Consider the following 111,311-nt stretch of genomic DNA (forward strand, 5'->3'; position numbering starts at 1 on the left):
GCCCAGTTCGAACGCCAACGCCCCGATCCGGGCGTCGCCGTCGCGGAGCGCCCGCTGCGCCAAGAGCATCCGCCAGCGGTTGAGGTAGGTCAGCGGCGGCAGGCCCGACACCGTCCGGAAGCGCTCGGCGAACGAGGTGCGCGACATCGCCGCGGCGTGCGCCAGTTCCTCGAGGCCCCAAGCCTTTCCAGGCTCGGCATGCATGAGGCTCAAGGCCGGGCGCAACCGCTCGTCGGTCAGGACCCGGAGCCATCCGGCGGGGAGTTCGGCCTGATGCACATAAGCGCGAAGCACATCGAGCAGGAGCAGCTGCCCGTACTGCCGGATCGCGAACGCCGAACCCATCCGGTTCCCGCTCACCTCCTCGAACAGCCGGTCGAGACTGCCGTGCAGGTTGGACTCGGCGGCGACCGACGCCCGCACGTGCGCGACCGGCGGCAGCGCCTGCAGCAGGAGCGTCCGACCGGCCGGGTTGAGGTCGATGCGGCCGCCGAGGAGGACGTCGTCGACGCCGCGGTCGGCGCCCGAGAAGCGGAGGTCGTTCTCCTCGGGCAGGATCTCGCGGCGCGGCCCGTTGCCGGTGCCGCCCTCGACGTTCAGCCAGGACCGTCCGTTGAGGATGACGACATCGCCGGGCTCGAGGTCGATCGGCCCCTCGATCCCGTCGGTGGTCAACCGGGCCCGGCCGCCGACCATCGCGAAGAACTTCAGCCGCTCGCTGATGTCCCCGCAGGACCGCCACAGGCCCCGTACCGCGAAGCCGCCGGAGATCACGCCGCGGACCTCGACGAGATCGAACACTTCCGAGAGATGGTCAACGCTCATCTCCGTACTCTCGCGCAAAAAACACGGACTGGCAACCATTCAGGATCCGGGATTCCGAACGCAGACTGGTGCCATGGCACAGCAACAGCACCCGATCGGGACCGGATTCACCGCCGCGTCCACCGCAGACGACGTCCTCAAGGGCATCGACCTCTCCGGCAAGCAGGTCATCGTCACCGGCGGCCACGTCGGCATCGGCTTCGAGACCACCCGCGCGCTCAGCAAGGCCGGGGCCGCCGTCACGGTCCTCACCCGCAATCCCGAACGCGCCGCCGAGTCGCTCGTCGGCATCGACCGCGTCGAGGTCGACCGGTTGGACCTTCTCGACCCGGCGTCGATCGAAGCGTTCGCCGCCCGCTTCCGCGACTCCGGCCGACCGCTCCACATCCTGGTCAACAACGCCGGGATCATGGGCGGCCGGTTGAGCCGCGACGCGCGCGGCTACGAGTCGCAGTTCGCGACCAACCACCTCGGCCACTTCCACCTGACGCTGGGCCTGCTGCCCGCATTGCGCGCCGCGGGAGGCGCCCGGGTCGTCAACGTGTCGTCCGGTGCCCAGCGGCACGGCCCGATCCGTTGGGACGACCCGAACTTCACCACCGGCGGATACGACCCGATGGCCGGCTACGCCCAGTCCAAGGCCGCCAACGTCCTGTTCGCCGTCGAGCTGGACCGGCGCTGGTCCGCGGAGGGGATCCGCGGCTACGCCGTGCACCCGGGCGTCATCGCGGGCACGAGCCTGGGGCCGCTCTCCAAAGAGGACGACGCCGTGGCGTTCACCGACGAGCAGCTGCGGGAGATGGGCCTGATCGACGCCGCCGGGCGGCCGGTCATCGACCCCGACCGCGGGTTCAAGACGGCGCCGCAGGGCGCCAGCACCAGCGTGTTCGCGGCGACCAGCCCGCTGCTCGCCGACATCGGCGGCGTCTACCTGTGCGACAACGAGATCTCGAAGTTGGACACCGCGACGCCGATCGCCTTCAGCGACGCCGACGGGGTGGTCCTGGCCGATGTCGTGCCGCACTCCGTCGATCCCGAAGGGGCGAAGCGCCTGTGGGAACTCAGCGAGCGGCTGCTCAGCGACTGACGATGAGGCCGTCGGCCGCCGGGCTCAGCGCCTGACGAGGACGTACCAGACCTCGGGGCGGCCGACGCTGCCGTAGTGCGGGCGGCGCTGGGCGATGCCGTTCTCCGCCAAGTACTCCAGATAGCGGCGCGCGGTGACCCGCGCGATCCCCACCGTCGTCGCGATGGCCGCGGCGGACAGGCCGTCGGGCGCATCGGCGAGCGCGGCGTTGATCGAATCCAATGTGGATGCGCTCAGGCCCTTCGGCAGCGGCCCGTGGCCCGGCGTGCGCAGCTCGGACAGCATCCGGTCCACATCGGTCTGTCCGCCGACCTCGCCGGGCTGCACCACCTGCTCCCGCCATGCCGCGTACGTTTCGAGCTTCCCCCGCAGCGTCGCGAACGTGAACGGCTTGAGCAGGTACTGCATGACACCGGAGGACACGGCCGCCCGGACGACGGAGAGGTCGCGCGCCGAGGTCACGGCGATCACGTCCACCGGGGCGCTGGCGGCCCGCAGCGCCGCGCACACCGCCAGGCCATGCGTGTCGGGCAGGTAGAAGTCCAGCAGGACCAGGTCGACCGGGTGGCGGGAGCAGAACCGGATGGCGTCGTTGCCCGAATGCACCACGCCGGCCACCGTGAACCCGGCGACGCGCTCGACGTACGCCCGGTGGGCTTCGGCGGCCACCAGGTCGTCTTCGACCACGAGTACGCGGATCATCGGCTAGACGATATCGGTAGCCGGATGGTGAACACGGCGCCGCCGTCCTCGGAAGGACTGCCGTCGTCTGAGGCGCTGTCGTCGTCGCCGTTGGCGACGATGACGGTGCCGCCGTAGCGGCGCACGGCCTGCCCGACGAGGGCCAGCCCCAGCCCGCGCCCGGTCTCGACGGCCGGTTTCGTCGACCACCCCCGGCGGAAGATCGCCGCCTCCTCCACGACGCCGGGACCGGAATCGGCGACGCGGACGAACAGCTCGCCCGGCTCCGTCCTCACCGTGACCACGACCTTCGGGGAGCGCTCGGCCGCATGCTCAACGGCCGCATCCATAGCGTTGTCGATGAGGTTGCCCAGGATCGTGATCAGGTCGCGCGCATCGACCTCAGCGCCGGTGTCCTGCAAGGCCGTGTCCGCGGTCAGCACCAGATCCACCCCGCGCTCGCTGGCCTCGCTCAACTTGCCGAGCAGCAGCGCCGCCAGCACCGGCTCGGACACCGAGCCGACGACCCGGTCGGTGAGCTGCTGCGCGGTCTCCAGCTCCGCGGTCGCCAGCGCGAGGGCCCGGTCGACATGGCCCAGCTCGATCAGCGAGATCACGGCGTGCAGCCGGTTCGCCGACTCGTGCGCCTGGGAGCGCAGCGACTCGGCGAATCCGCGCACCGTGTCGAGCTCCCCGGTCAGGTTCTGCAGCTCGGTGTGGTCCCGCAGCGTGACCGCGTTGCCCATGGACTGGTCTCCCGAGCGCACGGGCACCGAGTTCACCAGCAGCAGCCGGGTGTCGGTCAGGTGGAGCTCGTCGCTGCGCGGCTCGGACGAGGTGAACGCCGCCGCGAGATCATCGGCGAGGCCGAGTTCCCCGACCGGCGTACCCCGGACGTCGGCGGGCAGCCCGAGCAGGTCGTGCGCCGCGTCGTTGCACAGCACGACGCGGCCGTCTCGGCCGACCAGGACGAGTCCTTCCCGGACCGAGTGCAGGATCGCCTGGTAGTACTCGAACATGTCGCGCAGCTCCCCGGGCGCGGCGCCGCGGGTCTGGCGGCTCAACCGCTTGCTCACCAGGTAGCTGCCGGCGACGCCGACGACGAGCACGCCGGCGGCCACCGCGGCCAGCGGCTGGAGCCGCTCGTTCAGCTCGGCCGAGATCGCCTCGATCGTGATCCCCACGGCCACAAGGGCAACGACGTCGCCGCCCTCTCCGAAGACGGGCACGACCGCGCGCATCGACGGCCCCAGCGTCCCGGTGTAGGTCTCGGTGTACGCCTCACCGGCAAGCGCCGGTTCGAAGTTGCCGATGAAGGGCTCGCCGATCCGGGCGGGGTCGGGGTGCGTGAACCGGATGCCGTCCGGGTCCATGATCGTGATGAAGTCGACCCCGGTATCGGCCCTGACCTGTTCGGCGAACGGCTGCAGGTCGCGGCTGGGATCGGGGGTCGCCAGCGCGGCGGTCAGGCTCGGCGAGTCGGCCACGGTCTCGGCGACCGCGGTGACCCGCTCGCGCGCGTTGTCGTCGGTCGCCCGCCCGGCATCGACGTAGGCCAATGCCATCCCGGCGCCCACGAGCAGGACGACCAGGACGAGCTGCAGCACGAGGAGCTGCCGGGCCAGGGTCCATGGTTGCTTCACACCCCAGTTGTACACGTGCCGATCACAAGACCGTAATGAACAGAATCGTGACTGGCTTCACAAGGGGATGGACACTTTCGTCATTGTCCACATCCCTTAGGAGACGAAGATGTCTACGCCACCGCCCCCGAAACGCCGCGATCGCACGCATTACCTCTACCTCGCCGTCATCGTCGCCGTAGTCCTCGGCATCCTGGTCGGCTTCGTGTTCCCCGAAGTCGCCGTGCAGCTCAAACCGCTCGGCACCGGATTCGTCGCGCTCATCAAGATGATGATCATCCCGATCATCTTCTGCACGATCGTCATCGGGATCGGCTCGGTCGCCAAGGCCGCGAGCGTCGGCAAGGTCGGGCTCATCGCCTTGGGCTACTTCCTGCTGATGTCGACCTTCGCGCTGGCCATCGGCCTGGTCGTCGGCAACATCCTGAACCCGGGCTCGGGCATGAACCTCGACCCGGAGGCGGTGTCCGAGGCGCAGGCGAAGGCGGCGGAAGGCGGCGGCGGTACCACCGTCGACTTCCTGCTCGGCATCATCCCCGAGAGCCTGGTCTCCGCGTTCACCGGAGGCTCGGTGCTGCAGGCGCTGCTGGTGGCGCTGCTCGCCGGGTTCGCCCTCCAGAAGATGGGCCCTGCCGGGGAGCCGATCCTGCGCGGCATCGGGCACCTGCAGAAGCTGGTCTTCCGCGTCCTCGCGATGATCATGTGGGTGGCGCCGATCGGCGCGTTCGGCGCGATCGCGGCCGTGGTCGGCGAGACCGGCTGGGACGCGTTGAAGAGCCTCGCGGTGATCATGTTCGGCTTCTACGCGACCTGCCTGCTGTTCGTCTTCGGCATCCTGGGCGCCGTCCTGTGGTTCGGGGCGCAGATCAACATCTTCAAGCTGCTGCGCTACCTCGGCCGGGAGTTCCTGCTGATCGTGTCGACCTCCTCCTCGGAGTCGGCGCTGCCGCGGCTGATCGCCAAGATGGAGCACCTGGGCGTGAGCAAGCCCGTCGTCGGCATCACCGTCCCGACCGGCTACTCGTTCAACCTGGACGGCACCGCGATCTACCTGACGATGGCGACGCTGTTCATCGCCACCGCGCAGGGCCAGCCGCTCGGCCTCGCCGAGCAGATCTCGCTGCTGGTCTTCATGATCATCGCCTCCAAGGGGGCCGCGGGGGTCAGCGGCGCCGGGATCGCGACGCTGGCCGGCGGCCTGCAGTCGCACCGGCCCGAGCTGGTCGACGGCGTCGGCTTCATCCTCGGCATCGACCGGTTCATGTCGGAGGCGCGGGCGCTGACCAACTTCGCGGGCAACGCCGTCGCGACCGTGCTCATCGGGAACTGGACGAAGGAGTTCAACCGCGACCAGGCGAGCCGGGTGCTCGCGGGGGACCAGCCGTTCAACGAGGCCACCTTGGTGGACGACCACATGCCTGCCGCGGAGCCGGAGCCTCCCAAGACGCCGGCCCCCAGGGAATCGGTCTCCATCTGATCGATCATGAGCGAGGTGGTGCCCCGGCCGGGACACCACCTCGACTTTTCTTGTCTCCGTGAACGGTCGAGTCGAGGGGGCGACAGCGCTCAGCTCGACGATCCCGGCGCGAGGTCTACTGTGGTGAGTGCGCCGCCTTCCGGTGGGTTGGCGAGTTCGAGCCGGGCGCCGAGGACCCGGGCCTGGCCGAGGGCGATGGTGAGGCCGAGGCCGTGCCCGCCGTTGTCCTCCGGGCCCATGCGGAACCGGATCGGCCCGTCGCGGAGCACCGCTTCGGGGAAGCCGGGACCGCGGTCGCGGACGCTGATGCGGGGACCGTCGACCTCGACGAGCACCGGAGGGGCGCCGTGCCGGACCGCGTTGGCGACCAGGTTGACCAGGATCCGCTCGAGCCGGCGGGGATCGGTTTCGAGGACCGCGTCCGCGACGACGCGCACTCGGACCTCCGGTCCATAGGCGGCCACGCGGTGGGCGGTGAACTCGGCGACGGCCACGGGCGTCAGGTCGGCGGTCTCGTTGTCGGTGTCCAGGCGCGCCACTTCGAGGACGTCTTCGACCAGGGCGCGCAATGCGCGGACGCGGTCGCGGACCAATTCGGACGGGCGGCCCGGCGGCAGGAGTTCGGCGGCCGTGTTGAGCCCGGTGATCGGGGTTCGCAGCTCATGGGCGATGTCGGCGGTGACCCGCCGCTCGGCCTCCAGCCTGGCCTGCAGGGCGTCGGCCATGGCGTCGATCGCCTGCGCCAGTTCGGCGGCCTCGTCGCGCGACCTGCCGCCGATGGCGGCGCTCACCCGCGTGGAGCGGTCCCCCTCGGCCACGCGGCCCGCGGCCGCGGCGGCCCGGCGCAGGCGCTTCGACATGCGAGCGCCGATCAGGACCCCTGACCCCGCTCCGGCCGCGACGACCGCCGCCGCACCGGTCACCAGCACCCGGTCCAGCGACGCGAGCGAGTCGAGGCGGTCCTCGTAGGTGTCGCGCAGCGACAGGATCCGCCCGTCGCCGACCGGCGCGGCCGCCCAGACGTGGGCACCGTCCCCGGTGTCCTCGATCAGGGTCGCCGTCCGGCCGCCCTCGACCGCGGTCAGCAGGCCTACGGGCAGATCCGGGTCGTCCAGGACGCCGCCGAGCGCGGCCTGCCCGGTGCGGTCGAACTCGCGCATCACCAGTGCGATCCGCTCCTCCTGGACTTCGCGGGCCTCGTCGGCGAGGCGGTGGGCGAAGGCGAAATGCACGATGAGGCTGAGCGCCACCGCCACGAGGACGCTCACCAGCGTGATCGTGGCGGTGATCTTCCAGCGCAAGGTCATCGGACGTCACCGAGGAGCTTGTAGCCGAAGCCGCGCACGGTCTCGATGCGGTCGGCGCCGATCTTGTTCCGCAGCCTCTGGACGTGCACGTCGACGACCCGGCTGTCGCCGCCCCACTGGTAGTTCCAGACGCTCTCAAGGAGGATGTCGCGGCTGAGCACGGTCCCCGGCGATGCGGCGAAGCGCAGCAGCAGCCGCATCTCGGTCGGGGTGAGGGCCACGGGCTCGCCGTCGCGCACCACCCGCACACCGTCCGGGTCGACCTCCACGGTTCCGAACCGCAGCGGCCCGGTCCGCCCGCCCTCGGCCGGCGACGGGGTCTCCGTGCGGCGCAGTGCAGCGCGGATGCGGGCGGTCAGCACGGCGCTGTCGAAGGGCTTGGTGATGTAGTCGTCGGCGCCGGCCTCCAGCCCGACCACGACGTCGACGGGGTCGTCGCGGGCCGACAGCATGATCACCGGGACGAGGCTGTGCTCGCGGATGCGGCGGCACAGGCTGACCCCGTTCATGCCCGGCAGCATCACGTCGAGCAGCGCCACGTCCGGCTGCACGGCGAAGAACGCGTCCAGGCCGGCCCTGCCGTCCGCCGCCACGGAGACCCGGAATCCGTCGCGCTCCAGACTCAGCTGCGTGGCCTCCCGGATCACGTCGTCGTCCTCGACGAACAGCACGTGCGCCCGCTCCACCGCTCAGCCGCCTTCCACGAGTTCGTCGCCGTCCCAGGTCAACGGCGCCGAATCGAGACCGGTCGGGCAGTCGGTGTCGTCGCCGGGCAACCAGACCGGCCACTCCAGTGAGAACTCGCCGTCGGTCACCACGACGGTCGTGGAGGTCTCCTCGGCCGCGAAGGCCTGTTCGGGCCCGTCCTCCCACAGCCGGTAGACATAGCTGGCGTAACCGGTGGCGCAGGGGTACGGAGGGGTGCAACCCAGGACGTCGATGACGACGACCTGGACATCGGTCCCGGCGACGGTGGCGTAGACCGTGTCCACCGGATACCAGCTCCCGTCGTAGCCGTCGCCCGTGCAGGGGCGGGCGACCAGGTCCTTGATGTCCTGGCGCACTTCGGGATCCTCGCGCAGGACCGCGACCGGGTCGACGCTGAACGCCTCGCCTTCGGCCGGGTGCGGCTGCGAGTCGGGGACGGGACCGGTGCCGGCGTCACCGGCGTCCTCGGCGATCCGCACCCCGTCGCCGGCGATGCCGCAACCGGCGGCCGCAATGAGCGCGCACCCGACACCGACCGCCACTATCCATCTTCTGACCTGCACGTCCGCCATGCTACCGCCCAGAAAACGGCTGTTACCGAACCGATGGATTTCCGCCGGAGGACCGCAACAGCGGATAGGGCGGACCGAGAAACAGCACGCATAGCGTCCGCTTCATGAATCGTGACAGAACCTCAAGACGACGCCTCCTGCTCATGAGCTCCCTGCTCGGCACCGGACTGCTCGGGGCCGCCGCGTGCGGGACGACCACGCCTGCAGAGCGCACTGCCACCGAAGCCGACCGCAGGTCGACGCCGAAGTCCTCCCCGAGGAACGCTCCGGCCCGACCCGTGCCCGACGTGAAGACCACCATCGACGAAGTGACCTACAAAGTGGACACCGAGGACCCCGTCGTCTTCCTCACCATCGACGACGGCGTCACGCGCCATGCCACGATGGTCGACATCCTCGAGGAGCACGACCTCAAGGCCACCTTGTTCCTCACCGACCAGTACGTGCGCCAGGACGCCGACTTCTTCCGCGATCTCCGCGACCGCACCGGGTCCCTCGTCGAGAACCACACCCTCGACCACCCCGACCTCACCGACCTGCCATTCGAAGAGCAGCTGCGGCAGATCGGCGACACCTCGGACCACTACCAACAGGAGTACGGCCGCCGCCCCACGCTCATGCGACCCCCATACGGCGAGTTCAACGACGACACGCTGCGCGCCGCCGGAGAAAGCGGCGTGAAGCACGTCGTGCACTGGACCGCCGTCATCGACGAGGGCGCCATCGAATACGCCGCGGGCGATCGCCTGGAGCCGGGCGACATCGTCCTGATGCACTTCAGAGAGGCCTTCCGCGAAGACGTCGAACGCTTCGTCGAGGAGGCCCGGCGATCCGGCCTGCGGCCCGCACTCCTCGAGGACTACCTGAAATGACGCCGCCGCGATCGTCCCTCGGCGACGGGCATTTGGTCACTACCCGGCGAGCGGCGCATCGAGTGGCATGGAGAGGTGAACGCACACTTCCAGGAGGACGCCATGGACATGCCCCGAGTCGTCATCGTCGGCGCAGGATTCGCCGGCCTCGAGACCGCCTTCACCCTGCGCCGCCACCTCGGCGACGGGGTCGACCTGACGCTGGTGACCGACCGGCCCGACTTCGTGTTCAAGCCCGGCATGGTCTACGTGCCCTTCGGCGGCGCCGAGGACGATCTGCGCCTCCCGCTCGAAACGCCCGCGGACCGGCGCGGGATCGCGGTGCGGCACGGCGGGATCGCATGGGTGGAGACCGATCCGAAGCGGATCGCGCTCGCCGACGGCGACCTGCTCGACTACGACTACCTCGTGCTCGCCACCGGAGCGGCGATGCGGCCCGAGGCCGTGCCCGGCCTGGCCGAGCACGCCCACCTGATCGGGACGATCGAGCAGATGCGGGAACTCGCCCGCGAACTCAAGCGGCTCAGGGACGCCGCGGTCGACGGCTCGCCGCAGCACGTCCTGTTCCTGGTGCCGCCGGGAAACCTGTGCCCCGGACCGCTGTACGAGCTCGCGTTCATGCTGGAGCAGTGGCTGCGCAGGAGCCGCGTCCGCGACCGCATCTGCGTCACCTTCGCCACGCACGAGGCGACTTACCTGCAGGCCTTCGGCATCGGGCTCGACCGGCCGGTCGGCGGCGAGTTCGCCGAACGCGGCATCGTGGGCTGCAGGTCGGCCGCGGTGACGAGCGTCGAGCCGAACCTGGTGCGGTTCGCCGACGGCACGGCGCGGGTGTTCGACCTGCTCGTGGCGACCGCCCCCCACGGCGCGGGCGTCGACTACGAAGGCCTGCCGTGCGACCGGCGGGGATTCCTGCTCACCGAGCCGCAGACGCGCCGCGTCCGCCGCACCGAAGCGGTCTACGCGCCCGGCGACGCGGGGGACTTCCCGGTCAAGCTCGGCTTCCTCTCGCTGCTGCAGGCCGACGCGGTCGCCGACGACATCGCGCACCGGATCGACCCGGACGCCGTGAAGGCCCCGTCGCGGTTCGACCCGGTGGGCCTGTACGTCATGGAGCGGTTCGACGACGCCGTCTTCACCCAGGTGCCGCTGACGCTCACCGGCGAGCCCGCCCACCCGGCCCCAGACGACGCGGGCGCCGACCACCTCGTCGGCGTCTCGCCGATCTGGCGGCTGGGCAAGAAAGCGCTGGGAATCGCGCTGCCCCAGCAGTTCCGGGCCGGCCGGCCGTTCCACGGCGGGCTCCCCGGAGGTGCTGCAGCCCTGGGCCTCAAAGGCATGTCGAAGGCGCTGGCCGATGCCGTGAAGGAGTGACCGGCGGGCCGCGATCCTCGCGATCGCGGCCCGTTTCCGTGTCCCCGGTCAGCGCAGGCGCCGGGCGATCGGGTCCGGTTCGTCGCCGACGCGGGCCAAACGCAGCTTCACGTCCACCGCCTCCACCCCGTAACGGGTCGGCATGACCGGGTTCAGGTCGAGTTCGGCGATCTCCGGGACGTCTTCGGCGAGGCGGCCGAGGCGGGACACGAGGTCGCGGAGGGCCCCGGGATCGACCGGCGCGGACCCGCGGTAGCCCGTCAGGAGCTCGGCGGACTCCAGCGAGCGCCACATCTGCTCGGCGTCGGTGTCGGTCAGCGGCAGGAGCCGGAACTGCTTGTCGCCGAACAGGTCGGTGCGCACGCCGCCGAGCCCGACCATGACCAGGGACCCGAACAGCGGGTCGTGGACGATGCCGGCCGTCAGCTCGATGTCGGACCCGTTCATCGGCTGCACCACGACCGCGGCCCGCTCGTCGCCCTCGATGACCCGCTCGACGCCCGCGAAGGCGGCCCGCACCTCGCGGGCGTTCTCGAGCCCCAGGCGGACGCCGCCCGCGCCCGACTTGTGGATGAGCCGGGGGTCGTCGGCTTTGACCGACACCGGGTAGCCGCACTCGCGGGCGGCGGCGACGGCCTCCCGTTTCGTCGCGACCGTGACGGCCCGCAGCACCGGGATGTCGTAGCACTCAAGGATCGCGGCGGCGTCGGCCGCGGTCTGCCAGCCCCCGCCCGCCTCGAGCAGCCGCTCGACGATCGCCCGCGCCCCGGCGCGGTCGATCCCGGGCAGGTCCGGCCGGCCGCCGAGCGGACGGTCGCGCCATGCGGCGTACGCGGCGGCGCGTCCCAGCGCGGCGACTGCGGTCTCGGGAAAGCCGAACACCGGGATTCGCCTGGCCCCCAACGCGACCGGTGCGTCCGTGAGCCCCATGACGACGGCCGCGGCGGGCAGGTCGGGCAGGGCGTCGAGCGCGTCGGCGATCGCGGCGAGGCTCCCTTCGACATCGCTGGTCCCGGTCGCCGCGAACACCGCGATGAGCGCGTCGACACGGCCTGATGCACCGAGCGTGGTGATCGCCTCGGCGAACGCCTCGGGGTCGGCTGCGGCTCCGAGGTCGACCGGGTTGTCCGCGGACGCGGCCCCGGGGACCGCCTCCGCCAGACGCTCGCGGGCGTCCTCGCCCAGGGCCGGGACGTCGAGCCCGGCGGCGTGGGCGGCGTCGGCGGCCAGGACCCCGACGCCGCCGGCGTTGCCGACCACGCCCAGGCGCCGGCCGCTCGGCAGCGGCTGGTCCACCAGCACGCGCGCGGTGTCGAGGAGCTGTTCGAGGGTGTCGCACCTGACGACCCCGGATTGGGCGAACAGGCTGTCGACGGCGGTGTCCGAGGTCGCCGCCGCCGCGGTGTGGGACAGCCCCGCCCGGCGACCCGATTCGCTGCGGCCGCTCTTGACGGCGAGGACGGGTTTGCGGCGGGCGACGGCTCTGGCGAGCCGGGCGAACTTGCGGGGGTTGCCGAAGGATTCGAGGTAGAGGGCGACGGCTTTGCAGCCGGGGTCGTCGTACCAGTAGGCGAGCAGATCGTTGCCGGAGACATCGGCCTTGTTGCCGAGGGAGACGAACGCATGGACGCCGAGGCCGGTGCGGGTGGCATGGGCCAGGGCGGCGATGCCGACGGCCCCGGACTGCGAGGCCAGGCCGAGTCCGCCGAGGGCGGGCGGTTCGGACGCGAAGCTCGCCTGGAGGCGCACGGTGCGGTCGGTGTTGATGATGCCGAGGCAGTTGGGGCCGACCAGGCGCATGTCGTGGGCGCGGGCGATGCGCACCAACTCCTGTTGCGCCGCTTCGTCACCGGCCTCGGCGAACCCCGCGGAGACGACGACCGCACCGCGCACCCCGGCTTCCCCCGCCTGTCGCAGCACGTCGGCGACAGCGGGAGCGGGAACGGCGACGACGACGAGGTCGACCGGTTCGGGGAGGTGGGCGAAGGACGGCACGGCCCGCAGACCCGCCAGTTCGACCGCGTCCGGATGCACGGGGAACACCTGCCCGGCGAATCCGCCCTCCACGATGGATCGCAGGACCTCGGCGCCGACGCCCAGGCCCGACCGGGCGGCGCCGACGACGGCGACCGACGCGGGATCGAGCAGGGGCCGCAGCGACAAGCGCTCGGCGGCGCGCTCGCGTTCGGCGACGTCGTCGGCGAAGGCCCCTACGATCTCAGCGGACATGACGACGTCGACCACGCCGTCCGCGTACGGCATCGGGATCCCGGGTGCGAGCCGTTCCGCCAGGCGCAGCATCCGGTGGTTGCCGCCGAGGACCTGCCCGGCCAGCTCTTTGACCCCATTTCCGGCGGCGGTCAGCGCGAGGTGCTCGAGCAGGAGGGTGCCCAGGCCGCGATGCTGGTGGCCGCGGACGACGAGGACGCCGAACTCGGCGCGGTCGGGCTGCTCGGGGAGGCATTCGAAGGAGGCGGCACCGAGCATGAGGCCGTCGGCCTCGACGACTACCGCTGTGCCCCTTCCGGAGTCGTTGAGGCCGCACAGGCGGCGGGCCTCGATCGCGAAGACGCCGCGGCCGGTCCCGAAGAAGCGGTAGCGCAGGTCGGAGACGGGGCAGGCCCGGTGCATGGCGATGAGCGCATCGAGGTCGGCGGGGACGACGGGGCGGATGCTGACGATGCGGCCGTCGGCGTCGAGCGCGTCGGCGGGCGGGGGGAGGCGGAGGGTCACGGCGGCTCCTTCTCTGAGGACGCCCCCGAACCGCGGAGCGGCCGGGGCGCGGCGCGCCCGATGCGCGCCTGAGCTGATCGTGCTTCGGGCGACCCGTCCGGGCACAGTGCCGAACGCCCAGGGCGCGTAGGGACATTGGTCCCGAGCGGACCCGCGGGACCTAAGTCCCTAGCGCCGCGGACTTCGGAAGCGTGTGCTGGACACCGGACATGCGGATACTGGAGATATGGATACGGCATTGATCAGGGTGTTCCTGCTGGACGACCACGAGGTGGTCAGGCGGGGTCTGTGCGAGCTGCTCGAGAGGGACGGCGACATCGAAGTGGTCGGCGAGGCCGGCAACGCGGCCGAGGCCGTCCGCCGGATCCCCGCCGCCAAACCGGACGTGGCGGTGCTCGACGCGCGCCTGCCCGACGGCGACGGGGTCGACGTGTGCCGCCAGGTCAAGGAGGCCGACCCGTCGATCGCCGTCGTCATCCTCACCTCCTATGAGGACGACGCGACGCTGTTCGCGGCGATCGAGGCCGGCGCGTCCGGATTCCTCCTCAAGCAGGTGCGCGGCAACGACCTGGTCGAAGCCGTCCGCAAGGTGGCCGGCGGAGGGTCGCTGCTGGACGACCGCGTCACCGGAGCGGTCCTGGAACGCCTGCGCACGGGACCGCCGAAAGCCCCCGAGCTGGAACTGCTCTCAGAGCAGGAGCGGCGCATCCTCGAACTCATCGGCGAGGGCCTGACCAACCGCGAGATCGCCGAGCGGATGTACCTGGCGGAGAAGACCGTCAAGAACTACGTGACCCGCGTGCTCGCCAAACTCGGCCTCCAGCGCCGCACCCAGGCCGCGGTGCTCGCCTCGCGGCTCTTCGGCTGAGCCCGCCGCTACAGCGGGATGCTCCAGTGCAGCTCGGTACCCGTGGGCTCCACCGCGCCGATCGTGAACTCGCCCCCCAGCACCTCAGCGCGCGCCGCCAGGTTCGCCAGGCCGCGCCGCGGCGCCGCCGCGGGGATGCCGCCGCCGTCGTCCGCGACCGTGACCGCGAGACGTCCCTCGGCGACCGCCACCGTCACGGACACATGCCTCGCACCGGCATGCCGGGCCGCGTTGCTCAGCGCCTCCCGCAGCATGGCCAGCACCTCGATGCGCACCGCCTCGGGCACCGCGCTGTCGACCGGCCCCTCGAAGCGCACGTGCGGCATGAACCCCAGCTGGCCGCGGACCACCCCGGCCAGCCCCTTCACCGTCACTGAGAGCTGCTGCTCGGCGCCGGTGTGCAGACTGAAGATCGCCGCGCGCAGATCCGAGATGGCCCCGTCGATCTCGTCGACCGCGGTGTTGATCCGCTCGGCCGCCTCAGGGGCGTCGACCAGGTGCACCACGCTCTGCAGCTGCAACCCGGTCGCGAAGAGCCGCTGGATCACCAGGTCGTGCAAGTCCCGGCCGATCCGGTCCCGGTCGCGGAAGATGAGCAGCCTCTCGCGATCCGCCTGGGAGTCGGCGAGTTCGCCGTAGAGCCGGGCGTTGTCGATCGCGACGCCGGCCGCGGCCGCGAGGGCCTTGATGATGTCCTCGTCGTCGTCGGTGAACCGACCGCCACCGCGCTTGTCCGTCAGATACAGGTTGCCCCAAGCCTTCTCGCCCACCATCACGGGAACACCGAGGAACGTCCGCATCGGCGGGTGGCCCGGCGGGAAACCGACCGAAGCCGGATGCCTGGAGAGGTCGTCGAGGCGCAGCGGATCGGGCACGTCGATGATGTGGCCGAGGATCCCGCGGCCCGTCGGCGGATCGCCGAGCGCGATGATCTCCGCCTCGCTGAGCCCCTGCGTGCGGAAGTCGGCCAGGCCGCCTTCACCGTCCAGGACGCCCAGCGCCCCGTAGCGGGCGTCGACCAGCGTGCACGCGGCGGCCACGATCCGGTCGAGGATCGCCGCGAGCTCCAGGTCGGAGCCGATGCTGATCACCGCGTCGAGCAGCGCGCGGAGCCGCTCGCGGTCCAGCACGATCTCATCGACCCGCGAACCGAGCTCGGCGAGGAGCTCGTCGATGGGCATCCGCCGCGCGGAGGCGTCGCCGCTGTGAGGGTGGTTCGGCGTGTCGGCCATGCCCCGATCGTATCGACTTCGGACGGAAGCACAAGAGCGGAGCGGCATAGGGCCCGTCCGGTGAGGACCTGCGTCCCTGTCCGGGCCACCCGGCGGCGGCGAGGCTGGAGTCGTCCCGCTCAACGACTACGCCGAGGACCCTCCCATGGACCAGACACGCTCCGCGCCGCCGACCGATGCGCGCCTGCGCCAGATCGACGCCTACTGGCGAGCCGCGAACTACCTCACCGTCGGCCAGATCTACCTGCTCGACAACCCCCTCCTGCGCGAACCGCTGCGCCCCGAGCACATCAAGCCGCGCCTGCTCGGCCACTGGGGCACCAGCCCCGCCCTCAACCTCGTGTACGCGCACCTCAACCGGTGCATCGCCGAACGCGGCCTCGACATGATCTACATGGCCGGCCCCGGCCACGGCGGCCCCGCGATGCTCGCGAACACCTGGCTGGAGGGCACCTACTCCGAACACCACCCGTCCGTCAGCCGCGACGAGGCCGGCATGGCCCGGCTCTTCCGCCAGTTCTCCTTCCCCGGCGGCGTCCCCAGCCACGCCGCCCCCGAAGTCCCCGGCTCCATCCACGAAGGCGGCGAACTCGGCTACTCGCTCATGCACGCCTACGGGGCCGCGTTCGACAACCCCGACCTCACCGTCGCCTGCGTCATCGGCGACGGCGAGGCCGAGACCGGCCCGCTCGCGGCCTCATGGCTGTCGAACGTCTTCGTCAACCCGGCCCGGGACGGCGCGGTCCTGCCGATCCTCAACCTCAACGGCCACAAGATCGCCAACCCGACCGTGCTCGACCGGATCCCGCGCGACGACCTCATGTCGATGATGCGCGGCTACGGCTACGAACCCCACCTGGTGGAGGGCGACGACCCTGCGACGATCCACCGGGCGCTGGCGGCGACGTTCGACACCGTCCTCGACCGGATCGCCGCGATCCAGAAGGCGGCCCGTTCCGGCGGCGTGGTGGAACGGCCGCGCTGGCCGATGATCGTGCTGCGCACGCCGAAGGGCTGGACCGGTCCGCGCGAACTCGACGGCCTGCCGGTCGAGGGCACCTGGCGCTCGCACCAGGTGCCGCTGGGAGCCGTCCGCGACGAGCCCGCGCAGCTCGCGGCCCTGGAAGCCTGGCTGCGGTCCTACCACCCCGAGGAGCTGTTCGACGCGACCGGAGCCCCGGCCGCCGAGCTGCGGGTGCTGCCGCCCCGGGGCGAGCGGCGCATGAGCGCCAGCCCGCACGCCAACGGCGGCCTCCTCCTGCGCGACCTCGTGCTGCCGGACTTCCGCGACTACGCCGTCGCGGTGGCCCGGCCCGGCGGCGCGGACGCCGAGCCCACCCGCGTCCTCGGCGAATGGATCCGCGACGTCATCGACGCGAACCCCGACCGGTTCCGGCTCTTCGGGCCCGACGAGGTCGCCTCGAACCGGCTCGGCGCGGCCTTCGAGGTCACCGACCGCGCGTTCAACGCCCGGATCGAACCCGGCGACGACCACCTGGGACCCGACGGCCGGGTCATGGAGGTGCTCTCCGAGCACTTGTGCCAGGGCTGGCTGGAGGGTTACCTGCTGACCGGCCGGCACGGCCTGTTCACCAGCTACGAGGCGTTCATCCACCTCGTGGACTCGATGTTCAACCAGCATGCGAAGTGGCTCAAGACGACCAACGCGATCCCGTGGCGGCGGCCGATCGCCTCGCTCAACTACCTCCTGTCGAGCCACGTCTGGCGCCAGGACCACAACGGCTTCTCCCACCAGGACCCCGGCTTCATCGACCACGTGGTCAACAAGAAGGCCGAGGTGGTCCGGGTCTACCTGCCGCCGGACGCCAACACCCTGCTGTCCACCATGGACCACTGCCTGCGCTCGCGCCAGTACGTCAACGTCGTCGTCGCCGGGAAGCAGCCCTCCCCGAACTGGCTCGGCATGGAAGCGGCCGTGCGCCACTGCACGCGGGGACTGGGCATCTGGGAATGGGCCTCGAACGGCGGGGACGGCGACCCCGACGTCGTGCTCGCCTGCGCCGGGGACGTGCCGACCCTGGAGACCGTCGCCGCGGCCGACCTGCTGCGGCGCCACCTGCCGCATCTGAAGGTCCGCGTGGTCAACGTCGTCGACCTCATGCGGCTCCAGCCCGACACCGAGCACCCGCACGGACTGCCCGACCGGCAGTACGACGCGCTGTTCACCACCGACAAGCCCGTGGTCTTCGCCTTCCACGGGTACCCGTGGCTCATCCACCGGCTCACCTACCGCCGCGCCGGGCACGCGAACCTCCACGTGCGCGGCTACAAGGAGGAGGGCACCACCACCACGCCGTTCGACATGGTCATGCTCAACGACCTCGACCGGTTCACCCTCGTCACCGACGTGATCGACCGGGTGCCGGGCCTGGGCCAGGCCGCGGCCGGGCTGCGCCAGGAGATGGTGGACGCCCGCCTCGCCTGCCGCGAGCACACGCGCCGCTTCGGCGTCGACCACCCGGCCGTGGCCGAGTGGCGACCTGGGCGGCCGCTGACCCTCTGAGGGGTGCGGAGAAGAGCGGCGGCCGGATCACCGATCCGGCCGCCGCTCCTCGTTCTCGGTTCAGGTCCGCTCGAGGGCGACCTGGTTCCCACAGAACCCGTCCCGCTCGAAGCCGGTCAGGTTCGCCATCGTGGTGGCGGCGATCGCGGCGACGGCCTCGGCGGTGAAGAAGGCCTGGTGGCCGGTGATCAGCACGTTCGGGAAGGCGCTGAGCCGGTCGAAGAGGTCGTCGCCGATCACCTGGTCCGACAGGTCCTCGAAGAACAGGTCGGCCTCCTCCTCGTACACGTCGAGTCCCAAGTGGCCGATCCGGCCGCTCTTGAGCCCGTCGACGACGGCGGCCGTGTCCACAAGAGCGCCGCGGCTCGTGTTCACCAGCATCGCGCCCGGACGCATCAGCGCGATGCGCTCGCGGTCGACGAGGTGGAAGGTCTCGGGTGTGAGCGGGCAGTGGAGCGACACGATGTCGGACCGGGCGAGCAGCTCCTCCAGCGGGACGTACTCGGCGCCGGCCGCCTCCGCCTCCTCCCCCGGGTAGGGGTCGAACGCGAGCACCCGGCAGCCGAAACCGGCCATGATCCGCGTGAAGCACACGCCGATCCGGCCGGTCCCCACCACGCCGACGGTGCGGCCGTGCAGATCGAAGCCGAGCAGGCCGTTCAGCGCGAAGTTGTGCTCCCGCACCCGGTTGTAGGCCCGGTGGGTCTTCCGGTTGAGCGCGAGGACGAGCGCCGCGCAGTGCTCGGCGACCGCGTAGGGGGAGTAGCCGGGGACGCGGGCGACGCCGAGGCCGAGTTCGGCGGCGGCCCGCAGGTCGACGTGGTTGAACCCCGCCGAGCGCAGTGCGATGTACCGGACGCCGCGATCGGCCAGGGCCGTGAGGGTCTTCGCGCCGAGGTCGTCGTTGACGAACGCGCAGACCGCTTCGCAACCGGCCGCCAGCGCCGCGGTGTCGGGTGTCAGCCGAGGCTCCAGGTACAGGAGTTCATGGCCGGCTCCCTCGGCGGCTCCGCGCAGATAGGTCTCGTCATAGGGCTTGGTGCTGAACACGGCAGTGCGCATGGGGTACCTCCAAGAAAGAAGACGGCGGGGCGGCGCACGCCGCCCCGCCGTGGATCCCGGTATTCACTCCTCGCCGCGGATGACGACCACGGGGCAGGGGGCGTGGTGGACGCAGTAATTGCTGACCGAGCCGATGAGCGCCCCGACGAAACCGCCGTGTCCGCGACTGCCGACCACCAGGAGGTCGGCGCCTTTGGCCTTGTCGATCAGCACCTTCGCCGGGTTGCCCTCGACGACGCTGCGTTCGATGCGCGCATCGGGGAGGTCGGTGCCGACCGCCTCGACGGCGGCGTTCAGGGCCGCTTTCGCGTCGTCGGCGAACACCGACGTCGGCATGAGCATCGCGCCGGTCCCGTACGTGACCGGCATCTGCCAGGCGTGCACCGCGATCACGTCGGCGTCCTCGTACTCGGCCTGCCGCAGCGCCCATTCCAGGGCGCGCCGCGACTGCTCCGAGCCGTCGACTCCGACGACGATCGTTCCGGCTCCGTGCACTCGATCGGTCATGACTGCCTCCTTCTCTCGGATTCCAGTCTGACGGCCGGGCCCCCGGCCGGTGAGAGACGAAAGTCCCTGTTCGAGGGGCCGACAGGCCTGTTCGCCGGTGCGGGCGCTCTGTGGGCTGGGGCCGGGACGTTGGTCCCCGAACCTCGCGCCTTCCGGCCTCTCGGTTCGGGCGCGGCCGGGCGGTCTGATGGAACTGTCACCGGAAGCGGTGGCCGATCCGAAGGGATACTGCAATGACCACCTCTTACGAAACCGACCGCACCACCGCCCGGAACGGCGCGCCCGCCCGCGCCGCCGTGGACTACCTGTGGGCCGGCCTGCGCCTCGCCCTGGGCTGGGTCTTCCTCTGGGCCTTCCTGGACAAGACCTTCGGCCTGGGCTTCGCCACCGAACGCGACGCCGCCTGGATCGACGGCGGGAGCCCGACCGCCGGTTACCTGGAGTTCGCCACCAAGGGGCCTTTCGCGGACCTCTACCAGGGCATGGCCGGTTCGACGTTCGCCGACGTCCTGTTCATGATCGGCCTGGGCGCCATCGGCACGGCCCTGATCCTCGGCGTCGGGATGCGGATCGCCGCGGCGGCCGGAGCCCTGCTGCTCGTGCTCATGTGGACTGCGGCGCTGCCGCCGGAGAACAACCCGTTCATGGACGACCACCTCGTCTACGCCGCGCTCCTGATCGGGCTCGCCATGGTCCGCGCCGAGGACACGCTCGGTCTCGGCAGGGCTTGGGGAGGCCTCGGCCTGGTCGAGCGCCACCGCTGGCTCAAGTAGCCCGCACATCGGAAGGGCCGCGGGGTTCGCGGCCCTTCCGCCGAGCGCCTGAACGTTCGACGGTTTCGCCGCTGCGATCCTGCTACCGTCGAATCACGAGTCGTGATCGCGTCTCATTCATGAGCGCGTGCCGTCGGTCGACGGCCATGCTCCCGGTTGATCACCGCCGCACGACCAGGCGGTTCCCGGACAGTCCCGACAGGGGGTAGTCATGGAGACCAAGCGAGTCCCGGTCAAGATCGAACCGAAGCTCGCGCTCGGCCTGCTCGGACGCGCCGAGTTCGGGCGGGTGGCCTTCGTCTTCAACGGGAGCCCCACCATCAGGCCCCTGAACCACGTCGTCGACGACGGCCGGATCATCGTCTTCACCCGGCATACCTCGGCGTTCGCGCAGGCCGTCATGGGTGAAGCGGGCCTGCGAGTGGCGTATCAGGCCGACGAGATCGACCCGCACAGCCGGCTCGGCTGGAGCGTGCTGGTCAGCGGCACCGCCGCGAACGCGTCCGACGATCGCCGCGCCGAGCAGCTCGGGAAGAAGGTCCAGTCATGGATCGACCGTCCCTTGGACACGGTCATAGCCATAGACCCGCTTGAAGTATCGGGTCTGCGCCTCACCATCGGCAGCTGACGCCGCCGCAGCGGGCGCCGCGGTCTCGCGCCGGGGCCAGGCGATGGGCCCGGTGAGTGCGGCGGCCGCGGCGATGACGGCGAGTACCGCGGCGGCGGTCGCCGTGCCCGCTTCGGCGGCGAGCCATCCGGCGACCGGATAGGTGGCGAGGAACCAGCCGTGGGAGAGGGAGAACTGGGCGGCGAAGGCGGCGGGCCGGTCGGCCGTGGTCGCCGACCTGGTGACCAGGCGTCCGGTCGGAGTCAGGATCGCGCCGGTGGCGGCCCCGAGCACGACCCAGAGTGCGAGCAGCCCGGCCCAACCGAGCAGGTCGCCTGACAGCGCGGCGGTCAGCGCGATGAGCCCTGCGGCGAGGATGCATCCGGCGGGGAGCATGACCTGCCTGTCGGTTCGGCGCTTGAGGAGCCGCGGCAGCAGCAGCGCGGCGGCCATCGATCCGATCCCATACGCGCCCAACGCGATGGCGACGTCACCGCCACTCCTGCCGAGGACGTCCTGGACGAGGACCACGGTGTTGACGATGACCATCGCCGTGGAGGCGGCCACGGCTAGGTGCATCAGCAGGAGCCCGCGGAGCCGGGGCGTGACGAGGTAGAGCCGGAACCCGCGGGCGGTCGTCGCCCATCGTTCCGAGCCCCGCGCGGGCGGGGCGAGCCCGGGCAGGGCCACCGAGACGACCAGGACCGCCGAGGCGAGGAACCCGACGGTGGTGCCGGTGAACAGCCACTGGTACCCGACCAGGGCCAGCAGTCCGGCGGCCAGGGCCGGGCTGAGCAGGCTCTCCAGGTCGTAGGCCAGGCGCGAGAGCGACAGCGCCTTCGTGTAGTCCGCTTCGCGGGGCAGGACTTCGGGGATCGTCGCCTGGAAGGTCGGGGTGAACGCCGCCGAAGCGGCCTGGAGGACCAGGACGAGGACGTAGACCTGCCAGACCTCGGTCACGAACGGCAGGGCCAGCGCCACGGCGGCGCGCGCGACGTCCATGGCGACCATGAGGGTCCGCCGGGGCCACCGCCCGGCGAGCGCGGTGGCGAGCGGGCCGACGAACAGGTAGGCGAGCATCTTGATCGCCAAGGCCGTCCCGAGCACGGCGCCGGCGCGCGCCCCGGCGAGGTTGTAGGCCAGGAGGCTCAGTGCCACGGTCGCCAGGCCGGTGCCGACGAGGGCGATGACCTGTGCGGCGAACAGGTGGCGGTAGACGCGGTGGCGCAGTACGGCGAGCACGGTGCGGTCCTCGGTACGGAGATGAAGGTCCCCTGACCGTAACATACATGTGCGCACGTGCGCACATGTCGAGCACATAAAGGCCTCAGGCGTGCCAGGGCTTGCCGGTGACCTGGTGGTCGGCACGGCTGAGCGCTTCGAGCACGAGGCGGCGCAGGTGCCCGTCCGTCAGCGAGTAGACCGCGCGCCGGCCTTCGCGGCGGGGCTGCACGAGTCCGGCGAGGCGCAGTTTGGCCAGGTGCTGGCTGACCGCCGTCCGGGCGGCCCCGGTCGTCTCCGAAAGCGCGGTCACGTCGGCTTCGCCTTCGGCCAGCACCCACAGCAGGTGCAGGCGGGTCGGATCGGCCAGGAGCGCGAACACGCTTGCGGCGGCGGCGAACTGCTCACCGGTGGGCGAGATCTGGTGCAAACCGCTTGCAGGAGCCGGTTGTTCGCGTTCGGACATGCGCCCATCCTACGTGCGAACACGCGCGGCATCGCCTGACGCCGCGACCCGTCGCCGCACCGCCGGACTGGCTTTCTGGCGATCGCGATTGTAGGGTTGCCTCCATGCGTTCCAGTGGTCAGCTCTCCCCGCCAGTTTCCTAAGGCGGGCATCGAACCCTTACCCACGCACCGGGCCCGGCCCGGTGCGCGTTCGCGTTGCGCCCGCAGACGAAGGCCACCTTCCGCTTCGCTCTCGTAGGGAACGCACCTTGACCATCATCGAAACCCCGGCGCGCCCGCGCGCCGTCCAACGGGCCGCCGCGCGCCGCGGCCTGCTCTTCCTCACCGTCACCGGCCTCTCGTGGGGCACCACCGGGGCCGTCTCCGGCCTCGTCTTCCGCTCCAGCGACATGGGGCCGGTCAGTCTGTCGTTCTGGCGCCACCTCGGCGGCATGGTCCTGCTGCTCGCCGTCGTCGCCGTGCTGCGCCGACGCCGGGGCGGCACCGTCCAGGTCGGACGCGGGGCGGGCCGTCTCGCGAGCCTCTGCGGTCTCGGAGTCGCCATGGCGGTCTTCCAGACCGCCTACTTCGCCGCGGTCGACCTGACCGGCGTCGCGGTCGCCACCATCGTCACGCTCGGATCGGGGCCCATCCTGACCGCGATCGGCGGCCGCATCTTCCTCAAGGAGCGCATCGGCCTCGGCGGCGCGGCCGCCATCGCCGGGGCCTTGACGGGCCTGGCCGTCCTGGTCGGCGGCAACGCCGAAGGCGTCGTCCAGCCCGCGGGCATCGCGCTCTCGGTCCTGTCGGCGACCGGATACGCCGCCTTCACCCTGATCGGCCGCCGACTCGGCGAACGCGGCGAGGACCCGTTCACGCTCACCGTGTGGGCCTTCAGCATCGGGGCGGCCGTCCTCGCGATTCCCGCCGCCGTCGAAGGACTCGTCCCGCCCGCGGACCAGCTCGCGCACACCGCGGTGCTGGTCGCGTACCTGGCGGTGTTCACCACCGCGCTCGCCTACCCGTTCTACTTCGCGGGCGCGGCCAGGGTACGGGCGACGACCTCAGCGGTGATGATGCTGCTCGAGCCGGTGACGGCGGCGGTGCTCGCGGTGGCGTTCCTGGGGGAGCCGCTGACCATCGCCACGGCGTCCGGCGCGCTGATCATGCTCGGATCGATCGCGGCCTTGGCCGTAGCCGAATCGCGGGCTTAGGGACCATCCTCGACCGACGCCCGGCCAGGGCGTCGGTCAGGAACCCTCCTTGCTGATGCGCTCGCCCACGGTGTGCACCACGGTCACCGGCGGGTCGGTGGGCAGGATGTCGTCGACCGCGTTCTGCAGATCGGCGATGTCGGGCAGGTCCTCGGGGCTCCGCACTTCGACGACCAGGCCGTGCGCGTGCCAGGAGACGTCGCTGACCTCGGCTTCAGGGATGTCCTCGACCCAGTCTTCGGCGAGCGACTGCACCTCCTTCGCCCACACGGCGGTGACCGAGTTGAGCGTCATGGGGATCCCCACCGCCAGCAGCACAACGGCGAGCGCCGCATAGGCGCGGCCGCGCCACTTCGTGTCCGTCGACTCGGCGGATTCGCGCGCGTACCCGGCCGCCATGAGCACCACCACCGCGGCGATGATGAGCACCACCATGTTGGAGGCGAACAGGACCAGCGCCCCGAGCGCCAGGTCGGGCTCGCCCGATCCCAGGCACACGCCGACCACGCCGAGCGGCGGCACCAGTGAGATCGCGATGGCCACTCCGGGCAGCACATCGCCGACGTCCCGGCGCGCGATCGCGATCGAGCCGGCGAAACCCGTGGCGACGGCCGCGGTGAGGTCGGTGAGGGTGGGGGAGACGCGACCGACCACCTGGGAATTGGTGAGGACGTTCGTGGGATTCGGCAGGACCAGGGCGAAGAGGAAGCCGATCGCGACCACGACCGCAACGCTCACCGCCACATAGAGCAGCGACCGCCCGACCAGCGCGAGCCGCCCGGTCACGATCCCGAGTCCCACGGCCAGGATCGGCGTCGACAGCGGCGCCACGATCATCGCGCCGATCACGGTCGCCGTCGAGTCCCCGATGACGCCGGCGGTCGCGATCACCCCGGACAGGACCAGCATCGTCCAGTACGCGGAGCGCTTCGCGGATCGGTCGCCGTCGCTGAGATCGATCCGGTCGTACAGCTCCGACAACGTCCGCCGCTGACTCGAGGGAATCAAAATGCCCATCATCGCCTCCGAGTCCATTATGGGCTCGCGCGGGCGAAAGCGACTGGTTTCGGCACCGGCATCGCGGTCGCCGCCGCCGCGAACCCGACGCCGTCCCGTGATCAGACGGGCCCGGGTCGGCGCCGCCGAATGTGAGGAAACGCAGGCATTTCGCCGCGCCCGGACCGTACGATCTGGAGGCTCGGTGCCCCGGCGAGCGTCCGCGGCGAGGTCGCCGCGGCGGACCGAAGGAGCGAGACCATGTCCGACGCAGCGCTGAACCGGGCCGAGCGCGCCGAGTTGGAGCGCCTGCGAGCGCAAGTCGCGCAAGGCAAGGGCAGGCGAGGCCTCCGCTGGACCGGATCGGCCGTGCTGCTCGTCCTCGCCGCAGTGGTGATCGTGCTCGCCGGGGTGACCGTGTTCGCGCGCAACCAGGTCCTCAACACCGACCGGTTCGTCGACAGCGTGGAGCCGCTGTACCAGGACGCGGAGGTCCGCGCGGCCGTCGCCGCCCGCATCAACGGCGCGGTCGACGAGGCGATCGACGTCGACGCGCTCGTGGCCGAGGCGATCGACGCGGTCCAGACCAGGGGCGGGCCCGAGGTCCTCGACCGGCTCGCCGTGCCGCTCGCCTCCGGGATCGACTCGTTCGTGGACAAGCAGATCAACGCCGTCGTCTACTCCGACCAGTTCACGGAGCTGTGGCGCGAGGCCACCCTCCGCGCGCACACCGCATTCGTCTCCCTCCTGCGCGGCGAAGGCGGCGGTCCGCTCGAGCTCCGGGGCGAAGACCTCGTCCTCGACCTCGGACCCGTCGTCGAACGGGTCAAGGACCGCATGGTCGAGGCCGGTTTCGCCCTGGCCGAGCGCATCCCGGCCGTCTCGGTGACCTTCACGATCGCCCAGTCCGAGACGTTCGCGAAGCTGCGCACCGCCGCAGCACTGCTGGACGCGGCGGCCTGGATCCTGCCGGTCGCCGGGCTCGCGCTCCTGGCCGCCGGGATCGCCACCGCCCCCGACCGCCGCCGCGGCCTGCTCATCGGCGCCCTGTGCGTCGCCGGCGGGATGCTCCTGCTGTCCGCGGGACTCACGATCGGCAGGAGCGCGTACCTGGCCGGCCTCGGCGACTCGGTCCAGTCGCAGCAGGCCGCGGTGAACGTCTTCGACACCGTCACCAGGTTCCTCAAGGGCGGCGCCGAGACAATGACGGTGCTCGCGCTGATCGTCGCCCTCGCCTGCTGGCTGATCGGGCCCGGGAAGGCCCCGAGCGCCGTGCGGCGGCTCGGCGCCGGCGCCCGGAACGCCGCCGCCCGCGGCCTCGCCGGATCCGGCGTGACCTTCGGCGGCTTCGGCCTCGCCGTCCACCGCCACCGCCGCGGCATCGAAGTCGCGCTGGCCGTCGCCGGTCTGCTGTGGATCGTCCTGTGGCGCCACCCCGGCGTCTCCGGAGTGGTCACGGTCGCGATCGTCGTCGCCCTGCTGGCGCTCGTCGTCGAGCTGATCGGCCGCGCCGCAGTCGAGGCCGGCCGCGGCGCCGACACGCCCGCACCGCGGTCAGCCTGATGTGAAGGTCCGGATCAGGTGTGGTGCTCGCCTGTTACGCCGGTCGACGGCCGGTCGCGCGCGGTCGCCAGGGACCAGATCACGAGGACGTCGAGGGCGATGACGGCCACCGACCATCCCGGTTCGATCGGCAGCCACAGGAAGTTCGAGATGAGCGAGGCCGACGCCAGGATCAGGGCGAGCAGCCAGGCGAGCGGGCGGCCGATGACGAGTCCGATCCCGACCGCGATCGCGAACACCCCGACGATCAGGTGGACCCATCCCCAACCCGCGATGCTGAAGGAGAACGCGTAGCCGGGCGGCGCGACGAAGTACCCGCCCCGGACGATTGCCGCGATGCCTTCGATCCCTTGCCAGCAGCCGCCGATCACCAGCAGCAGTGCCGGGAATATGAGGCGCGTCGACGCGATGGTTCGCGATGCCATGGCTTCCCCGATCTCCGTGTGTCCCTCCCGATCTTGGACCCGGTCGCGTCCGGGCGGGTCCGACTCGCCGAATATCCCGGCCCGATCGTCCTCCGTCGGATCGATCGGATCGGCGCCGCCCGAGACCCGCTGCGGCGTTCACGCGAATCCGATGCCGGGCCTCGGGCCGCCGTGTACCGTCCGGTCCAGGAGCTGCGCGAACGCGCTGCCACGGCGCCCCAGGAGGCAGGAATGGAACGCAGGGCACCCGTCGACCTGGTGCTGGTCGAGTTCACGGGCAACCGCTTCGACGGCCGCATCCTCACCGAACTCGAACGGCTCGACGCCGAAGGCACGATCGACGTGCTCGACGCCCTGCTGGTCAGCCGCGACGGCGACGGCTCCATCGAATGGCTCGAAGCCTCCACCGTCGACAATCGCCTCGCCGCGCTCGTCGGGGAACCCGCCGGGATCCTGAGCGCCGAGGACGCCGAGGCCGTCGCCGAAGAGCTTCAACCGGACACCGCCATCGGCATGCTCGTGTTCCAGCACACCTGGGCCGCGACCCTCGCCGCGGCCGTCGGCGGCGTCGGCGGGCGCGTGCTCGACTGGGAACGCGTCCCCGCCGCCGCCATCACCGAACTCGCCCGAAACTAGGAGGCACCGCCATGATTCGACGCGTTGGACGGCCGGGCCTGCTCGGCACCATGGCCCGCACCGCGGTCATCGCCGGGACCGCCGGCGCCGTGAACCGCTCCATGAACCGCGCCGCGACGAACCGCCAGCAGACGCAGGCCGACGCCCACGCCTACCGCGACCAGCAGGCCCAGCCCGCGCCGACCGCGAGCGGTGGCGACGACGTGGTCGAGAAGCTCAACCAACTGGGCCGGCTCCACGCCTCCGGCGTGCTCACTGATAACGAGTTCGCCGCCGCCAAAGCCAAACTCCTGGCCTGACGCGGCCGACCCGCCGACCGCAAGAGCGACTGGGCGAATCGACCACCCCACGCGTCGGTCACGAGGCTTTGTCGCGCCTGGTCAGCAGCACGAACCCGCCCGCCGAGACGGCCGCGAGCGCGCCGCAGATCCACAGTGAACCGTCGGTGCCGACCGTGTCCACCAAGGTCGCCACGATCGGGATGCCCGCGGCGGTGCCGATGTAGCGCATGGTGTTGTTCACGCCCGAGCCCATGCCGCCGCGGTCGGCCGGGACGCTGTCGATGCTGAGCCGGGTCAGCGCCGGGTTCGCCGCGCCGTAGCCCGCCCCCGCGACGATGAGCGCCGGCACCGCCTGCCACCAGGACCAGCCGTCCGCGAGGCCGACCAGCAGCGCCGAGCCGGCTCCGGCGACGACCAGCGCCACCGCCAGCAGCGCGCCCGACGAGAGCGCCAACCGCTTGACCTGCAACGAGACCACGAACGCCGCGGTCGACCAGATCGCGATCACCACGGCCGTCGTCGCCGGACCAAGGCCCGTCTCGGACTGGTACACCGTCGGCAGGTAGCTCATCATGCTGATGACCGCGACACCCGTCACCAGCGCACCGAGCGAGGCGACCAGGAACGCCGGGCGGGCGAACAGCGCGGGATCGAGCATCGGCTCCCGGCCGCGCAACTCGACGGCGACGAACGCGGCCGTCAACACCGCGGCAGCGGCGAGCAGCCCGATGGCCACCGGGTCCGACCAGTCCTGGCGGCCGAGCGTCAGCCCGGACATGAGCGCGGCCACGCCGAGCCCGAGGGTGATCGTCCCCGCCACGTCGGCCCGCCGCGGGCGCTCGGCCCGCGACTCCGGCAGCACGGCGCGACCCGTCAAGGCCAGGGCCACCGCGGCCGCGGCGTACAGCCAGTAGGGGCCGTTCCATCCGAGCGCCGCGTTCAGCAGCGCGGCGAGGATCCCTCCGGCGCCCACGCCGAGGCCCATCATCGCCCCGTAGGCGGCGGTGGCCCGCCGGCGTTCCTCGGCTCCGGTGAAGACCGCGCCCATGATGCCGAGGCTCGCGGTCAGCAGTGCGGCGCTGGCCGCGCCCTGAATGATCCGGGCGGCGACGAAGACGAGCGTGTCTGGGGCGAGCGCGGCGAGGAGGATCGCGGCGGCGAACAGCCATGCCCCGGCGACGAAGAGTTTGCGGCGGCCGTGGTTGTCGGCGAGGCTGCCGGAGGTGAGCAGCGGGACGGCCAGTCCGAGGGAGATGGCGTTGATGATCCAGGTCTGCCCGGTGGCGCTCGCGTGGAGGTGGGCGGCGGTCTGCGGGGCGAGGATCAGCGGGGTCGAGTAGTTGAGGATCACCAGCAGCGGGGCCGCGCAGAGGACGGCCAGGACCGCGCGAGTCCTGGTGGGGGCCTTGGGTTCGGTGAGCGTCGTCAAGGGGGTCTCCTAGGTTCGTTCAATGAACTCACCGGAGCCTAGCAGTGTTGGTTCATTCATTGAACCCGGCTAGGATGCGTTCATGGCACTAGGCAAGGACTACGGGGGGCAGGACTGCTCGCTGTCCCGCGCGCTCGAACTGCTCGGCGAGCGGTGGACGCTGCTCGTGGTGCAGAACGCGCTCTACGGCGTGCGGCGCTTCAGCGACTTCCAAGTCCGCCTCGACATCCCGAAGGCCGTCCTCTCGGACCGCTTGGGCCGCTTGACCGAAGGCGGCGTGCTGGAGAAGCGGCAGTACCAGCCCTCGCCCCCGCGCTACGAATACCTGCTCACCGACGCGGGAATCGAGCTGTGGCCGGTGATCTACACCCTCAGCGTGTGGAGCAAGCGCCACATCGGCGGCGAGCCCCCGCGGCTGTTCCGCCACGCCGACTGCGGCAGCGGGCTCCTGCCCTCCGGCGACTGCCCGCAATGCGGCTCGATCGCGCCCGGCGACGTCGAGATGTACCCCGGCCCGGGCCCCAAGCGCGACGACCCGGTCAGCCGCGCCATGAACCGTCCGCGCCGCCTCCTCGAACCGGTCGTCCCCGAACCCTAGATCGAGTCCGGAACTGCGCCCGATGGCGCGGCCCGCAAGACCGCGCCATCGGTACTCGGTCAAGAACTCAGGCGAGCGTCCACCTCTGGTTCGCCCCGCCGTGGCAGGACCAGAGGTGGACCAGCGCGCCGTTCGCGGTCGAGGCCCCGGACACGTCCAGGCACAACCCGGACTGCCGGTTCACGATCGAACCGTCCGAACGCCGATCCCACTGCTGGTTCGCGCCGCCGTGGCACGACCAGATGATCGCCGCCGTCCCGTTCGACGTACCGCCGTTCGAAGCGTCCAGGCACTTGCGCGACGTGCCCGAATAGACGCTCAATTCCCCTGCGGCGGAATAGGACCACTGCTGGTTCGTGCCGTTCCAGCAGTCGTAGATCTGCACCTGCGTGCCATTGGTCGTCGACTGGTTCGGCACGTCCAGGCACCGGTTCGACGCCGTGCCGCGCAGCGCGCCCGAGGTCGGCGTCGGGCCCGTGTCGCCGTCCGGACCGGCGGCCTCGATGATCGCCGCGGCCGCGGCGGGAATCGAGCCCGCGTTGAAGGTGGTGTTGTCCCGCACGACGTTGCCGCGCTGGCCGTCGACGAGCCCGGTGATCGCGGAGTTGGTGGTGTAGTTCCCGGTCAGGGTGATGTTGCCGGTGAGGTTGCTGTTCTGGTTGTTGGCGTGGGCCCACTGGCCGGCCGTGTTGCGGAAGACGTTGCGGTTCGCGGTGAAGTACCGGGAACCCTCGTCGAAGTACAGGCCGAGCTGCCCGCTGGTCTCGCAGTAGTTCTCGTTGATGGAGCTGCTCGGATGCGCCGACAGCGAGTAGATGCATCCGGCGTCCCACAGCACCTCCACGACGTTGCGGACGTGGTTGCCGGTGACGTGGACGTCCCGCGACGTCGTGGGCGTCTGGTAGATCGGCTGGAAGTCGTACAGCCCGCGGTTGAGGTACTCGGGGCTGCCGCCCGGATCGTTGGCGCCCCAGCCGAACCCGATGTTGATGCCGCTGTAAGGCATGTCGGACACGTAGTTGTGCGCGATCGTGAGCCGGGTCGCGTAGGTGCCCAGGATCGCGGCGTGGTCGACGTACTCCACGGCCGTGTCGTGGATGCTGTTGTCGCTGATCATGATGTCGCTGTTGACCATCCGGGTGTCGGACGGGTGGTGCGCGTCGGGTCTGACCCCGCCGACCGCGATGCCGCCGCCGGCGCTCGCGGTGAACGAGTTGCCGGTGACCGTGATGTTCTTGGCGCCCAGGCCGACGCCGCTGGAGTGCGCGTTGGCGTCGTTGCCGATGCCGAGCGCGATCGAGCCGAGGTTCACGAACGTGTTGTCCGCGAACGTGACGCCGTCGGCGGCCGAGACCTGCACCGCGCCCGGCACCTGGGCCCAGCCGTTGCGGGCCCCCTCGAAGCCCTTGCAGCCGGACTTGCACGAGGTGAAGGCGTCGGCGGGCCGGTGGGACTGGACTCCCGTGATGAACGTGCCGGTCTGCTGGTTCGCGTACCCGTTGGACGAGGCCGGGTCGAGCCAGGAGGTGCCGGTGAAGGTCAACCCGGAGAACTCGAGGCCGCGCACGGGCTGGTCGTAGGTGCCGCCCACTTCCACGAGCGTCTCCAGGCGCGGCAGCTCCACTTTCGCGTTCGCCATGTTCTGCCCGGAGAGCGGCTTGTAGTACAGCCGTCCGGCGGTGGTGTCGAGGTACCACTCGCCGCCCTGGTCGAGGAAGCGCTTGGAGTTGAGCAGGAAGAACTGCGGTGTGCGGAACGGGCTCTGGACGGTGTCGTACCCGTACGTGTTGTTGTTCCAGGCCGGCTGCTGCATCGTGACCGACCTGCCGGAGATGCTCTCGACCGGCGCGTACCGGTTGGTGAACGAGAGCATCGCCTGGAGTTCGATGCGCTTCTTGTCGGGCAGCGCCGACATGTAGTCGAAGTTCCCGTTGTTGAACGTGAACCCGCCGGCGTTGAGCGTGATGTCCGAGGGCGCCACGTTGGTCCGCGCCCGCTGGGCCTGGACGCCGTCGACGTAGAGCTGCCGGGTGTCGAAGCCGGTGCCGACGTCGGCCCGGTAGATCCCGGTCGCGGCGTCGTCGAGGACCCAGCCGGTGACGGCCTGGGCTCCGGTGATGACCGGGTCGGCGCCGTCCGCGGCCTGCCAGGTCACGGTGTGGCCGTTGCGGCCGGAGTCGGCGGCGTTGAACCGCAGCGGCGCCGAGAGGCGGTAGGTGCCGTCGAGGAAGGTGACGGCGACGTCGCCGTCACCCGCGGCGGCGGCCTCCCTGGCGCGACGCTGCGCCTCGGTCAGCGTCTTGAGCGGCTGGGCGGCCGTTCCGGAGCCGCTGTCGCTGCCGGTGGGGGAAACGTAGATCGAGTGTTCGGTCTGGGCTTGTGCCGGGGAAGCGCCGGGGCCGGCGAGGGCTCCGGTGACCGCGAGGAGGAGGGCCGCCGCGAGGGCGGGTGGACGAAGGCGTCTCGGGGGTGAGTGCCGCATGTCGTTTTCCTTTCCATGTGCTGCGAGGCGGTCTCAGCAGTGATCATTCATCAGTGCAGATTCATCGATATTTAGTGGCGGGACTCGCCTCTCGGCCGGCGGTGCCTCGCGGTCCGCCCGCCGAGAGGCGAGTCGGGGATCGGTCGGGTCTAGGTGGTGTCCTGCGCGGCGGTCGCGAACAGGCGCAGTCCGGCGCGTTCGGGCCGGATGCCCGGCCCTGCGGGGTTCGCCGGGCCCGGCCGGAGGCCGAGCTCGGTGATAGATCCCTTGTAGACCGTGAGGCCCAGGCCGGGGGAGTCGCCGAGGACGAACGCGCCGTCCTCGATGTCGAGGTCGGCGGCGATGCCCACAGGCGGACGCAAGTCCTGCAGCTCGCTGACGAGGTGGTTCGGCACGGCGGTCGCGGCGTGGAGCAGCCCGACGGGGATGTTGCCGATCGGGCTGACCGGGAGGTCGTGGGCGTGGGCGAGGGCGGCGACCCGCAGGAAGTGGGTGATCCCGCAGACCGCGGCCGTCTGGACGATGTCGATCCCGCCCGCCTGGAGGAGCGGGCGATACTGCTCCAGCCCGGTGAGGTTCTCGCCGCTGGCGACCGCGGCGCGGACGCCGCGCTGGACGACGGCCAGGCCCTCGGCGTCCCAGCGCCGCACGGGTTCTTCGACCCAGGTGAGGTCCAGTGTGCGTTCGAGCTCGCGGACGTGGCGGACCGCCTGCTTGCGCGACCACGTCTCGTTCGCGTCGAGCATGAGGCCGGGCCGCGCGCCGCCTCCCGCCTCGGTCAGCACGTCTCGCACCAGGCTCAGCCGCCGCCGGTCCGCTTCGACGTCGATGCCGCCCTTGAGCTTCGCGGCCCGCAGACCGCGCTCGGCATAGACGCCGTAGGCCGCGACGAGTTCATCGTCGTTGAGGCCGATGTCGAGTCCCGAAGCGTAGGCGGGCACGACCCGGTCGCCCCCGCCGAGGAAGCGCCAGAGCGGTTCGTCCGCGGCCTGCGCCTTGATGTCCCACAGGGCGGTGTCGAGCGCGCCGATGGTTCCGAACACGGGCCCGGCGTGGCCGGCCTTGAAGGCGTACCGCAGCATCCGGTCGTACAGCGCGGTCACGCTCCGCGGGTCCTCGCCCTCGATCGCGGCGAAGACGCTCTCCAGTTCGACGTGCGAGCCGAGACCGACTCCGGTGATGCCCTCGTCGGTGTCCACCAGGATGATCGGGAGGGTGGTGACCCCGTCGTCGAAGAGGCCGTTGGCGTCGCCGACGGGCCGCGCCCATTCCTGGATCGTCGTCAGCGTGCGGTAACCGGTGATCCGCATGTCATCCCTTCGTGGAGCCGGCGGTGACGCCGGAGGCGATCTGGCGTTGGAAGACCAGGTAGAGAGCGAGAACCGGCACCGCCGCGATGAGCACCGCGCCGGCGAACGTCGGGATGTCCGCGGCGTACTGGCCGCGCAGCGAGGTGACGCCGACCATGAGGGTGCGATGCTCGGCCGAGGGCATCATCAGCAGCGCGATGAGCACGTCGTTCCAGCAGAACAGGGCGTTGAGGATGCCGACGGACAGGAGCGCGGGTCGGCCCAGTGGCAGCATGATCCGCCCGTAGACCCCGTACACGGAGTTGCCGTCGATTCGGGCCGCGTCGACGATCTCCGCGGGGATGCCGCTGTAGTAGCTGGTCATCAGGAAGACCGTGAACGGGAGGAACTGCGCGACGTAGGCGAGGATCAGCCCGGGGTAGGTGTCGATGAGCCCGGTCTGCGCCATCGTGCGGGCGAGCGGGACCATGATGACCTGGAACGGGATGAACAGGGCCGCGAGGCAGCCGAGGAACAGCGCCCGTGAGCCCCGGAACCGCAACTGGCTCAAGGCGAAACCGGCCATCGATCCGATGAGGGCCAGCAGCGCGACCGAGCCGGTGACGACGATGAGCGAGTTGACGAGGTAGCGGTCCATGTCGGCGCTGTCCCAGGCGGTGGCGAAGGCGTCCCAGCGCAGCGCCTCGGCGGGGGAGAAGCGGTCGAGGACGTACTCGTGCCGGGTCTTCATGGCGACGTTGGCGGTGAACACGAGCGGGTAGACCGTGGCGATCGCGAGGGCCGCCATGGGAACGGCGACGAGCCATCTTCCGGCGCGGAGCGGTTGCATCAGTCTTCCCTTCCGGTCCGGCGCAGGAGCGCGAGCTGGAGCATCCCGACCACGAGCATCACGACGAAGAGCACTGTCGACGCGGCCGAGGCGAGGGCCGGACGGCTCATCTGGCCCTGCTGGAACCAGATGTAGTACTCCGGCAGGTAGGTCGAGCCTTCCGGTCCGCCGCCGGTCATCACGTACACGAGGCCGAACATCGACGTCAGCATCCCGATCATGGTGGTCACGACGACGAACTGGATGGTGCGCGACAAGCCCGGGACGATGACGTGCCGGATCACCTTCGGGAGCGAGGCCCCGTCGACCCGGGCGGCGTCGATGAGCGAGGCGTCCAATGTGGCGAAACCGGCGAGGAACACGACGAGCGCCATCCCGAAGGTCGCCCAGATGTGCACGCCCACAACGGCGAAGATCGCTACGTCGGGGTCCCCGAGCCAGTCGACCGGCCCGAGCCCGACTGCGGCGAGCAGGGCGTTGACGGGCCCGTCGAAGGCGAGCAGGAGGTTGAAGATCGCGCCGATGATCACCGGGGAGAGCACGGCGGGGAAGAAGTAGACGCCGCGGTAGACCCGGTGCCCCGGCACGCGCAGGTAGACGAAGGTGGCGAGGAGCCCCGGGATCAACACGGCCACAGGCAGAAGCAGGACGAGCAGGCCCACGTTCCGCATGGACTCGCGGAACATCGGGTCGGCGAACAGGACCGTGTAGTTGTCCAGCCCGACCGCCTGCCCGTTGCGGTCGCCGTCGCCGGTGAACGAGAAGTTGACCCCGAGAGCCAGCGGGTACAGCCGGAACACGCCGATGACGAGGACCGCCGGAGCCACCAGGACATAGGGCGCGAGCCGTTCGGAGAGCGGGCGGACGCCGCGCCGGGTGCCGGGGACGCCCGGGCCGCCGGTCCGAGGCCCTGGGGCCGTTCGGACCGGCGTCGGCGAGCTGCTGACCGCCATCAGGCCGCCTGGTCGCTCTCGGCGAGCTGGGCCAGTGCGTCGTCCACGGTGACCGATCCGCTCAGGAGCTCCTGGGACAGGCGCCCCATCAGCTCCAGGGTCTCGGCGGAGAGGGCCACGTGCAGCGCGGGCCGACCGGTCGGGATCTGGTCGACGATCTCGGCCGTGGCCGGACCGGAGCTGGAGGCGTCGATCGTGGTGTCGGCGGCGATCGCCCCGGCGTCGGCGTAGAACGCCTCCAGCGCAGGGGCCGAGGTGAGGGAGCGGACCAGATCGGCCGCGAGCCCGGGGTCGTCGGTCCACTCGGCGACGCCGTAGCCGATGCCGCCGTCGTAGGGCAGGCTCGGCGCGGCCTCGGGGTCGACGAGCGGGGCCGGCATGACGCCGACGTTCTCGGCGCCGAGGAACTCGCCGAAGTCCTTCCAGTGGCCGACGTCCGACATCAGGCCGATCACGTGGGCGGCCTCGCCGGCGTCGAAGATCGCGAACTCGTCGTTGAACATCGCGGTGGAGTTGACCCCCTCGTTGTTGAGCCCGGCCTGCTCGGCCTCGACCCACAGCTCGAAGATCCGCTTCACGCCCGGCGAGGTCCAGTCCCGGTCTCCGGCGATCCAGGCGTCGTACTCCTCGGGGGTGAGGACGCCCGAGCCCAGGCCCGAGAGGAAGAACTGGATGCCGAAGCCCTCCTTGTTGCCCATGGCGAAGCACTTCGCGCCGGTGGCCTCGGTGATCGTGGCGCAGTCGGCCTGGAAGTCGCTCCAGGTCGCGGCCGGGGCCTCGGGGTCGAGGCCGGCCTCCTCGTAGAGGGTCTTGTTGTAGTAGATCGGATGGCCCTGCAACGTGACCGGCGCTGCGTACACGTGCCCGTCAGCGGAGAACGCCTCCCAGCCGGCGAGGCGGTCCATGTCCTCGGACAGGTAGTCCTCCAGCGGCAGCAGGGCGTCCGCGCGGTCGCGCAGCTGGCCGCCGCCGTTGAAGAGCATGACGTCGGGGCCTTCGCCGGACTGGATCGCCGTGCCGAGCAGGTTGTAGTACTGGTCGAACGGCTGGGCCACGAACTCGACCTCGACGTCGGGATGCTTCAGGGCGAAGTCGGCCTTCGCCTCCTCGATGTAGGACTCGGCGGTCGCGTCCCCGGACTTCCAGTCCCAGACCACGAGCTTGCCGTCACCGCCTCCACCGGAGGAGTCCGGTCCGGCGGCGCTCCCGCAGCCGTACAGGGCCAATGGCCCGATCAGGACGGTGGTCCACAGTGCTCGTCGCTTCATCGCGGTTCTCTCTCCGTGGGGGTGACCGGGAGGGTCCGGCCGTAACGGTCGCTCATAAACGTAACTTGTATGACGTCTTACGTCAATGGAGTGATGGCGTATACTGGGCCCGCGGCCCGGACCGGGCATGGACGGAGGGCAGATGACGGCAGTGCAGCGACCGACCGCGAGCGAGCCGGCCCCGCCCACGTGGGCCCGGCGGCCGACCAATCTGGCGAAGGCGGTCACCGCGGAGCTGGTGCAGCGCATCGTGCGCGGCGACTATCCGCCCGATTCCACGCTGCCCGCCGAACACGCCCTGTGCACGACGTTCTCGGTGAGCCGCACCGTCGTCCGCGAGGCCGTGAAGGTCTTGCAAGAGAAGGGCCTGGTGCAGATCCGCCAGGGCTCGGGCACTACGGTGCTGCCCTCCACCTCGTGGAACATGCTCGACGAACTCGTGCTCGCGGCGGCCATCGACGACGACGAGACCCTCGGGATCCTCGACGACCTCGTCGTCACCAGGCGGCTGCTCGAATCCGACATGGCCAATGTGGCCGCCCGCGTCGCCGACGCCGCCGCCGTCGACCGGATGCGGGACCTCGTCGACCGCATGGACGAGCTCGTCGACGACCCGGCCTCGTATCAGGAGCACGACCGGGCCTTCCACGACACCATCATGCGGGCCTCGGGCAACCGCATCGCGCGCGCCGTCGTGCGCTCGCTGGAGAGCCAGGTCATCAACACCGCCAGCTACATGGGACGCGCGGACCGATCCCTCTGCAAGGCGTCCAATCTCGGCCATCGCCGCGTCTACGAGCGCATCGCCGCCCGCGACCCCGACGGCGCGGCCGAGGCGATGTTCGCCCACATCACGGAGGCCTGGCTCGTCCGCAGAGACAACACAGGCGACCCGGACCGACTCGCGCGCTGACGGCGCTCAGGCGCGCGGCGGGGCGGTGCTCTCTCGCACCACGAGCTCGGTGGCGAGTTCGACGCGCTGGAGAGGCAGGGTCTCGCCCGCGGCGAGCGCGACGAGCATCTGCGCAGCAGCGTTCCCCATCGCCTTGAGCGGCTGGCGGATCGTGGTGAGCGGCGGCACCGTCCACTTTGCCTTCGGCAGGTCGTCGAAGCCCACCACGCTGAGATCGTGGGGAATGCGCACGCCCAGTTTCGCCGCGGCGTGGTAGACGCCGACCGCCATCCCGTCGTTGCCGGTGAAGATCGCCGTGGGCGGTGCGTCGCGCCGCAGCAGGTCCATGGCGAGATCCCGGCCGGTCTCGATCTCGAAGTCGCCGTGGCGGACCAGGGCCGGGTCGATCGGCACCCCCGCCATGTCCAGTCCCGAACGGAAGCCGTCGAGGCGGGCACGGGCGGCCTCCATGCGGCCCGGTCCGGAGATCACCGCGATGCGCTTGTGGCCCAAGGAGACCAGATGGCGAGCCGCGGCGAGGCCGCCGTTCCAGTTGCTGGCCCCGGCTGAGGGGGCGTCGCGGTCGGGGTCGCCGGTGGGGTCCAGCAGCACCAGCGGGATGTCGCGGCTGTAGAGCCGGTCGCTCTGCTCGGTCGTCAGGCCGGAGAACACCGAGATGACGCCGAGCGGGCGGCGGGCCAGGACCTCCTCGACCCAGTCGTGGCCGGGGACGTGGCGTCCGCCCATCTCGGAGAGGACCACGCCGAGCCGGTGCTCGTGGGCGACCTCCTGGACGCCGCCCAGGATCTCGATCGCATACAGGCCCCGCAGCTCATGGAAGAGGACGTCGATGAGCGCCGCCGCCTTCGCGGGCCGCCGCTGCCGGCGGTAGCCGCGGTCCCGGATGAGGCCTTCGATCTGCTCGCGGGTGGACGCGGACACGTCCGAACGGCCGTTGACCACTTTGGAGACGGTGGCGGTCGAGACGCCGGCCAGCTCGGCGAGTTGGGCGATCGTCAGCGGGCCTTCGGAGATCGGCCCGGAAGCGGAGGAGGGGCTCATCGCGGCAGTCTAACGCCATGTGCACCAACTGTTTCAACTTCGCCCGAGCCGTTGACTAGATATCGATGACTCTCTATAGTTCGAATCATCTAAATTTCGGAATTCCTGTCGAACGTTTCGGAACCGACTTCTATTTGTGGGCGACAACAGGCAGTTCCGCCTGCTCATGGAGGGGCAATTCATGCAACGAACGCTTCGGACTCGAATATTGGGAGCGCTTACCGTGCTCGCCGTGGCAACCTCGGTGGCCTCGAGCGCCGTCACCGCCAACACCGAAACCACTGAAGGCGAGGTCGGTGCGCAGGCCCTGCCGACCTCCTACCGGTTCGGCGCCGAAGACAACGGACACGTGTACCGGTCCGAGACCACGATCGGCGAGTTCCCGAACGGCTTCCGCAACACCCAGATCGTCCTCCAGGGCGACCGGAACGTCCTCTTCGAGGGCGGCGCGGTCTACCAGGTCGACAACTCCGACCAGTACCTGCTCATCTGGGAGTCGATCGGCTCGAACGGCCGCTACTACAGCTCATGGACCGCCAACGGGATCACCGGGCAGTGGCAGCCGCAGGCCGCGAACGAGAACACCCCGTTCGCCGGGCTCGCGAACACGACGTTCCCAGGCGGCCGATGGACGAAGGACATCAGCCACGGCGAACTCATCCGGGCCGGCAACGACCAGAAGATGAACATCGACACCGGCAACCTCCAGATGCTCTACCAGGGACGCGACCCGAGCTCCGACGGCATGGACTACTCGCAGCTGCCGTACCGGCTCGCCCTCCTGACCCTTACGGGAGGCGCCTCGTGCTGACCCCTCCGAACCCCTCATTCCCCGTTCCCGACAAGGAGTTCCCGATGACATCGGCCGCACCCGACCTGTCGATCCTGTCCCGGTGGGTCCGAGCATTGGCCGCGCTCGCTGCGGCCATCGTGCTCGCCACCGCGGGCCTCGTCGCCTTCCAAGCCGACCGCGCCGACGCGCAGCCGCCGAACACGAGCGACTGGTACACGATCGTCTCCCGCCACTCCGGTCTCGCCCTCGACATCCAAGGCGCCTCGACCGCGACCGGCGCGATCCTCACCCAGTACACCAATATCGAGGGCAACAACCAGCAGTTCCGGTTCATCGACTCCGGCGGCGGCTACTACCGGATCCAGGTGCGCCACTCGGGCCAGGTGCTCGACGTCTGGAACTTCAGCACCGCCGACGGCGCCACGGTCGCCCAGTACACGAACCTGAACGGCACCAACCAGCAGTGGACGGTCACCAAGAACTCGGCCGGCTACTACTCGTTCGTGAACCGCAACTCGGGCAAGGCGCTCGACGTCTACAACTGGTCGACGGCCACGGGCGCTCCCATCCGCCAGTGGTCCGTGACCGGGGCGACGAACCAGCAGTTCTCGCTCGTCCCCGTGGGCGCGACCTGCGGCGCGGACACCGTCCTCGCCGACATCGCCGCGGCCTCCTAGTTCCGATTCCCCCATGGGGCGGTCGGTGCCATCGAGCGATACCGATCCGACCGCCCCACCCTCACCCTTCGAAAGGGGCGACCATGTCCTGGCTTGAATTCCCCCAGAGCCGCAGACGCATGCTCATCGGCGGGGCCGGCGTGCTCGCCGGGGCCGCCGCCGTCAGCGCACTCGGTCCGAGCATGGGGGCCGAAGCACAGCAGACCACGTACGCGAACCCGGTGATCTGGCAGGACTTCGCGGACGTCGAGGTGATCCGTGTCGGCTCGGACTTCTATATGACCGCGTCCACGATGCACTACTCACCCGGAGCCCCGGTCCTGCATTCACGGGACTTGGTGAACTGGGAGTTCATCGGTCACTCGGTGCCATCGCTCGACTTCGGGTCGAAGTACAACCTGAGCGGCGGGCGCGGCTACGTGCGCGGGATCTGGGCCTCCTCGATCACCCACCGGCCCAGCGAGAACCGCTTCTACTGGCTCGGGCAGATCGACTTCGCCCGCTCCTACATGTACACCGCGACCAACCCGGCCGGGCCGTGGACCCGGCACGCCGAGCTGACCCGCGCCTATTACGACGCCGGAATGCTCGTCGACTCCGACAACACCATCTACGTCGCCTACGGCAACACCCAGATCTCCGTCGCCCAGCTCTCGGCCGACGGCAAGACCGAGGTCCGCAACCAGCAGGTGTTCGCCACCCCGTCGAACATCGGCACGTTGGAGGGCGCCCGGTTCTACAAGATCAACGGCAGCTACTACATCTTCCTCACCCGGCCCGCCAACGGCCAGTACATCCTCAAAGCCTCCTCGCCTTGGGGCCCTTACGCACTCAGGCAGGTCCTGCTCGACATGCCGGGCCCCGTCTCCGGCGGCGGCGTCCCGCACCAGGGCGGCCTCATCTCGACCCCCGGCGGGGCCTGGTACTACATGGCCTTCGTCGACGCCTACCCCGGCGGGCGGATGCCCGCGCTCGCCCCGATCACCTGGACCTCGGACGGCTGGCCGCAGGTCCAGACGGTGAACGGCGCCTGGGGGAGCAGCTACCCGTTCCCGAACCTCACCCCGCATCCCGTGCCGTCCCTGATCGGCACGGACGAGTTCACCGCCGCGGGTCTCGCCGCCAAGTGGGAGTGGAACCACAACCCCGACAACACGAAATGGTCCACCGGCACCGGGCTCCGGCTCCAGACCGCCACCGTCACCAACGACCTCTACTCGGCCCGCAACACCCTCACCCACCGCATCCAAGGGCCTTCCTCGACGGCCACGGTCGAGATCGACCCGGCCCAGATGGCGAACGGCGACCGGGCCGGCCTCGCCATGCTCCGCGACGCATCAGCCTGGATCGGGCTGCGCCGCGACAACGGCATCACCCGCATTTCCATGACCGACGGCCTGACCATGGACTCGAACTGGAACACCACCGGCACCGGCACCGAAAGGGCCGGCGCCGACCTCTGCGGCTCCACCGTCCGGCTGCGCGTCACCGCCGACATCCGACCCGGCTCCGGACGTCAAGCGGTCTTCTCCTACAGCGAAGACGGATCCAGCTTCACGCAACTCGGACCCGCGTTCACCCTCAACAACAACTGGACGTTCTTCATGGGCTACCGGTTCGCGATCTTCAACTACGCCACCGCCGCCCTCGGCGGGGCCGTCACCGTCAAGCGCTTCTCAGTCACCACGTAAGGAGCCACACTGGACGATCCACCACCGACAGGCGAATCGTCCTCGCCGGCTCTCATCCCAGCGACGCGGGCCGCCTGGATCGGTCATCGCGTAGCGTGGGGCGTCAGGCATAGGGCGAAACGGAGGCGAAATGATCGGCGACCGGTTCGGTATCGTGTGGAACCCCTCGAAGACGTCAAGAGCAGATCTCGAGGAGGCGATGCCCGCAGCGCTCTCCGACGGGGCGCTTTCGTGGCACGAGACGAGCCTGGACGACTCTGGTCGAGCCGCTGCGGGAGAGGCGCTGACGGCAGGCGCTGACGTGGTGGTCGCCGCAGGCGGCGACGGCACCGTCAGGGCCGTCGCCGAACGACTCGCCGAGGACGGCGCCGCTGCCGACCTCGCCATCGTCCCGCTCGGCACGGGCAACCTCCTCGCCCGCAACCTCGACATTCCCATAGGCGATCTCGCCGCGGCCCTGACCAGGGCACTTGATGGCGATCCGCGCGAGATCGACCTCGGCTGGATCGAAGGGGACATCGGCGGCGGACGCGTCCGCAAAGCGTTCGCCGTCCTGGCCGGCTTCGGCATCGACGCGCAAATGATCGACGAGACCGACGACGACCTCAAGAGCAAGATCGGATGGCTCGCCTACATCGAGTCGATGGGGCGCGCCATGAAAGCGAGCGAGGTGGTCGACATCGAACTCGCCCTCGACGGCACGGCGTCGAAACGGACCTCAGTGCACACCCTCATGATCGGCAACTGCGGGACGTTGCAGGGCGGCATGACGCTGCTGCCCGACGCCGACCCGGCGGACGGCGAGCTCGACCTCCTCCTGCTCCAGGCCGAGGGCATCGGCCAATGGCTCGACACACTCCGCTCGTTCGTCTGGGACAACGGCATCCGGCGCTTCATCGGCGATCACGACCGCGCGCAGAGCGCCGACACCGTCATGCACGCGAAGGCGCGCAGCCTCACCGTGACCTTGGCCCAGCCGCGCCTGCTGGAAATCGACGGTGAAGACCTCGGTGAGACCACCGCCTTCACGATCGACATCCAGCCGGCCGCGGTCAGGGTGCGCTGACCCGACCAGGCGTGTCCGCAGTGCCCGGGTCGGCCTCTGGTCTCGAAACCTTGCCTTCATTTGACTACTTCCGGTGCGATCGCCGCGGCGGCGCTTGCCTCGTCTTTCGGTTCGCCCACGTCCTCGACGGTCACGGACACGGTCCGGCCGTCGGTCAGCGGGGCCAGTGGAGGGCGCCAGCATCGTTTCGATCAGGGCGGAAGGCCGGTGCACTGCTCGCCGTCGCAGTCGCAGCGTGAGCGCCGACTTTCCTTCGATGGTACGACCAAAATGGATCAATATCCACCAATGTTTCGGCGGTTAAGGCTTGTCTTTGCTGGGTATCCTTCTGTCCGAAAAGTACTGGCGGCCTTCGGGATTGCGATCGCGGCGATACGCCCGGGGCCCGTCCTGAGCACCGGCGCAAAATCCCCTAGTACCAGTTTCGAGGACTTGGTACGGTGCCTTGGTTGCACCCCATGGAGAGTGCGGCGGCGTTCAAGAGAGAGGGCCGAGCGACGATGCAGGCGCCAGAGGTCCGACGTGCGGTGGCCGCGGCCATGTCGATCGCCGCATCGCTCGACCTCGCGGTCGACGACGCGGTCGTGCTCAACAACTCGAACAAGCTCGCCCTGCGCCTGCTGCCCTGCGACGTGCTCGCCCGGGTGGCACCGGTGGCGGAACAGAACGCGCAGTTCGAGATCGAGGTCGCCCAGCGGCTCGCCGAAGCGGGGAGCCCTGTGGCCGCACTCGACCCCCGGGTCGAGCCGGGTGTCTACGAGCGCGACGGCTTCACGGTCACGCTGTGGACCTACTACGAACCCGTCACCGCCCAAGAGCATGCACCGGCCGACTACGCCGAAGCGCTCGAGCGCTTGCACGCCGGCATGCGCGGGATCGACGTCCCGACACCGCACTTCTTCGACCGGGTCGAGGAGGCGCAGCAGCTCGTGGCCGACCGCGGGCGCACGCCGGATCTCATCGACGCGGACCGGGAACTGCTCGGCGACACGCTGCGGAACCTGCGGCGAGCGATCGGCGAACGCGGCAGTGAACAGGTGCTCCACGGCGAACCGCACCCGGGCAACGTGCTCGCCACGAAGCACGGGCTGCTGTTCATCGACTTCGAGACGTGCTGCCGCGGACCCGTCGAATTCGACCTCGCCCACGCGCCCGACGCACTCGCCGAGCACTATCGGGGCGTCGACCTCGACCTGCTGCGAGAGTGCCGGATCCTCATGCTGGCGATGGTCACCATGTGGCGCTGGGACCGGGGCGACCAGCTCCCGAACGGACGCCGGCTCGCCGCGGAATGGCTCGGCCAGATCCGGGCGGCGCTCGGCTAGGCGGCGGCATCCGCTCGGTGCGCTCGGCCCGACCATGAAAGTTCCGGGCGCGCATTGCGGTGATCTTGCCGCGAAAGGCCCCTCGGCGGCGACATCGACACTCACGCTCATTCGGCGTGGAATCGGCTGATCATCGACAAAAATGCCCCCGCCCGGACCGGCATTCTGTGACGCAGGGTGTCGTATACATAACTGAAAGAGATTCATTGACATCACTCCCTGTTCTAACTAAGCTCTGGAAGTTATCGGAAAATGCCCCGAAAGTTTCGATGAGCGCGGCGGCCCAACCGCGTGCCTCTGAGTGAACGACCGGGTGAAGTTTGGGCAATCTCAAGGAGGAGAGACATGTCAAGTGTGTTCGGGCGGACGCCCATCGGAGCCACCCGCCGCGGAGTCATCGGATTCTCGCTCGCCGCGTCGGGCATGGCCGCGCTCGCGGCCTGCACCAGTGACGACGGCGGCGACGAAATCGACGTCGACGCGCAGTCCAAGGGCGCGATGGAGGATTTCGCAGCTGACACGCAGTTCACGGCGACGGAGCCCTTCACTCTCTCGGTCCTGTGGACGGACTGGCCCGACCTGCCCATCACCGACAAGTGGCAGTTCTTCAAGGAGATTGAGAAGCGCACCAACGTGACGATGGAAGTCACGAACATCCCGTTCAGTGACGCCACCGAGAAGCGCAGTCTCCTCATCAGCGCGGGCGACGCGCCCACGGTCATCCCGCTGGTCTACACCGGTGAGGAGAACTCGTTCGTCTCCTCCGGCGCGATCCTGCCGATGAGCGAATACGTCGAGCACATGCCCAACTTCCAGAAGTACGTGGAGGAGTGGGACCTCGGGGAGATGATCGACAACCTGAAGCAGGCCGACGGCAAGTACTACATGCTGCCCGGCCTCCAGGAGGTGTCGGTGCCCGTGTTCACGCTCGTCATCCGCAAGGACGTCTTCGAGCAGGTCGCCGGCGGCATCCCCCAGACCTGGGACGAGATGCGCGCCGCCCTGGTCAAGATCAAGGCCGAGTACCCCGACTCCAAGCCCCTCGCCGACGGCTTCGAGGGCGCTTCGATGCTCAACTACGCCGCGCACGCCTTCGGCGCGCAGGCCGGCTGGGGCTTCGGTCCCGGCATGATGGACGACGGCTCCGGCAACCTCCAGTACACCGCCGTGTCCGAGGGCTACAAGCAGATGGTCGAATACTTCCGCGGCCTCGTGGAGGACGGCCTCCTCGACACCGACTCGATGACCGCGGCGAACGACGGCAGCGGCGGCGGCAGTGTGACCGAGAAGGTCGCGGCGAACCTCGTGTTCGCGGCGTCCGGCTCGGCCGGCACCGCCATCGAGTTCGCGACGGCCCTCAACGAGACGGTCGGCGAGGGCAACTACGAGATCCTGCAGATCGCCCCGCCCGGCGGCCCGGCCGGACAGGTGGTCGAGCCGCGCAACTTCTGGAACGGCTTCATGCTGAACTCGGAGATCAAGGATTCCGAGAACTTCATCGCGATCCTGCAGTTCCTCGACTGGCTGTACTACAACCAGGAGGCCCGCGAGCTGCTCCGCTGGGGCGTGCTCGACGAGACCTACACGAAGGACGCCAGCGGCAAGATCACCCTCAACCCGGAGTACCGCCTCGACGCCTACGGCCTCAACCCCGGTGGGGCGACGGACCTCCAGAAGGACCTCGGCTGGTCGAACGCCGTGTTCGCCGACTCGACCGAGTCGCGCGCGCTGAAGGAGTCCTACAACTCGCCGACCTTCGTCGAGTACATCGACTCCGTGCTCTCCAGCCGCACCCCGCGCGACCCGAACCCGCCCGCGCCGCTCGACGAGATGGAGCTGGAGCAGTCCTCGCTCCTCGCCACCCCGCTGAAGGACACCGTGGACACCGCCACGCTGCAGTTCATCATGGGCGACCGCGACATCGCCGAATGGGACGCCTACGTCGGCGAGCTCGAGGCCCAGGGCCTCCAGCAGTACGTCGACCTCATCAACACCGCCCGCGAGCGCTTCGAGGAGGAGAACTCCTGATCCGCCGCCGGGGCCGCGGCCCCGGCGCGGACGGGAGGGAGCACTTATGCCCCTCAAACAAGACGAGCAGTCCCCGCGGGCCGAGGCCCGCGGGGCCGCCGCGGGCGCCGCACTCGACGGGCCCCCGCGCCCACCCGCGGGCAAGCCGAAGGCGCGTCCCCGCAAGCGCAAGCAGAGCTGGAAGACCGCGTTCAAACGCGACTGGCAGCTCTACACGCTGGCCATCGTGCCGTTGATCTTCTTCCTGATCTTCAAGTACGGTCCGATGCTCGGGAACGTCATCGCGTTCCGGAGGTTCCGCCCCGGCGGCAGCATCTTCGGCGACGAATGGGTCGGCCTGCGCTACATCGAGATGTTCGTCAACGACCCGTCGTTCTGGCATGTCTTCACGAACACCGTGATCCTGGGCAGCCTGTCCATGGTGGTGTGCTTCCCGCTGCCGATCGTGCTGGCGCTCATGCTGAACGAGGTGCGGCAGCGGTACTTCAAGAAGATCGTGCAGTCGATCTCCTACCTGCCGCACTTCCTGTCGATCGTCATCATCGTCGGCATGCTCATGCAGCTGCTTTCGCTGGAAGGCACGGTGAACCAGATCGTCGGCGCCTTCGGCGGCGAGGGCATCCCGTTCCTGCAGCGCGCCGAGTGGTTCCGCTTCATCTACGTGGGATCCGAAGTGTGGCAGACCGTCGGCTGGGGCACGATCCTCTATCTGGCGGCGCTCACCTCGATCGACGACTCCCTCTACGAGGCGGCGAAGATCGACGGCGCGGGCCGGTGGCGCCAGACCTGGCACGTCACGCTGCCGGGCATCCGCCCGACCATGGTCACGCTCCTGATCCTCAACATCGGGTCGTTCCTCAACGTGGGCTTCGAAAAGGTGTTCCTGCTGTACAACCCGCTGACGTACGAGACGGCCGACGTCATCTCGACCTATCTCTACCGGGTCGGCCTCGTGTCGAACAATCTCAGTTATGCGACGGCGATCGGCCTGTTCCAGGCGCTGATCGGCCTTGTGATGGTGCTTTCCGCGAACCTGATCTCGCGGCGGACGACGGGGACGAGCCTGTGGTGACCGATATCCGCACGATGACCGGGACCCTGCCTGCCGGGGGACCGCGAGCGACGCAGCGTACGAGGGGCGAGCGCGTCTTCGGCGCGTTCAACGCGACCTTCCTCGTGCTGCTGTGCCTGGGAATGCTGTACCCGTTCATCACGGTGCTCGCCCAGTCGTTCAGCTCCTCCGGTGCCATCAAGGCCGGCAAGGTGAACTTCCTGCCCGTCGACTTCAATGTGGACACCTACATCGCGGTGATGTCGAACGACATCTTCTGGCGCAACTACGGCAACTCGGTGCTGTACACCGTGGTCGGCACGGCGATCGCCATGACCCTGACCACGACCTACGCGTTCGTGCTGTCGAAGCCGCACCTCAAGGGCCGCAAGGTCCTCATCGGCATCGCCGTGTTCACGATGTTCTTCAACGGCGGCCTCGTGCCTAACTACGTGCTCATTTCCTCGCTGGGCATGAAGAACACCATGTGGGCGCTCGTGCTCCCCGGCGCGATCTCGGTGTTCAACCTGCTCGTCATGAAGGCGTTCTTCGAGAACCTGCCGAAGGAGCTCGAAGAGGCCGCGCAGATCGACGGGCTCGGCTGGTACGGCATCTTCGGGCGGATCGTGCTGCCGCTGTCGAAGGCCGTGATCGCCACGATGGTGCTGTTCTACTCGGTCGCGTTCTGGAACGACTGGTTCGCCGCGTTCCTGTACCTCGACAAGAGCGAGCTGTTCCCCATCACCCTGTTCCTGCGCAATCTCATCGCGGGGGCCTCCACGACGGCGTCCGAAGGCGCGGCGGCCGCGGGAAGCACGACCGCGCAGGTCTCCGCGAACATCCAGGCGGTGACGATGATCCTCACCGTCATCCCGATCCTGTGCGTGTACCCCTTCGTGCAGCGGTACTTCGTGTCGGGTGTCATGCTCGGATCGGTCAAGGGTTGATGCGGGACAAGGAAGGGGCGGCGGCATGAGCACGCAGCAGCACGCGGGGGAGATCGGACCGGGAGTGCTCTCCCGGTTCACCGCCGCGGTCTACCGGTACCTCGTCCTCGGGGTGTTCCTCGCGGTCGCGGGAGTGCCGACACTGCTGATCTGGATGCTGCTCGCCCCTGCCCCGGGGAACGTGGCGTGGTTCGTGGCCGCGCTGCTGCCGGTCGCGCCAGCGCTCTCGGCGGCGCTGTACGCGCATCGGTCCTGGGCGAAGGAACCGGACCTGAGCCCGGCCCGACCGCTCTTCCGCGGGCTCCGGATGAACCTGCGGGACACGCTGTCCTGGTGGGTACCGGTGCTCGCGTTGACGACCGTGCTCGCGGTGAACGTCCTCTTCGCCGACCAGGTCGCCGGCGGCGCGATGCTGCGGCCCGTGTGCGCCGTGCTCCTGGTGGTGCTCGCCGTGTGGTCGGGGCACCTGCTCGTGGTGGGCTCGTTCTTCTCGTTCCGATTCCGGGACGTGCTCCGGGTGGCGGCGGCGGAGTTCTTCCTCTCCTGGAAGTCCTCCCTCGGCATCCTCGCGCTCCTCATCGTCGCGACGGCCACTGTGGTCCTGTCCTCCGAGGCGGTGCTGCTCCTGCTGGGCTGGGCGTTCGCCGCCTCGCTGTGGATGATCGTCCGACCGGTCATCGCGGACATCACGAAGCGGTTCACGAGCGGGGACTGACGGGTTCACACGACCTCAGTAATATGTAACATATTACTGAGGTCGTGCCCCCCAGCCGAAAGGCCACCCCATGCAGCGACACCCCGCACCCTCTGGCACCGACACGCCTGGCCCTTGCGGCCACTGACGTCGGTTCCGGTGTCGCACAGATCGAATACCGCGTCAACGGCGGCGACTGGAAGACCTACGCCGGCGAGCTCCGCGTCCGCTCGCGTGACCTTGTCGAGGCCCGCGCGACCGACCATGCCGGCAACACTTCCGCCGTGCTCACCGTGAACCGAAGGTGGTACTGGTCATCCTCACGGGAATTCGGCCCCCGTCCGCTGACCTGAACGCATCGAGCGAGCCTCACCCGAGGCTCGCTCGATTCCTCTGCAGGACAGGCGAACACACTTCGACCGCACCTATGCGAGTGCGGCGGCGACCTCGTCGAGGCGTGCTTCGCGGGAGGCCTTGACGAGCACCAGGTCTCCGGGGGCGAGGTTGCCGCGCAGCCAGTCGACGGTCGCGTCGTTGCCGGCCAGCGCCACCGCCCGGTCGCCCGCGCCGTCGGCGATCAGGTGGGCGGCCGCGCCGACCGCGACCACGACGTCGGCCCGGGAGGCGGCGTACTTTCCGATGGCGCGGTGCTCGGTCTCGCTGTCGTCGCCGAGCTCGGCCATGTCGCCGAGGACGGCGATGCGGCGTCCGCTCTCGATCGCGTCCAGCGCGTCCAGGGCGGCGCGGGCCGAGTCGGGGTTGGCGTTGTAGGAGTCGTCGAGCAGCGTCACGCCGTTCGCGAGTTCGCGCAGTTCCATGCGCCACTTCGACAGTGAAGCGGTGGCCAGTGCCTTCGCCGACCTGTCGAGCGGTACTCCGGCCGCCAGTCCCGCGGCCACGGCGGCGGCCGCGTTGAGCGCCTGGTGGGCGCCGACGAGCGGCAGCCTGACGGGAACCGAGTCGTCGGCGGTCCGCAGCCTGAAAGACGGCCTGCCGAGCCGGTCCAGTGTCAGGTCGAGCACGCGCACATCGGCGTGCTCGGCCCGGCCGAAGGTCAGCACCGGGCCACCCGTATGCGCGCGCATCGCGACCACCGCGGGATCGTCGGCGTTGAGGACGGCGGTGCCGCCGGGTGTCAACCCTTGCACCAGTTCGCCTTTGGCCTTGGCGATCGCGGCGCGCGTCCCGAAATAGCTGAGGTGGGCTTGGCCGACGTTGAGGACGATGCCGACGTCGGGGGCGACGAGGTCGGTGAGCGCGGCGATGTCGCCGACGCGGCGGGCTCCCAATTCCAAAGCGAGGCAACGGGTGTCCGCGTCGGCGCGCAGCATGGTGATCGGGACGCCGAGCTCGTTGTTGAGCGAGCCGAGTGCGGCGATCGTGGGCGCGGTGCTCGACAGCACCGCCGACACCAGGTCCTTGGTGCTGGTCTTGCCTTGGGAGCCGGTGACGCCGACGACCGTGAGCCGGTCGCGCAGGCGGGCCACGACGTGTGCGGCGAGTGCCTGCAGCGCGGCCTGGGCGTCCTTGACGACGATGGTCGGCAGCTTGGTGGGCCGGGAGCCGAGCACGGCGACCGCACCGACCTGTCCGGCCTGTTCGGCGTAGTCGTGGCCGTCGACGTGCTCGCCGTCGAAGGCGACGAAGAGGCCGCCCGGTTCGGCCTGGCGGCCGTCGAGCACGGCGGGCGCGGTGACCGTGACGGTGCTGTCGCCCTCGATCGTGCCGCCGACGATCGAGGCGATTTCGCCGAGGCTGAGCGGGATCATGCTCGGGCCTCGGGGCGGTCGGTGAGCAGGAACGGTTCGGTTCGGGTCATGCGTCCAGTCAAGGCGGCGGCTTGTTGTCAGCGTGTATCCGGTTTTCGATACGCCCGCGATAGACCCGACCTATCGCCGGCGTATCGAAAACGGCATACGCTCCGGTAACGCCTTGTCGCTTTGACTATGCGGCATGACGAACAGGGAACCGGTCGGGATCACGATCTACGGGTGCGGTGAGGACGAGGCCGCGCTGTTCCGGGAGCTGGCGCCTCGTTTCGGTGCCGTGCCCCGCATCGTCGAGGCGGCGCTGTCAGAGGGCAATGTGGATCTGGCCGTGGGCGATCGGTGCATCAGCATCGGCCACAAGACCCGCATCACCAGTGCCATGTTGCGCGCGCTGAGCCGGGTAGGGGTCGCCTACATCTCCACGAGGAGCATCGGCTTCAACCACATCAATGTGGCGTACGCGGAAAGCCTCGGCATCGCCGTCGGCAATGTCGCCTATTCCTCCCACAGCGTCGCGGACTACACGCTGATGCTCATGCTGATGGCGGTGCGGCACGCGAAATCCACCGTCCTCCGCGCCGACGTCCACGACTACCGACTCCACGAAGTGCGCGGGAAAGAGCTTCGCGACTTGAGTATCGGGGTGATCGGCACGGGCCGGATCGGTTCGGCGGTCGTGGACCGGCTGCGCGGTTTCGGCTGCCGCATCCTGGCCCACGACAACAGCCCCAAAACCGACGCCGACTACGTTCCGCTCGATGAACTGCTGCGGCACAGCGACATCGTCACGCTCCACACCCCGCTCAACGCGGGCACCCACCACCTGCTGAACCGCGAGCGCATCGCGCGGATGAAGCACGGCGCGTACGTCGTCAACACCGGTCGCGGAGCGCTCATCGACACCGAGGCCCTGGCCTCGGCGCTGGAGAGCGGCTGGCTGGGCGGCGCGGCGCTGGACGTGCTCGAAGGCGAGGAGGGCGTCTTCTACGCCGATCGCCGGGACCGGCCCGTCGAGAGCAAGCCGCTGCTTCGCCTGCAGCAGTTGCCGAACGCGCTCATCAGCCCGCACATCGCCTACTACACGGACCACGCCCTCATCGACACCGTCGAGAACTCCATTGTGAACTGCCTGAATTTCGAAGGAAGGACCCGGCATGGCTAGGTTGAAGGTCGGCATCGTCTTCGGAGGCTGCTCGGAGGAGCACCCCGTCTCCGTCAAGTCCGCGCGCGAGGTCGCGGACAGCCTCGACCTCACGAGGTACGAGCCGTTCTACGTCGGCATCACCCGGAGCGGCGCCTGGAGGCTTTGCGATAGCCCCCCTCCGGGCTGGGAGGACGGCCGCCCGGCGGTGCTGTCGCCGGACCGGAGTTCGCCCGGTCTGCTCGTTCTCGATGGGGGACAGTACAAGACGATCGGCCTCGACGTGGTGGTGCCCGTCCTGCACGGGAGGTTCGGCGAGGACGGCGCGATCCAGGGGCTGCTGGAGCTCTCCGGCATCCCCTACGCGGGCTGCGATGTCCAGAGCTCCGCGCTGTGCATGGACAAGACCCTCACCTACCTCGTCGTCGGCCACGCGGGGATCGCGACGCCGGCGTTCTGGACCGTCGACGCCGACGAGAAGATCGACGCAGAGACGCTCCCGTACCCGGTCTTCGTGAAGCCCGCCCGCTCGGGATCGTCGTTCGGCGTCACCAAGGTGACCGAGGAAGCGGACCTGGAGAACGCGATGGCGACCGCGCGGCAGTACGACTCGAAGGTCCTGATCGAGGAGGCCGTCGACGGCAGCGAGATCGGCTGCGCCGTCCTGGGCAATGAGTCTGAGCTGTTCGCCGCGGAGGTGGATCGCGTCGCGCTCACCCACGGCTTCTTCAGGATCCACCAGGAGCCCGAGCCCGAGCGCGGCTCCGAGAACTCCCAGTTCATCGTCCCCGCCGATATCCCCGCCGAGTCGCGCGCGCTCGTCCAGGAGACGGCGAAGGCGATCTACCGGGCCCTGGGCTGCCGGGGGCTGGCGCGGGTGGACCTGTTCCTCAAGGCAGACGGGAGCGTAGTCCTGAACGAGGTCAACACCATGCCCGGCTTGACCTCCTACAGCCGCTATCCGAGAATGATGTCGGCCTCGGGGCTGCCGCTTGCCGAGGTGATCGACCGGATGGTCGCACTGGCGCTGGAGGGAACGGCCGTTGCGGGATGACTTCGCCTACGTGGACGAACTGGTGCCCGGCATACGCTGGGACGCGACCTACGCGACCGCTGAGAACTTCATCGGCGCACCGGTCGACGGGTACCTGGTGAATCGCGTCGTCGGCACGCGAGCGCTGTGCGCGGCCCTGGTCGAGGCACAGGGGAAAGCGGCGTCGATTGGACTTGGTCTGCTGGTCTGGGACGCCTACCGCCCGCAGCGCGCCGTCGACCACTTCCTGCGCTGGGCCGCGCAACCCGAGGACGGCCGCACGAAGGCGAGCCACTACCCGAACATCGACCGGTCCGAGATGGTCGCCAAGCGGTACGTCGCACCGAAGTCGGGCCACAGCCGGGGCGGCACCGTCGACCTCACACTCTGCCGCCACGACACCGGCGCACCGGTCCCCATGGGCGGCCACCACGATCTGATGGACCCGGTCTCGCATCACGGCGCGCCCGGGATCACCCCTGCCGAGGCCGCGAACCGCGCACTCCTGCGCTCCATCATGGAGGACTGTGGTTTCCTCCCATACCAATGGGAGTGGTGGCACTACACGCTGAAGAACGAGCCGCACCCGAACACGTACTTCGACTTCCCCGTCGCCTAGGAGACCGCCATCCGGATACGACCGCTGCACCGCGACGACGCCGAGACCGTGGCAGACCTGCTGCGGCAACTCGGATACGCGCAAGACGACACGGCGGCGACGGCCGCACGCCTCCAGGCCTGGAGCGACGACCCGTCGAGCGCGGCCCTCGCGGCCGACCTCGACGGCACCGTGCTGGGGCTCATCGCCGTCCACATATGCCCGTCCTTCGAACGCCCCGGCTCCTGGGCCCGGATCGCGGCGCTGGTCGTCGCCGACGAGGCCCGGGGCCAGGGCGTCGGCGGGCGCCTGGTGACCGCCGCCGAAGCGTTTGCGGCGAGCCGCGGATGTCGGGCCATGGAAGTCACCAGCAGCGACCACCGCGAAGCGGCCCACGCCTTCTATCAGCGCCGCGGCTACACCATCCAGACAGGACGGTCATCGCGGTTCCTGCGCGACCTCGGCGACGGGTAGCCGGACCTCCACCCGGAGCCCGCCGTCAGGACGGGCGGTCAACGTGAGCCTGCCGTGGTGGGCCTTGACGATGTTGTCGACGATCGCCAAGCCCAGCCCGACCCCTGCGTGGTCGCCGCGGACGCGCCGCGTACCGCGCTGGAACGGCTCGGTCAGCGTCGACACCAGGTACGGAGTGAGCTTGGCACCCCGGTTCTCGACCGTGATCACCGTGGCGTCCGGGAGCACGGCCGTTTCGATCCACACCGTGCCGTCCTCGCTCAAGTTGTGGACGATCGCGTTGTGCAGGAGGTTCACCGTCATCTGCAGCAGCAGCGCGGGCGAGCCCTCCGCCGAGGCCATGTCGCCCGACACCTCGACGTTCACGCCGTGCCGTTCGGCGAGGGGGAGCAGCGTCTCGGCGGCCTCCTCCGCGACGAGCGACAGGTCCACCGGCTCGAGAGTGAACGCGCGCCTGCCGGTGCGGCTGAGCAGGAGCAGCGCCTCGGTGAGGTCGATCGCCCTGGCGTTCACGAAGTGCAGGCGCTCGACCAGTTCCTCAGCGCCCGGGATCGGGTCGCGGCGGGCGACGTCGAGGAGCGCCTGCGTCGTCGCCAGCGGCGTCCGCAGCTCGTGCGAGGCGTTGGCGGCGAACCGCTGCTGCTCGCTCACATGCGCTTCGAGCTGTTCGAGCATGGCGTCGAACGCGTCCGCGAGCTCGCGGAACTCGTCGCGCCCGCCCGGCAGCCGGATGCGATGGGCGAGTTCGCCTTTGGCAGCGACGCGGGTGGCGTTCGCGATCTGGTTGAGCGGCGCCAGCATCCGGCCTGCGAGCAGCCAACCGCCCGCGAGACCGAACACCAAGAGCAGGCCCATCAACAAGGCCGCCTTCGGGGCGAAGGCGCGCCAGAGGTCCAAGCGGCCGGGGATGAAGAACGTGGGAGGACATCGGCCCGCGGTGCCGGGTTCGCAAGGCTCGCCGAGGCTGATCGCCTCGCGGGGCACATAGCGCAGGAGGAACAGCCAGACGACCGCGAGCAGCAGCGCCCCCGCGATGAGCAGGAGCGCGGCGTAGCTGATCGTGAGTTTGAGCCGGACGCTCGGGCCGGGCCGCCTATCCACGGTCCGCGTCCGCCTCGATGCGGTAGCCGACGCCGGGCACGGTCGCGATGGCCCACGGCTCGCCGAGGCGTTTGCGCAGCGCCGAGACCGTGATGCGCACGGCGTTGGTGAACGGGTCGGCGTTCTCGTCCCAGGCACGCTCCAGCAGCTCCTCGGCGCTCACGACCCCGCCTTCGGCCGCCACCAGCACCTCCAGCACGGCGAACTGCTTCCGGGTGAGCGCGACATACCTGCCGTCGCGGAAGACCTCGCGGCGGAACGGGTCCAGGCGCAGGCCCGCGATCTCGCGCACGGGCGGCCGGTGGTGCGCGCGCCTGCGGTCGAGGGCCCTGAGGCGGAGCACGAGTTCCTTGAGCGCGAACGGCTTCGTGAGGTAGTCGTCCGCGCCGAGCTCGAACCCGGAGGTCTTGTCGTCCAGCCGGTCGGCGGCGGTGAGCATCAGGATCGGGCAGCCCTTGCCGGAGGCGACGATGCGCGCGGCGACCTCGTCCCCGGAGGGCCCGGGGATGTCGCGGTCGAGGACCGCGATGTCGTAGGCGTTCACGCTCAGGAGCTCCAGTGCCGTGTCGCCGTCGCCGGCGATGTCGGCGGCGATCGCCTCCAGCCGGAGTCCGTCGCGGATGGCCTCTGCCATAAAGGGTTCGTCCTCGACGATCAGCACGCGCATAGTGCCACGATGCTACGGGCCCGCACCTATCGTCGGCATATCGAAAACCGCGAACGTGCCGACAACACCGCGCCGCCTCTACTGAAGGCATGTCCCACAGCCAAACGACACGGACCATGACCCTCCGGCTGCGCAGGAGCGCCGCCGCCGGCCTGCTCGCCGTCATCGCGGCGATCGCCCGGGCCCTCGGCTACCGGCTGCTCCGCGATCGCGGCGCGCTCGGCGTGGCCGACGGCGCCGTCCCCTACCGCACGAGCGTCTTCGACGACCAGGTCCCGGGCGTCGCCAAACTCGACCCGGCGCTCCTCGGCGCCCTCCGACAGGCCGCGAAGGACGCCGCGGCCGAGCGCGTCGAGTGCTTCGTCAACAGCGGCTGGCGTTCCCCTGAGTACCAGCGCCAGCTTCGCCGAGAGGCGGTCGCCGAGTACGGATCGGAACAGGCGGCCGCCCGCTGGGTGTCCACCGCGGAGACGTCGGCGCACGTGGCGGGCAACGCGGTCGACATCGGCCCTCCCGAGGCCGCGGCCTGGCTGTCCGAGCACGGCGTCCGGTACGGACTGTGCCAGATCTACCGGAACGAGCCCTGGCACTACGAACTGCGTCCCGAAGCGATCGAACACGGCCGCCCGCCCATGTACGCCAACCCCGCCGAGGACCCCAGAACCTGGCGATGACCACCGAGAGCCCGACGGCGGTGTGCCGTCGGGCTCTCGGTGGTGCGCATCGTCTTACAGGCTGCGGGCCTCGATGTTCCCGTAAGAGGTGCTCGCCCGGATGCTCAGGTCCGGGGTGCCCTCGGTGTTCTTGAGCGCGTTGGCGATCCGGCCGTAGCCGGTGCCGGCGTCCAGCGCGGCCGAGACACCCTCGGCGGCGACGACCGAGATCGCGCCGGCCTGAGTGCTCAACTCGAGCGTGCCGCTCACCGCTTCATCAATGCGGATGTCGCCCTTCTGGGTGCTGACGGTCGCGGAGCCGCCGAGGCGGCCGACCGCGATGTCACCGGCGGCGAGGGTGAAGGTGCCGCCGGCGGCGTCGGCGACCTGAATCCTGCCCTGCGCGCCTTCGAACGCGACCTCGCCGAGGCTGCCGTCGGTGCGGAACTCGCCGCTGGCCGCCTTCGCCTGAATCTTGGAACCGACGGGAAGCTCGACCTTGACGTCGATCGCGCCGGGGTTGCCCAGCTGGTTCTTCACCGGGGACACGACCCGCAGGACGCCATCGACGTATTCGACCGTGGTCTGCTCGACGAGCTTCCGGTCGCGGTCCTTCTTGGGGTTCGAGGGCGCGACCTCGACAGTGGTGTCGGTGCGCTCGGAGGCGGTGATCTGGATGAGCCCCACGGGGATCTCGACGACGGCGGTGATGGCGGTGGGGGTGTCGAAGTGCTGCATGTCGTTGTGCTCCTTGGCGTTTGCGGTAGTGCGTTTCTCGTTGACGAGGCAACTATGGGCGGCCGTCCTGTCATGGCGCTGACGCCGCGCTGACACGGCCGCTGACACGGCGATCCCCGGACCGGACGGACGGCCCCGCCCCGGAGTGGGAGAGAATCCCGAACGTGTTGCACGTTCGCGTCATCAGCCCCGCCGACCGGACCGACGAGGTGCTGGCCATCGCCGCCGACTGCCCCGCGGCCGTCAACGTCATCAAGCTGCCCGGCGCCGCCTACGACCCGGCGGGCGACGTCGTCGAGTTCGACGTGGCCAGGGAAGGCGCCAACGGCATCCTCGCCGAGCTGCGCGGGCTCGGGCTGAAGGACTCGGGCGGCATCGCCGTCGAGCACGTCGACCTGTCGATCTCGACCGCGGCGGAGGGCGCTGGGGATGCGGCCCCGGGCGACCCCGAAGACGCCGTGGTCTGGGAAGAGCTCTCTGCCCGCACCAATGCCGAGACCCGCATGACCTGGTCCTATATGGCCTTCCTCGCGCTGGCGGTGCAGATCGCGGCGATCGGTGCGCTGCTGGACCAGCCGATCCTCATCGTCGGCGCCATGGTGCTCGGCCCCGACTTCGGGCCCGTCGCCGCCATGTGTTTCGGTGTGCTGCAACGCGACCTACGGCTGATCGGCGCCGCCGCGCGCACGCTCGCGATCGGGTACTCGGTGGCCGTCGCGATCACGTTGGTCTTCGCCGTCCTCAGCCGACTCCTGGGCTGGATCGAGCCGAGCATGCTCGACGACCGGCCGCTGACCAGCTTCATCATCCACCCCGATCGCTGGTCGTTCGTGGTGGCGGTGTTGGCGGGCGTGGCCGGGATCCTGTCGATGACCGCCAGGAAGTCCTCGGTGCTGGTGGGCGTCTTCATCTCGGTCACCACCGTGCCCGCGGCCGGGAACATCGCCGTGGCCATCGCGCTCGCGCACTGGGACGAGGTCGGCGCCTCCTTCGTGCAGCTCGGCGTGAACCTGGCGGGCATGATCCTCGCCGGCGTCGGAACCCTCCTCGTCCAGCGGATCATGTGGGCCCGTTTCGGTCGGTCGACGAGCGTGCGGGTGCCGAGGTAGCGGTACCGGATCCCGGCGGTTCCGCCGACGCGCCGGCCAGGGCGATACGGTGTGCCGATGAACCGATTCGAAGGCAAGGTCGCCGTCGTCACGGGCGGCGCCAAGGGCATCGGGGCGGCGTGCGCGGCGCGCCTCGCGAGCGAGGGCGCGGCCGTGTACGTCGCGGACATCGACGAGGAGGCGGGACGGCGCTTCGAGGAGGAGACGCACGGCGCGGTCCACTTCCAGCGGTGCGACGCCTCCAGCGCCTCCGACTGGGAGGCGTTGTCCGAAAGGGTGCGCGACGCGCACGGCCGCCTGGACGTCCTGGTCTCCAACGCGTTCGCCAGCGTCAACGGCGCGCCCCATGAACTGTCCGAAGCGGACTGGGATTTGACGGTGGACGTCACGCTGAAGGCCACGTACCTCGGCGTCAAGACCTTCATCGAGCCGCTGCGGGCCGCGCGTGGCGCGGTCGTGGCGGTCTCCTCGGTCCACGCGCTCCGCTCGCAACCGGGCTACACCGCCTACGCCGCAGCCAAAGGGGGGCTCAGTGCGCTCATCAGGCAGCTCGCAGTCGAGTACGCGCCCGACATCCGGTGCAACTCGGTCGCGCCCGGCCCCATCCTCACGACGCATTGGGCGGACACCTCCGAAGAGGACATCGCGTACGAGGGCGCGGGCACCCTGGTCGGCCGCCTCGGCCGCCCTGACGAGGTCGCCGCCGCCGTCGCGTTCCTCGCCTCCGAGGAGGCCGGCTACGTGACCGGCGCCGAAGTGCCCGTGGACGGCGGCTGGCTCGCCTTCAAACGCTAACGCGGCGGTGGCGACGCGGGGGAGAAGGATCGTGCCGCGAAGGCCGCGACCGCGTTGATGACGGCTTCGAAGCGGGGCGAATGGAACAGGTCGAAGCCGTGCTGGGCGCCGGGCAGCTCGGCGTAGACCACGGGCTGGGTCGAGACCGCTTGCAGCCCTTCGGCGAAACGTCGGGCCCCGGCCACGTTGACCACGGTGTCGTGGTCGCCGTGCACGATCAGGAACGGCGGAGCGTCCGCATGGGCGTGGGTCAGCGGGTCGCTGTCCGGGTCGCCGTCGAAGTAGGAGCCGTAGAAACCGCCCAGGCCCACGACCGCGGACACGGACGTGTCGACGTCCTCGAAACCCGGCTGGAACCGCGGGTCGCCGGGGGTGAGCGCCGCCAGCGCCGACATGTGCGCGCCCGCCGAGGAACCGGAGAGGACGATGCGGTCGGGGTCGATGCCCCACTCGCGGGCGTGGGTGCGAACCCAGGCGACGACCCGCTTGGCGTCGGTCAGGTGGGGCTCGAAGCCCGCCGCGTGCCCCAGCCGGTAGTTGGCGCTGATGGTCACCCAGCCCTGCTCGGCGAGGCGGTGGAGCAGCGGCAGGGCCTGCGAGTTCTTGTACCCGGTCGTGTAGTAGCCGCCGTGGAAGTGGATCAGGACCGGGGCGTTGCCGGGCGCGGAGCGCCGGCGGTAGAGGTCGAGCAGGTTGCGCAGCCCGTGCGGGCCGTAGGACAGGTTCGCGATCCGCTCGACCGAGCGAGGTCGGAAACCGAAGGGGCACAGCAGGATGCGGGCCCAGTGCAGGCGCGGAGAGACGCGCGTGCCGTCCATGGTGCGCATCAGGATCGGCAGGGCGCGCATGCCGCGCCAGGCCGTCAGCGTCAGGCTGGCGCCAGCGAGGACGGCCGCGGTGATCGTGACCGGCGAGCCGAGGTCGCCTTCGGCGGCCGCGAGCGCGGTGCTGACCGAGAAGGCGGACGAAGCGAGGAACGGGAGTTCGAGGATGGCGAGACTCGCGACGAAGAACGACGTTCCGGGCCCGATCGGCATGCGCGGCAGGCGCACGGCGGGGATCGCCAGAATGAGCAGGCAGATGAGGTAGCCCCAGGGGAGGCTCATCGCCGCACCAGTCCGGCGATCAGGACGCCCCCGGTGACGACGTGCATGCCCATCAGCACGAGCATCGCGCCGGTGGTGACGGCGGCGAGCGGGCCGGTGAGCGAGAGGGCGAGCACGGCCGCGGCGATGATCGACCAGATCATGCCGGCGCGGGCGGTGCACTTCTCGAGGACCGCCAGGAGGCCCCAGGCGGCGAAGCCGACCAGGAGGGCGGCGATGGCGATCCGGAACGGCCCCACGGTAAGCGGGGTGGCGGCCTGATCGACCGTGAGGTCGATGCCGGAGAGCGGGGCGGCGGCGGTCCAGACCAGGAGCGATCCGGCGGCGGAGGCGAGGACGACGAGGAGTCGGCGGGTTCGTGTGTTCATGTCGCCCATTCTGGTTCGGGTACAAGGGCTTCCACATCGGTCGCGAAGCCGCGCCGTCCCCTGCCGGGGAAGGGGCCGCCTCCTACTTTCGGAGGTGATCGCTCCGCATCGTCCGCGGCTAGCATCGTGCCGTGACCGGACGCCGAAAACCCCGCCCCTGCGAAGTGACCTCCCTTGTCGGGGGCGTGGCCGTGCTGACCGCGCTGTCGCTCTGGTCGCGGGAGCCGAACGGGCCCTTGGCATACGCGGTCGCCGTGCTGAGCGTCGGCACCGCGTTCGTGCAGGTGTGGCGGCCCGACACCGGGGCGTTCGCCGCCACGGTGCTCGCCGTCCTCTCACCGGCCGCCACCCCGGCGGCCACCGTCGGCGCGCTCCAGACGGCGTGGCGCGGGCGGTTCCGCACCGCCGTCGCTGTAGCCGCCGCCGGGATCCTGGCGCACCTGCTGCAATGGCGCTGGCACCCCAATCCGGCACTCGACTTCGACTGGTGGGCGATCCTTGTCGTCGTCTCGTACGTTGCGCTGCTCGGCTGGGGTGCCTTGGCCAATGCCCGTCGCAGACTGCTCATCTCGCTGCGAGAGCGCGCCGAGCGCGCCGAGACGGAGCAGGGCCGCCGCGTCGCCGAGGCCCGCGCGGCCGAACGCCGCGCCCTCGCCCGGGACATGCACGACGTGCTCGCCAACCGGCTCTCGCTGGTCGCGACATACGCGGGCGCGCTCGAGTTCCGGCCGGACGCCCCGCCCGAGAAGGTCGCCATGGCCGCCGGGGTCGTGCGCGACGGCGTGCACCAGGCCCTCGACGAGCTGCGGCAGGTGATCGGCCTGCTCCACGAGGGCGACGAAGCCGGGGCGGGCGGTCCCGTGACGGTCGCCGACCTGCACGGCCTGATCGAGGAGTCCCGAGCCGCCGGTCAGCCCGTCGAAGTGAGCGACGAGCTTTCCGGCGAGGTCCTGCCGCCCTCCATCGGCCGCACCGTGTTCCGCGTCCTCCAAGAAGGACTGACGAACGCCCGGAAGCACGCCGCCGGGCGTCAGGTAGAGGTGTCCCTGAGCGGCGCCCCGGGCACCGAGCTGGTGGTCGAACTCGCCAATCCGATTCCCGCGCAAGGCGATGCCCCGATCGTGGCCGGCAGCGGCCTGGGCCTGGTCGGGCTCACCGAACGGGTCCGGTTGGCGGGCGGGCGACTCGACCACGACGGGATCGACGGGCGGTTCCGCCTCCGGGCCCGACTACCATGGCCGACGTGATCCGTGTGCTCCTGGTCGACGACGACGCCCTGGTCCGGGCCGGACTGTCCATGATGCTCGACGGCGTCGGCGACATCGCCGTGGTCGGCGAGGCGGGCGATGGGCGTGAAGCCATGACCGCCGTCGACGCGCATTCCCCTGACGTCGTGCTCATGGACCTCCAGATGCCGCACGTGGACGGCATCACCGCCACCCGGCGGCTCCGCGCGCGTCCCCGTGCGCCCGAGGTGATCGTGCTGACGACCTTCGACACGGACGAGAACATCGTCCACGCCCTCCGGGCCGGTGCGGGCGGCTTCCTCCTCAAGGACACGCCGCCCGCGCAGATCGCCGAGGCCGTCACCCTGGTCGCCGCCGGGAATCCGATGCTGTCGCCGGGGGTCATGCGGCGGCTCATGGACCGCACCGTCGCCCAAGCGGGCCAATATGAACGGGCTCGGACCGCTCTCGCGGCGCTCACCCCTCGCGAGCACGACGTGGCGGTCGCGATCGCGAACGGCCGCTCCAACGCCGAGATCGCCGCCGAACTGCTGATGAGCGTCACCACGGTCAAGTCCCATGTCTCGGCCATGCTCACCAAGCTCGGCCTCGACAACCGCACCCAGATCGCGCTGCTCGCCCACGACGCCGACCTCGTCTGACACCGGCGATCGTAGGCATGGACGCCTCAGTCCCTCCACATGGGAATGAGCGCGGGCCCGTCCTCGGGCAGTCGCAGCCGCTGCCCGGTCTCCTTGAAGCCGGAGCGCTGGTAGAGCCGCGCGGAGTCCGCCGTGCTCGCTTCGAGGTATGCGGCGATGCCTTCCTCGTCGGCCGCCGCCAGCCGCGTCCGCAGGATGGCCCCGCCCGCTCCCGCACCGCGATGAGCGGGGAGCACGGCGATCAAGTAGAGGTACAGGTGCGGGAACCGTTCCGGATGGGCTTGCGCGGTAAGGCGAATCGCCGCCTCCGCTCGCCGCAGCATCGGCAGGGGCGTGGCCGCCGCCATCGCGGCGAGTTCGTCGGCATCGGCATGGAACCGGTCCGTGGAGGCGACCCGAACCCACACCGACAGACCCTCGATGCGACCGTCGCGTTCGGCGATCCAGACCTCGTCGGTGCGCAGGTGCCGCTGCAGTGATCCGGTGAGATATGCGATGTACGCATCCTCGGGCACCGGCCCGGCGGCGGCGATCCAGGCGTTGGTGGCCTCGTCGGCCGTGGCCGCCGCATAGGCGGGCACCAAGGCCTCCAGGTCGGCCTCGGTTGCTTGGCGAACAGTGATGTCACTCATGGCGGTGCCCCTCGTCGTGCATGGTTTCGATGGCCTCGAAGGTAGCCGCGGCCGCGTCGAGGGCCTAGCATTACGTCACGGATCAAGCGTGTGACGAAATGGGGGAGCCGTGGACCGATGCGCGCAGTGCCGGACCGAGCTCGATCAGCCGGAGCTCGGTCGCCGGCGTCGTTACTGCTCACGTGCCTGCCAGGCCCGGGCCTATCGGGCCCGCAAGCGGACCCGGCCGGCCGTGCGCATGGAGCGCCCCTCGACGCTGACCCCGGCGCGGATCACCGCGGCCGCCATCGCACTCGCCGACACCGTTGGGCTGCAGGAACTCACGATGCGCCGTCTCGCCACGGCCCTCGGCGTCGCCACCATGAGCCTGTACCGGCACTTCGCCAACCGCGACGCGCTGATCCAGGCGATGACCGACACCGTCGCCGGGGAACTCGAACCCGGCGACCCCACGCTCGGCTGGCGCGAGCGCCTGGCCCATGAGGCCCGCGAGGAGTGGCGGCTCTACCGCCGCCACCCCTGGGTCCTCCAGGTCCTCGCGACCACCCGTCCGCCCTTGGGCCCCAACACCCTCGGCAACGTCGAGCGGTCACTGGAGGCGGCCGCCGCCGCCGGATTCCCGGTCGAGGCGGTCATGACCGTCTACCTGGCGGTCTCGGGCATCGTCCAGGGCATCGCGCTCCTGCCTGTCGCCGAACGCGTCGTCGCCCACGAGACCGGCCAGACCATCGAGGCATGGTGGGAGGCGCAGTCCGCCCGTCTGACCGAGCTGCTCGATCCCGCCGACTTCCCCCGCATCGTCCGACAGCCCGCCGGCGGCCCGTTCGCCGACTTCGACGCCGTCATCGAGTTCGCCCTGGACGCCCTGCTCACCGGCATCGAGGCCAGGCTCGAGCAAGGTAACCCCTAGGTCAGACCTTCAAGGGGTTCGGAGTCTCGAGCCGGCCGTTGTCGATGAGCCAGCGGAGGGATTCGAGGACGGCCTGCTCGGGTTCGTACGCGGGGGCGTATCCCAAGCGGGCCTTGGCCTTCTCGATGGTGAAGCACTGGCTGCGGTCGAGGTGTCCCCAGGAGGCGTCCGCGTGCTGCTCGGTGGTGTTCGCGCGGAACTCGTCCCAGGTCACCGGTTCCAGGGTCGCGGTCTGGCCGAACCATCCGGCGGCGATGTCGGCGTAGCCGCGGACGCTGAGCGCGGTGGGGGCGACGATGTTGAAGTCCTCGCCGGCGGCCGCGTCGCGGTTCTCGATCGCCTTCTCGAAGGCCTGCGCGACGTCGTCGGCGTGGACGTGGTGCATCATCTCGGTGCCGCTGCCGGGCACCTGGAGCGGTTGCCCCGCAGCGATGGCGGCCCACACGGCCGGGTCGAGGTTGCCGAGGGGGTTGATCGGGTGCCAGCCGGGGCCGACGATGTGCCCCGGGTGCAGGGTCGTGGTGACGAGCCCGCCGTTCGCGCTCTCCTGCTTCAGCATCCGCGCGATGCGGTCCTTCTCGACGCCGTACTCGTCGAGGGGCGCTTCGGCGGCGTCGCCGCCTTCGGCGATGGGCAGCTTGCGGCTCTTGCCGTACCGCCAGATGGAGCCGCAGTGCAGCAGGTGCGCGACGTTCCCGCGCAGCGCCTCGACGAGCGCGGTCGCCGACTCGTGGGTGAAGCACACCAGGTCGACGGCGACGTCGGGGCGGAGTCCGAGTACGGTCTCGCCGAAGAGCCCGTCGGCGTCCTGCTGCTCCCGGTCGGCGACGACCTGCTCCACCTGCTGCCACTCGGGTGCGTCGACATAGCTGGTGCTGGTGCCGCGACTGATGTTGACGACCTCGTGGCCCGCCCGGACCAGGCGGGGGACGAGGAAGGAGCCGATGTGGCCGGACCCGCCGACGACGACGATCTTCATGGTGGTTCTCCGTTCATGCGCGACGCGGCGAAGTGTACCGGTGCCGGAGCCGCCGGGAGGTGAACCGCCATCGCGCCTGTGCGCTCCACCAAACCCGGGCGACTCGCCGCCGGCACCTACTCACTGAAGATGCGCACCTGGGCATCGGGCTGGTCGATCTCGACGGTCACCTCGTCGAGGTGGTTTACGAGTTCTTCGAGCTCGTCGGGCTTGAGCTGGGTCAGGTCGAACGGCACGCCGTTCTTGGCCATCTCGGCGTTGGCCTTCTCGAGGGCCTGCGGCGGGACGAGGGCCGTCAGCCGGACGCCGGCGCGCAGGAGCGCCAGGGGGACGCGGATGTTGACCCGTCCCGGCTCGCCGTTGTCCATGGTGTCGATGACGAGCCGCAGGTACTTCGCCTTGCCTTTCGTTCGGGCGGAAGGGCTCTGCGTGGTCGGCTCGCCCGGCTCGATCGCGGCGATGAGCCGTTCGGCCTCGGTCGCGGTGATCTTGCCTTCGGCGAGCATGTCGAGGATGGCTTTGCGCTGTTCGTTCATTGGAGTGTCGCTTTCTAATCGGATGCTGACGAGGAAGGCCGTGCGGTCGTATTCGACGTCGAAACGGGTGCCGGGAAGTGCGGAGATGACGCGCCAGACGCCGCGGAGCGTCCGGAGCGAGTCGATGCGGTAGACGTAGCCGACCACGATCCCTCCCAGCAGGGCGAGGAGGAGGATCGGCGACAGCACGATCACGACCAGGAGCACGGGGACCCAGAGCCGGACGGTGCGGTGGTTCGGGCGCTTGACCCGGACGGTCACCAACTGGGGCATCACGTCGGGTCCTCCAGTTCGGACAGCGCCTCTTGCGCGGTGATCTCGCCGCGGCGCAGCCGCTCGATCACGTCGGCGCGCGAGGGCGCCGGGTCGGTGTCGACGAACTCGAGCACCTGCCCGATCCGGTTCAGCCGCGACTTGACGGTCGGGTAGCTCACCCCGAAGATCCGCTCCATCTCCTTGATGGAGCCGTGGCATCGCACGAACGCGGTGATGAAGATCTGATCCTCGACGTCGAGCTGCGCCAGCTGCGGCAGCTCGAACTCGCCTTCGATCGCGACGCCGTTGTCCGCCAGGCGAACCCGCTCGACGGTGAACCGCTGACCCCGCGTCAGGTTGGTCAGCTCCTGCCAATCCATTGCCTCATCTGCCATATATCAAGTTGTACTCGTGAGAATCTCAACTTTCAAGAGTCAGATCTTAATTTTCTTAAGGTCGAGCTTGATTTTCTTGAATGGGCAGACCGGCGGCCCGGTGGGTGGCATCGGGGGAGGTGCCTGACTTAAGCGGCACTCAAGATAGTCTGTATAATATATTAAATAGTAACGCTCGAGGAGGCGCGATGACGCGACTGTTCAACGACCCGGCGGCCTTCGCCGACGAGATGATCGAGGGGTTCGCCGCCGCCTCGGCGGCCTGGGTGCAACCCGTGCCCGGCGGGGTGGTGCGGTCCACGCGGGCCGCCGAACCCACCGTGGCCCTCGTGATCGGCGGCGGTTCCGGCCATTACCCCGCGTTCGGCGGGCTGGTCGGCGCGGGCCTGGCGCACGGCGCCGCCATGGGCAACCTCTTCGCCTCGCCCTCCGCGCAGCAGGTCCACTCGGTCGCGAAAACCGCCGACCAAGGCCGCGGCGTGCTGCTCAGCTACGGGAACTACGCGGGCGACGTCCTGCACTTCGACCAGGCCCAGGCCCGGCTCATCGCCGAGGGGCACGACGTCCGCACCGTGGTCGTCACCGACGACATCTGGAGCGCCCCGAGCGACCGGAAGGAACAGCGTCGCGGCATCGCCGGCGACCTGGCCGTCTTCAAGATCGCCGGGGCCGCCGCCGCAGCCGGATACGACCTCGACGGCGTCGAGCGGGTGGCGCGGCACGCGAACGAGCGCACGCGCTCCTTCGGCGTCGCGTTCACCGGCTGCACCCTCCCCGGCGCCCGTGCGCCGCTCTTCGAAGTACCGCCGGGGAAGATGGCCGTCGGCCTCGGCATCCACGGCGAACCGGGCATCGACGTGGTCGACGTCCCGACCGCCGACGAGCTCGCCGCGTTGTTCGTGGAAGGACTGCTCAAGGAAGCCCCCGCAGGCGCGGGCACGCGAGTCGTCCCGCTGCTCAACGGCCTCGGCGGCGTCAAGTACGAGGAACTCTTCGTCGTCTACCGCGCCGTGCGCCGGCTCCTCGCCGAACGCGGCCTCCACGTCGTCGAACCCGAGGTCGGCGAACTCTGCACCAGCTTCGACATGGCCGGCTGCTCGCTCACCCTGCTCTGGCTCGACGACGAACTCGAACGCCTGTGGGCCGCGCCCGCCGACGCCCCTGCCTACCGCAAAGGCGCAGTCCCGCAACAGGAACGCGTCGACGTGCCGACCCAGGCGGAAGCCGACGCCGCCATTGCCTCAGGCAGTGCCGAATCCCAGCGGACCGCCGCGCTCGTCGGGATCGCCCTCGACGCCATGGTCGACGCGATCGACACGGCGGCAGACGAACTCGGACGCCTCGACTCGATCGCCGGGGACGGCGACCACGGCATCGGCATGCGGCGCGGCGTGCACGCCGGCCGCGACGCCGCCCAAGCGGCCATCGCCGCCGGAGCCGGCGCGGGCACGACCCTCACCGCCTGCGCCGACGCATGGAGCGACAAAGCGGGCGGCACCTCCGGCGCCATCTGGGCCGCCATGCTCCGCGAACTCGGCGCGAGCCTCGGCGACGACGCCGCACCCACCCGAACCGACGTGGCCCAAGGCTGCTCGCGCGCCCGCGACGCCGTCATGGCCTTCGGCAAGGCGCAAGTGGGGGACAAGACCATGGTCGACGCCATCGTCCCCTTCGCCGACACCCTCACCGCGGGCGTCGCGCGCGGCGACACTCTCACCGAAGCCTGGTCGCAAGCCGCACTCGCGGCCCAGACCGCCGCCGACCGCACCGCCGACCTGGCCGCGTCCCTCGGCCGCGCCCGCTCGCACGGCGACCGGTCCATCGGCACCCCCGACCCCGGCGCGATCTCGTTCGCGCTGCTCACCCGGACCGTCGAAGCGGTCCTCACCGAATCCCAGGAGCAACCATGCAGTGGCGCTTGATCATCGGCAGCGACGACGCCGGCTTCGACTTCAAGGAGACCGTCAAACGGGACCTCGAGCAGAGCGAACAGGTCGCGAGCGTCATCGACGTCGGCGTCGCCGCCGACGGCCACACCCCCTACCCCACGGTCGCGGTCGAAGCCGCCGAACGCATCGCCCGCGGCGAAGCCGACCGCGCCATCCTGTTCTGCGGCACCGGACTCGGCGTGGCCATCGCCGCCAACAAGGTCCCCGGCATCCGCGCGGTCACCGCGCACGACTCCTTCTCGGTCGAGCGTTCGATCCTCTCCAACGACGCCCAGATCCTGTGCATGGGCCAGCGCGTCGTCGGCATCGAGCTGGCGCGGCGCCTCGCGAAGGAATGGCTCACCTACACCTTCGACGAGACCAGCGGCTCCAAGGCCAAGGTCGACAGCATCCGCGCCTACGAAGGCCGCTGAAATGCCACTGCTCATCGGCACCAGCCTCAAGCTCTACTTCGGACGCGAGCGCACCAGCACATGGAGCCGCGCCGTGATCGAGGACTGCCGGACGCACCCGGCGGTGTCGGAAGGCCGCGTCGAACCGTTCATCGTGCCGAGTTTCCTCTCCATCCCCGAGGTCGCCGCGCTGGCCGAGGGCACGCCGGTGCTCGTGGGCGCGCAGGACGTGCACTGGGAGGAGGGCCCTTACACCGGCGAGGTGTCGGCCCCGCAGTTGCGCGACTTCGGTGCGACGCTGGTCGAGATCGGCCACGCCGAGCGCCGCCGCCTGTTCGGCGAGACCGACGAGACGGCCGCGCGGAAGGTGCGCGCCGTGCTCGCCGCGGGGCTGGTGCCGCTGCTGTGCGTCGGTGAGACCGAGCGCGGTTCGGCCGCGGCAGCGGCGCTCGCCGGGATCACGCAGCTCGCGGCGTCGCTCCGCCTCGCGCTGGAGGACGGCTTGAGCGGTCGCGTGATCGTGGCGTACGAGCCGGTGTGGGCGATCGGCGTGGCCGAACCGGCGCCGGATGCCCACATTCGCGCCGTTTGCACCGCGTTGCGGATCGAGCTCGATCGCGCGGGCTTCGCCGCCGACTCGGCCGTCATCTACGGCGGCAGCGCGGGGCCCGGCCTGCTCGGGCGGATCGCGCCTGCGGCCCAAGGGCTCTTCCTTGGGCGCTCGGCACATGACCCGCGGGCGATGCGCCGTATCCTCGATGAAGCACTGGAACTGACATAGGAGGCCGTACGTGACGAGTCTGCCGCTCGGACGCGTCGTCGAGCGCGAACGCCGCGCCCTGCGAGACCGGGTCTACGACCGCGTCCTCGAGATGCTCCTCAAAGGAGAGGTCGAATCCGGCACGCGGCTCTCGCCCGAGTCCATGGCCAAGCTGCTGGACGTCTCGCCGACGCCGGTGCGCGAGGCGATGGTGCAGCTCGAACGCACCGGTCTGGTCACCCGTGAGGCGCTGCGCGGCTACCGCGTCGCGCCGCCTCTCGACGAAGCGCAGCTCGCCGAACTGTACGAGGCCCGGATCATGCTGGAGACCACGGCGACCCGGGCGGCGGCGGCCGAGGCCGACAAGGTCGTGCCCGCCCTGCGCTTGGCGCACGAGCGGCACCGCCGCGCGAGCGAGGCCGTGGTGGAGGCGCACGGGCACGGTGACGTGCCGATCGAGCTGACGCACGACTACTTCCGCGCCGACACCGATTTTCATCTGGTTCCGCTTGAGCACCTGGGCAACCGGTACATCCGCGGGATGTACGAGGACCTGGGCGCGCTCACCCACCGGATGCGCCAGTTGGCGCTGCGCGGTCCCGACGACGTGCACGAGGCGGTCGCCGAGCACGAGGCGATCCTCGCCGCGTTCGAGAGCGGCGACGAAGCGGCCTGCGAGGCCGCGATGCGCGCGCACATCGAGAACGCGCGGGACCGTTCCCTTCGGCACGGCACCGACTAGCACTCAAGCCCCGCCCGTTACGAAATCGTTTCGAGCAAGGCTTGTCTTGCCTGACTATAGAATATATTATCTTTGATATCGAGCAAGTAGGCTCCCGGCACGACGACGTGGCCCACCTGGGCAGAGAGCAGGAAACGATGGCTGATCTGCTACCCCGGATCGCACTGACGCTCGGCGACCCGGGCGGGATCGGACCCGAGCTTGTCGCACGACAGCTCGCTCGGCCCGACACTACCTCCCGGGCCGAGATCTACCTCGTCGGCGACGAGCGGGAGCTCCTGGACGCCCAGGCCGACGCCGGCGTCGAGTTCGCCTGGAGCACCGAGCCCGGCCAGGGCCTGCCCGTGCTCGTCGACAACGGCGCGGCCCGCCCGAGCGAGGCGTTCGAACGCAAGGCCGCGACCCGCGAAGGCGGCCGGTGGGCCATGGCGAACCTGCGGCGCGCGCTCGAACTCTCCAAGGACGGCGTCTGCGACGCGATCCTCTTCGCCCCGCTCAACAAGGCCTCGCTCCACCTCGCCGGGATGACCGAGAACGACGAGATGAGCTGGTTCGAGACGGTGCTCGACGACGGCACCCGCGCGACCGAGCTCAACATCCTTCCCGAGCTCACCACCGGCCGCGTCACCTCGCACTGCCCGCTCTCCGAGGTGGCCGCGGGCATCACCCGCGAGCTCATCGTCGAGCGCTACAAGCTGCTCGAAGGCGTCCTGATCGCGCGCGGCGTCGAAAGCCCGCGCATCGGCGTCTGCGCCCTCAACCCGCACGCAGGGGAGAACGGCGCGTTCGGCCGCGAGGAGATCGACATCATCCGGCCCGCCGTCGCCGACCTCAAGGCCGCCGGCCACGCCGCCGAAGGGCCCTTCCCGAGCGACACCATCTTCGTGCTGGCCCGCCGCGGCGATTTCGACGGCGTCCTCACGATGTACCACGACCAAGGCCAGATCGCGATGAAGCTCCTCGGCTTCGACCGCGGCGTGACGATGGCGGGCGGCCTCTCCGTCCCCGTCTGCACTCCCGCGCACGGCACCGCGTTCGACCTGGTCGGCACCCGCTCCGCCAGCACCGGGGCTTACGAACACGCCTTCGACGCCGCCGTCGGCGTCGGCACGCAGGCCCGGGCCGCTGCCCGCGCCTGAGCCTGCAACCCATCAGATCCCCTCCGCCAGAAGGAAAATGACAATGAAGTCGAGCAAGATCCTCGCCGCGTCCCTCGTCGGCGTCACCGCACTGTCCCTCGCCGCCTGCTCCGGCACCAGCGCCGGAGGCGGCACGTTCCGCGCCGCCAACACGACCATGATCGTGCCGTTCGCCGCGGGAGGCGGTTCCGACGTCTCCGGTCGCACTGTGGCCCAAGGCCTCGAGGCCGCCACCGGCGTCAACATCACCGCCGAGAACCGCGAAGGCGGCAACGGCGCGGTCGGCTACTCCTACTTCCTCGGCCGGCAGGGCGACGGCAACACGCTCCTGGCCGCCGAGACCTCGCTGCTGACGCTGCCGATCGCGCAGGACGTCGAGTTCGACCACACCTCGTTCACGCCGATCATGAAGCTCGGCGACGACTACACGCTCATGGTGGTGCGCGACGACTCGCCTTACACCACTTGTGATCAGGTGGTCGAGGCCGCGAAGAGCGAGCGCGTCGTCGCCGCCGTCTCCGGCTCCGTGAGCCTCGACGAGGTCGTGTTCTCCATGGTGGAGCAGGACCAGGGCGTCGAGTTCGACCGCGTCCCTTACGAAAGCGGCGGCGAGGTCGTCGCGGGTCTGCTCGGCGAGCAGGTCGACATCGCCTCGCTCAACCCGAGCGAGGTGGTCGGCCAGCTCGAGTCCGGCGACATGCGCGCGCTGTGCGCTTTCTCGGAGGAGCGCTACGAATACGAGGAGCTCGCCGACATCCCCACCGCGACCGAGCAGGGCATCGACGTGGCCTTCGCGCAGTTCCGCGGCTTCATCGCCCCCGGCGGCATCCCTGACGACGCGACCACGTTCTGGATCGACGCCGCCGAAGAGTTCGCCGGGTCCGCGGAGTACCAGGCCTACATCGAGGACAACTACATGCAGCCGAACATCGCCTACGGCGACGAGTTCGCCGACTACCTCGGCACCGCGTCCACCGAGCTCGAAGCGGTGTTCGAGCAGTGAGCGGCACGCTTCGCAACGCCAGGGTCGCGGCCTCCGCGGTCCTGGCGGCCATCGGCGCCGCCGCCTGCGTCGCCGGGTACGGCTACGGCCTGGAAACCGAGGACGGCACGGTCGGCGCGGGCCTCCTGCCCGCCGCCACCGGCGCGATCATCGCCGTCCTCGCCCTGGTCGACCTCGCCCAGCAGCTGATCGCGGCCCGCCGCGCCACGGCTGCGAGCAGCACGGATGAAGCCGGCACGGTTGAAGCCGATGCTGCCGAAGCCGACACTGAGGACGACGGCACCGACGTGCTCGGTCGCAGCCCGCGGCAGCGCAACCGCAACCTCGCGGTCGTCGTCGCCTTCGTCTTCGCCGCCGCGCTGCTCGTGCCGCTCATCGGCCTCCTGCTCTCCATGGGGCTCTTGATCCTCGCGATCACGATCGGCGTCGAACGGATGAAGCCGCTCTCGGCGATCAGTGTCACGGCCATCGCCCTCGCGTGCGTCTGGCTGGTCTTCGCCCTGGGGCTGCGCGTGCCCTTCCCGACCGGACTCCTGGGGGTCGTCTGATGTTCGACAACCTCCTGCTCGGATTCCAGACCGCGCTGACCTGGGAGAACCTCGTCTGGTGCTTCGTCGGGGTCCTGCTCGGCACGGTCATCGGCCTGCTGCCCGGCCTCGGCTCGACCACCGGCGTGGCCGTCCTGCTCCCGCTGACATTCACGTTCGAACCCGTCACCGCGCTCATCATGCTGGCCGGCATCTACTACGGCGCGCAGTACGGCGGCACGATCACCTCGGTCCTCATCGCCACACCGGGCGAGGCCGCGAGCGTGGTGACCACCATCGACGGCTACCAGATGGCGAAGCAGGGCAGAGCCGGTGCGGCCCTTGCGGTCGCGGCGATCGGCTCGTTCATCGCCGCCATCATCTCCCTGGCCCTCCTCATGGGGCTCGCGCCACCGCTGGCAGGCCTGGCCCTGGAGTTCGGCCCGGCCGAGAACCTCGCGATCATGATCCTCGGCCTGATCATCGTGGTCTCGTTCCAAGGCGGCGCGTTCGTGCGCGGCGCCCTCATGGCCATGGTCGGCCTGTTGATCTCCACAGTGGGCATCGCGGCCGGCTCCGGCGAGGCCCGCTTCACCTTCGGCAACGTCGACCTGCTCTCGGGCATCCCGTTCGTGGAGGTCATGATCGGCCTGTTCGCGCTCGGTGAGGTGTTCCACCAGATCCGCATGGGCGCCGAGAAGCCCATCCGGGCGCGCTTCCGGGACATGGTCATCACCCGCAAGGACGTCACCCGGAGCATGCCCGCGATCCTGCGCGGCTCCGGCATCGGGTTCTTCCTCGGCATGCTGCCCGGCGCAGGATCCACATTGGCCTCGTTCATGTCATACGGCATCGAACGCCGCGTGAGCCGCAACCGGGCCAACTTCGGCAAGGGCGCCATCGAAGGCGTCGCCAGCCCCGAATCGGCCAACAACGCCGCGGCCAACGCGAACTTCGTGCCGACGCTGGCGCTCGGCATCCCCGGCGGTGCCACGACCGCGGTCCTCTTGGGCGCCTTCACGATCTACGGCCTCCAGCCCGGCCCGCTGCTGTTCGAGCAGCAGCCGGACCTCGTGTGGGGCCTGCTCGTGTCGTTCTTCATCGGCAACGTGCTGCTCCTGGTGCTCAACCTGCCGCTCGCGCCGGTGTTCGCCCAGATGCTCCGCATCCCGTACGGCTACCTGTACCCGCTCATCATCCTCACCTCGTGCATCGGGGCGTACTCGGTGAGCAACAACATGTTCAGCGTCTGGGTGGTGCTCATCTTCGGCGTCATCGGGTTCGTCCTCAAGGAGCTCGACCTCCCGATCGCGCCGCTCGTGCTCGGGCTGGTGCTCGGCCCGCTGTTCGAGAAGGCGCTGGTGCAGACCAGCGCGGTCGGCGAGGGCAGCCTCGCCGTCGTGTTCACGCGCCCGCTCGCGGTCGGGATCCTGGCGTGCGCGGTCGCGCTGGTCGCCCTGCCGCGCATCGCCGGGGCGCTCATGAAGGGCCGCAAGGCGAACGAGAAGGAAAGCGTGAAGCAGTGACACACCACGCCGAGGCCCCGTCGGAAGCGGGGGAGCAGTTCGTCGCCGAGACCTGGCCGATCGCCACGTGCATGCACGGGTTCCCCGTGGTCGGCACCGACGGCGTCGCGTTCCAGGACGCGCCCGCCGAGGTCTGGGACGACGTCTTCGCGCAGATCGAGGAGGTCGGCTTCACGCTCGCGGAGCTCCCGGACGACCGGATCCGCCCCGCGGAGTTCGACCCGGCCCGGCGCGACGAGTTCCTGGCGATCGCGGCCGCGCACGGGGTGCGGATCCCGAGCGTCCACGTGCAGCGGCGCAGCGTGGTCTGGCCGGGCCGGGGGGAGGAGAACCTCGCGTACGCGCACAAGACGATCGACGCCGCCGCCGAATGGGGCGCGGAGGTCTTCTCGACCGGCCTGCACCGTCCCTTCACCGAGGCGCAGCGGCGGGCGCTGTGGTTCTGGACCGCCCAGGGCCCCAAGGACCCTGACGATCCGGAGATGTGGCGGACCGCGGTCGAGCGCCTGCGGGAGCTGGGCCGCCACGCCGCCGAGGTCGGGTTGCAGATGTCCTTGGAGATGTACGAGGACACCTATCTCGGCACGGCCGACAGCGCGGTGCGCCTGGTCGAGGAGATCGGCCTCGACAACGTCGGCCTCAATCCCGATGTGGGCAACCTGGTGCGGCTGCACCGCCCGGTCGAGGACTGGCGGGAGGTGTACGCGAAGACGCTGCCGTACACCAATTACTGGCACGTCAAGAACTACACGCGCGACGAGGCCGCCGACGGCTCGCAGGTGAGCGCCGTGCCCACGTCGCTGGAGCTCGGCCTCATCAACTACCGCCAGGTGGTGCGCGACGCCGTGAAGCTCGGCTTCCGCGGCATCTTCCTGATGGAGCACTACGGCGGCGACTCGCTCGGAGTGTGCGCGACGAACCGGCGCTACCTGCGCACGCTCCTGCCGAAGGGCTAGATCGCTCGATCGAGGTCGGCGATCAGGTCCTCAGGGGCTTCGAGGCCGATCGAGAGCCGGACCAGGCTCTCGGCGGGGCGTGCCTCGGGCGTCACCGGCCGATGCGTCAGGGCCGCGGGGTGCTGGATCAAGGAGTCCACGCCGCCAAGGGAAACGGCGTGGGTGAACAGCCGCACCGCGGACGTGACGTGCGCGGCCCGCTCGTAGCCGCCGCGCAGATCGACCGCGATCATCGCCCCGGTGCCCTTCATCTGGCGGCCGAGGAGCCCGTGCGGGTCCTCGGAGATCCCGGGATAGTGGACGCGGGCCACGCCGGGGTGGGTCTGCAGCCATGCGGCGATCTGCTGGGCGTTCGCCTGCTGGGCGCGCACCCGGATCGGCAGCGTCGTCAGTCCCCTGTGGAGTAGATAGGCGCCGAGCGGGTGGAGCAGGCCGCCCGTGACGGCCCGGACCCGGCGCAGCGCGGCCGCGAGCTCGTCGCCGCAGGCGATCACGCCCGCGATGACGTCGCCGTGGCCGCCGAGGTACTTCGTGGCGCTGTGGAGCACCATCGCGGCGCCCAGGTCGACGGGGTTCTGGAGCACCGGCGTGGCGAAGGTGTTGTCCACGAGCACCGGGACGTCGCCGGCGGCCTCGACGACCGCGCGGATGTCGACCAGGTCGAGCGTCGGGTTCGCGGGCGTCTCGAGCACGACCATCGCCGTGTCGGGCCGGATCGAGGCCGCGACCTCCGTTGATGCGCAGAAGGTCGTCTCGGTCCCGAGCAGGCCCGAGGACAGCAGGTGGTCGGTCCCGCCGTAGAGCGGGCGGACCGCCAGCACGTGGCGGCGGCCGGTCCCGTTCGTGGTCGCGAGGATCGCGGCGGTCATCGCCGCCATGCCCGAGCCGAACGCCACCGCGGCCTCCGCGTGCTCGAGACTGGCCAGCGCCGACTCGAACCGCGCCACTGTCGGGTTCCACAGCCGCGCGTACACCGCCCCGCCTTCGGCGGTGGGCGTGCCGCCGGATGCCATGGCCTCGTAGGAGAGTCCGCCCGCCTCGATGCTCGGCAGGGGATTGGTGGAGGACAGGTCGATGGGCAGGGCGTGGACGCCGAGCTCCGCCAGGTCGTCACGGCCGGCGTGAACGGCGACGGTATCGAGTTGCAGCCTGAGCGAAGTCATGCCCAGACTTTAAGCAGAACCACAACCACCTGCAATACTGGATGTGGAAGTCCCTTTCATTTGCCGAAATCAGTGTGGATTCCTCGATGGGAGCGTTCATGGCGGACGGGCAGTCGAAGAAAACGCAACCGTCAACGGGGGCGTTGGACGGCACTGACCTGGCGATCCTCGCGGCGCTCGTCGAGGACGGCCGGATGACCAACGCCGCGCTGGCGGCCCGGGCCGGCGTCGCCGAGTCGACCTGCGCGTACCGGCTGCGCGCGCTGCGCGAGTCCGGGGTCCTCGCGGGCATCCGCGCCCGGCTCAATCCCGAGGCCCTCGGCCGCCCGCTCCACGCGATCATCAAGGTCCGCTTGGGAAGCCACAGCCGTCAGCACGTCCACAACCTCTACGACAGGCTGGTCGAAATCCCAGGCGCCATGGCGGTCTTCCACGTCGGCGGGGACGACGACTTCCTGCTGCATGTGGCGGTGGCGGGCCCGGAGGCGCTGCGCGACCTCATCCTGGAGCACGTCACGGTGCACCAGGTCGTGCGGCAGACCGAGACCCAGCTGGTGTTCGAGGTCCGCGAGGGCCGCGGCGTCCTGCCCTAGTCCGGCATCGCGATACGGCAGGCCCGGTCCCTACCAGCGGGTGTCGGGGTGACGGGAGTTGGTGCGGTGCCCCGTATCCCGCCACTCAGTTCAGCGCTGGTTCTGTGTACTGCCCCGGAGACCCCTGGAGCGCCTTGCTCAACCGGGCGTGTCTTGATCCGGCACGGGCATTGGCAGACCGAGGGCCGCTGCCAGCCACTTCAGGTTGATCGACGCGAGGTCGATGAACACGCGACGGAGCCAATCCGGCTGCTCGCTCACACAGGCGCGTTGCAGCGACGGCCCTGCAAGCCTCGCGATGAGGGGTGCGGGTTCGGTGCACACCTGCCATGGCGGCGGACCACCCTCCAGGTGAAGCGTGGGGAGCAGCTGCACGAGGTCGTGCAACTCGTGGCCGGCGCCGGCGTGCGACCAGTCGACGAGGCGACCTTCGCGCTCGCCGGCGTTGCCGAGGATGCACAGGTTGTCGCTGCGGAAGTCGCCGTGCACCAGGTATCCACCGAGCTCGAGAGCGGTGTCCGCCTCTCCATCGACAGCGGTCAGGGTCTCGGCATTCGCCTCGAGCCAGCCGGGGATGACGACACCGGCATCGACGAGCCGGTCGGCCAGCTCGATGACACGCGGCCACTGTGGTCCCGGCCAGCTGGCAGTCTGCGGCAGCTCGGCAGGCAACGGCACTCGGCGCAAACGGTCGAGCGTGCGGCGGAGAACGTCGATGTCGCCGGGTCGCCAGACCGTCGACGTCCCGCCGCTCGGATTCTCGGCGCCGGCCGCAGGCCAGTACGCGGCGGACAGGTCCTCCGTCACCAGCAACGGCAGTCCGGTGCCGTCGTCCTGCCAGAGGAGAATCTCGGGGGAGAGGCTGGTGCCGCGCAGGTGATCGAGGATCCGGTGCTCGTTGCGCAGCCAGCCCGCAGTCGCTTCGGTCGTCGCCCCTTTGACGAACGCGGCGCTGCCGTCGCTGAACGTGACGACGAGCCGGTCCGCACCCGACAGCCCGAAATCAGGTGCACGCCAGGCCGCCGCGGTCTTGCCGAGCAGCGATCCGACCGTCCCGGCGATCACAGGCGTTTCGGCAGCTGTCACCCCCTAGGTATAGCAGGCATCTTCGATGCGCCGGCACCAGCACCGGTCGCGCCGAGGGCACCGCCCGCGACATCGTCGAGGAACTCACCGAAACACGCCCCTAGACCTGCCAGGGGGTAGGTGAGAGCCGCGGGGAGCAGCGTCTCCCCGCCGCGGCTTTCCACTTGCGCGCCAATTACTAGGAGGCCGCGTCGCGCTCTCTGAGACCGGAGGATTCGAGGTAGTTCCGCAGGACCATCGCGGCACCGCCGATGGCCGGGGCCTGGGAGACGTCGGGGGCGAGCTCAACGCGGACACTGTGGACCTGCCGCATGAACACGGACCGGTCGAGGACCTCCTGGATCGCGTCCCGGTAGAGCGTGCCGAGATCGGCGAAGGCCCGCCCGGCGAGCACGACCCGCCCGACGTCGAACATGTTCACCAGCGACACGGTGCCGACCGCGAGCACCTGCGCCGAGGCGGCGATGATCTCGGCCGCGTCCGGATCGCCCGCGAGCGCGGCCCGGCCGATCAGCATGAAGGCGTCGAGCTGATCGGCGGCGAGCCCGAGCCGTTCGAGCAGTCCGGGGCGCGCCTCGGCGTTGCGCACGACCGCGTTTGGCCCGCCGACGATTTCGAGGCAGCCGCGGTTGCCGCAGCCGCAGTGCTCACCGAAGGCGTCGACGGAGATGTGCCCGAGCTCGACGCCGTTCGAGGTCACGCCGCGGTAGGGGAAGCCGTCGAGGATGACGCCGGAGCCGATGCCGCCCGACATGTAGACGACCGCGAAACTCGAGGACGCGCTGCCCTGCGCCTGGACGCCGAGCCCGGCGGCCGTGGCGTCGTTCTCGATCCTGACCGGCAGACCCGTCGCCGCCGCCAGCTCGGCCGCGAGCGGATATCCGCGCCACGCGGGCGCCGGGTACTCCGTGAGCAGGACGCCCGCCTCGCGGTCCTGCGGCCCGTGGGTCGCGAGCCCGATGCCGAGCACACCATCACGTGGGACTCCCGAATCCTCAAGCAGCGCTTCGATTCTCGCGGCGTAGTCGAGGAGCACGGCGCCCGGGTCCCGGTCGCCGGAGCCCGGCATCGCCGTCTGGGCCACGACGCGCCCGGCGAGGTCGACGACGACGCCGACCGCGGTGTACCGGTCGAACTGGACGCCGACCATGTGGCGCGCATCCGGTTGGAGTTCGAGGAGCCGCCGCGGCGTGCCCCGCGTCGAGCGGGCCGTCCCGACCTCGTGCACGAGGCCCAGCGCCATGAGCCGGCGCACGGCGTGCGTCATCGTCGCCTGCGTCAAGCCCGTGGCCTCGGCCAACTCGACCCGGCTGACGGTGGTCCGCTCCCGGATGAGGTCGAGCACCACGGCCAGCGTGGACATGCGCGTGTCCGAGCCGAACGCCCTCAATACGACCTCCTGAGACTGGGCTTGCCGAAACCGGGCCGCCTGAGCGAGGCGACCGATCCGCACCACCATACTGGCAACGCGAGATCACCCTGATCCGATTTCGGCCGCACGCGGGGGCCGGCGGACGTCCACGGGCATGGTGCGCAGGACGTGGAGCGCCCCGCCGATGGCCGCGGCGGTCTCCACATTGGTGGCCAGGTGCACGCCGGGGCGGCTCAGCGCGCGGGAGAGCGCGCGCTGCTCGAGCTCGGCGGCCACATGCCGCCGGTAGAGCGGGCCCGCGGTGGCGAAGGCCGGACCGGCGAGCACGACCGTGTCGAGGTCGAAGAGGTTGACGAGGGTGACGGCGGCCCGTCCGATCCATTGCGCGGACCGCTCCAGCAGTTGGGTGGCGTCGCGGTCGCCGGTGCGCCAGGCGCGCGCGAGGCGCTCGAAGTCGGCGAGCGTGTCGTCGGGATCGCCCCGGATGCCGAGCCGCACCGCGAGCGCGGGGTCGGCGAGTGCCCCCTCGATCACCGCGCGCGGCCCCGCTTCCGCTTGCGCGCAGCCGCGATTGCCGCACAGGCAGGGCGCGAGCCCGCCGCCGAGGGCGATGTGGCCGATCTCCACGGCGTTCGAGGCCCGGCCGCGGTAGCTCTCGCCGTCGACGACGACGCCGCCGCCGATGCCGGAGGCCATGTAGACGAGCCCGAAGGTGTCGGTCGGGACCGACCCGGCCCACTGCTCGCCGAAGGCCGCCGCCGTGGCGTCGTTCTCCAGCAGCACCGGGATGCCGAGCCGGTCCGCGAGCGTCCGCGTGAGCGGGAATTCGAGCCAGGCCGGGTCGGGCTGGGCGGTGAGCAGCACGCCGCGCTCGCGGTCCTGCGGGCCGTGGGTGACGAGCCCGGTGCCGAGCACCCGGTCGTGCGCGATCCCGTTGCGCTGCAAGAGCGCCGTGACGTTTTCGACGAGGGCCGCCACGGTCGCCTCGGGGCCGCTGCCGCCCGATCCGCGCAGGCTCGCGTCGGCGATGCGGGTCCCGGCGAAGTCGAGCACGACGATCGTGGTGGTGGTCCGGTCGACCTGGATGCCGACGGCGTGCCAGGCACGCGGGTCGAGTTCGAGGAGCCGCCGGGGCTGACCGCGGCCCCTCTGGTGGCCGCGCCCGATCTCGTGGACGAGCCCGGCGTCGATGAGTCGGCGCACGGTGTTGGTGATGGTCGCGGGGGTCAGTCCGGTGCGTTCGGCCAGCTCAACGCGGCTGAGGGTGCCCTGCGTGCGCAGCAGATCGAGCATGCGGCCGGCCGTCGTGGCGCGGCCGGAGCCGGCAGTGGCCATGCGGCGGTCCTCCTCGGCGTGGTCTCGATCTTCTTCTTGACACGTTTAATTTAACGAGTTAATAATAAACGCGGCGCCCGGAGTGGACGCCACCCCTCCCGTCCCGTGGACGCCCCGTCCACGGCCTGAAAGGACAATGATGTCTCTCACCACTCGAATCAGGCGGCGCGGCGCAGCGCTGCTGGCGGCCGCGGCGGCGGTCGGCCTGCTCGCGACCGGCTGCTCGTCAGGCGGCTCCGGCGGCGGCGGCGACGCCTCGACCCTCATCGCCTACACCGGCCAGGCCGGCGACTACCAGATCAACTTCAACCCCTTCTCGCCCACCAAGATCGGCGGCCTCGGCACGATCTACGAGCCCTTGTTCTTCTTCAACAAGGCACAGGTCGCCGACCCGGTCCCGCTGCTGGGCACCGAGCAGTCCTGGAACGAGGACGGCACCGTGCTCTCCGTGACGCTCCGCGAGGGCGTCACCTGGAGTGACGGCGAGGCCTTCACCGCCGACGACGTGGCGTTCACCTTCGGGATGCTCAAGGAGACCGCCGCGATCAACAACATCGGCTATGACGGCGAGGCCGTCGCGGTCGACGACACGCACGTGACCTTCACCTTCGCGGCTCCGGCCTTCGTCAAGGGTCCCGACGTCCTGGGCACTCCGATCGTGCCCGAGCACCTGTGGCAGGACGTCAATCCCACTGAGGACGTCATGGAGAAGCCGGTCGGCACGGGGGCCTACGCCCTCGGCGACTTCAAGCCGCAGGCGTTCACCCTCGAGTCCAACCCCGAGTACTGGGGCGGCGAGCCCGAGGTGAAGCAGATCCGCTTCCTCTCGCTCTCGGGCAACCAGGCCGGCGCGGACGCGATCGCCGCGGGCACCGTCGACTGGCAGACCGGCCCGATCCCGGACATCCAGAACACGAACGAGAACTTCCCGAACTACGACGCCTACACCCAGTGGCAGAACCAGATGGTCCTGGCGACCTGCTCCAACGCCGACCTGGGTTGCGAAGGGCCGCAGACTGATCCGGCCGTGCGCCGGGCCCTCTACTACGCGATGGACCGCACGCAGCTGAACAGCCTCGCGTTCATGGACACCGCCAGCGACATGTCGCCGACATTCGCGCTCACGCCGAGCCAGGACGCGTTCGTGTCCTCCGCGGTCGAGGAGAAGACCGTCCCCATGGAGCCGAACGCCGCCGAGGCCGCCTCGATCCTCGAGACCGCGGGCTGGGCCAAGGGCGAGGACGGGATCTACGCCAAGGACGGCGAGCGGCTCTCGCTCACCGTCGAGGTCGTGACCGGCTGGACCGACTACATCACCGCGCTCGACACCATCGCCTCGCAGGCGAAGGAGGCCGGCATCGAGGTCAAGTCCGCCCAGTCCTCCTGGAACGAGTGGACCGAGAAGAAGGGCTCGGGGAGCTACCAGCTGGCCATCGACTCGCTGTGGCAGGGCCCCGCCGCCGACCCGTACTACGTCTACAACTACTTCTACGCCTCCAGCGCCGGCGCGCCGGTCGGTGAGACCGCGGGCAACAACTATTCGCGCTACTCCAACCCCGAAGTGGACGAGGCCGTCGCGCAGCTCGCGCTCCTCGACCCCGCCGACACCGCCGCCAGGCGGCCGCACCTTGACGCGATCCAGGCCGCGATCGTGCGGGACATGCCGTACATCCCGATCCTCACCGGCGGCACCACGAGCGTGTGGAACACGACGAAGTTCACCGGCTGGCCCTCCGACGAGGACCTGTACGCGTTCCCCGCGGTCTGGTCCGCAATGGATGCCGCCGAGATCTTCAAGCGACTCGAGCCGCAGGGCTGACCGCCCGCCGTCGCCCCCGAAGGAGGACAAGGTGAACTACTTCCTGCGCAAAATCGGCTTCTACGCGGTCGCACTGTGGGCCGCGCTGACGCTGAACTTCGCGATCCCGCGCCTGCTCCCGGGCAACCCCGTCGACATCCTGCTGGCCAAGCTCCAGCAGCGCGGCGGCACGGTCAGTCCCGAGGCCAGGAAGGCGTACGCCCTCCTCCTCGGGGGCGACGACGACAGTCCCCTGTGGAATCAATACTGGGACTACCTCGGCAACCTGGTCCGCGGCGACCTGGGCGTCTCCGTGAGCTACTACCCGGCCCCCGTCTCGGAGGTCATCACCCAGTCGCTGCCGTGGACGGTGGTGCTCGTCGGCCTCTCGACGATCATCGCCGCCGTCCTGGGCGTCGCGCTCGGCGCGTTCGTCGGCTGGAAACCGGGCACCTGGCTCGACTCCCTCATCCCCGCAACGACACTGCTCGCGGCCGTCCCGTACTTCTGGCTCGCGCTGCTCCTCACGTACCTGCTCGCCCGCGTGCTCGGCTGGTTCCCGGCCCAAGGCGGCTACGACGTGGTGCTCACCCCCGGCTGGAACTGGGAGTTCATCGGATCGGCGATCCAGTACGGGTTCCTGCCCGCGCTCACGATCGTGCTCGCCTCGATCGGCGGCTGGCTCCTGGGCATGCGCAACATGATGGTCTCCACGCTCTCCGAGGACTACATCCTCACCGCCGAGGCCAAGGGGCTCTCGCCGCGAAAGATCCTGCGCTCCTACGCCTCCCGCAACGCCGTCCTACCCTCCGTCGCCGGTTTCGCGATCTCGCTCGGCTTCGTCGTGTCCGGCTCGGTGATCACCGAGCAGGTGTTCTCCTACCCCGGCATCGGCAGCCGCCTCCTGGGCGCGGTCCAGAACAACGACTACGCGCTCATGCAGGGCGTCTTCCTCTTCATCACCCTCGCCGTCCTCGGCGCCAACCTCGTGGTCGACCTCCTGTACGGCCTCATCGACCCGCGCACCCGCGCCCGGACCTGACGGGAGACGACATGACGAACCCATCGAACGAGCCCGCGGCCGCCGACAGCGCCGCACTCCTCGCCGAAGCGGCCGCCGAGACCGGCAAGCCCGCGCGCTCGGGCTGGCGGATGCTCCTGCCCACCATGACGCCCTGGCTCGCCGTCGGCCTCATCCTCGTCGGCGGCATCACCCTCTTCGGCCTCATCGGGCCCCTCCTCGTGGGCGACCCGACGCAGATCCGCGACCAGGGACTCACCCCGCCATCGGGCGACTTCCTCCTGGGCACCACCCAGACCGGTCAAGACGTACTGGCCCAACTCGCCTACGCCACACGCGGATCGCTCCAGATCGGCCTGCTCGTGGGCGTGCTCGCCACGGTCCTCTCCGCGTTCTTCGGCATCTACGGCGCCTATAAGGGCCGCTTCGTCGACGAGGCGTTCTCCCTGTTCACCAACGTGTTCCTGGTGATCCCAGGCCTGCCGCTGGTCATCGTGATCTCCGGCTTCGTGCCGCGCGAGAGCCGAGGGCTGTGGACGATCGCCGTGGTCCTCGCCGTCACCAGCTGGGCCGCCTCAGCGAGAGTCCTGCGCGCCCAGACCCTCTCGGTGCGCAACCGCGACTACGTGGCCGCCTCCCAGGTCTCGGGCGAACGCCCCTGGCGCGTGATCGTCGTCGAGATCCTGCCGAACCTGCTGCCGGTGATCGCCTCCCAGTTCGTCTTCGCCGTCATCAGCGCGATCCTCGGCGAAGCCGGCCTGTCCTTCATCGGCCTCGGCGCCTCCAACTCCTCGACCCTCGGGACGATGCTCTTCTACGCCCAGAACGGGTTCGCGCTGCCGCTCGGCGCCTGGTGGTGGTTCGTGCCGCCGGGCCTCGTCATCGCCCTGTACGGCATGGGACTCGCCCTCATCAACTTCTCGATCGACGAGATCATCAACCCCAAACTCAAGAACCTGCGACTGCACCGCAAACGCGCCCGCCGCGCGCTCCGCCTCGAACGCGAGCTCGCCCGCACCGGACGCCGGGTACCCCGCCAGGCCGCTCCCACCGCCGAGGAGACCGTCCGATGAAGACCGACGCCGAACCCGTGCTCACCGTCGAGGACCTCACCGTCGTCTACGAGACCGAGCAGCCCGTCACCGCCGTCAAGAACGCCGACCTCACCCTCCACAAAGGCGAGATCCTCGGCCTCGCGGGCGAATCCGGCTGCGGCAAGACCACCCTCGCCTACGCCGTCAACCGCCTCCACCGCCCGCCCGCCCGCATCGCCTCCGGCCGGATCACCTTCCACGGCGACCAAGGCGACATCGACATCCTCGCCCTCGAAGACGCCGAGCTTCGGGCGTTCCGCTGGGAACGCCTCTCCATGGTCTTCCAAGGCGCCATGAACGCCCTCAACCCCGTCCTCACCGTGCGGGCGCAGCTGCGCGACACCCTGCTCGCCCACCGGCCCCGCATGTCCCGCAAGGAGATCCGCGAGCGCTCCGAAGACGTGCTCACCCGCGTCGGCGTCGACCCCCGCCGCCTCGGCTCCTACCCGCACGAACTCTCCGGCGGCATGCGCCAACGCGTCATGATCGCCATGGCCATGCTGCTCGAACCGCAGATCATGATCATGGACGAACCCACCACCGCACTCGACGTCGTCGTGCAGCGCGACATCCTGCGCGAGATCGTGCGCCTGCGCGACGAACTCGACTTCGCCGTCGTCTTCATCACCCACGACCTCCCGCTGCTCCTGGAGATCAGCGACCGCATCGCGGTCATGCTCGAAGGCGAGATCGTCGAACTCGCCACCGCCGACCGCCTCTACCGCGAAGCGAGCCACCCCTACACCCGCAGACTCCTCGGCTCCTTCCCGAGCCTCTCGGGGGAGCGAGGCGCCTTCATCCGAACCGGCATCGACGAGACTCTCGAGGAGCGAGCATGACCAGCGTCAAAGTCACCGACCTCGTCAAGGACTACACGCTCCGAACAGGACTCAAACGCACCCGCCTGCGCGCGGTCGACCACGTGAGCCTCGAACTCACCCCCGGCCGCACCGTCGCACTCGTCGGCGAATCCGGCTCGGGCAAGTCCACCATCGCGAAGATCCTCACCCGCATGGAACGCCCCACATCAGGCACAGTGGACGTCCGCCTCGACGACGGCACGCCCGTCGCGAACGGCGACTACCGCCGCGAAGTCCAGATGGTCTTCCAAGACCCGTTCGCCTCCCTCAACCCCTTCCACTCCATCGAGCACCACATCGCCCGGCCGCTGAAGATCCACCGCCGCACCCGCACCGCTGAGGACACCCGCCGCGTCGTCCTCGAAATGCTCGAACGCGTCAACCTCACCCCCGCCGACACCATCGCGCCCCGCCGCCCCCACGAACTCTCCGGCGGACAGCGCCAACGCGTCGCCATCGCGCGAGCGCTCGCCCCCGGCGCACAGGTCCTCATCGCCGACGAACCGGTCTCCATGCTGGACGTCTCGATCCGCCTCGGCGTCCTCAACCTCCTGGGCCGATTGCAAAGAGAAGACCAGCTCGCGGTCCTCTACATCACCCACGACCTCGCCACCGCCCGCCACTTCTCCGACGAGATCACCGTGCTCTACCGGGGCCGCGTCGTCGAACGCGGCCCCGCCGACGCCGTCATCCTCGACCCGCACCACGACTACACGAAACTGCTCGCGCTGGCCGCCCCCGACCCCGAGCGGCCGGGCCGGGTGACCTCGGAGGCCGGTGTGGACCGCGAGTCGATCGACAACAGCACCTGCTACGACCATTTCGCGGGCGAGTGGCGGGAAGCGGACGTCCAGGCTGCGGAAGCGAGGACCGACGCATGACCGCGAGTCCTTGGTGCAGCGGCGAACCGGGCAGCGCGGTCCGTGTGAGCGTGCCGCCCCCGTCCCCGCGGCTGCCCGTGCGCCTGGTCGACGGCCTGGCCTTCGGCGGCGACTACAACCCGGAGCAGTGGCCGCGGGAGGTCTGGGACGAGGACGTCCGGCTCATGCGCGAAGCGGGCGTCAATCTCGTGTCGCTCGGCATCTTCTCCTGGGGCACGGTCGAGACCGCCGACGGCGTGCGCGACTGGTCCTGGCTGGACGGCATCGTCGATCTGCTGCACCGCAACGAGATCGGCATCGACCTCGCCACCCCGACCGCGGCCCCGCCGAGCTGGCTGCTGGCCGCCCATCCCGAGATCGCGCCGGTCCTCGCGGACGGCTTCCGCGAGCCGCCCGGCGGGCGCCTCGCCTGGTGCGCGGCCTCGCCGGTCTTCCGCCGCTACGCGCTTCGCCATGTCGAGGCGCTCGCCGAACGCTACGGCCGTCACCCGGCGGTCCGTCTGTGGCACATCGGGAACGAGTTCGGCGGCGGGAACGCCCGCTGCTACTGCGACCTCTCGGCCGAGGCGTTCCGCGACTGGCTGCGGGAGCGCCACGGCGGGCTCGGCGCGGTGAACGTCGCCTGGGGCACGCAGCAGTGGGGGCACCGCTTCGGCACGTGGGAGGAGATCCTCCCGCCGCGCGGCCGCCACGGCGCCCCGAACCCGGGCCTGTACCTCGACTACGAGCGCTTCTCCTCCGACGCGCTGCTCTCGCAGTACCTGGCGGAAAAAGCCGTGGTCGAGCGGCATTCGGACGCACCGGTCACGACCAACCTCATGGTCGGCGCGGGCGCGCAGGTCGTCGACTACGCGACCTGGGCCCCGCACACCGCGATCGCCGCCAACGATCATTACACCCTTGTGGACGATCCGCTGCGCGAACAGGACCTGGCCTTCGCCGCCGACCGGATGCGCGGCCTGTTCCCCGACCGGCGCCCGTGGCTGCTCATGGAGAGCTCCACCGGTTCGCCGAGCTGGCAGCGGCGCAACCGCGCCAAGGATCCCGGCGAGATCGTCCGGCACTCCCTCGGGCACGTGGCCCGCGGCTCTGACGGCGCGATGTTCTTCCAGTGGCGGGCCTCCCGCTCGGGAGCCGAGCAGTTCCACTCCGCGATGCTCCCGCACAGCGGCACCCGCTCCCGCGTCTGGCGGGAGGTGCTCGACCTCGGGCGACATCTGAAGGCCCTCTCCGAAGTGCAGGGGACGCAAGTGGAACCGGCCCGCGCCGGGATCGTCGTCGACGACCCGGCCGGATGGGCGCTCCAGCACGGTCTCAAACCGCATCGGGCGCTCTCCTACGGGCGCGAACCGCGCGAGTGGCATCGGGCCCTGTGGGAACGGAACGTCCTGTGCGACGTCGTCCCGCCGTCGGCCGACTTCGACGGCTACGACCTGGTCATCGTCCCGACCCTGCTCACCGTGGCCGAACCGGTCGCCGCCCGCCTCCGCGCCGTCCCCGAACGCGGCGGCACGCTCCTGGTCACCTATCTCTCCGGCGTCTGCGACGCGGACAGCCAGGTGATCCCGGGCGGCTTCCCCGGGGCGTTCCGCGACGTGCTCGGCGCGTGGACCGACGAGTTCTATCCGCTCCAGGAGCACGAGACGGTCGCTTTGGGCGACGGTGGGGCCGTTACGGAATGGACCGAACGCGTGCATCTCGACGGGGCCGAGTCCATCGTCGATTACGCCTCCGGCACGCTGGCCGGAGGTCCGGCCGTGATCCGCCGCGCCGTCGGTGACGGCGCGGCCTGGTACGTCTCGGCGCACCTGCCTTCCGGCTCGATCGACCGCATCGCCGACCGCTTGACCGCCGAGACCGGGCTGGACCCGGTGGCGAAGGCCGATCCGGGCGTCGAGGTGGTGCGCCGCGTCGGCGACGGACGCTCGTTCCTGTTCCTGCTGAACCACACCGGCGCCGACCGCAAAGCCAAAGCCGAGGGCCTCGACCTGCTCACGGGCGAATCCCTCGGTCCCATCGTCACGATTCCCGCGAACGGCGTCCGCGTACTACGCGAAACGCCGGCTTGACCTCGCCATCCTTGAGGAGCTTTCCCATGCACCACCCGCCGACCTTCCGCGCCCTCCACGAGGGATGGACGCTCACTGCCGACGACCTGGCCGCCGATGCCCCCGGGGGAGTGGCCGCGCCGCTCGCTGAGGGCATCCCGGCCGTCGTCCCCGGCGAGGCCCACCTCGATCTGCTGCGGGCCGGGCTCATCGCCGACCCGTTCGACGGCGACAACGAGGGCGCGCAGCAGTGGATCGGCGACACCGCCTGGCGGTTCACCACCGTGTTCGACTGGACCGACGACGGCTCGGCCCGCCACGACCTGGTCGCGCACGGGCTCGACACCGTGGCCGTCGTGGCGCTCAACGGGATCGAGGTCGGCCGCACCGAGAACATGCACCGCGGCCACCGCTGGGACGTGCGCGAGGCCCTGCGCGAAGGGGAGAACACGCTCACCGTCACGTTCGCCGCCCCGGTACCGGAGGCGGCGGCCCGCGCCGAGCGCGACGGCGCCCTGCCCCGCACCAACCACCACGACTACAACCAGCTGCGGAAGATGGCCTGCTCGTTCGGTTGGGACTGGGGCATCGACGTCGCGGGCGCCGGGATCTGGAAGCCCATCGGCCTCGAATCCTGGTCGGGTGCGCGGGTCGCCTCGGTCCGGCCCCTGGTCGACGTCATCGCGAACGGCGACGGCGGCCACGACGGCGTCCTCACCGTCCATCTGGAGATCGAACGCGCGGCGGCCGACGACGACGTGGAAGTCCTGCTCGTCGTCGTCGACCCCGACGGTCGTCCACTGGAGACGGACGCCACCGTATCGGCGGGCACGAACTCCACTGTGGTCGTCACGGACGTGCCGGACGTGCAACGGTGGTGGCCGGTCGGCTACGGCGACCAGCCGCTGTACGACGTGAGCATCGAAGCGGGGGACGGATACTGGCGGGGCCGCGTCGGGTTCCGCACCGTCGAGCTCGACACCGCCCCCGACGAGGCGGGCGCGCCGTTCCTGTTGAAGGTCAACGGTGAACGCGTCCTCGTGCGCGGTGCCAACTGGATCCCCGACCACGCCTTCCTCACCGAGATCGACCGCGACCGGTACGCCCTGCGCGTCGCGGACGCGCTCGAAGCCAACATCAACCTGCTGCGCGTGTGGGGCGGCGGCTTCTACGAGTCCGACGACCTCTACGACCTCGCCGACGAGCACGGCCTGCTCATGTGGCAGGACTTCCTCTTCGCCTGCGCCGCATACAGTGAGGACGACCCGCTGCGCGCCGAGATCGAGGCCGAGGCCCGCGAGAACGTCACGCGGCTCAGCCCGCACCCCTCGCTGGTCCTCTGGAACGGCAACAACGAGAACACCTGGGGCTCGGTCGACTGGAGCTGGGCGCACCGCCTCGGCGGTCGAGGCTGGGGCGACGCGTACTACAGCGAGCTGCTGCCCGCGCTCTGCGCCGAGCTCGACCCCACGCGCCCGTACTCGCCCGCGAGCCCGCACTCCTTCGGCGACTACCGCCACCCCAACGACGAGCGCTACGGCACCATGCACATCTGGGACGTCTGGAACCGCGCCGACTACCGCGTGTACGCCGACTACCTGCCGCGCTTCGTCTCCGAGTTCGGCTTCCAGGCCCCGCCCGCCTGGTCGACCCTCACCGCCGTCGTCCACGACGAGCCGCTCGACCCGTTCGGCCCGCAGATGCTCGTCCATCAGAAGGCCAACCGCGGCAACGAGAAGCTCCAGCGCGGCTGGCAGGGCCACCTGCCCGACCCCGAGTCCATCGAGGACTGGCACTGGACCACGCAGCTCAACCAGGCGCACGCGATCCGCTTCGGCGTCGAGCACTGCCGCTCGCTCACCCCGCACAACACCGGGACGATCCTGTGGCAGCTCAACGACAACTGGCCCGTGGTCTCTTGGGCCGCAGTGGATTTCGCGGGTCACCGCAAGCCGCTGTGGCACGCCTTGCGCGACGCCTACGCGCCGCGCCTGGCGACCCTGCAACCGCGACCGTCGGAGCAGAGCCGCGCGAACGCCTGGGAAGGCATTGCGCCCGAACGGGACCAGCTCGCCCTGATCCTCGTCAACGACACCGGCGAGGCCTACACGGGCTCGTTCACCGTGACCCGCGAGGCCTTCGACGGCACCGTGCTCGCCAAGACCGTGGTCGAGGCGCGGATCGACGCTCGCGACGCCGCCTCGATCACCGTCCCGGCTGAGGTCGCGGCGTTCGACGACCCGGGCGCCGAGTTCATCAGGGCCGAGGGCGAGGGCTTCGCGCCCGCGTTCCGCTACGGCACCGAGGTGATCGACCAGCGTCTCGAACCCCGCCCGTTCACGGTCACGGCCGAGTCCACCGAGGACGGATGCGTCCTGCACGTGACCGCGAATTCCCTGGTGCGGGACCTGTTCTGCCACGCGGACAAGGTCGATCCGGCCGCCCGCGCCGACGAGGGCATGATGACGCTCCGCGCGGGGGAGTCGACCCGGATCCGCGTCCACTCGCCCTCGGGCGACCCGGACGCCTTCGCCGCGGCCCTCCGCTGCGCGAACGACCTCTGACCAATTGAGACGCAGTGTCGGCCGGGAATGGGATGCTGAACGCTCAAGCGACTTGAAGGAGGCGCACATGGGCAAGGTGGTCTGCGGCATCTCGATCTCGGCCGACGGGTACTCGGCCGGGCTCAACCAAACGGAGGAGCGGCCTTTCGGCGACGACGGCGGTGACGGGTCGGGCGCGCAGCTGCACGCCTGGATGTTCGACACCCCCGAGGAGAACCGGGTCGAGCTCGACCAGTTGACGGACGCGGGTGCGTTCATTCTGGGCCGCAACATGTTCGGCCCAGTACGCGGAGAGTGGGACCGGAACTGGAACGGCTGGTGGGGCGAGAATCCGCCCTACCACGCCCCGGTCTACGTGCTCACCCACTACGCGCGCGAACCGCAGCCGATGGCCGGAGGCACCACGTTCCACTTCGTCACCGACGGCATCGAATCCGCACTCGCGCAGGCCCGCGAGGCGGCCGGCGACCGCGACATCGCGATCATGGGCGGTGCGAACACGGTCAACCAGTATCTGGCCGCCGGCCTGATCGAGGAGCTGCGGCTCCACATCTCCCCGTTCACGATGGGGGCCGGCACCCGCCTCTTCGAGGGCGTCCCGCCGCTCCACCTGGAACAGGTCAGCTCGCGCGGCGCGAGCCTGGTCACGCACGTGACCTACCGCGTGCTCCCTTAGAGGGCCGGCACTCGGGTGGTGACCAGGCCGATGTCTCTCATGAAGCGCTCCAAGGCGATCGCGGCGATGCCGTCCATGCCGCACTGCTCGGAGAACTCGATCGCGAGGTCGGCCGCGGCGTCGCCGGGCGCGTCGTCGCGGACCCGCTGCCGGACGGTCGACATGAGGCGCTCCCGGGTCACCGGCCCCACGTTCCAGCCGGTCAGGGCGATGACCTCGGGGTTGAGCACGGCGACGAGGTCGGTGAGCGCGGCGCCGAGGTGGTGGGCGCTGCGCTCGATCGTCGCGATCGCGGCCGGGTCGCCGGCCTCAGCCGCGGCGGCCAGGGCATCGAGAAATGCGAAGCACGCGGTCGATGCGGCGAGAGGGTGGTCGGGAGCCGTCTCGGTGAGGGTCTGCAGGATGCCGGGGATGCCGACGTACGCCTCGACGCATCCCTCACGGCCGCACTGACATCGGCGCCCTTCGAAGGCGAGGAGGCTGTGGCCCCATTCGCCTGAGGCGTTCGTGGCGCCGCGCACGACCGCGCCGTCCTGGATGATCCCCGCGCCCACGCCGTATCCGAGGCTGACGGCGACCACGTTCGCGCTGCGGCGCCCGGCGCCGAGCCACAGCTCCGAGGTGGCGATGGCCTTGAGCGGGTTGTCGACCACGACCGGCAGACCGAGGCGGTCGCGCAGGCGGTCGAGGTGCAGCCAGATCGCGTTCGGGAGCACGGCGGCGGCCTTCACGGGGCGCTGCATGCCGCCGGGAAGCAGGATGCCCACGCCCAGGACTTCGTCGCGGTTCGCCTGCGCGCGTTCGAGAGCGGCGTCGATAGCGCTCCCAATCCAGTCGATGAGGTCGTCGGCTTCCTCGACCGGTTCATCGGCGGTCGCCTCGACCGTGGCGAGCCGGCCCAGCGCCGCGTCGAACACGGTCGCCTCCAGGTATCGGTCCTCCACGTAGACCCCGACGACGCGGCCGCGATCGGCGTTCAGGCGAAGGCCGGTGGTCGGCCGCCCGATGCCGCCCGTCAGCAGGCCCGTCTCGGCGGCGATGTCGTACTTCAGGAGGTCGCCGACGATGGTCGAGACCGTCGCGAGGCTCAGACCAGTCTCCTCCGCCAGCCCGTTGCGGGTCGACTCGCCCGCCGCCAGCAGCGCTCGCATGAGGACGAGCCGCGACTCGCTGCGGATGTCGCGGGAAGTGCGCCGGGCTGCGGCCATGAGTCCTCCGAGATCCGAAAGTTTGGTCTAGAACACTAACAAAGAAACTCGTCCCGATACGATCCCGCGAAGCTCTCGACCGGCTGCCTGAACACGCGGCCCGGACTCTGATGTAGCTGTGGCGCAGTACAGTCCGAAGCGAGGCCCGACCCCCCGATCGAAAGGCCCTCGCATGGCGACCGACGCCCCCGAAGGCGACCTGGACGCGCTCCTGGCGCTGTACACCACCGACCGGGACAAGCTGTCCACGCTCGCGGGCGAGCGGCTCGCGCTCCTGGCCATCCAGGTCACCTACCTCGGCCTGGCCATCATCGCCCTCGGCGGGCAGCGGCCCATCGGCGGCGAGTGGGTCGCGGCCTTCAGCGCCGCTCCGCTGTGGTTCATGCACGCCCACCACCAGGTCCTCATCGCGGCCGCGCTCAGCCGGTCCCGTTCGGTGGCGCTGCTGGAGGAGCGCGTCGTCGCACGGGCAGGCCTCGAAGGGGTGCACGCCCAGGTCGCCCACCGCGCGGCCGTTGCGGTCCGCGAGCTCGCGGGCCAGAGCGGCATCTTCCGGCTCCAGACCTTCATCACCTTCGGCGGCATCGCCGCGGCCCTCATCGCGTTCACGGGTTACGCGCTGGTGGTGGCCGCGGCGAACTCGGCTTGGACTTCGCTGCCGGTCATGCTCGCGATCCTGTTCTACAGTGGATTCGCGGTGGTCGCGTCGATCGGGTGGACCCAGACGGTCCGGACGCAGCTGCGCGCCGCGAAAGCCGTCTGAGCATCTGCGGGGCAACGACAACGAGGCCGGGAGGGTCGCCCCTCCCGGCCTCGCCTGCTACGGGTTAGGACCAGTCCTCCAGGACGTCGTCGATCGCGCTGTTGAAGTCGGCCACCTCGGCGTACACGCCCGGGTTGCCGGCTTCGGCGCAGCCGTAGCCCCAGCTGACGATGCCGACCAGGATCTGGCCGTCTTCACCGGGGGCCATGATCGGGCCGCCCGAGTCGCCCTGGCACGAGTCGACGCCGCCGTTCTCGAGGTCGCCGGCGCACAGCATGGTGGCCGCGTCGATCTCGTCCGGGTAGGCCGCCTCGCAGTCGTCATCGCTGACGAACGGCACCTCGACCCATTCGGCGACGCTCGCGGAACCGCTGCCCGTCTCGCCCCAGCCGGCGGTCTCGAGGGCGTCGAACTCCTCCGGCTCGGTGCCCACGTCGATCGGCTCGACGTCGACGGGCTCGTCGAGGAGGAGCAGCGCCCAGTCGTTCGCCCGGTCGATCGGCTCGTTGTAGTCGTGTGCGATGTGGATGTCCGCCACGGCGGTCTCGACGAGGTCGTCGGATTCGAGGTCGACCGAGCCGGAGAAGACCACGACCTCGTCGGGGCCGGCGACCGCTTCGGCGCAGTGGGCGGCGGTGATGACGACGGTCTCGGTGATGACCGAGCCGCCGCAGAACTGGCGCTCGAACGGCGTGCCCTCACCGGTGTAGCCGAGGGCCACGAGCCACGGGTACTGCCCTTCCTCGGCGGGCTCGCCGCCGATGACCTTGGCCTCGAAGTCGCCCTTGGCGTCGGCGGGCTCGTCCGCGTTGGCGGCGATCCCCGTCCACGCGAGGGCCACGGCACCGAGACCGGCGACGGCGCCCGCGCCGATGCGGATCAGGCGCTTCCTCTTCTTGTCCACAGTGATTCCTTTCGGGGTGGATGTGAGGGATAGGCTCAATGGCCGTCCCTCGCCCGAAAATATCCAGAACGTCCCGGGACCCCTCCCGAAGCGGCCGTGCGGCAAGCGAGCTTCAGTAGGCGAGATGCCCGGTATCGCCGAGCCGCAGGACCATGCGCCCGCGGTAGACCGCGTCTTCGTGCAGGACGGTGATGCTTCCCGAGGGCGCCTTGAAGATCGCGTAGCCGAGTGATTCGATCGGCATCTTGACCCAGGCGGCGATCACGAATGTGAACGCGAAGCCGTGGGTCACGACGATCTGGTGCCCCCGCGGGCGCTCGGCGATCTCGTCCACGGCCGCGTAGATGCGCTGGGCGACTTGGCGTCGCGACTCGGAACCGGGGATGGGGAGGTGCCCCATCCGGTCGCCGACCGCCGGTGGAGCGGTGAAGCGTTCGTCCCATCGCGCCTTCGGCTGGCCCTCGACCTCGCCGAACGACGCCTCGCGCAGCCGCGGATCGAAGACCGGTTCGATGCCGAACCTCTCGCCGATCGCGTTCGCGGTCTGGCTGGTGCGCTTGAGGTCAGAGGAGAACAGGTCCACTTCAGCCTGATCGGGGATCTCGGCCCGCAGCGCCTCGCCGATGCGCTTGGCGGACTCGAGGCCGGCGGTCGTGAGCGAGGAGTCGTGCCAGCCGCCGACGAGGCCCTCGACGTGGTGGGTCGCCTGCGGGTGGGTGACGACGTAGAGCGTGCGCACCGGTACCGGCCTTTCGCGGGGGAGTGGGACCGCTCGACTCTAGACCGGCGTTCCCGCGCCGGTTCGCATAGGATTGGCGCCGACGCAGAGGAGGGCGGGCATGTCGACATCGCGAGGCGCGCGCCAGCCGACGATCAAAGAGGTCGCGATCCTTGCCGGGGTCAGCCCGATGACCGTCTCCCGCACGCTCGCGGGGGGCGTCAACGTGCGGCCGGATCTCCAGGAGCGCGTGATGGCGGCCGTGCGCGAGCTCGGCTACTACCGCAACGAGAACGCCCGCAGCCTGCGCCCCGGCCAGCCCAGCGGCCTCATCGGCGTCGCCATCACGAACCTCGCGAACCCCTATTACGGCAACTTCGCGCTCGGCGTCGAAGAGGTCGCCGCCGAGCACGGCCGGCGCATCATCCTCGGCAACACCGGCGAGGACGTCGGGCGCGAACGGCAGCTGGTCAGCGACTTCATCGGGCGGCAGGTCGACGGCCTGATCCTGGTGCCGACGAGCGGCGACGCGGCGCACCTGCAGCCGGAGCGGCTGGGGGACGTCCCGCTCGTGCTCGCCTCGCGCCGCGTGCCGGGCCTCGAAGTCGACACGGTGCTGCTCGACGACGTCGGCGGCGCCTACCGCGGCACGATCTCCCTTTTGGACTCCGGGCACACCCGCATCGGGTTCCTGGGCAACCGGAGTTCGGTCTTCACCGGTGAGCGCCGCTACCGGGGCTACGAACGGGCGATGACCGAACGCGGGGCGCCGATCGATCCCGTGATCGTCGCCCGCGACCAGCAGGACGTGGACGCGGCGAGCCGGGCCGCCCGGGCGATGCTCGACCTCGCGGAGCCGCCGACGGCGATCTTCAGCGCCAACAACCGCAACACGATCGGCGCCCTGCGCGAGATCGGGCGGCGGATCCGCGACGGCCTCCCCGGGCCGCGCCCGGCGATCGTGAGCTTCGACGACTTCGAGCTCTCCGAGCTCATGCCGGTGCCGGTGACCGTGATCGACCACGACGCGCGGCTGCTCGGCCGCGAGGCCGCGACCCTCCTGTTCGCGCGGCTCGAGGGCACTGCGGACGAGAAGGCGAACATGGTAGAACTGCCCGTCACCATCGAGCATCCGTGAGGCTTTAGGCCATCTGAGCTGCATGTTTGCCAAAACTCGCCCCTGATTGGTAACGTTACCAATCGCAAGGCGATGACGGTCTCGGCGAGTCTCATTTACGGCTCGCACGAGCCGTAGATGAGCACGGAAGGGGGCGAGCGATGGAGCTCTGCATCGACTTCGGCGGGTCCGAGATCAAACTCGGCATCCTCGACCGGGGCACTCCCGTCCGCACCGCGACGGTGCCGACCGGCGAAGGCGACCTCGAACGGGCGCGGGACGCGGCGGCCGCACTGCTCGCCGAAACCCAGCCGATCCGCGCCCCCGGGCAGTCGCCGCTCACCGTCGGCATCGCCGTCCCCGGCGTCGTCGACCGCGCCGCCGGCCGGCTCGTGAAAGCCCACGACAAGCACCCCCGCCTCGACGGGCTCGACCTCATCGCCTGGGCCCGTGAAGCATTCGACCTCGATGCCGTGATCGAGAACGACGCCCGCGCGGCGCTCGTCGGCGAGACCGCCGCCGGCTCCGCGACCGGAGCGCGCGATGCCGTCCTGATGGCCCTCGGCACCGGCATCGGCACCGCCGCGATCATCGACGGCACCCTCCTGCGCGGCGCCCACGACCACGCCGGCGTCCTCGGCGGCCACCTCACCGTCGAACTCGATGCCGCCCAGTGCAACTGCGGCAACATCGGCTGCGCCGAATCCATCGCCGGGGCCTGGGCCCTCAGGCGCGACCTCGCGACCCGTGGCGACGCGGTCACCGACGTCAAGGACATGTTCGCCGCCGCCGAAGCCGGCGACGCCGCTGCCGCCGCCCTGCGCTTCCGCGCGACCCGCGCCTGGGGGGCCACCGTCGTGTCCCTGTGCCACGCCTACGACCCCGAAGTCGTCATCCTCTCCGGCGGCATCATGCGTGCGGGCAGCGCCGTCGCCGCCCCGGTCGAGGCCTACGTCCGCGAGCACCTCTGGACCAGCTCGCACCGCCCGGCCTTCGTCATCCCCGACCGCCCCGACCTCTCGGTGCTGCGCGGACTCTCCGTGCTCGCAGCCGACCTCCAATCCTGAAGGAGCGCAAGTGCCCACCGACACCCTCCCGATCGGACGGTACGAGAAGCAGCCGACCGTGCCGCTTCCGGCCGACGCCCGCGTGCTCCACGGTGCTCCGGCCTGGACCCTGGTCGCCGACACGGCAGCCGCCAAAGCGGGCGACCGCGTGCCGCTCATCGTCGTGGACGCCTACCCGGGCGCGGACCTTCCCTTGCTCGCCAAGGCGATCGCCGGCGCGCTGCCGCGCTGGCGGGTCGTCGACGTCGAAGAGGCCGCCGCGCTCCCCACGAGTGCGATCGACGCGCGCTTCGCGGACAACCTCACCGACGATCGCGTGTTCGGCGTCCTCTCCCACGCCACTGTGGACGCCTTCTACGACACCGAACACCTCGACAAGCTCGCCGTGGAGATCGAGGGCGCCGACGGGCCCACGGTCCTCCTCGGCTGGGGCGCCGACCTCGTCGCCCGGCGGACTTCAGCGTCCTACGCGCTCGTCCTGGCCGACATGGCCCGCTGGGAACTGCAGATGCGCCAGCGCGCCGGAGCCACCAACTGGCGTGCGGAGAACCCGGACGAAGACCAGCTGCGCAAGTACAAGCGCGGGTTCTTCGTCGAGTGGCGTGCGGCCGACCGCCACAAGCGGACCCTGTTCGACCGGATCGACTTCCTGTTGGACGCCAACGCGATCGGGCCCGCCGAGCCGACTTCGCGCAAGCCCGGGATGATCACCGGCGACGCGTTCCGCACGGGTCTGGAGCAGGCCGCGAACGCGCCGCTTCGCGTCGTTCCGTTCTTCGACCCCGGTGTCTGGGGCGGACAATGGATGAAGCGAAAGCTCGACCTCGATCCGGGCCGCCCGAACTACGCTTGGTGCTTCGACTGCGTGCCGGAGGAGAACTCGCTACTGCTGGAGGACGCCGAGGGGGCGATCGTCGAGATCCCGTCCCTGGACCTGGTGCTCCTGCGGCCCAAGGAGTTGCTGGGGGAGCGGACCTATGCGCGGTTCGGCGCGGAGTTCCCGATCCGCTTCGACTTCCTCGACACGATGGAGGGCGGCAACCTCTCCCTCCAGGTGCACCCGCTCACCGACTACATCCACCAGACCTTCGGCATGCAGTACACGCAGGACGAGTCGTATTACATGCTCGACGCCGGAGACGACGCCGTCGTCTACCTCGGCACCAAGGACGGCGTGGACCGCGACGCGATGCTCGAGGATCTCCGGGCGGCCGAGACCGGCGAGCGGCCCTTCCCCGCCGAGCGGTACGTGAACGCGTTCCCCGCCAAGAAGCACGACCACTTCCTCATCCCGGCCGGGACCATTCACAGCTCGGGCGCGAACTCGATGGTCCTGGAGATCTCCGCGACCCCGTTCATCTTCACGTTCAAGCTCTGGGACTGGGGCCGCCTCGGGCTCGACGGCATCCCCCGTCCCGTGCACCTGGACCACGGTGAGCGGAACCTCGTGTGGGAGCGGGACACGGCGTGGACGGAGGCGAACCTCGTCAACCGCGTCGAAGTGGTGAGCCAGGACGGCGATGTCACCGAGGAGCGCACCGGGCTGCACGAGCTCGAGTTCATCGAGGTGCGCCGCCACTGGTTCGCCGAGCGGGTCGCCCACGACACCGAGGGCACCGTGAACGTGCTCAATCTCGTCGAAGGCGACGAAGTCGAGATCGTCAGCCCCACAGGCGCTTTCGACCCCTACACCATCCACTATGCCGAGACGTTCATCGTCCCGGCCGCCGTCGGACCCTACCTGATCAGGCGCACGTCGCGTTCGCGCAGCGAGCGGTTCGGGACCGTGAAGGCCTCCGTCCGCGGCACGAGCCGCCAAGCCTGACACCCCATCCCCTTAGGAAGAACAAAGGAGTTCGCAATGAGATCACGGAAGATCCCCCTCGGCATCGCCGCCGCGGTCGCCACCAGCATGCTGCTCACCGCGTGCGGCGGTGGAGGAGAGGACGACGGCGCCACCACCGGCACCCTCGACTTCTACACGAACAAGGCCGCGTGGGAGCCGGACTTCGACGAGCTGAACGCGCAGAGCGAGGGCGACGTCGACATCAGCCTCAACACGACCGGCTACTCCGACGCCGCCCAGTACGACGCGTTCATCAAGCAGTCCTTCCGCACCGACAAGAGCCCCGGCCTGTTCACATGGCAGACCGGCCCCTCCCTCGGCGAGCTCGTCGAAGAGGGCCTCGTAGCGGAGACCACGGACATCTGGACGAAGGCCGTCGAGGAAGGCTGGATCGGCGAGGACCTGAAGGACGCCTACACCTACGACGGCAAGCAGTACTGCGTGCCGATGAACATCGCCTACTGGGTCATGTACTACAACAAGACCATCTTCGAGGAGCAGGGCATCGCCGAGCCCGCCACCTGGGCGGAACTCGACGCGGCCGCGACGAAGCTCTCGGGCGCCGGGATCACCCCGTACTACCAGACCAGCACGCTGTTCACCTTCCCCTGGTTCCAGCAGCTCGTCGCCGGCACCGACCCCGAGCTCTACAACGGACTCGCCACGGGCGAAGTGAAGTACACCGACCCGCGCATCGTCGAGATCATGGAGACCTGGCGCGATCAGCAGGAGGCCGGCTGGTTCAGCGACGCGGGCAGCACTGTGGACCCCGCCGTCGGCCTCAAGCAAGGCGACTTCGCGATGATCAACTTCGGCTCGTTCTTCAACGGCTCGCTCGACGGCGCCGGCATGGTCTCCGGCCAGGACTACGACATGTTCGTGATCCCCGCCGTGAACCCCGACCTCGGCACGACTCCCGTCGCCGTCGAATCCGGCCCGCTCTGCGTCGCCGAGAACTCCAGCCAGAAGACCCTCGGCCTCGAATACTCCGAGTGGTGGATGTCCCCGGACGCGCAGACCGCCTGGAGCGCCGCCCGCGGCGACGTCGCGTTCAACCCCCAGGCCACCGTCGCCGACCCGATGCTCGAGGAACTCGGCACCACCGTCGCCGGCGACGGCTTCGAACGCTACGACCGCTACTACGAGACGACCCCCACGCAGATCCTCACCGTCGCCCTCGAGCAGTTCGGCGCCTTCATCGCCAACCCCGGCGACCCGCTGCCGTTCCTGGAGACCATCCAGGCCGAGGCAGACGATTACTGGGCCGAGCAGGATTGACGCGGCATGACGTCCGACAATGCCCCGACGGCGAAGCGCCCCAAGGACCAGTACCGCTGGTCCGCGACGGGGTTCATCGCGCCCGGCGTGATCCTGGTGGCCGTGCTGCTCTATCTGCCGCTGCTGTGGACCACCGCCATCAGCCTCACCGAGTACGACGGCCTGGGCGATCCCGAATGGGTCGGCCTCGCCAACTACGCGGAGATGCTCGACGACCCCGAATTCCTCGGCTCCGTGCTCAACACGCTGCTGTGGGTTGTCGGCACCCTCCTCGTCCCCGTCGGGATCGGCCTCGGCGTCGCCCTGCTCACCTGGAACCTCAAGGGCGGCGCCTGGCTGCGAATGCCGTTCCTCATCCCTTACGCCCTCTCCGGCATCGGGGTCGGCGTGATCTGGTCGTTCATCCTCTCCGGCGACGGCGCCCTCGACCAGGCGCTCGCCGCGTTCGGGGTCGACGACACGCCGCGCTGGCTCGTCGACGCCCCGCTCAACACGGTCGTGATGATCCTCGCGACCGCGTGGCAGGGCGTCGGCGTGAACGCCCTCCTCTTCACGATCGGCCTCCAGTCGATCCCGAGGGAACCGCTAGAGGCGGCGAAGATGGACGGCGCCAACGGGATCCGCCTCTTCCGCAGCGTCCTGTGGCCCATGCTGCGCCCGCTCACCGCCGTCGTCGTCGGCCTCTCGATCGTCGCGAGCCTGAAGACCTTCGACATCGTGCAGGGCATGACGAAGGGCGGGCCGGGGCGCGCCTCCGAGACGCTCGCGCTGACGATGTACAAGGAGACCTTCGTGAACAGCGAATACGGCCTCGGCTCGGCGATCGCCGTGTTCCTCACGATCGTGACGCTCGTGGCCTCGATCCTCTACCTGCGCCAGCAGCTCTCCAGCAAGCACGGGGTCTGACCATGCGATTCAATAGCACGGTGCGAATCATCCGCACCACCGTCCTCATCGTCCTCGGCGCGTTCTGGCTGCTCCCGGTGTACCTGCTGCTGGTGAACGCGGCGAAGGCGCCGGAGACGTTCACCAGCAAGGAGTCCTGGCGGCCCAAGGACTTCTCGCTGTTCGCCAACATGGCCGAGGCCTTGCGCCTCTCCGGGCTCGGCGAGAGCGCGGCGAGCACCCTGCTCTACTCGGTCACCGCTCCCGCGATCGCCGTCATCGTCGGTGCAGCCGCCGGATTCGCGATCGTCGCGCTCCGGCTGCGGCACGGCTTCGCCTGGTTCGTCGTGATCTTCGGCGGCACCGTCTTCCCGCTCCAGATGATCCTGCTGCCGCTGTTCGACGCCTACTCCCGCACGGGCCTGTTCGACACCCGGCTCGGCATGGTCGTGGTGTACACCGCGATCTCGATCCCGTTCTCGGCGTTCGTGATGCGCAACTTCTTCACCGGCATCGCGCACAGCGTCTTCGAAGCGGCCGTGCTCGACGGCGCGACGACCTGGCGCATCTTCGCCCGCGTCTACCTGCCGATGGCGTCGAGCGCGCTCGTGGCGGTCTTCATCCTGCAGGCCACGTTCATCTGGAACGACTTCCTGCTCGGCCTGGTCCTCAGCCAGTCGGACGCCGTGCGGCCCATCGTGACCAGCCTCGCCGGGATGCAGAGCACCTACGGCGGCGCGCAGATGTCGACCGTGCTCGCAGGCGGCCTGCTCGTCTCACTGCCCACAGTGGTCCTCTTCCTCTTCACGCAGAAGTTCTTCGCCCGAGGCCTCGCCCTCGGGCAGTACTAGGAGCCTCCATGCGCCTCATACCCAACGTCGACGACCTCGCGGCCGACCCGGTCACGCACCACTACGACGACATGATCGCGCCGAGCGGCCTCACGAACTTCCTCGGCACCGCCAGGGTCGACCACGACCTCACCGCGATCAGCGCCGTCACGTTCCCGCCCGTCTCGCAAGGCCTCACCCGCACCGCCGCATGCTTTGTGGACGGACGCCTGGTCGAGTCCTACGGCGCCCCGATCACCCACGAATGGCGCCCCGACCGCGTGCGCCGCAGCGTGAGCCTCCCCGGCCTCGACCTGACCACGCTCACCGTCTGCGCCCCAGGGGAAACCGCCGTAGCCATCGACGTCCGCGTCCACAACACCGGAACCGCCCACCGGACGGTGCCGATCACGCTCACCCTCGCCGCCGGAGCCGCCCACACCGGCGAAGCCTGGCTCGACGCGATGGCCCCCGAGGAACGCAACCGGGCCGCCACCGGACCCTCCCGCCTGGTCTTCACCAACCAGGCCACCACCGCATGGAGCGTCCAAGGCGTCGACACTGGTCCTGCAACGGGCACTGGTGCCGAAGTCCGCCTCTCCGGCATCGCCCCGGCCTCCGCCGAACACGAAGTCGGCATCGGCGGCATCGAACGCGGCGGCGAAGTCACCGTGCACCTCGACCTCGCCCCCGGCGCCACCGCGCGATTCGGTTACGTCCACGCCCTCGCCACCACACAGGACGCGGCCACAGCGGCCTTCGAACGCATCGCCGCCGACGTCCCGGCCACGGTGCGCGCCGCCGAAGCCTTCTGGAACCGGCAACTCGACGCCGCGTTCCAACCCGGCAACGGCGAATTCTCCGGGCATCTGCCCACATTGGAGACCACTTCCGAACCGCTGCGGCGCCTCTACTGGTGGGGCGTGCTCGGCGTCATCTGGTTCCGCCGCGACTTCGCGGGCAACGTGCTCGGCCGCAGCTACGACACCCTGATGCCCAACTACTGGGCCACCACCACGTTCATCTGGGACTACAGCCTCAGCTCCATCACCCACGCGCTCCTCGACCCCGACGCCATGAAACGCCAACTGCGGCACTGGATCGCCTCCGACATCCACACGCACTTCGGCACCTCCTCGCTCACCGGCGGGCCCGTGGGCCGCTGGTACTCGGTCAACGACTACGCGATGACCCGGCTCGTGCACGACTACGTCCGCTTCACCGGCGAGACCGACCTGCTCGATGAGAAGCCCGGCGGTCTTCCGGTCACCGAGCACCTGCGCGACTGGGCGCTGGCGTGGCAGTCGCTGCGCGGCACCGGGCCGCTCGCCGACTACGGCGAGATCGACAACCTGCTGGAATGCGTGAGCTCCTATACACACGAGGTCGCGAGCCTCAACGCGGCGAACGTGTGGAACCTGCGCACGGTCGCGGAGATCCTCGCCGCCCAAGGCGACACCGACGGCGCCGCCGCGCTCGAAGCCGAGGCCGACGGGCTCGTCAAAGCCGTCGCCGACCTCTACCTGCCCGGCCGGGGCCACTTCGCCGCGCGCCAGCCGGACGGCACCCGTGTGCCGGTGCGCCACGTCTACGACTTCTCCGTCGTCGGCACCACGATCGCCGCCGACCTCGACGAGCATGTGCGCCGCGAGATGGTCGACTTCTACCGGCGCGAACTGCAGACCGAGGTCTGGCTGCGCTCACTGTCCCCTTGGGACCCGGACGCGAGCTTCAGCATCCGACCCGACCACCAGTGGAACGGCGCCTACCCCGCCTGGCCCGCCGATGCGGCGCGTTCCCTCATCGCGCTCGGCGCGCCCGAGGTCGCCATCGACTGGCTTCCCGGGCTCGCCCGCTCCGCCAACCAGGGGCCGCCCGGTCAGGCGCACTTCACCGAGGAGGCCATGCCCGCGGTCAACGGCGGCGCCCGGAAGGCCCCGCCGCAGCTGCCGTACATCATCGACTGGGCCTGCTCCTCCGCCGGAGCCTTTGCGGCCCTGGTGATCGAGTCGTTCTTCGGCGTCGACCCGAGGGTCGGTTCCGATCGGCTCGACACGTCGCGGGCGTGCATCGCCGCGCTCGATCCCGACGCGGTCCTGCGCGGGCTGCGCATCGGGGGTCGGCTCGTCGACGTGCACGCGGATGGCACGGTTGTGGACGCCTCATGACCTTGCAGCCCTTCCCCATCAAACCCGAAATGATCCGCGGAGCGGTCGAGATCGAGGAGACCGATCGGGGCCTGATCCCGCATCGGCTGCCGCGGTGGGCCAGGCGGCAGATCCCGGACCGCTTCATGATCCAGACCAGCGCGGAGAGCGCCGGGATCCGGCTCGCGCTCCGCACGGCCGCCGACGTCGTCGAACTCGACGTGCAGACGCGGCGGATCGCCGCCGACGCCACCGCACCCATGCCGCCCAGCGCGTACGAGATCACCGAAGGCGGCGCGCTCGTGGCGACCGCGACAGCGCCGATCGGCTCTCGCTACGTGTTCACCTTCGAGCGCCCGAACGGCGAGATCGCTCCGGGACCGGACGCCACGGTCCGCTTCGAAGGCCTCGCAGCCGGAGTCGAGCGCGACCTGGAACTCTGGCTGCCGTACTACGACCACGTTGAACTGCTTGCGCTTCGCGTCGACGCTCCAGTGTCGACCGTTGCCGATGCCGCACTCCGCTGGGTCCATCACGGCAGTTCGATCAGCCACGGCTACCGGGCCGACACGACGACCGGCACCTGGCCGGTGGTGGCGGCGCTCGAATCCGGGGCGCACCTGACCAACCTCGCGTTCAGCGGCAACGCGATGCTCGATCCGTTCACCGCCAGGACGATCCGCGACATCCGCGCCGACCTCGTCAGCCTGAAACTCGGCATCAACCTCGTCTGCGGCGACGTGATGCGGGTGCGTGCGTTCCGCCCCGCCGTCGACGGCTTCCTCGACACCATTCGCGAAGGCCATCCGGACACGCCGATCGTCCTCGTCTCGCCGATCTGGTGCGAGCCGGTCGAGACCTCGGCCGGTCCCACGATCCAGGACCCGGCCCGGAGCGAGGAGTGGTCGATCGCGGCGGGCAGTGAAGACGACGTCGCGACCGGCAAACTCTCGCTGCGGGTCATCCGCGCCGAACTCGAATCCATCGTGGACCGACGCCGGGCCGACGGCGACCGCCGGCTGCACTACCTCGACGGACTCGCGCTCTACGGCGAGAACGACGCCGCCGCGATGCCGCTGCCGGACAACCTGCATCCCGGCCCTGACGTCCAGCGCCTCATCGGCGAACGCTTCGCCGACCAGATCCTCGCCCAGCACACCACCTAGGCGATCCCCCTCCGACCATGAACCTGCAAAGGAGCAGACCATGACCAACCGATCGCTCACCCTCGCGGTGGCCGCGGGCATCGCGGCCGCCACCATCCCGATCACCGCCGCGAGCGCGGCCCCGACCGCTTGCGCCGCAGGCATCTCCGCCGAGATCAACACCGAACTCACCGAACGCTTCGGCACCTATGCCGACACCGCCGGGCGCTGGACCGGCGCCGACTCCGCGTACAGCGTCGACCTGCCGGACGGGTCGACCGCGTGGATCTACTCCGACACGTTCATGGGCGAAGTCGACGAGAACGGCGGCAGGCCCGCCGACTCGCCGTTCCTCCACAACTCGATCATCGTGGACGACGGCGGCACCCTCACCACCTACACCGGCGGCACCGAGGCCGCCCCCGAATCCCTCGTCAAGGTCGCGGGCGCCGACGAGACGCAGCGCTGGTACTGGTTCGGCGACGCGACCGTCGAGAACGGCATGCTCCGCGTCATGCTGCTCGAGTTCATCAAGACCGGGACCGGCGTGTTCGACTTCAAGTTCACGGGCAACGCCGTCGCGACCCTGGACCCCGCCGACATGAGCCTGCTCTCGGTCACCGATCTGCCGGACTCCACCATCAACTGGGGCTCGGCGATCTACGAGGACCCCGAGGACGGCTACACGTACGTGTTCGGCGTCGAGGACAACCAGGCCCAGAAGTACGCCCACCTCGCCCGCGTCCCCACCGGATCGCTCACCACCGAGAGCTGGGAGTACTTCAGTGCGGGGGAGTGGACCGCCGACTCCGCCGCCTCCAGCCGCATCCTCGAAGGCGTCTCGAACGAGTTCAGCGTTTCTCGCTTCCAGGGCAGGTTCACGCTCGTCACCGGCGACGCCACCGAACCGCTCAGCGCCAAGATCGTGATGTACCGCAGTGCCGACATCACGGGCCCCTACACCGGCAAGACCGAGCTGTACACGACCCCCGAGACCGGCGGGAACGTCTTCACCTACAACGCGAAGGCCCACCCGAACCTCGGCGACGCCGACACCCTCGTCATCTCCTACAACGTGAACAGCTTCAACTCCGACGATCTCTACGCGGACGCCGGGCTCTACCGGCCCCGCTACATCAACGTGGACGCGCAGCTCCGGCGCGGCCGCTAAGACCGAACACCGCAACACCCCCGGGCCAGAGGCCACGAGTCTCTGGCCCGGTTGCCGCCCCCCGACGACGCGATCCGCCTAGGCTGGTCCGGGACGCCATAGGGAGGAGACCGGCCATGGGCGACACCTCGTTCGTGTACCTGTCGCGGATCAAGACCACGCCGGAACGGCTGTGGAGCGCCCTGACCGAACCCGAGCTGACCCAGCGGTACTGGGACCTCTCCTTCGACACCGACTGGAAGCCCGGTTCTCCGATGACCTGGCGCGAACGCGGCGGCAGCGTCTCCGACCCCGGCCAGCAGGTGCTCGAATGCGACCCGCCGCGGCGCCTCGCCTACACCTGGCACACGTTCACGCCCGAATGGGCCGAACGCGCCGGCGTCGCCGAAGACGTCCTCGAATCGATCGCGGCCGAACCGCGTTCCAAGGTCGCCTTCGACCTCGAACCCGGCGGGCCCACGGTCCGCCTCATGGTCACCCACGACGGCTTCGAACCCGGCAGCACCGTCCTGAAGATGATCAGCGAAGGCTGGCCCGAACTGGTCTCGAGCCTCAAGACCCTCCTCGAGACCGGCGAGCCGCTGCCCGCCTGACCGATGAATCCCCCTCCGCGGCGTCGTCCCCATTGAAAGAGGAATCCCGAACCAGAGGAGCAGCAGATGGGCAAGCTCATCGTCACCGAGTTCATGTCGATCGACGGCGTGGCCCAGGCCCCCGGCGCGCCGGAGGAGGACCCCGAAGGCGGTTTCGAGTACGGCGGCTGGCAGGCGCCGCTCATCGACCGCGATGAGGAGCACTTCATCTTCGAGCAGGCCAAGGGCATGGACGCGCTCCTGCTCGGCCGCCGCACCTACGAGATCTTCGCGGACTACTGGCCTACGGCACCCGCCGAGTTCGACTTCACCGCGCTCATCAACCGCGTCCCCAAGTACGTCGCCTCCCGCACCCTCGAAACGCCGCTGAGCTGGGACACCGCGAGCCTCCTCCAAGGCGACCTGGCCGAGTCCGTCACGGAACTCAAGGACCGCTTCGGCCACGTCCACGTCATCGGCAGCCTCGACCTGGTGCAGTCGCTGCTGCGGCTCGGCCTCGTCGACCAGCTCAACCTGTGGGTCTACCCGCTCATCCTCGCCGGCGGCAAGCGCGTCTTCGCCGACGGCGCGGTGCCCGCGGCCCTGCGCCTGACCGAATCGCGTGTCTTCGCGAACGGCACGCTCAAACTCGAATACGAGACCGCGGGCGAGCCCGCCGTCGGCGACATCGGCGCCGACGTCGAGCGCCTGACTTAACGCATTCCACCGCAACGCCAACCGCACCGCCGGACGAGGTTCGTCGTGCCTCGTCCGGCGGCGCGGCTGCGATCGTCAAGCGCCGGAACGGGAAATGGAAAGCCGCGGCCGACGCGTTCGGCGTCGGCCGCGGCTCGGGTACCGCGTTATGAGGTGATCAGCGCGATCACTTCGACCGGATCTTCAACGTCGGTCCTGGCCGCCAGCATGGTCATGGTCTTGCTGACCGGATTGCCCTGGCCGTCGAATTCGATCGGCCCGGTGGCCGTGATCCCGCTGAAGTCCCGCAGCTCGTCCGCGAGCGAATCGGCCGTGACCGTCGGCCCCTGGCCTTGGGCGACGATCGCCGTCAACCGGAACGCCTCGTAGGACATCAGCGCCTGCCCGTTCGCGAGGTTCGCGTCCGTTCCGAACTGGTGCAGCAGCTGGTCTTCGGCGCTCTTCATCTGCTCCGCCGAGGACTGGTGCTCCGGCCCGGCCTCATCCCACTGGTCCGGGTGGGCCAGTCCGATGTAGTACAGCTCCACATTGGCGGCCCGCAGGTCGGCCACCAGGGAGCGGTCGCGCGGCACTGACGAGGCGTTGTCCCCGGTGACGATCGTGATCCGGTGCTCCAGGCACGGTCCCTTGCGGAGTGTGAGGCTGCGGATCAGCGACGGCAGCGCGAACCGCGAGAGCCCTGCGAAGAACAGGTACGAATCCTGTTGCACCTCTTCGCACATCGCCGCCACCGTCTCGTTGAACAGCGACGGGTTCACTTCTGAGATGTTCGAGCCGTTGTATGTGAACGGCCGCGGGGAGTCGGTGCAGCCCTCCGCTGCCTGCTGCGCCTGGAAGGCCTCGTTCAGCGTGATCGCGTAGTCGTAACTCCGGTCCGTGTCGCTCACATTGAAGACCGAGCACAGGTCCCCGTGCTCGCGCACGAACGAAGCCAGCGCCACCGCCTCCTGAGTGTTGGTGGGCCCCATCCGGAACGCCGAGTTCGTCTCCTCGCTCCCGGTCAGCATGTTGTCGCCGGTGATGGTCGATCCCATGACGACCAGGCCCTCGCGATTCATCCGGTCGATGAACAGCTTCGTGGCCTCGTAGCTGGCGCTGAGCCCGGCGACGGCGATCAGGTTCTCCTCGGTGCGGCGCTCCAGCAGCGCCTCCGCCGCTTCGTCCCATTCAGAGTTGCTCGACCCCAGGTCCGTCAGGAGCAACCGCACCTTCGGCGACTGGCTCTCGTTGATCAGGGCCTGTGCGGCGGCCGCGCCCTGGATCTGGTTGGCGATGTCGGCGGGGGAGTTCGCGTCGTCGCCTTCGAAGGTCATCGAGAGCGCCACGGCGATGGTGAAGTAGTCCTCGTCCGCGCCGATGGCCTCGTTCTGGCGGGCGATGGCCTGGCATGCCGGTATGAGCTCCGGGTTGACGCAGTTCGCGCCTTCGCTGAGCCGCAGGCACTCGCCGCCGGCCTCGTCGCGCTCGAACGGCTCGCCGCAGGGGTCCTGCTCGAAGGTGCCCCTGTTCCAGAGCACTGCGAGCGTGATCAGCAGGACGAGGACCAGTGATGCGGCCGTCCACGACATTGCCGCGCGGACCCGGGACTTCTCCGTGGGCAGCGGCTTCTCGGCATCCGGTAGGCCGGTCGCTCCGAAGTGGTGCCATTCAGCGAATTTGGACGGTCCGGTGCGCAGTTCGCGGAGCAGGCCGACGAGTTCGCCGGTGCGGACGCTCTGGCCGGGGTCGTGGTGCTCGTAGTAGTGGAGCTGGCCGCGCGCCCGGCGGCTCTCGGCCTTGAGGGCGGCGGCGAGTTCGTACGCCTCGTCGCCGTCGGCGATGCCGGCGAAGACGAGTTCGATGCCGCCGACGGCGCAGTCGGCGATGAAGGACCGGCGGTAGATGCTCGCGAGCTCGCTGCGGGCGCGCTCGGCGATGCGGTTCGAGGCCGCTCCGTCCTCTGGGAGCTGTTGCGCCGCTTGGCGGGCGGACTTGAGGTCCCACTGACCGTCGACCGTGGTGAGTTTCAGCAGGCGGCTGCGGGCCGCACCGAAGACGATCCAGCGCAGCGGGATCGCGAGGGCCTTGAGCGGGAATTGGAGCGGGCCCACGCCGATCCCGGCGTCGTCCTGTGAGCCCTTGTTGAGGCTGTTGAGGAAGCGGCTCGGCTTGTCGCGGGCGAGGGCGAGCGCCTCGTAGGCCAGTGCGTCGTCGTCGGTCGCCTTGAGGTTGTTGCGCCTGGCTTCGAGCATGAGCGAGAGGAGCTTGAACGGCGTGTGGGGGACGAGCTCGGGGCGGTCGGCGAATCGCTCCCAGACGCTGCTGCTCGCGTGTGTCTCGTTGGCGCCCAAAGGAATGACGGCGGCGAAGTCCCGGGTGTGCAGCAGATTGCGGAGGGTCTGGTCGTCGATCGCGGTGCCGGTGACCAGGATGAGGCGCGGGCGGTCGGAACGGGCGTACTGCTGCGAGTGGGGGCCATCGGAGGGCTCGCCGTTACCGGCGCGGGGTGTACTCGTTGCCATCCGCACATGTTTCCAGGCAGGTGCGTCAATTCGGCCATTCTGGAGCGCGCGAGTCGGCAATCCGACAGTTCCACCTGGGGCCCTGCATGATGCGTCCACGCGAACGAGGGGCTATAAGCGCGAGCGGGCTTCCGGCGGCGGGCATCCGCGTCCGGCTCAGTGCTTCTGCCCCCGAGGGTTCGGGTCGAACCTCTTGCGTCGGTTCGCGGCCTGACCTAAGCTCGACACGTCCCATTCACCGATATGAATTCCCAATGAATGGGACTTTCCAGCGTAGGAAAGCGAGCCGCCATGACCAGTGAACCCACCTTCCTCGACCGCACCAGCGCCACAGAGACCAGCGCCGTCAACGAACGCCACTTCAGCGCGCTGCAACGCGGCGAGGCGAGCGTCGACCGGATCGCCTCCGTGCGGATCTCGCACGCGATCCTCCCGCTCAAGACCTCCATCAGCGACGCGAAAGTGCTCACCGGACGCCAGAAGCCGATGACCGAGATCGCGTTCCTGTTCGCGGAGATCACCACCGAGGCGGGCTTCGAAGGCGTCGGCTACAGCTACTCCAAGCGCGCCGGCGGCAAAGGCCAGTACGCGCACGCCCGCGAGATCGCGCCCGACCTGATCGGCGAGGACCCCAACGACATCCAGCGGATCTGGACCAAACTGGTCTGGGCCGGGGCCTCGGTGGGACGCAGCGGTCTGTCCACACAGGCCATCGCCGCGTTCGACATCGCGCTGTGGGACCTCAAGGCCAAGCGCGCGGGCCTGCCGCTGGCGAAGCTCCTCGGCGCGCACCGCGACTCCGTGGCCTGCTACAACACCTCCGGCGGCTTCCTCTCCTCCTCGATCGAAGAGGTCCTGGAGAACTCCAGCGCGGCGATCGAACGCGGCATCGGCGGCATCAAGGTCAAGGTCGGCCAGCCCGACACCCGCATCGACCTGCGCCGCGTCGCGGCGATCCGCGAGCACCTGGGCGAGGACTTCCCGCTCATGGTCGACGCCAACCAGCAGTGGAACCGCAGCACCGCGATCCGCATGGGACGCAAGCTCGAAGAGTTCGAACTCACCTGGATCGAGGAGCCC

Annotated in this window: 104 protein-coding genes (2 of these 104 cut by a window edge); 65 read left to right on the forward strand and 39 right to left on the reverse strand. The window is 70.0% G+C overall.

The window, feature by feature from the left end; translation table 11 throughout:
• Window positions 1–825, reverse strand: the 5' portion of a protein-coding gene (locus ACFO8M_RS14620; protein ID WP_387976634.1) for an AraC family transcriptional regulator. Its footprint begins 120 nt before the window's first position; the window shows 825 of its 945 coding nt (coding positions 1–825); its start codon is at window positions 823–825; its stop codon lies beyond the left edge, outside the window.
• Between the two features lie 73 nt (window positions 826–898).
• Here ACFO8M_RS14620 and ACFO8M_RS14625 point away from each other — a divergent pair, with 73 nt between their 5' ends.
• A complete protein-coding gene (locus tag ACFO8M_RS14625; RefSeq protein ID WP_387976637.1) occupies window positions 899–1,912 on the forward strand; it encodes an SDR family NAD(P)-dependent oxidoreductase in 1,014 nt (337 codons plus the stop codon).
• Window positions 1,913–1,936: 24 nt separating this feature from the next.
• Here ACFO8M_RS14625 and ACFO8M_RS14630 read toward each other — a convergent pair whose 3' ends face one another.
• Together ACFO8M_RS14630 and ACFO8M_RS14635 are read right to left on the reverse strand one after the other, a co-directional pair.
• Window positions 1,937–2,614, reverse strand: coding sequence for a response regulator (locus ACFO8M_RS14630; RefSeq protein ID WP_387976640.1), 678 nt, complete (start codon window positions 2,612–2,614; stop codon window positions 1,937–1,939).
• Window positions 2,611–4,236, reverse strand: a complete 1,626-nt coding sequence (locus ACFO8M_RS14635) for an ATP-binding protein (protein ID WP_387976643.1) — start codon at window positions 4,234–4,236, stop codon at window positions 2,611–2,613. Before ACFO8M_RS14635 ends, ACFO8M_RS14630 begins: the two co-directional genes overlap by 4 nt.
• A 109-nt stretch (window positions 4,237–4,345) precedes the next feature.
• Here ACFO8M_RS14635 and ACFO8M_RS14640 point away from each other — a divergent pair, with 109 nt between their 5' ends.
• Complete coding sequence (locus ACFO8M_RS14640; RefSeq protein ID WP_387976646.1) at window positions 4,346–5,713, forward strand: cation:dicarboxylate symporter family transporter; 1,368 nt, start codon at window positions 4,346–4,348, stop codon at window positions 5,711–5,713.
• Between the two features lie 89 nt (window positions 5,714–5,802).
• Here the strand turns inward: ACFO8M_RS14640 and ACFO8M_RS14645 are convergent, their stop codons facing one another.
• From ACFO8M_RS14645 to ACFO8M_RS14655, 3 genes are read right to left on the reverse strand one after another with little or no spacing between them, the layout of a single operon-like run.
• Window positions 5,803–7,020 (reverse strand): sensor histidine kinase, encoded by a 1,218-nt coding sequence (locus tag ACFO8M_RS14645; RefSeq protein ID WP_387976649.1) that lies wholly within the window; start codon window positions 7,018–7,020, stop codon window positions 5,803–5,805.
• The gene (cseB, locus tag ACFO8M_RS14650) at window positions 7,017–7,706 is read right to left on the reverse strand and encodes a two-component system response regulator CseB (protein WP_387976652.1); all 690 of its coding nucleotides are present in this window, start codon (window positions 7,704–7,706) and stop codon (window positions 7,017–7,019) included. Before cseB ends, ACFO8M_RS14645 begins: the two co-directional genes overlap by 4 nt.
• Window positions 7,707–7,709: 3 nt before the next feature.
• On the reverse strand, window positions 7,710–8,291 hold the full coding sequence (locus ACFO8M_RS14655; protein ID WP_387976655.1) for a hypothetical protein: 582 nt from the start codon (window positions 8,289–8,291) through the stop codon (window positions 7,710–7,712).
• 113 nt (window positions 8,292–8,404) lie between these two features.
• On the opposite strand from ACFO8M_RS14655, the gene ACFO8M_RS14660 reads away from it, so the two are divergent.
• On the forward strand, window positions 8,405–9,172 hold the full coding sequence (locus ACFO8M_RS14660; protein ID WP_387976657.1) for a polysaccharide deacetylase family protein: 768 nt from the start codon (window positions 8,405–8,407) through the stop codon (window positions 9,170–9,172).
• A gap of 75 nt (window positions 9,173–9,247) precedes the next feature.
• The gene (locus ACFO8M_RS14665; protein ID WP_387976660.1) at window positions 9,248–10,546 is read left to right on the forward strand and encodes an NAD(P)/FAD-dependent oxidoreductase; all 1,299 of its coding nucleotides are present in this window, start codon (window positions 9,248–9,250) and stop codon (window positions 10,544–10,546) included.
• 48 nt (window positions 10,547–10,594) lie between these two features.
• Here the strand turns inward: ACFO8M_RS14665 and ACFO8M_RS14670 are convergent, their stop codons facing one another.
• Window positions 10,595–13,279: a bifunctional acetate--CoA ligase family protein/GNAT family N-acetyltransferase gene (locus ACFO8M_RS14670; RefSeq protein ID WP_387976663.1), complete on the reverse strand. Its 2,685-nt coding sequence runs from the start codon at window positions 13,277–13,279 to the stop codon at window positions 10,595–10,597.
• A gap of 238 nt (window positions 13,280–13,517) precedes the next feature.
• On the opposite strand from ACFO8M_RS14670, the gene ACFO8M_RS14675 reads away from it, so the two are divergent.
• Window positions 13,518–14,147: a response regulator gene (locus ACFO8M_RS14675; protein ID WP_387977448.1), complete on the forward strand. Its 630-nt coding sequence runs from the start codon at window positions 13,518–13,520 to the stop codon at window positions 14,145–14,147.
• Window positions 14,148–14,155: 8 nt separating this feature from the next.
• On the opposite strand, the gene ACFO8M_RS14680 is transcribed toward ACFO8M_RS14675, so the two are convergent.
• On the reverse strand, window positions 14,156–15,379 hold the full coding sequence (locus ACFO8M_RS14680; protein WP_387976666.1) for a GAF domain-containing sensor histidine kinase: 1,224 nt from the start codon (window positions 15,377–15,379) through the stop codon (window positions 14,156–14,158).
• A gap of 145 nt (window positions 15,380–15,524) precedes the next feature.
• Between ACFO8M_RS14680 and ACFO8M_RS14685 the strand changes: the two genes are divergently transcribed.
• On the forward strand, window positions 15,525–17,903 hold the full coding sequence (locus tag ACFO8M_RS14685) for a phosphoketolase family protein (RefSeq protein ID WP_387976668.1): 2,379 nt from the start codon (window positions 15,525–15,527) through the stop codon (window positions 17,901–17,903).
• A 60-nt stretch (window positions 17,904–17,963) separates the two neighbouring features.
• Here the strand turns inward: ACFO8M_RS14685 and ACFO8M_RS14690 are convergent, their stop codons facing one another.
• Together ACFO8M_RS14690 and ACFO8M_RS14695 are read right to left on the reverse strand one after the other, a co-directional pair.
• Window positions 17,964–18,965 (reverse strand): 2-hydroxyacid dehydrogenase, encoded by a 1,002-nt coding sequence (locus ACFO8M_RS14690; protein WP_387976670.1) that lies wholly within the window; start codon window positions 18,963–18,965, stop codon window positions 17,964–17,966.
• Window positions 18,966–19,028: 63 nt separating this feature from the next.
• Window positions 19,029–19,472: a universal stress protein gene (locus ACFO8M_RS14695; protein WP_387976672.1), complete on the reverse strand. Its 444-nt coding sequence runs from the start codon at window positions 19,470–19,472 to the stop codon at window positions 19,029–19,031.
• A 233-nt stretch (window positions 19,473–19,705) separates the two neighbouring features.
• Here ACFO8M_RS14695 and ACFO8M_RS14700 point away from each other — a divergent pair, with 233 nt between their 5' ends.
• Complete coding sequence (locus tag ACFO8M_RS14700; protein WP_387976675.1) at window positions 19,706–20,245, forward strand: hypothetical protein; 540 nt, start codon at window positions 19,706–19,708, stop codon at window positions 20,243–20,245.
• A 211-nt stretch (window positions 20,246–20,456) separates the two neighbouring features.
• Window positions 20,457–20,873: a pyridoxamine 5'-phosphate oxidase family protein gene (locus tag ACFO8M_RS14705; RefSeq protein WP_387976678.1), complete on the forward strand. Its 417-nt coding sequence runs from the start codon at window positions 20,457–20,459 to the stop codon at window positions 20,871–20,873.
• On the opposite strand, the gene ACFO8M_RS14710 is transcribed toward ACFO8M_RS14705, so the two are convergent.
• The gene (locus ACFO8M_RS14710; protein WP_387976681.1) at window positions 20,790–22,094 is read right to left on the reverse strand and encodes an MFS transporter; all 1,305 of its coding nucleotides are present in this window, start codon (window positions 22,092–22,094) and stop codon (window positions 20,790–20,792) included. The genes ACFO8M_RS14705 and ACFO8M_RS14710 overlap by 84 nt on opposite strands.
• Before the next feature lie 85 nt (window positions 22,095–22,179).
• The gene (locus ACFO8M_RS14715; RefSeq protein WP_387976684.1) at window positions 22,180–22,539 is read right to left on the reverse strand and encodes an ArsR/SmtB family transcription factor; all 360 of its coding nucleotides are present in this window, start codon (window positions 22,537–22,539) and stop codon (window positions 22,180–22,182) included.
• 250 nt (window positions 22,540–22,789) lie between these two features.
• Between ACFO8M_RS14715 and ACFO8M_RS14720 the strand changes: the two genes are divergently transcribed.
• The gene (locus ACFO8M_RS14720; protein ID WP_387976686.1) at window positions 22,790–23,734 is read left to right on the forward strand and encodes a DMT family transporter; all 945 of its coding nucleotides are present in this window, start codon (window positions 22,790–22,792) and stop codon (window positions 23,732–23,734) included.
• Window positions 23,735–23,770: 36 nt separating this feature from the next.
• On the opposite strand, the gene ACFO8M_RS14725 is transcribed toward ACFO8M_RS14720, so the two are convergent.
• Window positions 23,771–24,754: a TIGR00341 family protein gene (locus tag ACFO8M_RS14725; RefSeq protein ID WP_387976689.1), complete on the reverse strand. Its 984-nt coding sequence runs from the start codon at window positions 24,752–24,754 to the stop codon at window positions 23,771–23,773.
• Between the two features lie 237 nt (window positions 24,755–24,991).
• On the opposite strand from ACFO8M_RS14725, the gene ACFO8M_RS14730 reads away from it, so the two are divergent.
• Window positions 24,992–26,293, forward strand: coding sequence for a hypothetical protein (locus ACFO8M_RS14730; protein WP_387976692.1), 1,302 nt, complete (start codon window positions 24,992–24,994; stop codon window positions 26,291–26,293).
• 14 nt (window positions 26,294–26,307) lie between these two features.
• Here the strand turns inward: ACFO8M_RS14730 and ACFO8M_RS14735 are convergent, their stop codons facing one another.
• On the reverse strand, window positions 26,308–26,718 hold the full coding sequence (locus ACFO8M_RS14735; RefSeq protein WP_387976695.1) for a DUF7144 family membrane protein: 411 nt from the start codon (window positions 26,716–26,718) through the stop codon (window positions 26,308–26,310).
• A gap of 231 nt (window positions 26,719–26,949) precedes the next feature.
• On the opposite strand from ACFO8M_RS14735, the gene ACFO8M_RS14740 reads away from it, so the two are divergent.
• Together ACFO8M_RS14740 and ACFO8M_RS14745 are read left to right on the forward strand one after the other, a co-directional pair.
• Window positions 26,950–27,354 (forward strand): DUF6325 family protein, encoded by a 405-nt coding sequence (locus ACFO8M_RS14740; RefSeq protein ID WP_387976698.1) that lies wholly within the window; start codon window positions 26,950–26,952, stop codon window positions 27,352–27,354.
• A gap of 11 nt (window positions 27,355–27,365) precedes the next feature.
• On the forward strand, window positions 27,366–27,653 hold the full coding sequence (locus ACFO8M_RS14745; protein ID WP_387976701.1) for an SHOCT domain-containing protein: 288 nt from the start codon (window positions 27,366–27,368) through the stop codon (window positions 27,651–27,653).
• 58 nt (window positions 27,654–27,711) lie between these two features.
• Here the strand turns inward: ACFO8M_RS14745 and ACFO8M_RS14750 are convergent, their stop codons facing one another.
• Complete coding sequence (locus ACFO8M_RS14750; protein WP_387976704.1) at window positions 27,712–29,064, reverse strand: MFS transporter; 1,353 nt, start codon at window positions 29,062–29,064, stop codon at window positions 27,712–27,714.
• A gap of 82 nt (window positions 29,065–29,146) precedes the next feature.
• On the opposite strand from ACFO8M_RS14750, the gene ACFO8M_RS14755 reads away from it, so the two are divergent.
• The gene (locus tag ACFO8M_RS14755) at window positions 29,147–29,662 is read left to right on the forward strand and encodes a winged helix-turn-helix transcriptional regulator (RefSeq protein WP_387976706.1); all 516 of its coding nucleotides are present in this window, start codon (window positions 29,147–29,149) and stop codon (window positions 29,660–29,662) included.
• 67 nt (window positions 29,663–29,729) lie between these two features.
• Here ACFO8M_RS14755 and ACFO8M_RS14760 read toward each other — a convergent pair whose 3' ends face one another.
• From ACFO8M_RS14760 to ACFO8M_RS14780, 5 genes are all read right to left on the reverse strand, one after another.
• A complete protein-coding gene (locus ACFO8M_RS14760) occupies window positions 29,730–32,144 on the reverse strand; it encodes an RICIN domain-containing protein (RefSeq protein WP_387976710.1) in 2,415 nt (804 codons plus the stop codon).
• 149 nt (window positions 32,145–32,293) lie between these two features.
• Window positions 32,294–33,454, reverse strand: coding sequence for a mandelate racemase/muconate lactonizing enzyme family protein (locus ACFO8M_RS14765; protein ID WP_387976713.1), 1,161 nt, complete (start codon window positions 33,452–33,454; stop codon window positions 32,294–32,296).
• 1 nt (window position 33,455) lies between these two features.
• Complete coding sequence (locus ACFO8M_RS14770; protein ID WP_387976716.1) at window positions 33,456–34,283, reverse strand: carbohydrate ABC transporter permease; 828 nt, start codon at window positions 34,281–34,283, stop codon at window positions 33,456–33,458.
• Window positions 34,283–35,236, reverse strand: coding sequence for a carbohydrate ABC transporter permease (locus ACFO8M_RS14775; protein ID WP_387976719.1), 954 nt, complete (start codon window positions 35,234–35,236; stop codon window positions 34,283–34,285). Before ACFO8M_RS14775 ends, ACFO8M_RS14770 begins: the two co-directional genes overlap by 1 nt.
• A complete protein-coding gene (locus ACFO8M_RS14780) occupies window positions 35,236–36,504 on the reverse strand; it encodes an ABC transporter substrate-binding protein (RefSeq protein WP_387976722.1) in 1,269 nt (422 codons plus the stop codon). Before ACFO8M_RS14780 ends, ACFO8M_RS14775 begins: the two co-directional genes overlap by 1 nt.
• 142 nt (window positions 36,505–36,646) lie before the next feature.
• Between ACFO8M_RS14780 and ACFO8M_RS14785 the strand changes: the two genes are divergently transcribed.
• Window positions 36,647–37,417: a FadR/GntR family transcriptional regulator gene (locus tag ACFO8M_RS14785; protein ID WP_387976725.1), complete on the forward strand. Its 771-nt coding sequence runs from the start codon at window positions 36,647–36,649 to the stop codon at window positions 37,415–37,417.
• Between the two features lie 6 nt (window positions 37,418–37,423).
• Here ACFO8M_RS14785 and ACFO8M_RS14790 read toward each other — a convergent pair whose 3' ends face one another.
• Window positions 37,424–38,458 (reverse strand): LacI family DNA-binding transcriptional regulator, encoded by a 1,035-nt coding sequence (locus tag ACFO8M_RS14790; RefSeq protein ID WP_387976728.1) that lies wholly within the window; start codon window positions 38,456–38,458, stop codon window positions 37,424–37,426.
• A gap of 232 nt (window positions 38,459–38,690) precedes the next feature.
• On the opposite strand from ACFO8M_RS14790, the gene ACFO8M_RS14795 reads away from it, so the two are divergent.
• The 10 genes from ACFO8M_RS14795 (at window position 38,691) to ACFO8M_RS14840 (ending at window position 49,083) form a co-directional block, all read left to right on the forward strand.
• Window positions 38,691–39,269: a non-reducing end alpha-L-arabinofuranosidase family hydrolase gene (locus ACFO8M_RS14795; protein WP_387976731.1), complete on the forward strand. Its 579-nt coding sequence runs from the start codon at window positions 38,691–38,693 to the stop codon at window positions 39,267–39,269.
• A 44-nt stretch (window positions 39,270–39,313) separates the two neighbouring features.
• Window positions 39,314–39,928, forward strand: coding sequence for an RICIN domain-containing protein (locus tag ACFO8M_RS14800; RefSeq protein ID WP_387976734.1), 615 nt, complete (start codon window positions 39,314–39,316; stop codon window positions 39,926–39,928).
• An 83-nt stretch (window positions 39,929–40,011) separates the two neighbouring features.
• On the forward strand, window positions 40,012–41,619 hold the full coding sequence (locus tag ACFO8M_RS14805; RefSeq protein WP_387976737.1) for a glycoside hydrolase family 43 protein: 1,608 nt from the start codon (window positions 40,012–40,014) through the stop codon (window positions 41,617–41,619).
• A 130-nt stretch (window positions 41,620–41,749) separates the two neighbouring features.
• Window positions 41,750–42,685 (forward strand): diacylglycerol/lipid kinase family protein, encoded by a 936-nt coding sequence (locus tag ACFO8M_RS14810; RefSeq protein ID WP_387976740.1) that lies wholly within the window; start codon window positions 41,750–41,752, stop codon window positions 42,683–42,685.
• A gap of 500 nt (window positions 42,686–43,185) precedes the next feature.
• Window positions 43,186–44,010: a phosphotransferase family protein gene (locus ACFO8M_RS14815; protein ID WP_387977449.1), complete on the forward strand. Its 825-nt coding sequence runs from the start codon at window positions 43,186–43,188 to the stop codon at window positions 44,008–44,010.
• A gap of 345 nt (window positions 44,011–44,355) precedes the next feature.
• A complete protein-coding gene (locus tag ACFO8M_RS14820) occupies window positions 44,356–46,038 on the forward strand; it encodes an ABC transporter substrate-binding protein (RefSeq protein ID WP_387976743.1) in 1,683 nt (560 codons plus the stop codon).
• Between the two features lie 46 nt (window positions 46,039–46,084).
• Window positions 46,085–47,110, forward strand: coding sequence for an ABC transporter permease (locus tag ACFO8M_RS14825; protein ID WP_387976746.1), 1,026 nt, complete (start codon window positions 46,085–46,087; stop codon window positions 47,108–47,110).
• Between the two features lie 14 nt (window positions 47,111–47,124).
• Entirely contained in the window at window positions 47,125–48,036 is a 912-nt protein-coding gene (locus tag ACFO8M_RS14830) for a carbohydrate ABC transporter permease (RefSeq protein WP_387977451.1), read from the forward strand.
• A gap of 25 nt (window positions 48,037–48,061) precedes the next feature.
• Window positions 48,062–48,751, forward strand: coding sequence for a glycosyltransferase (locus tag ACFO8M_RS14835; RefSeq protein WP_387976749.1), 690 nt, complete (start codon window positions 48,062–48,064; stop codon window positions 48,749–48,751).
• Between the two features lie 44 nt (window positions 48,752–48,795).
• On the forward strand, window positions 48,796–49,083 hold the full coding sequence (locus ACFO8M_RS14840) for an OmpL47-type beta-barrel domain-containing protein (RefSeq protein WP_387976752.1): 288 nt from the start codon (window positions 48,796–48,798) through the stop codon (window positions 49,081–49,083).
• A 72-nt stretch (window positions 49,084–49,155) separates the two neighbouring features.
• Here ACFO8M_RS14840 and ACFO8M_RS14845 read toward each other — a convergent pair whose 3' ends face one another.
• On the reverse strand, window positions 49,156–50,499 hold the full coding sequence (locus ACFO8M_RS14845; protein WP_387976755.1) for a UDP-N-acetylmuramoyl-tripeptide--D-alanyl-D-alanine ligase: 1,344 nt from the start codon (window positions 50,497–50,499) through the stop codon (window positions 49,156–49,158).
• 184 nt (window positions 50,500–50,683) lie between these two features.
• Here ACFO8M_RS14845 and ACFO8M_RS14850 point away from each other — a divergent pair, with 184 nt between their 5' ends.
• The 4 genes from ACFO8M_RS14850 to ACFO8M_RS14865 are packed head-to-tail and all read left to right on the forward strand — an operon-like array spanning window position 50,684 to window position 53,745.
• Window positions 50,684–51,661, forward strand: coding sequence for a D-isomer specific 2-hydroxyacid dehydrogenase family protein (locus ACFO8M_RS14850; protein WP_387976758.1), 978 nt, complete (start codon window positions 50,684–50,686; stop codon window positions 51,659–51,661).
• Window positions 51,654–52,694: a D-alanine--(R)-lactate ligase gene (gene vanA / locus ACFO8M_RS14855; protein ID WP_387976760.1), complete on the forward strand. Its 1,041-nt coding sequence runs from the start codon at window positions 51,654–51,656 to the stop codon at window positions 52,692–52,694. The genes ACFO8M_RS14850 and vanA overlap by 8 nt, the downstream gene beginning before the upstream one ends.
• Window positions 52,684–53,292: a D-Ala-D-Ala dipeptidase VanX gene (gene vanX / locus ACFO8M_RS14860; RefSeq protein WP_387976763.1), complete on the forward strand. Its 609-nt coding sequence runs from the start codon at window positions 52,684–52,686 to the stop codon at window positions 53,290–53,292. The genes vanA and vanX overlap by 11 nt, the downstream gene beginning before the upstream one ends.
• A 48-nt stretch (window positions 53,293–53,340) precedes the next feature.
• The gene (locus tag ACFO8M_RS14865; protein ID WP_387976766.1) at window positions 53,341–53,745 is read left to right on the forward strand and encodes a GNAT family N-acetyltransferase; all 405 of its coding nucleotides are present in this window, start codon (window positions 53,341–53,343) and stop codon (window positions 53,743–53,745) included.
• Here the strand turns inward: ACFO8M_RS14865 and ACFO8M_RS14870 are convergent.
• A complete protein-coding gene (locus tag ACFO8M_RS14870; RefSeq protein ID WP_387976769.1) occupies window positions 53,710–54,846 on the reverse strand; it encodes a sensor histidine kinase in 1,137 nt (378 codons plus the stop codon). The genes ACFO8M_RS14865 and ACFO8M_RS14870 overlap by 36 nt on opposite strands.
• Window positions 54,839–55,513, reverse strand: a complete 675-nt coding sequence (locus ACFO8M_RS14875; protein ID WP_387976772.1) for a response regulator transcription factor — start codon at window positions 55,511–55,513, stop codon at window positions 54,839–54,841. The genes ACFO8M_RS14870 and ACFO8M_RS14875 overlap by 8 nt, the downstream gene beginning before the upstream one ends.
• 89 nt (window positions 55,514–55,602) lie before the next feature.
• Between ACFO8M_RS14875 and ACFO8M_RS14880 the strand changes: the two genes are divergently transcribed.
• The gene (locus tag ACFO8M_RS14880) at window positions 55,603–56,187 is read left to right on the forward strand and encodes a M15 family metallopeptidase (RefSeq protein ID WP_387976775.1); all 585 of its coding nucleotides are present in this window, start codon (window positions 55,603–55,605) and stop codon (window positions 56,185–56,187) included.
• A gap of 54 nt (window positions 56,188–56,241) precedes the next feature.
• On the opposite strand, the gene ACFO8M_RS14885 is transcribed toward ACFO8M_RS14880, so the two are convergent.
• Window positions 56,242–56,904 carry a DUF4097 family beta strand repeat-containing protein gene (locus ACFO8M_RS14885; RefSeq protein ID WP_387976778.1) on the reverse strand — a complete coding sequence of 221 codons (663 nt, stop codon included), beginning with the start codon at window positions 56,902–56,904 and terminating at the stop codon, window positions 56,242–56,244.
• A 164-nt stretch (window positions 56,905–57,068) separates the two neighbouring features.
• Between ACFO8M_RS14885 and ACFO8M_RS14890 the strand changes: the two genes are divergently transcribed.
• Together ACFO8M_RS14890 and ACFO8M_RS14895 are read left to right on the forward strand one after the other, a co-directional pair.
• Entirely contained in the window at window positions 57,069–58,013 is a 945-nt protein-coding gene (locus tag ACFO8M_RS14890) for a DUF389 domain-containing protein (RefSeq protein WP_387976781.1), read from the forward strand.
• Window positions 58,014–58,070: 57 nt separating this feature from the next.
• Window positions 58,071–58,808, forward strand: a complete 738-nt coding sequence (locus tag ACFO8M_RS14895) for an SDR family NAD(P)-dependent oxidoreductase (RefSeq protein WP_387976784.1) — start codon at window positions 58,071–58,073, stop codon at window positions 58,806–58,808.
• Here ACFO8M_RS14895 and ACFO8M_RS14900 read toward each other — a convergent pair.
• Together ACFO8M_RS14900 and ACFO8M_RS14905 are read right to left on the reverse strand one after the other, a co-directional pair.
• Window positions 58,805–59,914: an alpha/beta hydrolase gene (locus tag ACFO8M_RS14900; RefSeq protein ID WP_387976787.1), complete on the reverse strand. Its 1,110-nt coding sequence runs from the start codon at window positions 59,912–59,914 to the stop codon at window positions 58,805–58,807. The two genes, ACFO8M_RS14895 and ACFO8M_RS14900, sit on opposite strands and share 4 nt — an antisense overlap.
• Window positions 59,911–60,282 carry a DUF6069 family protein gene (locus tag ACFO8M_RS14905; RefSeq protein ID WP_387976790.1) on the reverse strand — a complete coding sequence of 124 codons (372 nt, stop codon included), beginning with the start codon at window positions 60,280–60,282 and terminating at the stop codon, window positions 59,911–59,913. The genes ACFO8M_RS14900 and ACFO8M_RS14905 overlap by 4 nt, the downstream gene beginning before the upstream one ends.
• A gap of 131 nt (window positions 60,283–60,413) precedes the next feature.
• Here ACFO8M_RS14905 and ACFO8M_RS14910 point away from each other — a divergent pair, with 131 nt between their 5' ends.
• Window positions 60,414–61,529 (forward strand): sensor histidine kinase, encoded by a 1,116-nt coding sequence (locus tag ACFO8M_RS14910; RefSeq protein ID WP_387976793.1) that lies wholly within the window; start codon window positions 60,414–60,416, stop codon window positions 61,527–61,529.
• Window positions 61,517–62,170: a response regulator gene (locus ACFO8M_RS14915; RefSeq protein WP_387976796.1), complete on the forward strand. Its 654-nt coding sequence runs from the start codon at window positions 61,517–61,519 to the stop codon at window positions 62,168–62,170. The genes ACFO8M_RS14910 and ACFO8M_RS14915 overlap by 13 nt, the downstream gene beginning before the upstream one ends.
• Before the next feature lie 26 nt (window positions 62,171–62,196).
• Here the strand turns inward: ACFO8M_RS14915 and ACFO8M_RS14920 are convergent, their stop codons facing one another.
• Window positions 62,197–62,802 (reverse strand): GNAT family N-acetyltransferase, encoded by a 606-nt coding sequence (locus ACFO8M_RS14920; protein WP_387976799.1) that lies wholly within the window; start codon window positions 62,800–62,802, stop codon window positions 62,197–62,199.
• A gap of 238 nt (window positions 62,803–63,040) precedes the next feature.
• Between ACFO8M_RS14920 and ACFO8M_RS14925 the strand changes: the two genes are divergently transcribed.
• Window positions 63,041–63,712: a TetR/AcrR family transcriptional regulator gene (locus tag ACFO8M_RS14925; RefSeq protein WP_387976802.1), complete on the forward strand. Its 672-nt coding sequence runs from the start codon at window positions 63,041–63,043 to the stop codon at window positions 63,710–63,712.
• Window position 63,713: 1 nt separating this feature from the next.
• Here ACFO8M_RS14925 and ACFO8M_RS14930 read toward each other — a convergent pair whose 3' ends face one another.
• The 3 genes from ACFO8M_RS14930 to ACFO8M_RS14940 form a co-directional block, all read right to left on the reverse strand.
• Complete coding sequence (locus tag ACFO8M_RS14930; RefSeq protein ID WP_387976805.1) at window positions 63,714–64,691, reverse strand: NAD-dependent epimerase/dehydratase family protein; 978 nt, start codon at window positions 64,689–64,691, stop codon at window positions 63,714–63,716.
• Between the two features lie 116 nt (window positions 64,692–64,807).
• Window positions 64,808–65,500, reverse strand: a complete 693-nt coding sequence (locus ACFO8M_RS14935) for an SHOCT-like domain-containing protein (RefSeq protein ID WP_387976808.1) — start codon at window positions 65,498–65,500, stop codon at window positions 64,808–64,810.
• On the reverse strand, window positions 65,500–65,862 hold the full coding sequence (locus tag ACFO8M_RS14940) for a DUF2089 domain-containing protein (RefSeq protein WP_387977453.1): 363 nt from the start codon (window positions 65,860–65,862) through the stop codon (window positions 65,500–65,502). Before ACFO8M_RS14940 ends, ACFO8M_RS14935 begins: the two co-directional genes overlap by 1 nt.
• Before the next feature lie 203 nt (window positions 65,863–66,065).
• On the opposite strand from ACFO8M_RS14940, the gene ACFO8M_RS14945 reads away from it, so the two are divergent.
• From ACFO8M_RS14945 to ACFO8M_RS14985, 9 genes are all read left to right on the forward strand, one after another.
• Complete coding sequence (locus ACFO8M_RS14945; protein WP_387976811.1) at window positions 66,066–67,799, forward strand: dihydroxyacetone kinase family protein; 1,734 nt, start codon at window positions 66,066–66,068, stop codon at window positions 67,797–67,799.
• Window positions 67,784–68,239, forward strand: coding sequence for a ribose-5-phosphate isomerase (locus ACFO8M_RS14950; RefSeq protein WP_387976814.1), 456 nt, complete (start codon window positions 67,784–67,786; stop codon window positions 68,237–68,239). Before ACFO8M_RS14945 ends, ACFO8M_RS14950 begins: the two co-directional genes overlap by 16 nt.
• A gap of 1 nt (window position 68,240) precedes the next feature.
• A complete protein-coding gene (locus ACFO8M_RS14955) occupies window positions 68,241–68,999 on the forward strand; it encodes a triose-phosphate isomerase family protein (RefSeq protein ID WP_387976817.1) in 759 nt (252 codons plus the stop codon).
• A 10-nt stretch (window positions 69,000–69,009) separates the two neighbouring features.
• A complete protein-coding gene (locus ACFO8M_RS14960; protein ID WP_387976819.1) occupies window positions 69,010–69,720 on the forward strand; it encodes a GntR family transcriptional regulator in 711 nt (236 codons plus the stop codon).
• Window positions 69,721–69,857: 137 nt separating this feature from the next.
• Window positions 69,858–70,859 (forward strand): 4-hydroxythreonine-4-phosphate dehydrogenase PdxA, encoded by a 1,002-nt coding sequence (locus ACFO8M_RS14965; RefSeq protein WP_387976822.1) that lies wholly within the window; start codon window positions 69,858–69,860, stop codon window positions 70,857–70,859.
• A 43-nt stretch (window positions 70,860–70,902) separates the two neighbouring features.
• Entirely contained in the window at window positions 70,903–71,862 is a 960-nt protein-coding gene (locus ACFO8M_RS14970) for a tripartite tricarboxylate transporter substrate binding protein (RefSeq protein WP_387976825.1), read from the forward strand.
• Window positions 71,859–72,410: a tripartite tricarboxylate transporter TctB family protein gene (locus tag ACFO8M_RS14975; protein ID WP_387976828.1), complete on the forward strand. Its 552-nt coding sequence runs from the start codon at window positions 71,859–71,861 to the stop codon at window positions 72,408–72,410. The genes ACFO8M_RS14970 and ACFO8M_RS14975 overlap by 4 nt, the downstream gene beginning before the upstream one ends.
• Window positions 72,410–73,915 (forward strand): tripartite tricarboxylate transporter permease, encoded by a 1,506-nt coding sequence (locus ACFO8M_RS14980; RefSeq protein WP_387976831.1) that lies wholly within the window; start codon window positions 72,410–72,412, stop codon window positions 73,913–73,915. The genes ACFO8M_RS14975 and ACFO8M_RS14980 overlap by 1 nt, the downstream gene beginning before the upstream one ends.
• A complete protein-coding gene (locus ACFO8M_RS14985) occupies window positions 73,912–74,871 on the forward strand; it encodes a sugar phosphate isomerase/epimerase family protein (protein ID WP_387976833.1) in 960 nt (319 codons plus the stop codon). Before ACFO8M_RS14980 ends, ACFO8M_RS14985 begins: the two co-directional genes overlap by 4 nt.
• Here the strand turns inward: ACFO8M_RS14985 and ACFO8M_RS14990 are convergent.
• Window positions 74,868–76,034: a trans-sulfuration enzyme family protein gene (locus tag ACFO8M_RS14990; protein ID WP_387976836.1), complete on the reverse strand. Its 1,167-nt coding sequence runs from the start codon at window positions 76,032–76,034 to the stop codon at window positions 74,868–74,870. The genes ACFO8M_RS14985 and ACFO8M_RS14990 overlap by 4 nt on opposite strands.
• A gap of 143 nt (window positions 76,035–76,177) precedes the next feature.
• Between ACFO8M_RS14990 and ACFO8M_RS14995 the strand changes: the two genes are divergently transcribed.
• Window positions 76,178–76,627, forward strand: a complete 450-nt coding sequence (locus ACFO8M_RS14995) for an Lrp/AsnC family transcriptional regulator (RefSeq protein ID WP_387976838.1) — start codon at window positions 76,178–76,180, stop codon at window positions 76,625–76,627.
• 138 nt (window positions 76,628–76,765) lie between these two features.
• Here the strand turns inward: ACFO8M_RS14995 and ACFO8M_RS15000 are convergent, their stop codons facing one another.
• The 3 genes from ACFO8M_RS15000 to ACFO8M_RS15010 all read right to left on the reverse strand — a co-directional run bounded on the left by ACFO8M_RS15000 (window position 76,766) and on the right by ACFO8M_RS15010 (window position 80,420).
• Entirely contained in the window at window positions 76,766–77,713 is a 948-nt protein-coding gene (locus tag ACFO8M_RS15000; RefSeq protein ID WP_387976840.1) for a phosphotransferase, read from the reverse strand.
• Between the two features lie 178 nt (window positions 77,714–77,891).
• Complete coding sequence (locus ACFO8M_RS15005) at window positions 77,892–79,076, reverse strand: ROK family transcriptional regulator (protein WP_387976843.1); 1,185 nt, start codon at window positions 79,074–79,076, stop codon at window positions 77,892–77,894.
• 111 nt (window positions 79,077–79,187) lie between these two features.
• On the reverse strand, window positions 79,188–80,420 hold the full coding sequence (locus tag ACFO8M_RS15010; protein WP_387976846.1) for an ROK family transcriptional regulator: 1,233 nt from the start codon (window positions 80,418–80,420) through the stop codon (window positions 79,188–79,190).
• 139 nt (window positions 80,421–80,559) lie between these two features.
• Between ACFO8M_RS15010 and ACFO8M_RS15015 the strand changes: the two genes are divergently transcribed.
• The 8 genes from ACFO8M_RS15015 to ACFO8M_RS15050 all read left to right on the forward strand — a co-directional run bounded on the left by ACFO8M_RS15015 (window position 80,560) and on the right by ACFO8M_RS15050 (window position 91,362).
• Complete coding sequence (locus ACFO8M_RS15015) at window positions 80,560–82,239, forward strand: ABC transporter substrate-binding protein (RefSeq protein ID WP_387976848.1); 1,680 nt, start codon at window positions 80,560–80,562, stop codon at window positions 82,237–82,239.
• 31 nt (window positions 82,240–82,270) lie between these two features.
• Window positions 82,271–83,260 (forward strand): ABC transporter permease, encoded by a 990-nt coding sequence (locus ACFO8M_RS15020; protein ID WP_387976851.1) that lies wholly within the window; start codon window positions 82,271–82,273, stop codon window positions 83,258–83,260.
• 11 nt (window positions 83,261–83,271) lie between these two features.
• A complete protein-coding gene (locus ACFO8M_RS15025; RefSeq protein ID WP_387976854.1) occupies window positions 83,272–84,312 on the forward strand; it encodes an ABC transporter permease in 1,041 nt (346 codons plus the stop codon).
• On the forward strand, window positions 84,309–85,172 hold the full coding sequence (locus ACFO8M_RS15030; RefSeq protein WP_387976857.1) for an ABC transporter ATP-binding protein: 864 nt from the start codon (window positions 84,309–84,311) through the stop codon (window positions 85,170–85,172). The genes ACFO8M_RS15025 and ACFO8M_RS15030 overlap by 4 nt, the downstream gene beginning before the upstream one ends.
• On the forward strand, window positions 85,169–86,074 hold the full coding sequence (locus ACFO8M_RS15035) for an ABC transporter ATP-binding protein (protein ID WP_387976860.1): 906 nt from the start codon (window positions 85,169–85,171) through the stop codon (window positions 86,072–86,074). The genes ACFO8M_RS15030 and ACFO8M_RS15035 overlap by 4 nt, the downstream gene beginning before the upstream one ends.
• Window positions 86,071–88,143, forward strand: coding sequence for a beta-galactosidase (locus ACFO8M_RS15040; protein ID WP_387976863.1), 2,073 nt, complete (start codon window positions 86,071–86,073; stop codon window positions 88,141–88,143). The genes ACFO8M_RS15035 and ACFO8M_RS15040 overlap by 4 nt, the downstream gene beginning before the upstream one ends.
• A 26-nt stretch (window positions 88,144–88,169) precedes the next feature.
• Window positions 88,170–90,686, forward strand: a complete 2,517-nt coding sequence (locus ACFO8M_RS15045; RefSeq protein ID WP_387976865.1) for a glycoside hydrolase family 2 protein — start codon at window positions 88,170–88,172, stop codon at window positions 90,684–90,686.
• A 67-nt stretch (window positions 90,687–90,753) separates the two neighbouring features.
• The gene (locus ACFO8M_RS15050) at window positions 90,754–91,362 is read left to right on the forward strand and encodes a dihydrofolate reductase family protein (RefSeq protein ID WP_387976868.1); all 609 of its coding nucleotides are present in this window, start codon (window positions 90,754–90,756) and stop codon (window positions 91,360–91,362) included.
• Here the strand turns inward: ACFO8M_RS15050 and ACFO8M_RS15055 are convergent.
• On the reverse strand, window positions 91,359–92,570 hold the full coding sequence (locus tag ACFO8M_RS15055; RefSeq protein WP_387976871.1) for an ROK family protein: 1,212 nt from the start codon (window positions 92,568–92,570) through the stop codon (window positions 91,359–91,361). The genes ACFO8M_RS15050 and ACFO8M_RS15055 overlap by 4 nt on opposite strands.
• Window positions 92,571–92,742: 172 nt before the next feature.
• Here ACFO8M_RS15055 and ACFO8M_RS15060 point away from each other — a divergent pair, with 172 nt between their 5' ends.
• On the forward strand, window positions 92,743–93,333 hold the full coding sequence (locus ACFO8M_RS15060; RefSeq protein ID WP_387976874.1) for a hypothetical protein: 591 nt from the start codon (window positions 92,743–92,745) through the stop codon (window positions 93,331–93,333).
• Between the two features lie 64 nt (window positions 93,334–93,397).
• On the opposite strand, the gene ACFO8M_RS15065 is transcribed toward ACFO8M_RS15060, so the two are convergent.
• Window positions 93,398–94,237 carry a S1 family serine peptidase gene (locus ACFO8M_RS15065; protein WP_387976877.1) on the reverse strand — a complete coding sequence of 280 codons (840 nt, stop codon included), beginning with the start codon at window positions 94,235–94,237 and terminating at the stop codon, window positions 93,398–93,400.
• 112 nt (window positions 94,238–94,349) lie between these two features.
• Window positions 94,350–94,976: a histidine phosphatase family protein gene (locus ACFO8M_RS15070; RefSeq protein WP_387976880.1), complete on the reverse strand. Its 627-nt coding sequence runs from the start codon at window positions 94,974–94,976 to the stop codon at window positions 94,350–94,352.
• A 100-nt stretch (window positions 94,977–95,076) separates the two neighbouring features.
• Between ACFO8M_RS15070 and ACFO8M_RS15075 the strand changes: the two genes are divergently transcribed.
• The 11 genes from ACFO8M_RS15075 (at window position 95,077) to ACFO8M_RS15125 (ending at window position 107,730) form a co-directional block, all read left to right on the forward strand.
• On the forward strand, window positions 95,077–96,093 hold the full coding sequence (locus tag ACFO8M_RS15075) for a LacI family DNA-binding transcriptional regulator (protein ID WP_387976883.1): 1,017 nt from the start codon (window positions 95,077–95,079) through the stop codon (window positions 96,091–96,093).
• Between the two features lie 140 nt (window positions 96,094–96,233).
• On the forward strand, window positions 96,234–97,139 hold the full coding sequence (locus ACFO8M_RS15080; protein WP_387976886.1) for an ROK family protein: 906 nt from the start codon (window positions 96,234–96,236) through the stop codon (window positions 97,137–97,139).
• A gap of 10 nt (window positions 97,140–97,149) precedes the next feature.
• Window positions 97,150–98,964 carry a class I mannose-6-phosphate isomerase gene (locus ACFO8M_RS15085; RefSeq protein ID WP_387976889.1) on the forward strand — a complete coding sequence of 605 codons (1,815 nt, stop codon included), beginning with the start codon at window positions 97,150–97,152 and terminating at the stop codon, window positions 98,962–98,964.
• A 36-nt stretch (window positions 98,965–99,000) separates the two neighbouring features.
• Complete coding sequence (locus ACFO8M_RS15090) at window positions 99,001–100,263, forward strand: ABC transporter substrate-binding protein (protein ID WP_387976892.1); 1,263 nt, start codon at window positions 99,001–99,003, stop codon at window positions 100,261–100,263.
• 6 nt (window positions 100,264–100,269) lie between these two features.
• The gene (locus tag ACFO8M_RS15095) at window positions 100,270–101,169 is read left to right on the forward strand and encodes a carbohydrate ABC transporter permease (RefSeq protein WP_387976895.1); all 900 of its coding nucleotides are present in this window, start codon (window positions 100,270–100,272) and stop codon (window positions 101,167–101,169) included.
• 2 nt (window positions 101,170–101,171) lie between these two features.
• A complete protein-coding gene (locus ACFO8M_RS15100; protein WP_387976898.1) occupies window positions 101,172–101,999 on the forward strand; it encodes a carbohydrate ABC transporter permease in 828 nt (275 codons plus the stop codon).
• 8 nt (window positions 102,000–102,007) lie between these two features.
• The gene (locus ACFO8M_RS15105; protein WP_387976901.1) at window positions 102,008–104,146 is read left to right on the forward strand and encodes a hypothetical protein; all 2,139 of its coding nucleotides are present in this window, start codon (window positions 102,008–102,010) and stop codon (window positions 104,144–104,146) included.
• Window positions 104,143–105,291, forward strand: a complete 1,149-nt coding sequence (locus ACFO8M_RS15110) for a GDSL-type esterase/lipase family protein (protein ID WP_387976904.1) — start codon at window positions 104,143–104,145, stop codon at window positions 105,289–105,291. Before ACFO8M_RS15105 ends, ACFO8M_RS15110 begins: the two co-directional genes overlap by 4 nt.
• A 40-nt stretch (window positions 105,292–105,331) precedes the next feature.
• A complete protein-coding gene (locus tag ACFO8M_RS15115; RefSeq protein ID WP_387976907.1) occupies window positions 105,332–106,441 on the forward strand; it encodes a DUF4185 domain-containing protein in 1,110 nt (369 codons plus the stop codon).
• A 116-nt stretch (window positions 106,442–106,557) separates the two neighbouring features.
• Window positions 106,558–107,034 carry an SRPBCC family protein gene (locus tag ACFO8M_RS15120; RefSeq protein ID WP_387976910.1) on the forward strand — a complete coding sequence of 159 codons (477 nt, stop codon included), beginning with the start codon at window positions 106,558–106,560 and terminating at the stop codon, window positions 107,032–107,034.
• A 66-nt stretch (window positions 107,035–107,100) separates the two neighbouring features.
• On the forward strand, window positions 107,101–107,730 hold the full coding sequence (locus ACFO8M_RS15125) for a dihydrofolate reductase family protein (protein WP_387976913.1): 630 nt from the start codon (window positions 107,101–107,103) through the stop codon (window positions 107,728–107,730).
• A gap of 146 nt (window positions 107,731–107,876) precedes the next feature.
• Here ACFO8M_RS15125 and ACFO8M_RS15130 read toward each other — a convergent pair whose 3' ends face one another.
• On the reverse strand, window positions 107,877–110,231 hold the full coding sequence (locus ACFO8M_RS15130) for an ABC transporter substrate-binding protein (RefSeq protein ID WP_387976916.1): 2,355 nt from the start codon (window positions 110,229–110,231) through the stop codon (window positions 107,877–107,879).
• Between the two features lie 291 nt (window positions 110,232–110,522).
• Between ACFO8M_RS15130 and ACFO8M_RS15135 the strand changes: the two genes are divergently transcribed.
• Window positions 110,523–111,311: the 5' portion of an L-talarate/galactarate dehydratase gene (locus tag ACFO8M_RS15135; RefSeq protein ID WP_387976919.1), read on the forward strand. 435 nt of this gene lie beyond the right edge of the window; the window shows 789 of its 1,224 coding nt (coding positions 1–789); it begins with the start codon at window positions 110,523–110,525; the stop codon falls past the right edge of the window.

This window comes from Glycomyces rhizosphaerae, from assembly GCF_042647865.1.
Taxonomy (GTDB): Bacteria; Actinomycetota; Actinomycetes; order Mycobacteriales; family Micromonosporaceae; genus Glycomyces; species Glycomyces rhizosphaerae.

What these genes read in the sequence shown, in the direction of transcription:
- ACFO8M_RS15110 (WP_387976904.1), top strand. Translation starts at nt 104,143, where the DNA reads ATGACCTTGCAGCCCTTCCCCATCAAACCCGAAATGATCCGCGGAGCG.
- ACFO8M_RS14700 (WP_387976675.1), top strand. Translation starts at nt 19,706, where the DNA reads ATGACCACCTCTTACGAAACCGACCGCACCACCGCCCGGAACGGCGCG.
- ACFO8M_RS15075 (WP_387976883.1), top strand. Translation starts at nt 95,077, where the DNA reads ATGTCGACATCGCGAGGCGCGCGCCAGCCGACGATCAAAGAGGTCGCG.
- ACFO8M_RS14930 (WP_387976805.1), bottom strand. Translation starts at nt 64,691, where the DNA reads ATGAAGATCGTCGTCGTCGGCGGGTCCGGCCACATCGGCTCCTTCCTC.
- ACFO8M_RS14945 (WP_387976811.1), top strand. Translation starts at nt 66,066, where the DNA reads ATGACGCGACTGTTCAACGACCCGGCGGCCTTCGCCGACGAGATGATC.
- ACFO8M_RS14705 (WP_387976678.1), top strand. Translation starts at nt 20,457, where the DNA reads ATGGAGACCAAGCGAGTCCCGGTCAAGATCGAACCGAAGCTCGCGCTC.
- ACFO8M_RS14900 (WP_387976787.1), bottom strand. Translation starts at nt 59,914, where the DNA reads ATGAGCCTCCCCTGGGGCTACCTCATCTGCCTGCTCATTCTGGCGATC.
- ACFO8M_RS14915 (WP_387976796.1), top strand. Translation starts at nt 61,517, where the DNA reads ATGGCCGACGTGATCCGTGTGCTCCTGGTCGACGACGACGCCCTGGTC.
- ACFO8M_RS15010 (WP_387976846.1), bottom strand. Translation starts at nt 80,420, where the DNA reads ATGGCCACTGCCGGCTCCGGCCGCGCCACGACGGCCGGCCGCATGCTC.
- ACFO8M_RS15040 (WP_387976863.1), top strand. Translation starts at nt 86,071, where the DNA reads ATGACCGCGAGTCCTTGGTGCAGCGGCGAACCGGGCAGCGCGGTCCGT.
- ACFO8M_RS14825 (WP_387976746.1), top strand. Translation starts at nt 46,085, where the DNA reads ATGCCCCTCAAACAAGACGAGCAGTCCCCGCGGGCCGAGGCCCGCGGG.
- ACFO8M_RS14965 (WP_387976822.1), top strand. Translation starts at nt 69,858, where the DNA reads ATGGCTGATCTGCTACCCCGGATCGCACTGACGCTCGGCGACCCGGGC.
- ACFO8M_RS14790 (WP_387976728.1), bottom strand. Translation starts at nt 38,458, where the DNA reads ATGAGCCCCTCCTCCGCTTCCGGGCCGATCTCCGAAGGCCCGCTGACG.
- ACFO8M_RS14730 (WP_387976692.1), top strand. Translation starts at nt 24,992, where the DNA reads ATGTCCGACGCAGCGCTGAACCGGGCCGAGCGCGCCGAGTTGGAGCGC.
- ACFO8M_RS14685 (WP_387976668.1), top strand. Translation starts at nt 15,525, where the DNA reads ATGGACCAGACACGCTCCGCGCCGCCGACCGATGCGCGCCTGCGCCAG.
- ACFO8M_RS14630 (WP_387976640.1), bottom strand. Translation starts at nt 2,614, where the DNA reads ATGATCCGCGTACTCGTGGTCGAAGACGACCTGGTGGCCGCCGAAGCC.
- ACFO8M_RS14925 (WP_387976802.1), top strand. Translation starts at nt 63,041, where the DNA reads ATGGAGCGCCCCTCGACGCTGACCCCGGCGCGGATCACCGCGGCCGCC.
- ACFO8M_RS14765 (WP_387976713.1), bottom strand. Translation starts at nt 33,454, where the DNA reads ATGCGGATCACCGGTTACCGCACGCTGACGACGATCCAGGAATGGGCG.
- ACFO8M_RS15095 (WP_387976895.1), top strand. Translation starts at nt 100,270, where the DNA reads ATGACGTCCGACAATGCCCCGACGGCGAAGCGCCCCAAGGACCAGTAC.
- ACFO8M_RS14715 (WP_387976684.1), bottom strand. Translation starts at nt 22,539, where the DNA reads ATGTCCGAACGCGAACAACCGGCTCCTGCAAGCGGTTTGCACCAGATC.
- ACFO8M_RS14805 (WP_387976737.1), top strand. Translation starts at nt 40,012, where the DNA reads ATGTCCTGGCTTGAATTCCCCCAGAGCCGCAGACGCATGCTCATCGGC.
- ACFO8M_RS14880 (WP_387976775.1), top strand. Translation starts at nt 55,603, where the DNA reads ATGTCCCACAGCCAAACGACACGGACCATGACCCTCCGGCTGCGCAGG.
- ACFO8M_RS15130 (WP_387976916.1), bottom strand. Translation starts at nt 110,231, where the DNA reads ATGGCAACGAGTACACCCCGCGCCGGTAACGGCGAGCCCTCCGATGGC.
- ACFO8M_RS15055 (WP_387976871.1), bottom strand. Translation starts at nt 92,570, where the DNA reads ATGGCCGCAGCCCGGCGCACTTCCCGCGACATCCGCAGCGAGTCGCGG.
- ACFO8M_RS14785 (WP_387976725.1), top strand. Translation starts at nt 36,647, where the DNA reads ATGACGGCAGTGCAGCGACCGACCGCGAGCGAGCCGGCCCCGCCCACG.
- ACFO8M_RS14955 (WP_387976817.1), top strand. Translation starts at nt 68,241, where the DNA reads ATGCCACTGCTCATCGGCACCAGCCTCAAGCTCTACTTCGGACGCGAG.
- ACFO8M_RS14875 (WP_387976772.1), bottom strand. Translation starts at nt 55,513, where the DNA reads ATGCGCGTGCTGATCGTCGAGGACGAACCCTTTATGGCAGAGGCCATC.
- ACFO8M_RS14695 (WP_387976672.1), bottom strand. Translation starts at nt 19,472, where the DNA reads ATGACCGATCGAGTGCACGGAGCCGGAACGATCGTCGTCGGAGTCGAC.
- ACFO8M_RS15005 (WP_387976843.1), bottom strand. Translation starts at nt 79,076, where the DNA reads ATGTCCACGCTGGCCGTGGTGCTCGACCTCATCCGGGAGCGGACCACC.
- ACFO8M_RS14935 (WP_387976808.1), bottom strand. Translation starts at nt 65,500, where the DNA reads ATGCCCCAGTTGGTGACCGTCCGGGTCAAGCGCCCGAACCACCGCACC.
- ACFO8M_RS15035 (WP_387976860.1), top strand. Translation starts at nt 85,169, where the DNA reads ATGACCAGCGTCAAAGTCACCGACCTCGTCAAGGACTACACGCTCCGA.
- ACFO8M_RS14625 (WP_387976637.1), top strand. Translation starts at nt 899, where the DNA reads ATGGCACAGCAACAGCACCCGATCGGGACCGGATTCACCGCCGCGTCC.
- ACFO8M_RS14740 (WP_387976698.1), top strand. Translation starts at nt 26,950, where the DNA reads ATGGAACGCAGGGCACCCGTCGACCTGGTGCTGGTCGAGTTCACGGGC.
- ACFO8M_RS14755 (WP_387976706.1), top strand. Translation starts at nt 29,147, where the DNA reads ATGGCACTAGGCAAGGACTACGGGGGGCAGGACTGCTCGCTGTCCCGC.
- ACFO8M_RS15120 (WP_387976910.1), top strand. Translation starts at nt 106,558, where the DNA reads ATGGGCGACACCTCGTTCGTGTACCTGTCGCGGATCAAGACCACGCCG.
- ACFO8M_RS15030 (WP_387976857.1), top strand. Translation starts at nt 84,309, where the DNA reads ATGAAGACCGACGCCGAACCCGTGCTCACCGTCGAGGACCTCACCGTC.
- ACFO8M_RS15080 (WP_387976886.1), top strand. Translation starts at nt 96,234, where the DNA reads ATGGAGCTCTGCATCGACTTCGGCGGGTCCGAGATCAAACTCGGCATC.
- ACFO8M_RS14850 (WP_387976758.1), top strand. Translation starts at nt 50,684, where the DNA reads ATGACGAACAGGGAACCGGTCGGGATCACGATCTACGGGTGCGGTGAG.
- ACFO8M_RS14640 (WP_387976646.1), top strand. Translation starts at nt 4,346, where the DNA reads ATGTCTACGCCACCGCCCCCGAAACGCCGCGATCGCACGCATTACCTC.
- ACFO8M_RS14780 (WP_387976722.1), bottom strand. Translation starts at nt 36,504, where the DNA reads ATGAAGCGACGAGCACTGTGGACCACCGTCCTGATCGGGCCATTGGCC.
- ACFO8M_RS14760 (WP_387976710.1), bottom strand. Translation starts at nt 32,144, where the DNA reads ATGCGGCACTCACCCCCGAGACGCCTTCGTCCACCCGCCCTCGCGGCG.
- ACFO8M_RS14905 (WP_387976790.1), bottom strand. Translation starts at nt 60,282, where the DNA reads ATGAACACACGAACCCGCCGACTCCTCGTCGTCCTCGCCTCCGCCGCC.
- ACFO8M_RS14725 (WP_387976689.1), bottom strand. Translation starts at nt 24,754, where the DNA reads ATGATGGGCATTTTGATTCCCTCGAGTCAGCGGCGGACGTTGTCGGAG.
- ACFO8M_RS14735 (WP_387976695.1), bottom strand. Translation starts at nt 26,718, where the DNA reads ATGGCATCGCGAACCATCGCGTCGACGCGCCTCATATTCCCGGCACTG.
- ACFO8M_RS14660 (WP_387976657.1), top strand. Translation starts at nt 8,405, where the DNA reads ATGAATCGTGACAGAACCTCAAGACGACGCCTCCTGCTCATGAGCTCC.
- ACFO8M_RS14810 (WP_387976740.1), top strand. Translation starts at nt 41,750, where the DNA reads ATGATCGGCGACCGGTTCGGTATCGTGTGGAACCCCTCGAAGACGTCA.
- ACFO8M_RS14800 (WP_387976734.1), top strand. Translation starts at nt 39,314, where the DNA reads ATGACATCGGCCGCACCCGACCTGTCGATCCTGTCCCGGTGGGTCCGA.
- ACFO8M_RS14830 (WP_387977451.1), top strand. Translation starts at nt 47,125, where the DNA reads ATGACCGGGACCCTGCCTGCCGGGGGACCGCGAGCGACGCAGCGTACG.
- ACFO8M_RS15125 (WP_387976913.1), top strand. Translation starts at nt 107,101, where the DNA reads ATGGGCAAGCTCATCGTCACCGAGTTCATGTCGATCGACGGCGTGGCC.
- ACFO8M_RS15050 (WP_387976868.1), top strand. Translation starts at nt 90,754, where the DNA reads ATGGGCAAGGTGGTCTGCGGCATCTCGATCTCGGCCGACGGGTACTCG.
- ACFO8M_RS14680 (WP_387976666.1), bottom strand. Translation starts at nt 15,379, where the DNA reads ATGGCCGACACGCCGAACCACCCTCACAGCGGCGACGCCTCCGCGCGG.
- ACFO8M_RS15060 (WP_387976874.1), top strand. Translation starts at nt 92,743, where the DNA reads ATGGCGACCGACGCCCCCGAAGGCGACCTGGACGCGCTCCTGGCGCTG.
- ACFO8M_RS14940 (WP_387977453.1), bottom strand. Translation starts at nt 65,862, where the DNA reads ATGGATTGGCAGGAGCTGACCAACCTGACGCGGGGTCAGCGGTTCACC.
- ACFO8M_RS14690 (WP_387976670.1), bottom strand. Translation starts at nt 18,965, where the DNA reads ATGCGCACTGCCGTGTTCAGCACCAAGCCCTATGACGAGACCTATCTG.
- ACFO8M_RS15045 (WP_387976865.1), top strand. Translation starts at nt 88,170, where the DNA reads ATGCACCACCCGCCGACCTTCCGCGCCCTCCACGAGGGATGGACGCTC.
- ACFO8M_RS14970 (WP_387976825.1), top strand. Translation starts at nt 70,903, where the DNA reads ATGAAGTCGAGCAAGATCCTCGCCGCGTCCCTCGTCGGCGTCACCGCA.
- ACFO8M_RS14920 (WP_387976799.1), bottom strand. Translation starts at nt 62,802, where the DNA reads ATGAGTGACATCACTGTTCGCCAAGCAACCGAGGCCGACCTGGAGGCC.
- ACFO8M_RS14950 (WP_387976814.1), top strand. Translation starts at nt 67,784, where the DNA reads ATGCAGTGGCGCTTGATCATCGGCAGCGACGACGCCGGCTTCGACTTC.
- ACFO8M_RS14990 (WP_387976836.1), bottom strand. Translation starts at nt 76,034, where the DNA reads ATGACTTCGCTCAGGCTGCAACTCGATACCGTCGCCGTTCACGCCGGC.
- ACFO8M_RS14885 (WP_387976778.1), bottom strand. Translation starts at nt 56,904, where the DNA reads ATGCAGCACTTCGACACCCCCACCGCCATCACCGCCGTCGTCGAGATC.
- ACFO8M_RS14820 (WP_387976743.1), top strand. Translation starts at nt 44,356, where the DNA reads ATGTCAAGTGTGTTCGGGCGGACGCCCATCGGAGCCACCCGCCGCGGA.
- ACFO8M_RS14845 (WP_387976755.1), bottom strand. Translation starts at nt 50,499, where the DNA reads ATGATCCCGCTCAGCCTCGGCGAAATCGCCTCGATCGTCGGCGGCACG.
- ACFO8M_RS15105 (WP_387976901.1), top strand. Translation starts at nt 102,008, where the DNA reads ATGCGCCTCATACCCAACGTCGACGACCTCGCGGCCGACCCGGTCACG.
- ACFO8M_RS14815 (WP_387977449.1), top strand. Translation starts at nt 43,186, where the DNA reads ATGCAGGCGCCAGAGGTCCGACGTGCGGTGGCCGCGGCCATGTCGATC.
- ACFO8M_RS14835 (WP_387976749.1), top strand. Translation starts at nt 48,062, where the DNA reads ATGAGCACGCAGCAGCACGCGGGGGAGATCGGACCGGGAGTGCTCTCC.
- ACFO8M_RS15025 (WP_387976854.1), top strand. Translation starts at nt 83,272, where the DNA reads ATGACGAACCCATCGAACGAGCCCGCGGCCGCCGACAGCGCCGCACTC.
- ACFO8M_RS15100 (WP_387976898.1), top strand. Translation starts at nt 101,172, where the DNA reads ATGCGATTCAATAGCACGGTGCGAATCATCCGCACCACCGTCCTCATC.
- vanA (WP_387976760.1), top strand. Translation starts at nt 51,654, where the DNA reads ATGGCTAGGTTGAAGGTCGGCATCGTCTTCGGAGGCTGCTCGGAGGAG.
- ACFO8M_RS15015 (WP_387976848.1), top strand. Translation starts at nt 80,560, where the DNA reads ATGTCTCTCACCACTCGAATCAGGCGGCGCGGCGCAGCGCTGCTGGCG.
- ACFO8M_RS14770 (WP_387976716.1), bottom strand. Translation starts at nt 34,283, where the DNA reads ATGCAACCGCTCCGCGCCGGAAGATGGCTCGTCGCCGTTCCCATGGCG.
- ACFO8M_RS14645 (WP_387976649.1), bottom strand. Translation starts at nt 7,020, where the DNA reads ATGACCTTGCGCTGGAAGATCACCGCCACGATCACGCTGGTGAGCGTC.
- ACFO8M_RS14895 (WP_387976784.1), top strand. Translation starts at nt 58,071, where the DNA reads ATGAACCGATTCGAAGGCAAGGTCGCCGTCGTCACGGGCGGCGCCAAG.
- ACFO8M_RS15115 (WP_387976907.1), top strand. Translation starts at nt 105,332, where the DNA reads ATGACCAACCGATCGCTCACCCTCGCGGTGGCCGCGGGCATCGCGGCC.
- ACFO8M_RS14745 (WP_387976701.1), top strand. Translation starts at nt 27,366, where the DNA reads ATGATTCGACGCGTTGGACGGCCGGGCCTGCTCGGCACCATGGCCCGC.
- ACFO8M_RS14980 (WP_387976831.1), top strand. Translation starts at nt 72,410, where the DNA reads ATGTTCGACAACCTCCTGCTCGGATTCCAGACCGCGCTGACCTGGGAG.
- ACFO8M_RS14775 (WP_387976719.1), bottom strand. Translation starts at nt 35,236, where the DNA reads ATGGCGGTCAGCAGCTCGCCGACGCCGGTCCGAACGGCCCCAGGGCCT.
- ACFO8M_RS15090 (WP_387976892.1), top strand. Translation starts at nt 99,001, where the DNA reads ATGAGATCACGGAAGATCCCCCTCGGCATCGCCGCCGCGGTCGCCACC.